The organism is Nonomuraea sp. NPDC050383 (assembly GCF_044459125.1).
In the GTDB taxonomy this organism is placed as follows: Bacteria; Actinomycetota; Actinomycetes; order Streptosporangiales; family Streptosporangiaceae; genus Nonomuraea.
The window spans coordinates 1-111,030 of the sequence record NZ_JBITIP010000024.1; the positions used below are offsets into that span (position 1 = coordinate 1).

Below are 111,030 nucleotides of genomic sequence, written 5' to 3' on the forward strand. Positions count from 1 at the left end.
AGCGGCGCCGTCTCCGCGCTCGCCGGGGCGTCGTTCATCGCCGGCGCCGCCGCGGACAGCCCGACGCTGCTCAACGCCGCCGGCTACGCCATCCCTGGCGGCGTCTTCTTCCTCGTCTCGGCCATCCGTCTCGGCCGGATCACTTCTGCGTCAGGCGCAGCGACACGTAGTACTTGATCCCGGAGATCCCGAAATGGTGCACCCGCTTCCGGCTGAACTCGCGGAAACCGAGTTCCTCGTACAGGCGCAGGGCCGGCGTGTTGATGTCGGAGACCTCGTCCAGCACGTACTCGTCGTACTGCGGCATAAGCAATAGACGATCGGTTCCTCGGAGCTGATGCGAAGCCGGATGCGGCATCATCGCACCTGCGCCCCGACGTGCACTGGCCTCGATGATCGAGGGCCTGCTGCGCCATCTGACCAGCGCGGAGATCGATCGCCAGTACACCGATACCCACGGAGCTTCAATCGTTGGCTTTGCGTTCTCGCACTTGCTGGACTTCAAGCTGCTGCCCCGGCTGAAGAACATCGGCTCGGCCCGCCTGTACCGGCCGGGCCTGACCGAGGGCGAGACCTGGCCGCAGTTGGAGGGCGTCCTGTCGGGCAAGACCATCGACTGGGAATTGATCGCCAACCAGTACGACCAGATGATCAAGTACGCGACGGCGCTACGGCTGGGCACCGCCGAAGCCCCCCAGATGCTGCGCCGCTTCACCCGCGGCGGCCCCAAACACCCCACCTACCGGGCCATCGAAGAACTCGGCCGGGTGATCCGCACCGTCTTCATCTGCGACTACCTGGCCGAGGCGGAACTGCGCCGCGAAATCCACGAAGGCCTGAACGTGGTGGAACTCGGCCAACAAGGACATCTTCTACGGCAAGGCCGGTGACCTGACCGGCGACGACCGCGAACACGTCGAGGTCTCCGCGCTGGCCCTGCACCTGGTCCAGGCCGCGATCGTCTACCTGAACACCAGGATGGTGCAGATCGTCCTGGCAGAGCCGAAGTGGCGAAAGAAGCTCACCGACGCCGACCGGCGCGCCCTGTCGGCTCTGTTCTGGTCCCATCTGAACCTGTACGGCAAGTTCGAGCTCGACATGAGCAAACAGCTCGACCTCGGGCCGGCGCCGGGCGCTGAGGGTCAACAGTCAGATGGTCCGCTCTGAGCAACGAACGATCCCGGGGGTGACCCAGGGCTCCGGCGTAGTGTCCTTGGCCAGCCGCTCGAGGATCGCCGGCTCGCCCCCCAGGAGGTCGGGATGGAAGTTGAGCGTCACACGCAGCCCGGGATCGACCGGGCCGCGACGTGGCTGAGGGCGCGTGTGCATGCCGTACCCGACGTGTCTGTCGTCATTATGACCCGTCGGACGCGTGCAGGATGAAGGCCAGCACATCGGCGAGCAGTGCCTGCTCCTGGTCTCGGGTCGAGCCGGCGCCGTGCCAGCCGTGCTCCTCGACGCGCATCAGCACCGGCCGGCCGGAGGATGTGGCCGCCTGCAGGCGGGCGGCCAGTTTCGCCGGCTGCCACGGCGGCACCCGCGCGTCGCGCAGGCCGGTGGTCAGCAGTACCGCCGGGTACGGCACGCCGTCGTGAACCCGCAGGTAGGCGTCGATGATCAGCAGGGCACGCAGGCCCTCCTCGGTGGTGATGCTGCCGAACTCGGGCACGTTGATCGGCCCGCTCTCGGTGAACTCGTTGCGCGTGGCGTTCACCGTCGGCACGTGCATCGCCATGGCCGCCCACAGATCGGGGCGGCGCACCAGCGCGCCGCCGGTGGGGATGCCGCCGCTGCTGGCGCCCTCGGCGGCCAGCCGCCCCGGACGGGTGTAGCCGAGGGCGATGAGGTGTTCGGCGCAGTCGATGAAGTCCGTGATGGTGGTCTCCTTGCGCTCGCCGCGCCCGGCCTCGTGCCATTCGCGGCCGTAGGTGCCGCCGCCGCGCAAGTGCGCGACGGCGTAGACGCCGCCGAGCTCGTACCAGGCGAGCATCTCGGGATGGAACTCCGGCAAGTCGATGAGCCCGCCGGAGCCGTAGCCGGTGAGCACGGCCGGGTTGTCGCCGTCCAGCTCCAGGTCCTTGTGGTGGATGACCGTGAGCGGGATCGGCGTCCCGTCCCTCGCGGGCACGTGCAGGGTACGGGCGTGCACGTCGCCGAAGTCCACCGGTGAGCGGGGCGCCAGCCCGGTGTCTTGGAAGGACTGGCCGTCGTAGCGGTAGAGCCGTGGCGCGTCGGTCCAACTGGCCATCAGGAGCAGGGCTTCGGGCCGTTCGGGGTGGGTGGTCCATTCCAGGATCGCGCCGTCTGCTGGCATCGGGAGGTCGATGGGCTCGCCGCCGGACAGGGGTGCGTGCCGTACCCGGCTGACGCCACCGTCGAGATCGCGCACCAGCAGCCGGTCGCCCACCACCCGCACCGTCTCCACCACCCGCTCACTGGCGGGCACGACCACCCGGGCGCAGGACATATCTGGTGCGGCAAGCGGAACGGCCAGCACGCGGGAGCGCGGTGTGTCCCGATGGGAGACCAGGTAGAGGGTGTCGTGGCTGGTGGCGAAGGCGGTTATGCCGTCGGCTGCGCCCGCGACCTTCCGCCACGGGCAGGCGGCCGGGTCGGCCAGCCCGGCGCGCGGCGCCACGTATATCGTGCAGTCGCTCAGCTGCTCGCTGGTCCAGGGCCAGGGGCTGAGCGCGCTGTGGGAGATGATCGCCAGCATCCACTCGCCGTGCGGCGGCACCACCAGGAAAGGCCGATCCTGCGGGGTCAGCTCGATGTGGGGGTTGAGGCCGCGGGCCAGTACCACCGTGTCCTGCGCCGGGTCGGCGCCCAGCTGATGCAGGAAGGAGCGGCTGTCCAAGCGGTGCCGCTCCGCGTAGCGGTGGTAGACGAACGACCGGCTGTCCTCCAGCCAGCTCAGGAAGGCGAAACGCGTCGTGGGCGGGATCGTCTCCCGGAGAACCCCCGAGTCGGCGTCGATCACGTGGATAGAGCTGTCCTCCGACCCGGAGTCGGAGACGGCGCAGGCGACGTGGCGGCCGTCAGGGGAGGGCACGTACCAGTCGATGGCGTGGTGTCCGTCGCCGGGCACCGTGCTGGGGTCGAACAGGACCCTGCTCGCTCCGTCGGCCTCGGTCACCGTCAGCACCGGTACGCGGGCGTCCGGCTCGCGTACCAGGGCGAAGACCCTCTCGGCTGCCATCGCGAGGCCGAAGTACCGCGTGAGCGCACTGCCCAGTTCGCGGATCCGGGTCAGCAGGCCGGAGCGGTGCGGCAGGGCATCCAGATGCTCGCGGGCGTGCCTGGCCTGGCCGTCCAGCCAGTGGTGGAACTCCTCGCCTTCGGTTTCCATCCACCGGTAGGGGTCCTCGAGTGTGATGCCGTGGAGGGTCTCGCGCACGACGTCCACCCGGGCGATCGGGGGTTCGGTGGGGTCGCTCATATGAGCATGATCATATGCCGGAGATCCAGTGACTTGTCGGGACATTGGATCGCGTGGCCCTCCGCCGGGCTCGCCTGACGGTCATGCCGAGTAAGCAACAGTCACGGCCTCTGACCAGCCCTATTAACCCTTTCCGGCGTACTTGGTCTGCCCCCCAATTTCGACCGGATGGCCCAAGACCCCCACCGGGTCCTACGCCCTGTCCAGGGTCTTCTTTGGCTGGCGGCGCACGGTGTCGCCCTTCAGGTGCCCGTACACCGTCGAGCGCGGCACCCCGAACAAGTCCGCGATCTGCTGGACGGTCTTGTCCCGCGTGTCGTACAGCTCCTGGGCGAGGGCGGCCTGGTCGGCGGTGAGCTTGGGCCGGCGTCCACCGACCCGGCCGCGGGCACGGGCGGAGGCCAGGCCGTCCATCGTGTTCGCCACGATCAGCTCGCGCTGCAGCTCGGCCAGTACCGACAGCATGCCGAACATCGCCCGGCCCTCCATCGTGTCGGTGTCGATGCCCTGCTCGATCACATGCAGTCCCACCCCGCGTTCGCGCAGGTCCGCCCCGAGGGTGACCAAGTGCAGGACTGAGCGCGACAGCCGGTCCAGCCGGGTGACCTTCAGCGTGTCGCCCTCGCGCAGCAGCTTGAGAACCAGGTCGAGGCTGGGCCGGGAGGCCTTGGCACCACTGGCCTTGTCCAAATGGATGTCCTTGCGGTCGACGCCTGCGCGCAGCAGCGCGTCGATCTGATGGTCGGGGTTCTGGTCGGCGGTACTGACCCGCGCCTAGCCGAAGAGCACTGTCGAAATCTACTTCACGTACCGTTCACCGACATTGATTTTCGACACGAGTTATCGACAGCACCCACCTGCGGCTCCGTGATCGACTCGGCGAGTGTCGACAGAGACAGGGGACCGGACAGGACGCGCAGGGCGACACCGCGGGCCTGGCACCAGTCGCGGACCGCGTGGATGTCGACCAGGTCCCGGCACAGCCGGAACAGCTCCGACACGGTCAGGACGTCGCGCGGGTGTGCCGCGGCAGCGACCCTGGCGAACGCGGGCCGCTCCAAGGTGGGAATCTTGGAGGTGGTGGCCGGGTCCTCGAACAGCAGTATCCCCTCGGCAGGGCGGAATCCCTCTGCGACGCCCTCGGTCCGGATCAGGAGGCCGGCCTCGGTGAGGATGTGCCGCTGCCGCAGCAGCGACTGGGTCGCGGTGGACACACGCGAGTAGACGATCCGCACCGAAGGCTCCTCAATGAAGGACAGAGCACCCTTCTATCTGTCGGGAAATCCTGTCGTTAATTCCGGCCCGGAATCACCCGCCCGGCACGGTATTCCATCCCCCGATGTCCGGTTTTCCGGGTGGTCGAAGGCTGGGCTGTGCGGGTGTCGGCAAATCACCTAATTCCGACAGTCGCAGATCCATGATCGGGCCCTGGCCGATCACCATGATTTCGCTGATGCTGTTTCCGCCACTGTGCTCGGGCGCTTGCTCAGCCAACGGACGAGAGCCAATGTCATCGCGTTGCTGCGGGATCTGTTGGGTGCCAAGGTGCGAGGTCGAGTTGGGGGTAGCGGAGCTTCGTTCCGGCCAGGGTCTCCTCGGTCCAGTAGGGGTGTCCAGGCGGAGGGAAACCGAAGGCTTGGAGCTGACGCGGTGTGGCGTGGTGGACGAAGTCGACCCATCGCCGTTCAAATCCCTGCGCGGCCCAACCGGTTCGCAGGCCCCACTGGAGTCCAGGAGGCCGGAACCCCAGATGCATGCTGTAGCGAGCTCCGCGTGGGGCGGTCAGCTGGGTTCCTCGGTGGAAAGTTCCGGTCTCGAACGCGATGACCGTTCCGGCAGGGCCAGCACCGGAGACCTCTGCCGCATAAAGATGCGGGCTGCCGCTGGCATCGTCGAAACGCCCCTCGCCCCGACGTCCCGGCTGGAGGAACCAGTTCGGCACAGCGGGGATCTGGGAGGTATGCCGTCGCGAGAGGAGATGGGGAGGGCCGAGTTCCTCGGGGACGTCGGACAGGAACACGAACATCTCCACCTGCCGGAACCCCGGTGCCGTGCTGGGCACCAGCAGCGTGTGGTTGAGGTAGTCGCGATGGAGGTCCTGGTCGTAGTCGCAGGCACCGGTGTACTTCGCCCATGCCTCCGCGGAGGAGATGCGGACGTCGTTGTCGTTTAGAAGCGCCTCGGCCAGGCCCAGGATGCGAGGGTGCACCGCCAGCAGGCTCACCGCAGTGCTGGCGAAGGGGAAGGTGTCGATTCCGGCGAACTCATCGCCGAGGAAACGTTCCGCACGCGGATCGGTGGCGTCATGGAAGCCCTCAGCAGAGGGGAACAGCAGACCCAGCTCTTCCACGGCCGGTCTCAGCTCGTCAGTGGAGAGGAAGCCCGGAAGGATCACGTATCCATCCGCCTGCCAGGATCGCACCACGTCTACAGGAACCATCCACTAAGGATCTCCAGCCGACCAGACCCCGGCAAACCCTTTTCGAACCGCAATCGTGATCACTCATCCAATCACTTTGGGGCTGGGGCCACCTTCGGGAGCGGAGGGCCTACGAGGGCTGCGGTTCGGCGTACGGAGTTGCCTGCCTCACACGCGGCGACGATCTGGTCTGCGAGTCCGGGCCGCTTCACCCTCGGCACCGTCATCGGCGCCCACCACGACGCGACGCTGTTCACCGCCTGGGTACGGTCGCCACCGGTAACGTGATCGAGACGCCGAAGCTCTGCTGGGCGCGGCCGATCGCCTCCGACAGTTCGGCGTGGCCGCGCGGGCTCGCGTGGTCCCGGTCACTGTAGAGCGAGTCGTCGAGGTCGACCAGCAGGCCGAGCACGGGCGGCACTGTGACGCCCGGCCGGTGGCCCCTCACTCGGTGGGACACCACCTCAGCACGAGTGATCGGGACTTCATCAACGTCGCTTGGGCGGTCTGCGGTAGGTGACGACTTTGTCGCCCGGCCCTGGGTACGCCATGATCAGCAGCCGCTGGGTGCCGTACTCCTCGCCCTTCCAGGGAAACCACGCGAAGTGCACGCGGATGCGGTAGTGCCCCTTGCGGCCGTTGAGCGACAGGTCGGGCAGTTCGGTGCCGCTGAGGCCGTCCATGAAACTCATCTCACCGCTCTGGTTGGCGTAGCCGACCTCGACGACGTCGTCCCAGCCCTTGGTCTCGACCGGTGGGCGGCGCGTGTAGGTCTCCAGCGTGACACAGACGTGGAAGTCGGAATGCGTGCCCACCGTCACGCGGCCGGGTCCGGCGGTGACCGGGCCGGCGGTCGTGCTCTTGCCCTCGCCGGCGAACTCGTCGTACAGGTCCAGTCCCGCCTCGGGCCACTCCGGCTCCTTGAGGCGGATCGCCTTGGCGGGCTTGATGAGGGGATGGTGACGCGGGGTGGCGTCGCATTTGCTTTGCTCCTCGGCCATGAACTCGTCGAATTCGCGATCCTGGGCGGCCGCTTCCGCTGTGACCTTTGCCTTCGCGGCCGGGCAGATCCCGGCGAGCACCCCGCTCAGGTTGCCGACGCTCACCCCTTCCACCTCCCGCAGGCGGGTCAGCTCGCGTGGGTCGTTGCGGGTGTAGGTGGCGCACAGGCGACGGCCGTGGGCGAGCAGCACCTGGTCGGGCGTGGTGGCGGCGAACGTGAGCGCATTCTGCTGGCGTACGGCGCAGATGAAGGCGCGCGAGCCAGTCGGCGGCGGGGGTTCCACGGGCTTGCCGTCCATCTCCCAGGGCTCGGGAGGCGAGCAGTCCTCGGCCGTGGTGACCGGGCCGCGTGACTCGTCGGCGGCCGGCAGGAAGCACAGGGCCACGGAGGTGGCCAGCACCGTCACGAGCACGTGGTGGCGCAGGCGGGCGGCCGGTGGGGCGCCGTACAGGACGAGCAGGATGAGGGCGGAGGCGGCGAGCGCGGCGCTGTACCACAGCGGGGAGAGCCCGAAGAGGAGGTCGCCCTTCTCGGTCCGGTCGAACACCCCGTCCGGGTACAGAGCCAGCCGCCGTTCGGCCATCTCGGGGATGAGTTGCCAGTCCGCCTCGGACATTGTGGTGAGCGCGGTGACGACGCCTGCCGCCGCGGCGAGAGTCAAGATCAGCATCGTGACACGCAGCAGCCGCCTGGTCCTGCGTACGATCGCGATCAGCACCAGTACGGCCGGGGCGCCGACTCCGACGAGCATGTCCACGGCGACCCAGAGCACCGTCGCCGGGTAGCCGACGTACCCGTGAAAGAGATCGTCGACCACGCCCCTCGGGCCGATCCACACAGGCATGCCGTCCGCGAGGTTGACGGCCGCGGGGATCAGTGGGGGCACCACGGCCACGGCGGCGAGGGGCCACGCCCGCGCAGGTGCGACCCGGACCGGAGGCGCCGGAGACGGCACCGGGATCGGGCCGCCCAGGTCGTGGGCGGAGCGGGCCTGCCACACCGTCCCGAAGACGCTCAGGATGCTCAGGACCATGAGCAGCACCAGCTCGTAGTCAACGCCCGAAGCGCCGAACCCGACGATCGAATTGCCTCCCGGCGACAGCAGCGACACTGCCGCCGCGGCCCCGCCCATCCGCACGGTGCCTGGCCTCCAGCGTGCGTCCCTGGCCTGGCCGGCCAGGACCGGCACCAGCCACAGCAGGTAGACGGCGTTGCCGAGCTGGTACGGAGAGATGGACTGCACGACGGAGTACTGGCCGAGGCCGTAGGCGACGGTGGAGGTCATGCCTATGGCGGCGCTCGCCAGCCCGGCCACGAGCCCGAGCAGCCGCAGCCATCGAGGCAGGGCCCCGGCGAGGACCACGAAGAACAGCCCGACGACGGCGAAGTTGAGCACGTCGGAGGGCAGGCCCGACCACCACTGGTACGGGATCGGAAGCCGGTACAGCAGCGTGCAGGCGACGCTGAGGTACAGGGCCGCCCGTAACAGCCGGACCGGCCTGTCGTTGACCGCCGCCGTGCCGGCCGGCCGCCCGCGCAGCACCTGCCAGTAGGCCCAGCCCTGCAGAACTCCTCCCGCGACCGTGAGGAGCTCCACCCACCAGGTGTAGGGCACGAAGTCCGGGTCCCACCCGCCGGTGACGATCTCACGCAGTAGCGCGGAGTCGCCGGTGGCCAGCGCGAGGACGCCGGACACGACGACCGCGGCCACATAGATGGCGGCGAACAGCGCGGCGATTCTGCCGAAACGGTAGCGGCGCACGAACGATCCTCGGGCACGAGCGGACAGGGTCCGAACAAAGGCGCCCAACCCTAGCGAGCCGTCACCGAAACGATCAAGTGCCGTGAATCCACGGTCTTTGAGACCGTGGATTCATTACCTGAGCGCCTCGTGGCGCACAACGAGATACGCGCGATCGAGTTCGGTCGACACCGGACGGCGTAGGAGCGCTTCGCACCCTCTTGTGAACGCCCGTCGGGCTTCGCGGCGATACAGAGACGTGCGTACATGGATGAGCTGGATCGCCGTTGTCCCGTTCGCCTGGTGGGCGCTGGTGCGGCTGAGCGGGTTCGAGCCGGACTGGCCGTGGGTGCCGGTGGTGGCGTACACGCCGTACGCGGCGGCCGGGGCGGTGGTCGGCGTGGCGCTGGCGTGGCTGCTGAGGCGGCGGGCGGCGGGGGTGGTGGGGATCGCGGCCGTGACGGCCTTGGGAATCGTCGTCGTGCCCCGAGCCTTCGCCGACGGCAACCCAGCGGCGGACGGGCCAGTGTTGCGGGTGCTGGCGGCCAACCTGATGGTGGGCCAGGCGGACACGGACCAGTTGATGGCCCTGGTCGGCCAGGTGCGGCCGGACGTGCTGACGCTGCAGGAACTCACCCCGGACGCCATGCGGCGACTGGAGGAGGCGGGCGTGCGCGAGAGGTTGCCGTACGCCGTCACGCGGCCGTTGCCAGGGGCCGGCGGGTCCGCCGTGTACGCGAGACATCCGCTGACGGCCGGAGAGACGATCAAGGTGGGAGCGTTCGGGCAGACCAGGGTGTGGCTCGCGCATCCCGGCGGGGACCGTGTGGAGATCGTCTCCGTGCACCCGTGCGCGCCCAAACGCGTCGGCCGGCAACCGTGCTGGCAGGGTGGCCTCCAGGCGCTGCCGCGCGGCCGCGGCCAGTTGCGGCTGCTGGCGGGGGACTTCAACGCCACGCTCGACCACCTGCCGATGCGTGAGCTGCTGGCGTCCGGGTACCGGGACGCGGCCGACGTCATGGGACGCGGATTCACGGCGACCTGGCCGCAGGCGCTGGGTCGTACGTGGCGGCTGCCCGGCGTGACGATCGACCACGTGCTGGCGGACTCGCGGATAGCGGTGCGAGACTTCCGCGCGCTGGAGTTGCGGCACACCGATCACCGGCCGGTCTTCGCCGAGGTCAGGCTCCCGTGAGGGCAGCCGCCGGGACAGGAGGAATCCTGATGGCTCGGGCACGCGTCCGGCCAAGCCCTCGTCGGGCAGGAACCGCGGGGTTGAGGGGCGTGCTGAGGCGGCTGCTCCCGCGGGCGAGACCTCCGTCGGCGGCGCCGTCGCCCGCGCGTAACCGCTGACCAAGAGGCCCACTACTCGCAACCAGGAGGTGACAGATGTCATGAGTTCACATGACATCTCCACGCCCGCCAGTGCGATCCGGCACTACCCGTGTCTGCGGGCCTGCCCGAAGCTGGACCCCATGGATACCCGTACCCCGTACTCGGCAGCCACCTCCACTTCCGTCCGCACCGGCTCCATCGCCTGGTTGAAGCGGCGCTGGCCCGCGGCGCTGGCTCTCGTGGCGTCGGCCATCATAGGGTCTGGCAGCGAGTCCCCCGGGGGCGTGGCCGGGCTGGCCCACGTCCTGTCGCTGCTGCCACTGATCTACCTCGCCATGGCCAAGCTGGGTAAGCGCCAAGCGACCTGGCCAGGCCTCGCGATCGGCGTCGCCACCGTCTTCGGCCTGCGGATCCTGGACGTGATCCCGCCGGCCGCCGCCTTCACCGGGATCGCGCTGGTCATTCTGGTCTGGGCAGGAGTGGACGGCCAGCTGCGCCGGGACGGCACCTTCCGGCTCCAGGCCCTGGGCATGCTGTTCTTCGGCGCACTCGCCCTGGCGGGCCTTCTCCTCGACCCGGAAATGGGACGTTACCTGGTGGCCGCCGGCTGGTTTCTGCACGGCGTCTGGGACTTCGTTCACCTCAAGCAGGACAAGGTCGTGGCCCGCACCTTCGCCGAATGGTGCGGCGTCCTCGACGTCATGATCGCCGCCCAGCTCGTCTTCCAACCGTAAGAGACAATGGACACGTGCCTGACGTACCGGCTAGCCCTGGTAAGGATCTGACGAGCCTCCGCCGCCACACCTGGTGGAGCCTCATCGGCGTCACCGCCTTCCTGCTGGTCTTCATCGTCCGGAGCCGGATCATCGAGCCGGGTGTACCGGTGATGGTCCGGCTCGCCGCCGTCGCAGCACTGGCGGTCACGCTGACCGCCAGCGCTGTTTGCCTCAGCAGCCGCCTTCCCCGCGCCGCGGACCATGAGGACGGAAGGCCGCCGATCCCATGGCTGGTGGCGGGCATCGCGGGCGCCGCGCTGCTGGGCGGGATCCTCCTCTCGCGGCTGGAGTTCGGGCTGTGGTCGTTCGGCCCGGCGACGATGGTGTCGATCGTGGCGATGTTCCTGCCCGGGCACCGCCGGTGGCTGCTGATCGCGGCCGCGGCGGCGGTCGCGGCACTGCTGGGTGGGGTCACGGCCGTCGTGGCGGAGCGACCGGTAGCCTTCGCCGCAGCGTTCCCTGCCGGACTGGTGATCCTCACTGGCTGGGTCACGTTAGGCATGCTGTGGGCGTGGGACGTCGCCGAGCGGCTGGAGGCCGCCCGCGGGCTGGCGGCCGAGGTGGCCGTCAAGGACGAGCGGCTGCGCTTCGCCGCCGACCTCCACGACATCCAGGGCCACCACCTGCAGGTGATCGCGCTCAAGAGCGAGTTGGCCGCCAGGCTCGCGCGCACAGATCCCGAGCGGGCGGCCGGGGAGATGGACGCGGTGCGACTCCTGGCCACCGACGCTCTGCGCGACACCCGCGCTGTCGTCCAGGGCTACCGGCGCGTCACGCTGGAGGAGGAGCTCGCGAACGCCACCAGCGTGCTGGCCGCCGCCGGCATCGACGCCCAGATGGACCCGGTTCCTTCCGCCGGCCGGCTTCCGGCCTCCGGCAGGCACCTGCTGGGCCTGGTGATACGCGAGGCGACCACGAACGTGCTGCGCCACAGCCAGGCCCGGCACGCCGAGATCGGCTGCCGGATCGCCGGCGGCCAGGCCAGCCTCGAGGTGTCCAACGACGGCGCGCCCGGCCCCGACACGGGCACCGGCCCTGCGTCCAGCCCGCCCGCCCGAGGAACGGGTACCGGCCTGCGCACGCTCGCCAGCCGGATCGAGGCCGCCGGCGGCGCGCTGACCTGGCGCCAGGACGGCGACCGCTTCGTCGTGGCGGCCCGGCTGCCGGTAAAGGGGGAGGCGGGATGATCCGGCTGCTGATCGCCGACGACGAGGACCTGATCAGGGGCGCCCTGGCCGCGCTGCTGGAGTTGGAGGACGACCTCACCGTCACCGCCGAGGCCGCCACCTCGACCGACGCCGTACGCCTGGCCTTGGAGCACCGCCCGGACATCGCCGTCCTGGATCTGGAGATGCCCCCGGCCGACGGGCTGCACGCCGCCCGGGAGATCCTGGCCGCGACCACCACCAGGGTCATCCTCGTCACGCGGCACGCCCGTCCTGCCATACTCCGTCGTGCGCTGTCGGCGGGGGTGAGCGGCTTCGTCCCCAAGACGACGCCGGCGGCGCAGCTCGCTCAGATCATCCGCAACACCGCGGCAGGGCGGCGCTACGTGGACCCCGACATCGCCTCTTCCGCGCTGACGGAGGGCGACTGCCCGCTCAGCGACCGCGAGCTGGAGGTGCTGCGGGCGTCACGCACCGGCGCTTCGATCAGGGAGATCGCCGATCAGGTCCATCTGGCGCCGGGCACCGTACGCAACTACCTGTCGGCCGCCATGAGCAAGCTCGGCGTCAGCTCCCGCCACGCCGCCGCTCACCGCGCGTGGGAAGAGGGCTGGATCTGAGACGTCTCGGTGACCTCCACCGCCGATGACCGGTTGGTGGCCTGGTCCAGCCCTGCGAAATCGTCCAGGCTTTTTTGACACGGATCGCGTGCGCGTGGGTTCATGTCCTCGAGCGCGCGCACCGCAGGAGCCGCGCGACTACTCGGCGCAGACCCTGGCCCACTTCCCACGGCGCAGGGTTCGAACCCAGCCTCCCTCGCGGCGATTGCCCGACGAGGAGCACGTGCGCTGCGGCGTGACGGCGTGCACCGACTGGAGGCCCGACCGGAGCCCGCACGGCCGATCGGCGCCTGATCGTCCTGGTGGCGTGGCGCAGCAGGTGGTTGTCGGTCTCGACTCCTGCGGCGGCGCAGGAGATCTGCGGCGGTGACGGTCGGCGATCGATGCTGGCCATGTTCGCCTCGTCATGGCGCTCGCCCGCGGCCGGCGTGAGGTTGTTCAAACGGCCGAGCTGAGCGGCGCTGAGTTCGATGCCGTCGGCGGCGGTGTTTTCTTCGACGCGCGAGATCCGCCTGGTTCCTGGGATCGGGGCGATGTCGTCGCCGCGGGTCAGCAGCCACGCCAGCGCGGTCTGTGCCGGGGTGGCTCCGATCTCGGCGCCGATGGCCTGCACTTCGTCGACGATGCGCAGGTTGCGCTGGAAGTTCTCGCCGGTGAAGCGCGGGTTGGTCTTGCGCCAGTCGTCATCGGTGAAGTCCTCGACGGTGCGGATCTTCCCGGTCAGCAGGCCGTGGCCGAGCGGGGAGTAGGGCACGAACCCAATGCCGAGCTCGCGCAGCAGGGGGAGGATCTCGGCCTCGACGTTGCGGGTCCACAGAGAGTATTCCGTCTGGAGCGCGGCCACCGGATGCACGGCGTGTGCCCGGCGGATCGTCTCGGGGCCGGCCTCGGAGAGTCCGATGTGGCGCACCTTGCCTTCGGCGACCAGCTCGGCCAGCGCGCCGATGGTCTCCTCAATGGGTGTGCTCGGGTCGACGCGGTGCTGGTAGTAGAGGTCGATGTGATCGGTGCCGAGCCGCTTGAGCGAGCCTTCGACCGCGGCCTTCACGTTGTCGGCGCTGCTGTCGATCACGCCGGGGCCACCGCCGGAGTGGGAGACCAAGCCGAACTTCGTCGCCACAACGACGTCGTCGCGTCGGCCTTTGAGGGCTTTGCCGACGATTTCCTCGCTGTGGAAGGGTCCGTAGATCTCGGCGGTGTCGATGTGGGTGACCCCCAGTTCCAGCGCCCGGTGGATGGTGCGGATCGACTCGGCGTCATCGAGCCCTCCCCCGGTGTGTAGGTCCCGGCCATGGTCATGGCTCCCAGGCCGATGCGGGAGACATCAAGCCCGCCCAGTGATACGTGCTTCATCAGGTACTCCTTGTCGTAGCGGTCATCAGGCCCGGTCGGTGGTCATGGCCTGTGCGCGCCATGACCAGTGCGGTGCTCACCCGCTGAAGGGCCGTGCTTCGGTGGCCCGCGCCGCCGGCGCCGGTGCCGTCCCCCAGACAGCGGGTCAGCTGACGTAGGCGTACCCGGCGGCTTCCGGTGCGGGACGTGTTGCTCAGGCCTGGGTATCGTCGTAGGCCAGGCTGCCGCCCAGCTCGTGGGAGGCCTCGGCCTGGGCGAGGAGTTCCTTCATGGGCGGCCTCGATGGCGTCCGCGCCGGCGACGAAGCGCTGCAGGGGCTTGTCTTGGGGCCCTGGTCATATCCGGCCGGGAATTCCCGCTAAGCCTTCGAGCGTCGGCACGCGGGGCCATGGAGGACATCGGGATCATGGCAGGAGAACGCCGAGCGAGCACGCACTGGCCAGGCTCATCACCAAGCACGGATGGACCATCCGCTACTACGAACCTCGCTGACCTGCACCTTCTTGCTTAGCGGGAATTTCCGGCTGGATATGACCAGGACCCCATCGCCACGCGCCATGCTTCAGATCGTCCCAGACCGGCGCCAGCCACCCACCGTGCCTTCACCCCATCGAGACCCAGCCCAGCACGTTCGTCAACGGCGGCAACGCCTCTGTGAATCAAGCAGCCAGTTTGACGTCGGTGAAGTCGACCTCCTTCAGCAGAGCTCACCCTCGGCTTCTCCCCGAACCGACCTCGAAGCCGGATTCCGCAAACTCGACCGCGACGGCCTCATGTAGCCGACACAGCGACACGTCTGCCGCTGGGCTGACGCTCACGCGAACAGCACTGTCACGTCCAGACCGCCCCCGGGGCGCGGGTGGGCCGTCAGTCGCGCGGAGTGCGCTTCGGCGACGGCCCGTACGATGGCGAGGCCCAGCCCGTGACCGTCGGCGGTGTGGGTGCGTTCGGTGCCGGATCGCTGGAACGGCTGGAACAGCCTTGGCAGGTCCTGTGGTCGGATGGCCGGTCCTGTGTTGCCGACCGACAGGCGGGCGTGACCATTGGCCAGGCCGGTGGCGATGGTCACGTGTCCACCAGGGAGGTTGTGGCGGAGCGCGTTGTCGGCCAGGTTGCCGATCATGCTGGCGATCAGGTCGGGGTCGCCGCTCAGCGGTGCGGGCTCCAGCGAGGTCCGCAGCGTGATGGTACGCCGGGCGGCCTCCGTACGGCGCGACGACAACACTCGGTCGGCGATCTCGGCCAGGTCGATCGTTTCCCTGGACTCGATGCCCCGTTGTCCTTCCGCCAGCGCGAGCAGGGCGTCGATCAACCGTTCTTGCTGGTGTCCGAGGTTGAGCGCCTGTTCGCACGCGGCGCGCAGGCTGGCCTCGCTCGCGTCGGGGTCGGCCAGCGCGACCTGCAGCAGGGTGCGCTGACCCGCCAGCGGGGTACGCAGTTCGTGCGAGGCGTTGGTCACGAAGTGGCGCTGCGCGGCGAACGAGGCGTCCAGCCGCCCGAACAGGTCGTTGAGGGTGTGGCCCAGCCGGGTCAGCTCGTCGTCCGGGCCGCGCAGGGCGAGGCGCCTGTTGAGGTTGGTCGCGGAGATCTCCCGGGCGGTCATGGTCATGGCACGCAGCGGGCGGAGCAGGCGTCCGGCCAGCCACCAGGCGATCAGCACGGTGAGGACCACGACGATGGCGCCGATGACCGCGAGCGCGGCGTCGAACCGCTGGGTGAGTGTGTCGGGCGCGGGCCTGGCATCCCCAGCCCGCAGGCGGGTCTGGCCTCGGCCGAAGAGGTAGCCGGTGACCAGGAGCGTCGGGATGGCCACGGCCAGGGCGAGTCCGGCGTACAGAGCCGTGAGCTGCGCGCGCAGGGACGGCCGTCGGGGGTGGGGCGCCTTCATCGCGCGGCCCCGATACGGTAGCCGCCCTCGCGGACGGTTTCGATCATCGGTGGTTCGCCGAGTTTGGCCCGTAACCGGCGCATCGTCGTCTTGACGACCGTGGTGAACGGGTCGGCGGCCTCGTCCCAGACGCGTTCCAGCAACTCCTCCGTGGACACCACCCGGTCACCGGCGGCGAGCAGGCACTCCAGCAGCGCGAACTCCTTCGGGGTGAGCGCCAGACGCCGACCGCCGCGTAACGCCAGCCTCTTGCTCGGGTCCAGGGTCAGATCCTCCGCCCGCAGCACGGGGGGCACGGCGGGCGTCGAGCGGCGTGCGAGCGCGCGTACGCGGGCGACGAGTTCGGCAAAGTCGAACGGTTTGGGCAGGTAGTCGTCGGCGCCCAACCCCAGGCCCTCCACCCGGTCTCGTACGGTGCTCGCTGCGGTCAGCATCAACACCCGCGACCCGGCCTCACCAGCGACGATGTCACGGCACACCTCGTCACCTGACGTGCCGGGCAGGTCGCGGTCCAGCACCACCACGTCGTACCGGGTGGCCGCCAGGCGCGCCAGAGCGTCGTCGCCGTCGAGTACGACGTCCACCGCCATGCCCTCGCGGCGCAACCCGGTCCCGATCGATCGCGCCAGCACCTCGAAGTCTTCGACGACCAGAACTCGCAACACCGTCCCCTTTCGCACCGGTACTGCCCACGATGCCAGGGATCTGGTGTCACCCGGGTGACACCAGACATGGCGTATCAACCACTCCTGAGCAGAAGGAGCGGACATGAGAGATTCACAAGTGACCCGGCGCGGGTTCATCGCCGTCACCGGTGCGGCCGGGCTGCTGACGGCCAGTACGCCGCGCGTCGCCGCGACGCCCACACCGAACCTCAACCAGGCGGTGCTCGCGGCCTTCCAACACCACCGGCTCGTCGCTCTCGGCGAGTCACACGGCCTGCAGGAACACGGTGACGCGCAGCAGCTGCTGCTCGCCGACCCCCGGTTTCCGCAGGTGGTGGACGACATCGTGGTCGAGTTCGGCAACGCGCTGTACCAGCCGCTCATGGACCGGTTCACGGCGGGCGCGGCGATTGACGACGCGGCGTTGCGGCAGGTCTGGCGTAACACCACGCAGTCGCCGCTGGCCACCGGGGACCAGCCGATCCGTGAGCAGTTCTTCCGTACGGTCCGCGCCGTCAACTGGACGGTGCCCCCGCACCGCAGGCTCCGGGTGCTGCTCGGGGATCCGCCGATCGACTGGTCTCGGATCACCACGCAAGACCAGGTGGACGCCTTCCTCGCCCAGCGTGACGCCCACCTGGCGTCAGTGGTGGAACGCGACGTGCTCGCCAAAGGGCGCAGGGCGCTGATCTGCTACGGCAGCGGACACGTCATGCACTCCCCCGCGCCGGGACACAACGCCGACCACGGCGTCCCGCTGATCGAGAAGCGGACCGGCCAGCGCGTCTACGTGATCGTGGCGGGCAGCCATCCCCGCCTGGCGGCCCGTCCCCGGCGCAGCGTGATCCCGTGCGAGGGGACGTGGCTGGAGTCCACCGACGCGGGGCGGTTCATGGACGCGCCGCCCCTGTGCGGCCTGCCGTTGGGGAAACTGGCCGACGCTGTGCTCTACCTGGGGCAGCCCACGGAGCTGACGCAGTCGTCGTGGAATCCGGCGATCTTCCTCGACCCGGCGTACTGGGCGGAACTCCAGCGGCGTGACGCGATCAACGGCAACCACATCGACCTGGAGCAGTACCGGCAGGCGCAACCGACCGCCTGGCCCGCGCCGCCTCCCGTGAGCTGCGCCGGTCAGTGACGGCGAAGCCGGGGTCGCCGGTACTTCAGATGTGGCCGTCGCCGCATCTCGGAAGTTCTCCTCATGATCGGCCGAACCGCTAGATCGGCGTTCGCCCAGCTCAGGGTGATATCAAACTTGATCTTGGCCGGAATTTCCGTTATCTCGGCTGAACCCGGTGAGCCGCTGATCACAGCGGCCGACGGCGCCGCAGAAGGCTGGAAACCAGCGGCACAAGCGCTGTCTCCGGCCCATTCGCGCCACCGTAGGGCGGTGCACTACCAACAAAACCCGTTGTCACGGGAGTGTGGGAGTCACTGATGAGGGGATCACTGAGGCTTTTCCAACCTGATCGGGCTGATCAGCAGGAGAGAACCGGGACGGGTTGGCATGAGAAGAGGCTCTTGGCAGCTCGTACGCCCGGGTCTGACCCCATGAAGACCAATAGGCTCCTGGTTGCCAGATGTGCCGGTTGAGCGGTCTTTTGACGGCTCGGATCATGTGTGGAGGGATCTCGGTGATGATGATCAGCCAGCTCGTGATCGCCGGACTGTTGTTACCGAACCTGTCCGTACAGGCACAGCCACCTCTCCTCCACGTGATGACGTGGAACGTCTGTGCGGGCACCAACGCCGGGTGCGCGCTCTTCCGCCGCTCGAACGCCGAGCTGGCCTGGCACGTGGCAGTGCTGGCGACCGAGGCGGACGTGGTCTTCCTTCAGGAGTTCTGCACGGGCGCCGACGCCGACCTGGAACACGAGCTCGAACGCCGTACCGGCCGGAATTGGAGCGTCCGGTCGGCGGGGCTGATGTATTCGGACGGTTCTCCGTACCAGTGCCTGCCCGACAGAAACGGCAGGCCACGCGGGGTGCTGAGCGTCACCCTGGCCGTGGCCGGAACGGACACCGGCCTCGTCGTGCACGCGCTGACCTCGCCGCCGTGGGGAGCCCGCAGGTACGCCGTCTGCACGGCCGACCGGACGTTCTGCACCGCGCACTTCTCGTCGGGATCGAGCTACGACGACAGGCAGAAGGGCAGGCCCTACCGGCACATCCAGTTGCGCGAGCTGTTCAAGCTCGGCCGGGGTGTGATCGGTGGCGACCTCAACCTGGTGCCGCGCGACGCCGCCGCGGCCTACAAGGGCCGCGACGAATGCGACCCGCGCCGGCGCTGGACCTACGTGACCCGCAAGCGGAAGATTGATTACGTGTTCGCCGGCGAGGGCCGCGTACGGAAATGCTTCGTCGATTACGCCCGGAGCACGTGGTCTGATCACGTCCCGCTGCACGCCTGGGTGAGTGCAGGCTCAACGCCGCCTGCACCACGTTGAGCTGGCCCAGCACCAGGTTGTTCATCTGCCTTGTGCGGGCAGCAGCGAAGCTTGCGGAGGATGCGCCAGCGCGCGGAGGACGGCCCAGATGCGGGCGGCGGTCAGGTCGTGGGTGCTGCCCGGCAGCGAGCCGGAGGTCCAGATGATCGTGCCGTCTGGAGAGGCAATTCGCGGCCGCGCCGGCGCCGTCACGTCGGCCTGCCCGCCGGCTGAGGGCGCGTGCGGGATCCCGGCTCGTCATCTGGGCAGCAGTATCGGCAAGGCCCCCGGCAAGGTCTCACAAACCACCGGGAGGTCCAGCAGCGCAGCCTCTCCGTCGATGCCCGCAGGCAGTTGCGCCACCGTGCCGTGCACGGTGATGCGGGCGGCCGACCAGGCGATGACTCCTGCACCGGGTGGCCTGGCCCCGCCCTGGTGCAGGAGTTCGCGGCGAAGGCGCGCGGGCAGATCCGGCAGTGGCGGACCGGCCGGGCGCTTGACGACGACTCCGCCGAGCAACCCCGTGGAGAGCGAGAAGCGGCGGCCGAAGGAGCGCGGAGTGGACAGATCGTAGGGATTGTTGGAGACCAGCACCACCTGGGGGTGCTCGACGGTCCCCTCGGGGGTGTCCACGCTGGCGTGGACCCACTCATGCCCCTCGAGGTAGCGGGGTGCCGTGGCAGCGAAAGTGTGCGCCTTCGCCTCCCGGTAGCCGGGCGTCAGCAGAGCCTCGGCATAGGCCCCGAACGAGACGTTGTTGACGAAGACACGTGAGCCGGCCTGCCCCAGATCGACGCGCACCTGCCGCCCGTCGAGCAGCGCGTCCACCGCCCGCGTCGGATCCCTCACATCGAGGCCCAGGTCACGGGCGAAGTGGTTGCGGGTGCCGGCGGGAATCACCACCAACGGGCGCTCCGCGCCGGCCGCTATGGCCGCCACGGCGGATATGGTTCCGTCGCCGCCGGCGACCCCGAGGACCTCGGCTCCCTACTCGACGGCGAGCCTCGCCAGCGATGCCGCGTCCAGGCCCGGGCCGGTCAGCCTGACCTGCGCCCCGGCGGCTTCGACTCGCTCGATGAGCCGGAAGCGCGTGACCTTTCCACCTCCTGAGCCGGGATTCATCACCACGACCACCCTGACGGAGGTGGCGGGGCCGGGGCCGGTCACCGCACTCATCCCGCGGCCGCCGGACACGCCGCCCGACGTCGGACGGTCCAAGCCGTCCGCCGGCCCCGCCCGCCTCCGGAAGCGGCCACCACGGCCGCCGTCAGCCTCCACCGGCGTGAACGGTTGGCCGCATTGGACACACCCACCAGCAGTCTGCCGAGGCTGAGCGTCGCCGTACCCCCGACAGCGTCGAATGCACGGCGATCGTGGTATGCCTGCGTGCGCAGCCTCACAAGGATCACAGTCGACCACCAACCGTGCGTCTGTCTGCGGAAACCACACCAAAGATGAAATCGTTGATGGTTCCCCGTGCACCAGGAACCACCACCACATCGTCGAACGCCTCGCGCATGCCGGTCCGTGCGGCCACGGCCAGGAGGAAGCCGCTCCTCCGGAACCGACCGCAGCTTCTCTCTCCCAGCTTCACCGAGCACTGGTGCCTGCCGACGTGGGTCAGTCGCGGATCCCGTCGATGTCGACCAGGACGTGGCGGGGGCCGCGGAAGATCTGGTTGTGGCGGTACGGCGGCGGGTCGACGACGAGCCGAGGGTTTTCCACGCGGCGGACGAACTCCCCGACCGCGACCTGGACCTCCAGCCGGGCGAGCGGAGCACCGAAGCAGAAGTGGATGCCCTGGCTGAAGCCGAGGTGCTCGTTGTCGGGGCGTTCGAGATCGAGCCGGTCAGGGTCGGCGAACCGTACCGGGTCGCGGTTCGCCGAGCCGTACACCAGGAAGATCGGCGCGCCCTTCGGGATGGTGGTGCCCGCGATCTCGATGTCCTCGACGGCCGAGCGGGTGTGCCAGAACTGGACCGACGACTCGTACCGCAGCAGTTCCTCCACCGCGGGCACGATCAGGTCGGGCCGGCGGCGCAGCTCCTCCAGCGCCTCGGGGTGCCTCAGCAGGGTGAGCACGCTGTGGGCGATCAGATTGACCGTGGTTTCATGCCCGGCGAAGAGCAGGAGCACGGCATTGCTGGCGAGCACGCCCGCGGACATGCGCCCGTCCGGGCCGTCGTCGTGCACCATCGCCGAGAGCATGCCGGGGCCGGGCTGCCCGGCGTACTGGTCGAGCAGCCCGGCCAGGAACTGCTCGAACTCCTTCACGCTGTGGCGGCCGCCCGCCAGCCGGCTCCGCATCTCGTCGGAGGCCGCCTCCGGGCCGAAATCCAGAGCGTCCAGGGCCGTTTCGATCCAGGCGTGGAAGCGCCGTTCGTCTTCCAGTGGCACGCCCAGAACCTTGCAGATCACGGACACCGGCAGGGGGTAGGCGAACTCGTCCACGACGTCGATCCGGGTCTTGCCCCGCATCCCGTCCAGCAGGCCGGCGACGATGCGGCGAATGTCGGGCTCCAGGTCCGAGATCTGGTGCGGCGAATGGGGCGGGCCGAAGAAGTGCCGCGTCATCATGCGGCGATCACGATCATGTTCGGGCGGGTCACAGGTGATGATGTTCGGCTCCAGACTGATGACGGCCTCGGTGATCGGCTCGGCTCCCGGCTCCGCCGCGGCCGGGGCGCGGGCCGGGAGCTTCCTGGCATCAGAGCTGACCCGGGGGTCGTGGAGAAGCGCGACGACCTCCTGGTAGGTGCTGACGACGTAGGTGCCGTCCGGCTGCCGCGCCACCGGGGTCTTGCGGAGTTCGGCGTAGAAGGGGTACGGATTGGCACGGTTGGCGTAGCGGAGCGCCTGCTGCCAGGGTGTTTCCTCGCCCATGCTGTTCCTCTCCTTCTTGCTGCGTCGGCCGGGTCACCCGCCGACCCCGCTGAGGCGCGTCAGTGGCCCCGCGGCCGGAACACGGCGCTCCGCCCGCTCGGGTCGTGGCCGGTCAGGACGACGTCGGGTATCGCCGTCGGGACACCCGGTGCCGGGAACTCCGCCGGGACCGGCTTCATGACGTCCGGCCGATCCCAGCCCGGCGGCGGGGGCGGGAACGGAGCCGACTGCTCGATCAGCCGCGCGTAGTACTCCAGCCACTTGCCGTGATTGAAGCTGACGGCGGCGACGATGCGGCCGCGGTGACCGTAGGCGGCGGCGAAGCAGCGCTCCTTCACGGATCCCTGCGTGAAGACGATCTCGTCGCCGAACGGTGGTACGCCGACGGACTTGATGTTGACGCCGAACTGACCGGACCAGAAGCCCGGCAGCAACAGGTTCGGGCGGTAGTCGGGCTCGAGACTCACCATGTTGTGGGCCGCCACCGCGGCACCGAAGACGGCATTGTCCCAGTGCTCCATCGCCAGGAACTGGTACTCGTACAGCACGTGGGGCGCGCGCGCCACGTCCCCCGCCACGTAGACGGTGTCGGTCACCACGCCGTTGATGTCGAAGGCGCGACCCCCGGCGTCGCAGCCGACCCCCCAGAAGCCGGCTGCCAGCCCGGAGCCCTCCAACCATTCCACGTTACGGATCGACCCCAGCGCGGCCAGGACCACGTCGGCCTCGATGGTGGTCCCGTCCGAGAGCCGAGCACGCCGTACATGTCCTTGCGCGTCGCCCTCCAGGGACGACACGCCGACCCCGCAGCGCAGGTCCACGCCGTGGTCGCGCTGCATCTCGGCGGCGATCTCGCCGATCACCCCGCCCAGCGCCCCGACCAGGGGGGCCGAGCCTCGCTCGGTGAGAGTCACCGGGATGTCGAGTTCCCGGCAGACGGAGGCCGCCTCCGAGCCGATGAACCCGCCGCCGATGATCAGTACGCGTGATGGCCGCGCGGCCAGCGCCTGTTGCAGCCGAGCGGCGTCATCACGCGAGCGCAGCGAGAACACGCCCTCCAGGGCGGCCTCGGCCGGGTTGGGCCATGGTCGCGCGCGGGTCCCTGTGGCGATCAGCAGCCGGTGGTACGGGATCTGCTCGCCGTCGGCCAAGCGCACCTGCCTGGTGGCCCTGTCCAGCCCGGTGGCGGCCACGCCGAGCCGCCACTGTGCGTCCAGCTCTCGAAAGCGGGGCAGCAGAGTGTGGTCAGCCGGGACCCAGCCCTTGAGCACCTGTTTGGACAGCGGGGGACGGTCGTAGGGCTCGTACGGCTCGTCCCCGACGATGGTCAAGGATCCCCGGAAGCCCTCCTCGCGCAGGGCCTCGGCGCCCCGCAGCCCCGCCAGGGAGGCGCCGACGATGACGATCCGGCCGTTGGCCTTGAAGTCGCGCACCAACTCGGCGAGCGTTGCCGACATGGTCATGACGGCGTACCCCGATCCGCATCGTCCAAGCGGTCGATCATGATCGCCTGCACCGGGCAGGCGGCGGCGGCCCGCTGGACCTGCAGGCGCCGCGCGTCGTCGGGGTTGGGCTCGTAGGTGAGCGCCTCCGTCCCGTTCAGCTTGAAGATCTCGTGGGCCAGATACACGCACTGTGCGTATCCCTGGCACCGGTTCAGGTCCACGACGATACGCATGAGTCGCCCCCTTTTTGCGTCGGCACCGAGGAGTGCCCCGGCCGACGCGGCACAAGACGATTTTCCGCCGCCGGTTTTCACCGAAACAACCACTACCAGGGAAAACATGCTCTGCTGGCCGACGCGGACGGCGTGCGCGGTGAGGGTGCGAGGATCACTGGTGGTCGCTGGATCGTGACCCGGGAAGAGATCAGTCGCTCGTCGATGACGCGCGGCGAGATCGGCCGGTTTCGTGTGTCCAGCGTTCGGTGAAGAGCCGGTCGGTGGGCGGGTCGCCGGGTAGCGGACACGGGTGGCAGGCGCGCAGGCCGTCCACGGCGATGGCGAGAACGCGTTTGTGAGCGTCGGCGGCGGCTTCGAGGAGCTCGTCGCGCCCCTGCTTGCGCAACTGGTCCAGGGCGGGCGATCTGCCGAACTGCTCGATCAGCAGGGAGATGTCGACGGCGGTGACGTCCGGTCGGAGCACGCGGGCCTGGTGGGCGCGCGTGACGAGCGCGGCGATCAGTTCGTCCGAGCGGTCGGACTTGGCCTGCATCTCCTTGGTGACCTCGATGGTTCCGGCGACTGGGGCGAGCGAACCCTGGCCGAACTCGACGCACGTGACGATGAAGGAGGCCAGCCCTTCCCATGGATCGTCCTCGGCGAGACCTCGTTCGGCGGCTTGGTTCCAGTTGTCGAGGGACAGTTCGGCCAGCCGCTGAAAGAGCTCCTCCTTCGTGCGATAGCGGCGGTAGAGGCTGCCGATACCGACCCCGGCGGCCGCTGCGATGGCCGCGACCGAAGCGTGCTCCCCGTCGGCCGCCAGCACCTGGCGGGCCGCCCGCAGGAGGGCCCGGTCGTTGCGCTCGGCTTCCGCCTGCCGGGGACCGCGGCGCTGGGGTTGGGTCATGTCGGCAGCATACCGAACTTGCGGAGCGAAGTACTCCGGTTATAAAGTCCCGTCCAAGCGGAGCATTTTGCTCCCATTGAGGAGGCAGTCATGCGTGCTGTGGCCATGGACCGCTTCGGCGGGCCGGAGGTGCTGCGCATCCGGGAGGTCGAAGATCCGGTGCCGGGGCCGGGGCAGGTGCTCGTGGCGGTGGACTATGCCGGGATCACGTACGTCGAGACACAGGTGCGGGCCGGTCGCGGTCCCGCGGCCCACCAGCGGCCACCGCTTCCGCGCATCCCCGGCAACGGGGTGGGCGGGCGCGTCTCGGCTGTCGGCCCGGGGGCGGATGCGGCGCTGGTCGGGCGGACCGTGGTGACCACGACGGGCGGCACCGGCGGCTATGCGGAGCTGGCCGTGGCCCGGGCGGAGGACCTCGTCCCCGTCCCGGCTCAGGTGGCGCTGCGGGATGCGGTGGCGCTGCTGGCCGATGGGCGGACAGCGGTGCTCCTGCACCGGCAGGCCGAGGTGCGTCCGGGCGAGTGGGTGCTGGTGGAGGCGGCCGCCGGTGGTGTCGGCAGTCTGCTGGTCCAGCTGGCCGCCGCCTCGGGGGCGAAGGTGGTCGGCGCCGCCCGCGGTCCCGGCAAGGAGGCGTTGGTCACCTCGCTGGGTGCTTTCGCTTACGTGGACTACTCCAGGCCGGGGTGGGAACGCGAGGTCGCCGAGATGAGCGGAGGCGTCGATCTGGTCTTCGACGGAGTCGGCGGCGTCGTGGGCGCGCAGGGCATGCGCGCCGTGCGGCCCGGCGGCCGGGCCAGGGTGTACGGCATGGCCTCCGGCTCCTGGACCGAGCCGGCCGCTCATGTGACGGTCGTCCCCGACGGCGGCGTGCCCGCCCCGGCGCAGATCCGGGCGCTGGCCGAGGAGGCGCTCGCGCACGCTGCGGCCGGTCGGCTGCGCCCGATCGTCGGCCAGACCTATCCCCTGTCCGAGGCTGCCGAGGCGCACCGGGCGATCGAAGCCCGCACCACGATCGGCAAGACCCTATTGGTCCCGTGAGCACGCCGGCCTCCACCAGCGCACGCCCCCTGCTGCCGCTGGCCGCGACGGTCCTGGTGGGCGCGATGGCAGCGCTGCTGGACACCACGATCGTCGCGGTGGCGCTGGACGAGCTGGCCAGTGACCTGGCCGCGCCGGTGACGACGATCCAGTGGGTCACCACCTCCTACGTGCTGGCGATGACCGCCGTCATCCCGCTGGTGGGCTGGTCGGTCGGCCGCTTCGGCGCCCGCGCCGTGTGGCTGGCGGCCCTGGGGTTCTTCCTGCTCGGATCGATTTTGTGCGGCGCCGCGTGGTCGGCGGGCTCGCTCATCGCCTTCCGGACGCTGCAGGGGCTGGGCGGGGGCATGATCCTGCCGGTGACGCAGCTCGTCCTGGCCCGGGCCGCGGGGCCCGACCGCCTGGGCCGGGTGATGGGCAAGGTCGGCTTCGTCGGGCAGATCGCCCCGATCTCCGGGCCCGTGCTCGGCGGCCTGCTGATCGACGGCTGGGGCTGGCGCTGGGTCTTCTTCGTCAACGTGCCGCTCGTCCTCATGTCCCTGGCCATGACGTGGCGGTGGTTTCCCCGGGACGAGGAACGCGACGACCGCCGGCTCGACCTTGTCGGGCTGCTCCTGCTGCCGGCCGCGGTGGTCGCCCTGCTGTACGCGCTGACCGGGCTGGAGACCGACACCGGGACCGGGGCGCCGGCAGTAGTGCCGACGGTGGTGACGGTGACGGCCGGGACCGCACTGCTTGCGGCGTTCGTCGCGCGCTCGCTGCGCCGGGGCGAGACGAGCCTGCTCGATCTGGGACTCTTCGCCGATCGCAGCTTCCGGTCGGGGACGGTCATGATGTTCGTCCTCGGCGTCACGAGCTGGGGGCCGATGTTCCTGCTGCCGCTGTACTACCAGCGACTGCACAGCCTGTCGGCGCTCGACGCCGGGCTCGCGCTCGCCCCACAGACCCTCGGCGTCGCCACGGCGTCCCTGCTCATCGGACGGTATACCGACCGCCTGCCGCCCCGCCCGCTGGCCCTGGCCGGGATGGCGGCGGCCACCGCGGGCACCCTCCCGTTCGTCTTCGCCACCGCTGACACCGACACCTTGCTGCTGAGCGTGGCGTTGCTCCTGCGCGGAGTCGGATTCGGCGTCGCCAGCCTGCCCGTCAGCGTCGCCGTCTACCGCACCCTGCGCCCGGCCGCCATTCCACACGCCACCAGCGCCAGCACCGTCGTGCAACGGATCGGCGCCGCCACCGGCACCGCGCTGATGGCCGTCATCCTCCAGGCCGGCGGCTTCACCTCAGCTCTGACGTGGATGTTCATCCTCACCGCGACCGGCCTGGCCATGGCCGCAAGCCTGCCCGGCCACAAATGATCACCCACGTGTCGGACCAGTAAGGACATTTCATGATCAACGTAGGCATCATCATCGGCAGCACCCGCCCGGGACGCAACAGCGAGGCCGTGGCCCGCTGGGTTCACGACCTGGCGACCGAACGGGACGACGCCTCCGTCGAAATCGTCGACCTCAAGGACTTCCCCCTGCCGCACCTGGACGAGGCGCTGCCACCGGCGATGGGCCAGTACGCGAACGCGCACACCAGAGCCTGAGCCGACAAGATCGCGTCCTTCGACGCGTACGTGTTCGTCACCCCCGAGTACAACCACTCGACGTCAGGCGTGCTGAAGAACGCCATCGACTTCCTGTACGCCGAATGGAACAACAAAGCCGCCGCCTTCGTCAGCTATGGCACTGCGGGAGGTGTCCGAGCGGTGGAGCACCTGCGCCTGATCATGGGTGAACTGCACGTCGCGGACGTCCGCACCCAGATCGCGCTGTCCCTGGCCACGGACTTCGAGAACTTCCACGTCCTCACCCCTGCGGCCCATCACGCCGACGCGGTCACTACCATGCTGGACGAACTCCTCGCCTGGGGCGGCGCCTTGAAGACACTGCGTGACACGTGGCAGGCGAAAGGCACGTCGAGGACCGCATAGGAACCGCGCCCAGGTGGACTATGACGCACAGTGGTGCCCGCCTGAAGCGCGGCCAAGCACTCCGGCTCGAATGACGTGGTGCTCCCCTGGCACGACCACCATCTCGAAGAGGTGCAACGTCCAGGCGCCCGCTAGCGAGTATCGGGCCCCGCCCCCGCGCTGACAGTCACAGGATGTCGAGGTTGATGGATCGGGCGATGGCGTCGTAGCCGGCGTCGTTGAGGTGGATGCCGTCGCCGGAATCGTATTCGGCCCGGACGGCGTCGGAGTCGGCGGGTGCGCGGACGACGCGGTCGAAGTCGACGACGTGGTCGTAGGCGCCGCTGGTGCGGATCCAGTGGTTGACCTGGTCGCGTACGGCTTCGGCCGGTTGGCTGTAGGCCAGGTCGGAGCCCTTCATCGGCATGATGGTGGCGCCGATGACGGTCAGTCCCTTGGCATGGGCGGATTGGATGAGACGCCGATGGCCGCTGATGAGCTGGGCGGCGGTGGCCTGCTGGGGTTTGTTCCATTCGGCCAGGTCGTTGACGCCTTGCATGATGATGACCGAACGGACGCCTGGCCGGTCCAGGACGTCGCGCTGGAAGCGGGCCAGCCCGTTCTGCCCGTATTCGGGAGAGTCGGTGAGCAGGCGGTTGCCGCCGATGCCCGCGTTGATGACCCCGAGCGGGCGGGGACGGGCGGCGAGGCGTTCGGCGAGTTGGTCGGGGTAACGGTTGTCGGCGTCGATGGTAGAGCCGACGCCGTCGGTGAGGGAGTCACCGAACAGGGCGACACTCGTGGTGGGGGTGCCGCCGCTGACTTGGACACCGGTCAGGTAGTACCAGGAATTGCTGGTGCCGGTGAAGGCCGCGGGGTTGGGATCGATGAGGTGGTAGCCCTTGGCGAGGTAGGAGGTGGCCTGGGCGAAGTGGTGAAAGGTGGCCGGTCCGGTGGGCTGGATGAAGTGCAGGGTGATGGCCAGTTTTTCCAGGTTTCGCACGCGGAGTCGTACCGGGTCGCTGAGCTGTTGCTGACCCGGCGGGATGACGATGCTGGGGTGGCCGTTGAAGGTGAGGAGCGATGCTGCGCCGGTGGCGGCGCCCTTCAGGGACTTCGCGACGGCGGCCGCGTCGATCGTCAGCGGGGTCTTGCCATAGACGTTGGAGAGGTTGACCCGGACGGTGGTGCCGCCGGTGCTGAGGCGGATGATCTGCCGCAGTGTCTGGTCGGCGAAGCCCTCCTCCGACCAGTGGGGGCCGTAGTAGGAGGTGCTCGGGGTGGGCCATTGAGCAGCCGCGCCCCAGCTCGTCGTCCAGGTGTGCGCGGCCGCGGCGGGCGCGGAGATGACGCTGAGGGCCAGGGCGACGGGGGCGATGATCTTCAGGGTAGGCATGACGTGGCCGTTCAGACGTTCTTGACGGCGGACAGGTCGAACTCGAGGGTGATCTTCTCGGAGATCATCACGCCGCCGGTTTCCAGGACGGCGTTGAAGCTGACTCCGTAGTCCTTGCGGTTGATCACGGTGCTGCCCTCGAAGCCGGCCCGGGTCAGGCCCTGGGCGTCGATGGCGGTGCCGGTGTACTCGAGCGGAACAGTGATCTCGCGAGTGATGCCGCGGATGGCCAACTGGCCGGTCACCTCGAAGGCGGCGTCGTCGATGCGCTTGACGCCGGTGCTGGTGAAGGTGATGTGCGGGTGGGTCTCGGCGTCCAGGAAGTCGCTGGTGCGCAGGTGGCCGTCACGCTGCGGGTTGCCGGTGTTCACGCCGGCGGCGTCCAGCTTCACGTCGACGGTGGAGGCGGCGGGGTTGGCGGCGTCAAGGTAGGCGGTGGCCTTGAGGAGGGGCAAGCTGCCGCGCACCTTGGTGATCATTGCGTGGCGAGCGACGAAGCCGAAGCGGCTGTGGGCCGGGTCGATGGTGTAGGTGCCGGTCAGCTCGTGGGGGAACATGTCGTGCTCCTCTGGATTTATTTCAGTGCTTGAATATTGAGCAGGACAGTACATCAAGGTATTTCAGTGCGCAACTTTTGCGTACGATGGTTGGCATGACGCGATGGCTCACCGACGACGAGCAGCACACCTGGCGCGCTTTCGGGCTGGCGATGCGCCTGCTCACCGACCGGCTGGAGCGCGACCTGCAGGCTGCGGCCGGCATGCCGCCCACCTACTACGAACTGCTGGTCCTGCTGTCGGAGAGTCCCGACCGAACCATGCGCATGAGCGAACTGGCCCACTGGACCAACTCCAAGCCCAGCCGCATCTCCCACGCGATCAACAAGCTGGAACAGGCCGGGTGGGTACGCCGGGAGCACTACGCGGGCGACCGGCGTGGCTGGCTCGCCGTCCTCACCGACGAAGGAAAGGCCGCGCTCGAGATCGCCGCCCCCCTCCATGTGGAGAGCGTCCGCACCCACCTCATTGATCTCCTGTCGCCCGAGCAGATCCGCCAGCTCGGCGACATCAGCCAGACCCTCCTGAAGCACCTGACTGACACCGAATAGCCAGCAGGGCGGGCCCTGGTCGACCGCAGCGGTGTCTGGCGGTAGAAGTCGAGGCCGGCGGGATCGGTCGGGCCGGACCCGTCAGGCACGATCCGTGGCCAGGCGACGGAGAACCGGTAAGTCCGCAACCCGAGCTCGGCCGGCAGCCTGATGTCGTCGGCGAACAGCCGGTCGTGGTCGTCGGCGACGTCTGCAGTGCTTCCGTCGGCGACCCGGCCGGGTGTGTGGGCGATCTATTCGCGCCCCACCCATTGATGTTCTGACCGGTGGTCCCGAAGGTTTCGTCCAGTCGGTTGCTGAGATAACGAAAGGTGTCGCGCTCGGTTGCTGTTCACTTGAGTTCGGCGCCTGAGATCACCTGACCGCGCCAGTGCAGAACCGCACGGTACGAATCCAATGAGGACACCCAGAGAATGTCCGAGACGTAACTTTCGCTCTCGCTCCACCATTGGCCATGCAGGGTCGTCCCCTGCCTCTCCATGCATACCCCGGCGACTTCTGTTCCGCTGATCCGGGGTGAATTCTCCTCCCATTAGAAAAATACGCGGAGAAGAATTTTCGGCCTGCTGAACCGGCAGGCCGAAAGGGCCGCCCGCACGTGGTGGAACCGGCATGGCGCCCACCCCTTCCTGCTCCCCGATGCAGGCCACGACGCGGGACGCGGGGCGGGACAGGGCGCGGGGCAGAGGCAGAACGCCGGGGGGCGGGACACAGAATTCACGCGAAGTCAAACAACAGGATCAGAACTTGACAGGGCGCTTGATGGCATGCCCACGGCAGCGCACTGAACCGCTGGTCCGCTCCCGTCTTCAAGAATTGACAGAGCACCTGGCGGCATGCCCTCGGGGGCGCCGAAGAATCGCCGCCGTTACCGGCCGTCTGAGAATTGACACACGCCCGATAGTCGCCTACGGTCTGCTCGTCAGTTTTCCAGACCGAATCCAAAGGTATTCATGCCTGCATCCACGTTGCCGAAGTCCAGGCAGCAGTTGATCCTTGCCGTTCTTATGCTGTGTTCACTGCTGATCTGGCTGGACAACACCGTCCTGAGTACCACCCTGGAGACCCTCGCGGACCCGGTCCGTGGGCTGAACGCCAGCCCGGCCGAGCTGCAGTGGGCCACCGGCTCGTACACGCTGGCCTTCGCCACCTTGATGTTCACCGCGGGTGCGCTGGGCGACCGCTTCGGCCACCGGGTCGTGCTCGCGACGGGCCTGGTGGTCTTCGCCGCGTCCTCGGTGTGGGCGGCGTACGCGGGCGACGCGGGGCAGCTCATCGCCGCGCGGGCGGCGATGGGCGTCGGCAGCGCGCTGATCATGCCGGCCAACCTGGCCATCCTCATATGGACGTTCACCGGCCCGGCGCGGTCGACCGCGATCGCCATCTCCTCGACCTCCGCCGGTGTCGGCATGGCCGTGGGCCCGGTGCTCGCCGGTGTGCTGCTCGACCACTTCTGGTGGGGCTCGGTCTTCCTGGTCAACGTCCCTGTCGTGGTCCTCGCGCTGATCGGCATCGCCCTGCTGGTCCCGAACTTTCGCAGCCCCGTCGTGCGACTGCTGGACCCGGCCGGGATGCTGCTGTCCATCACCGGTCTCGCGGCGCTCGCCTACGGACTGATCCGCGCGGGTCAGGTGGCGGCCTGGGGCCGTACGGACGTCTGGGCGCCGATCGTCGGCGGGCTGATCCTGCTGGCCGTGTTCGTCCGCGTCGAACTGCGAAGCAGGATGCCGAGCTTCGATCCCCGGCTGCTTGCCCAGCGCGCGTTCGGCGGCGGCAACGTGGCGCTCGGCCTGCTCCTGTTCGCCGTGTCCGCGGTCACCTTCTACAACGCGTTCTACCTGCAGGGCGCGCGCGGCTACTCGCCGATCGAGGCGGGTCTGGCCAGCCTCCCGACCGCGCTCGGCGCGATCTTCGGCGCGCCCGTCGGCGCCCGCCTGGTGCACCGCTGGTCGCTGCGGCTCGTCGCCGTGCCGGCGCTGATCGTCGCGGCGCTGACCATGGGCGCGTACGGGCTCTTCGGACTGGGCACGCCCCTCGTCTGGATCGGGGTCGTGCTGCTGGTCCAAGGTCTGTCCATCGGCATGGTGCTCGGCCCGGTGACCGCGGCGCTGATCAGCACGCTGCCGCTGGAGCGGGCCGGTGCCGGGGCGGCCGTCACCAACACCGTGCGCCAGACCGGCAGTGTGATCGGTATCGCCGTCGGCGGCACGATCATGTCGATCGTGTACCGAAGCGCGATCGAGCCGTCGCTGGACGGTGTCCCCGGACCGCTTCGGGAGCAGGCGCGGGTCTCCGCCGAACAGGCGCGGCACATCGCCACCACGTCCCACCTGCCCGCGCTCGGGCACGCCGCCGACGACGCGTACGTCCACGCCATGCATGTCGGCGCGATGTGGATCATGTTCATCGCGCTCTTCGGCGCGGCCGTGCTGCTGCTCGCCCTGCGCTCGGTCCGCAAGCCCGCGACCGCCGGGGGCGCGCCGGAGCCCGTGCGGGACGGCGGCCCGACCGCGGACGAGACGGCCCCCCGGGCCGGGGCCGAGGACCTGACCGCCCGCGAGGGCGACAACGTGGGAGCCCGCTGACGCCATGGGAACCAGGCAGAAACTCTCCGAGACGCGATCGTACAGTCAGGCCACGTACCTGCCCGACCGGCACATGTTCGCCCTGTGGACCTGGGCCGACGGCGCCGTGGGAGCGGCCCCGCCGGTCGGTGACGTCGAGACCGTCCCCCTGGTCGTCCCGACGCCGGACCTCGGCGGGCTCAAGGTGTCCGACGTCGACTGCGTGCTGATCGAGCCGGACGGGCTCGCGGCCGTGCCCCTTGACTCCCCCGGCCGGTCGGTGGACGTCTGGCGTTCGTGGATCGCGGGCGGCGAGTCGGCTCTGCCGATCGCCGCGCACGCGGTCCCCGACGCCACCGGTGTCGCCGTCACGACGCCGGAGCACGCGAGCGACGTCTTCCGCCGCACCACCTCGGTGGGGGCCGAGATGCGCGCGACGCTCACCGCCAAGCTGCGCCCGTATCAGGCACGCGGGGTGAGCTGGCTGCGCGAGACCATCGAGACGCACAGCGGCGCGGTGCTGGCCGACGAGATGGGACTCGGCAAGACCCTGCAGACCATCGGCTGTGTCGCCGGACGGGCCGAGAAGGGGCCGCAACTGGTGGTCTGTCCCACGTCGTTGGTGGGGAACTGGGCACACGAGATCGCGCGGTTCGCACCCGACCTGCGCACCACGATCTGGCGCGGCGGGCCGCTGCCCGCGGTGGACAGGGGCACGGTGGCGCTCACCGGCTACCCCACGCTACGCACGCACAGCCCGGACCTGGCGGGGATCCAGTGGAGCACCGCGGTCTTCGACGAGGCGCAGGTCCTGAAGAATCCCCGTACGCAGGTGTCGAAGGCCGCGCGCGCCATCGCGGCCGACGCGCGGATCGCCCTGACCGGGACGCCCGTCGAGAATCACCTCGACGAGCTGTGGGCCCTGCTCAATCTCGTCGCACCGCATCTGTTCGGGAACCGGACGCAGTTCCGCCATCGCTTCGTGCGGCCGATCGCGCACGGCTCCCCGGCCGCTTCCGCCCGCCTGCGCGGGGCCATCGAGCCCGTCGTGCTGATGCGGAAGAAGTCCCAGGTCGCGGGGTCGCTCCCACCCAAGATCCATGCCGATCTCATCTGCGACCTCACCGAGGAGCAGGAAAGGCTGTACGACCGGCTGCTGGAGCAGGTCATCGACGACGGCTTCGGCAGTGGCGCCCAGCGGCAGACCAAGGTGCTCGCGGCCCTGACCTCGCTCAAGAAGGTCTGCAACCATCCGAGCCTGATCACGGACGACCTCGGTGAGCTGTCGGGCAGGTCGGGAAAGCTCGACCTGTGCACCGACATCGTGGCCAACAACCTGGAGAACGGCTCTCCGACCCTCGTCTTCACCCAGTACCGGCAGACCGGTGAGCTGCTGGTCCGGCATTTCGCCGAACAGTTCGGGGTGAGTACGCCATTCTTCCACGGCGGCCTGAACCAGGAGCAACGGGCCGACATCGTCCACCGCTTCCAGTCCGACGACGGTCCGAAGGTGCTCGTCCTCAGCCTGAAGGCCGGGGGCACCGGGCTCACGCTCACGCGCGCGGCCGACGTCATCCACTTCGACCGGTGGTGGAACCCGGCCGTGGAGGCCCAGGCGTCCGACCGGGTCCACCGGATCGGTCAGACCCGCACGGTCACCGTCACCACCCTGACCACCGGGACCACCGTCGAGGAGCACATCGCGGCCATGCACAACCGCAAGTCCGCGCTGTCGGACATCGCCGACATGTCCAGCGTCGCCGAGCTGACACGCCTGGACGACGACAGTCTCATCGAGGTCCTGCGCCGGAAGCGAGCCAACTGACCATGGCCGACCACGACTACGGTTACACGAAGTGGGGCAAGGACTGGGTCCGGTTCGCCGAGTCGTTGCGCCAGACCCGTCCCGATCCCCAGCTGCCGGGTGCGCGGCGCATGGTGCGCGACGGGAAGGTGCAGACCACGTTCGACGGCCGGACCGTGCGCGCCGCCGTGCACCGAGGTCGCGGCACCACGGTGGTCACGATCGAGGTCGCGCCGATGTCCGCGGGGGCGACAGCCGAGATCTCCCGTCACCTGAGCGGCATCCAGCCCCTGCTCACCGACGATCTGTACCTCGCGATCGCCGACGCGGGCCATCCGCCCGCGCCGGTCCTCGAAAGCGTCGACTGCTCCTGCCCGGCCGCCACCCCGCGGTGCGTCCATGAGCTGGCCCTCTACTACGACATGGCGCGGCGCATCGACGACGATCCCCGCATCGCTCTCGACGTACAGGGCTTCTTCCGCGCTTCGGCGGGCGGCGGCCAGGCGCCCGCCGAAGCGACGGCGCAGCGCTGGATCGCGCTCAACTCCCTTGATCCGGCCGCCTACTTCACGGTGGCCGAGTGATCCGGCCGGCCTGCGAAGGAGCAGTACGTGTCCAGCCGGGGGGCACACACCCCCGTATCCTCCGGGCGTGACGGCGCCGCTCCCCCGCTCCGCCCCCGATTGATGTTCTGACCGTTGGTCCCGAAGGCTTCGTCCAGTCGGTTGCTGTGCCTGTGTACGCGGCCATGCTTTCCAACTGGTCTGCGTTCGTCACAACTCGACCCCAAGGCGCTCGCGTGCTCTGACCGCCACGCGCGCGGACACCCGCTGATCCGGCCACCGGTCGGTGCCGGGGCGGTGTCGTCGTAGCCGGCGAGACCAGAAGGGGCTTCTCGCTCACCGGGCCGGCATTCCGGGCATGGTGTCGGAGGGCGGGACGGCCAGGACGCCGGTGTGCTGCAGGTGGTCGCGCGCGGCGGCGATGGCGTGCGGGGTGCTGGCGAAGACCTGCCCGGCCTGGTCCAGGCGGGTGATCACGCCCAGGGCGCGCAGGGGCTGATGGTGGCCGTCGCGGATGCCGGAGACGTAGACGGTGATGCCACGGCGCTGGAGCCGATCGATGGCGTCGGCCAGCACGAGGGCGCCACTGGCATCGATGGTGGTGACACGGGACATGCGCAGGATGACCACCGAGACGTCGGCGACCTCGGACAGCTGGAGCAGGAAGCGGTGGGCGGCGGCGAAGAACAGGGGCCCGTCCAGGCGGTAGGCGACGATGTGCTCGGCCAGCAGCGCGTGTTCCTCGTCGGTGTGGTCGCCGGGCAGGTCGGGGCGCAGCGGCATGGCCTCCAGGCGTACCTGACGGGCGATGGCGCGTAGCGCCAGCACACCGGCCACGAGCAGGCCGAGGATGACGGCCTGGACCAGATCGAGGGCCAGCGTGGCCAGTGCGGTGAGGACGAGGACGAACGCGTCACCGCGGGTGGAGCCGAGCATCGCCTTGACCGAGCCGGCCTCGATCATGCGGACGGCGGTGGCCAGCAACACACCTGCCAGAGCGGCCAGGGGGATCTTGGCGACCAGCCCGGAGGCGGTGTACACGATCAGGCACAGGATGGCCGCGTGCGCCACGGCGGCCAGGCGGGATCGGGCGCCGGCGCGGACGTTGACCGCGGTGCGGGCGATCGCCCCCGTGGCCGGGACACCGCCGAACAGCGGCGCGGCGAGGTTGGCGAGGCCCTGGCCGAGCAGCTCGCGGTCGGGGTCGTGGCGGTGGCTCACGCTCATGCCGTCGGCGACCGTGGCCGACAGCAGCGACTCCAGGCCGGCCAGGGCGGCGACCGCCACGGCGGGGGCGATCAGCGAAGGCAGCGTGTTCACCTCCAGGAAGGACAGCGAGGGAGCCGGCAGGCCGGCGGGCAGCTGCCCGATCCGGGCGACGTCCAGCCCGGTCAGCTCGGCCGCGGCGGTGGCGGCGGCGACCGCGATCAGGGAGAACGGCATGGTGGGCCGCCGGCGGGCACCCGCCAGCATGAACGCGGCCACCCCGACGGCGATCGCCGGCGGCCACCAGGACGGATGGGCGGCGAAGTCGCGTACGGCCAGCCACGCCACGACCGTGACCTTGTCGGCGTCCGCGGCCGGTACGCCGAGCGCGGCCGGGATCTGCTGCAGGCCGATCACGCAGGCGATGCCGAGGGTGAAGCCCTCCACCACCGGAGCCGGAACCAGTGCCATGTAACGGCCGGCACGGGCCAGGGCCAGCGCGATCAGCAGCAGTCCGGCCAGCACTCCGACCGTGAGCACACCGGAGGCGCCGTGCTCGTGCATGATCGGCACCAGGACCACGGTCATCGCTCCGGTCGGGCCGGAGACCTGCAGGGCCGATCCGCCGAAGAAGGCGGCGACCGCGCCGGCCACCACCGCGGTGGCCAGCCCCGCCTCGGCGCCGAGCCCGGAGGAGATGCCGAACCCGAGCGCCAGCGGCAACGCCACGATCGCCACCGTCAGCCCGGCCAGCAGGTCCCGTCGCGGGTGGCGGCCGAGCGCGGCCAGGTCGGCGCGGGCGGGCAGCAGCGCGCGCAGGCGGGCCGCCCAGCCCGCAGAGGTCGGCAGGTTCACGAGGCGCCGCTTCCGGTGCTGTCCTCCAACAGCTCGCTGAGCAGCTCGTGCTGCCCCGACAGCTTCTCGGCCAGCAGTTCGCGGGCCGCGCGCAGCAGTCCGGCCACCCTGCCGCCGGCCAGCGCGTAGACCACGGTGGTGCCGTCGCGCTGGGCGGTGACCAGGCCCGAACGTCGCAGCACCGCCAGGTGCTGTGAGAGCCCGGTCGGCTCCACATCGATGGCGGCCAGCAACTCCCGGACCGGTCGCGGGCCGTCCTGCAGCAGTTCCAGGACCCGGATGCGAACCGGATGGCCCAGCAGCCGGAACAGCTCCGCCTTGGCCTCGTACAGCGGGACCGATGTCACGTCGCGTCGCCCCCCGCCGGCCCTGTGCCGCCAGCCTCGACCGGCGCGGCGGCGTCGAGCGCCTCCTCGACACTGTCGAGGCTCACCGCGTGCGCCTCGGCCAGCCGCCGCACGTCCTCCCATTCGCCCTCGGCCACCAGGACCGCGTGGGCGTCCCCGCCCTGACGGGCGGCCCGCAGCGCCTGTCCGGCCAGCCGCGCCCGCTCCCGGACTGCGGCGGCAAGTCCCGTGCTCACGTCATCCCCCGCTTCCCTCGGCGCCGGACAACGTACCCGCGCCTGTTGAGCAATTACGATTGTTCGCAATTACGATAGCGCATGGTTGTAGGCGGGGCCGTGCTCAACTCACCCACGGCAGCCGTCGAAACACCGGTCAACGCGACGACTCCCCAGCCGCGCCGGACGGGCGCCCGGCCCTCGTCGCTGCCGCGGTAGGCGATGTACGGCCGGGTGAGGCAGCGGACCGGTCCGCTCTTGGCTTGACGTCCGTGTCGTCCGGCTGATCAGCAGTGCGGGGGCGGGGATGCGGCGCACTGCTTCCAGGAGGGCGGCGCGGTGCTCGGCAAGCCGACGGGCGGAGCGGGGGTCGGTTCCGGTAGTGGCGGCCAGGGCTGGGGTGCGTCCAGCCAGCTTTCGGTGATGCGCAGGACCATCGCGAACAGGTCCATCTGTCACCCGGATCAACGACGCGCGACGCGCGGGCGCCTGGGCCTTGGGGTGGCCGCGCGACCTGCGGCTGATGAGCTCATTGGCGGCCCGCCGCGTTGGCCGGCGGAAAATGGTTGGACCGGACGACGTTCGGGTTGCTAGCGTTCCGCGCACCGTGACATCACATAAGGAGGTGAGACCCATGAACGCTGTATCGATGTGGGTGCTCCCCTCGTCGTCACGGTCGGGCGATTGACGTAGGTGTCGCCGGGAGCGCCTCGACCAGGCAATCCCGAAAGGCAACACCTATGGACTCTGTGCATTTCACTTCCGGCATGGGCGAGCATGCCGTAGCCATCACGCGGGTCGCGGAGAAGCAATGGCACGCTGTGGCGGACGACCGGGTGGTCGGCCGCGGCGACGCTTCGCACAGGCCCGACGGGCGGATCTTCGTCAGCATCGACGCATGGCACTGCGCGGCCTTCGACCGGCTCGCCGACGCCATGCTGGCGGACCTGTCCGGTCCGCTGTACACACTGGTCGACGAGGCCGACCTCGACGTGACCTCCCATTGGGAGCGAGCCGGCTTCACGACCCGACGCCGTGAGTGGGAGTACCTCGTGCCCACCGACCCGCGCGTCACGGGACTCGACTCGGTGCTACCGCCGCCGGGCGTGACGATGGTGGCGGTCGGCGAGGCGGAGGAGGGCCCTCTGCGCACGTTGGACCAGGCGATCCGCGACGAGGTCGAGGCCACCGTCGGATGGCAGGAGATGCCGGCCGAGGTGTTGCCCCGCCCGGACGGCGTCACCCTGCTGGACCCGTCGAAGTACGCGGCGGCAGCACAGTCCGATGATTACGTGGGACTGGTCCGGTTGGCGCCGGTGACCCGGCAGCCGCGGATCGGGCTGATCGCAGTCCGGTCCGACCACCACCGCCGCGGTATCGCTCGGGCGCTGCTCGCCCAGGTGCTCGGCTCGCTGCACCGCTCCGGGATCGAAACAGCATCAGCCGAGGTGAACGAATCCAACGCGGCGGCCATGGCCCTGTTCGAGGGCGTCGGCGCCCGGCGTACGGGCAGCAACCTGGAGTTGGTGCTCCGCTGATCCCCCACCGCATCACCTCGCGAGGGGACCGGATCGGCAGCACGCGTGGCACTGATGAGCGAGCATCGGTTCCCGTAGCCGTGCGGGGTGGCCGGTCGCGGCCGCCCTCGCGGCAACCGCGTCTGCCGAGGCGCCTCGATCACGGTCGCGTCAACGGCATTCGTTTCCTCACCGACATCACCATCACCGACCGGAGAAGGGCGAAAATATGGCAAGAACAGCAGGCGGCATCGAAGTCGAGGGCACCGTGGTCGAGTGCCTGCGCAACGCCAACTTCAAGGTGGAGCTGCAGAACGGACACAAGGTGTTAGCGCACATCAGCGGGAAGATACGGAAGAACCACATCAAGATCTTGCCGTACGACCGGGTGCTCGTCGAACTCAGCCCGTACGACCTCACCCGCGGCCGGATCCTCTTCCGATACAGGACGTAGCGGCGGGCGTGACGCGCGGAATCGGTAGAAGAAACCCTCCGACCTGGATCGGAGTCGACGACTCGGCTCTGTTCTTCGTCCGGCATCTCCGCCGGGTAGGCATGTCACCGGCCTGATGCGACAGCGGCATGAGCGCGCGTCTGGCGCGCCGGCCCGCAGTCTCGGCCTTGGCCGGCGCCGGGAAGCGGCCCGTGGATGTATCCGTACAGCCGCGGGCCGAGCCGGCGGCTCCGGCCGGCCCCACACCGTCACGGATGCATCGTCCTGTTGCGATACATCGTCTCACTAAAATACAGTGTCTCAACATGAGACACCGTATCGCCGTAGTTGGAGGCGGCCCCGCCGGCCTTACCTTCGCCCGCGTCCTGCACCGCCACGATCACCCCGTCACCGTCCTCGAACGCGATCCCGCCCCCGATGCCCGTCCCCCGGGCGGCACGCTGGACATGCACGAAGGGCTGGGTCAGTCGGCGCTGAGCAAGGCGGGGCTGCTGGCGGAGTTCGAGGCGCTGTCCCGTCCCGAGGGGCAGGCCATGCGCATCCTGGACACGGACGGGACCGTCCTCCGCGACTGGCGACCCCGTCCGGATGACCGGGCCAACCCCGAGATCGACCGGGGGCAACTCCGTGACCTGCTGCTCGGCCCTCTGGACGTTCAGTGGGGGCGGGGCGTGACGGAGGTGGAGCCGGGGACCCGGGACGGCGTGCTGGTCCGTTTCGCGGACGGGCGACAGGAGACGTACGACCTCGTGGTCGGCGCGGACGGCGCCTGGTCCCGGGTCCGCCCGGCGGTCTCGTCCGCGACGCCGCACTACACCGGCGTCACCGCGGTCGAGACCTCCCTGGAGGACGTCGACACCCGCCACCCCGACCTCGCCCGGCTGATCGGCGACGGTTCCATGGCTGTGTACGGCGTGAACCGCTCCATCGTCGCCCAGCGCAACAGTGGCGGCCATGTCAAGGTGTACGCCCAGTTCCGCGCGCCGCTGGACTGGCACACGGACCTGGACCGTCATCTGGGCCTGAACCGGCGCGCGGGTCTGGACGCAGGCCTGGACGCAGGCGTGGACCTGGCCGACGTCGAGGCCGTGCGATCAAGCCTGCTCGCTCTGTTCGACGGCTGGGCCGCTCCCGTCCTCGACCTCCTCCGCCACGGCACCGCTTTCGTCCACCGCCCCCTCTACGTCTTGCCCGTGTCCCACACCTGGGCCCACGTCCCCGGGGTGACGCTCCTGGGCGACGCCGCCCACCTGATGCCCCCGTTGGGAGTGGGCGCGAACCTCGCGATGCTGGAAGGCGCCGAACTCGCCGAGTCCGTCGCCGCCGCCACCGGCCCTGACGAGCTGGACGAGTCCGTCCGCGCTTTCGAGGAACAGATGTGGGCACGGGCCGGCAGGTGGGCGAAGTTCACGATGGCTGGTCTGGAACGCCTCGTGAGCCCGGACCCCACCGAAGCCCTCGCCCTCTTCGACGAAGTACAGTCATCCTGACCGCCCAGCGCGAGAGCACCAGCGCCACCAGCTAGCCACGGCTTCACGGACAGCCCGGCACCTCGCGATTCCTTCGGCGGATCCCCGCCCGCGATCGACAAGACGCTCACCGAGCACGCGGCGAACCTGGCCGATCTCGGCGCGGCCCTGGGGCCGCAGGACGCCGCCGCGCCGGACCGGATCCTGCGCGGCCTGCTGGAGTCCTGGGCCTGACCTTCCCCAGGCCCGGGGTGTCAGCCGAACCGGCGGACGCCGCGCCGCCACACCTCGGCGATGGCGCGGGTGGCGGTGATGTCGCGGGTCGGGTCGCCGTCCACCAGCAGCAGATCGGCCCGGAGTCCGGGCGCGACCCGGCCGCGGTCGGCCAGCCCGAACGCCCGGGCGGGTCCGCTCGTGGCGGCAGCCAGAGCAGCCTCGGGACTCGGGCCCGCCTGCGTGAGCATGAGCAGCTCACGGTGCATGGCGGCTCCGTGCACCGGGGCGAAGAAGTTCGCGTCCGTGCCGGCCAGCAACGCCACCCCGGCCTCGTGCAGCGCGGCGGTGACGCGCCGGGCGTGGGCGACGCCGTCCGGATGAACGGGCACCGCCGAGTGGTCCCGGTCGATGGCAGCCCTGTCCCGCTCGGACAACCGGGCGGCGATCCGCTCGTCGCGCACCAGCTCTGCCCCCGCCGGGTCCTGCGCGATCGTCTCGATGTAGGTGAGCGTGGTGATCACGAATACTCCGTGGGCCGCGATGCGGGCGGCAAGGTCCTCCACGGGCGGGTCGCCCGGCTCGCTGTGGTGGAAGACGTGCGCCAGCCCGTCGATGCCCGCGTCCAGCGCGAGCACGGTGTCGCGCGCCGTGGCGACGTGCGCGATCGTCCGCAGCCCGGCGGCGTGGCCGGCTTCCACCAGGGCGGCCACGACGCCGGGGCTCAGGACCGGCAGATCCAGTCCGGCGGTGCAGCCGTCGTCGATCACGATCTTCAGGTAGTCGATGCCCTCGGCCAGCCGTGCCTCCACGAACTCCTTGGCCCGACCGGCGTCGCCGATGGTGTCGAACGGGCCGACCGCGTCGCCCAGCCATGCCAGTGCCTCGCTCTCGGCGGCCATGATCTGGCTGGGGTGGCCGCTCGGTGCGGTGGCCAGCACTCCGGCGCTGCGCAGGTCGGCCACGTCGTCACGCTCGGCGGCCAGGCGGCGCTGGCGGGCCAGGTTGCCCGGAAGGCAGAACATGTCCAGCTCCGTGGTCACCCCGAAGGTCAGGGCCTTCGCGAGCATTCCGTCCGAGACGTGGGTGTGCGCGTCGATCAGGCCCGGCATCAGCGTCCTGCCGGACCCGTCGATCTCCACGTCCACGGGACGCCCGTCCGGCTCCGCGATCAGGTCGCCGGCGATCAGGACGTCCGTGCGAGGGACGGTGCGCTCGCCGTCGAAGACACGGACGTCGCGGATGAGGGTGTGCATGGTTGCTCCCGTTCACGTTGCTTCTGGCACTTCGCGGCATGAGGCGTCGGTGCTGGCGCCGGCCGCAGTGACTCACGGATGCTTCGACACAAGATAGTACTGCCTCTAACTATCTGCCATCGAATCGACCATGGATCGTGGGCCGGCAAGACGCGCGCGGCCGCTGCTGCCGGGCGGGTCAGCTTGGCCTGGCCCGCCCGGTCGGAGGTGCCGCGGGGCGCGTAGCCGGGCTGGTGTGCCAGGCACATCTAAGGCACATCTGGTGGATCGTGCCGATCAGCCGCTCGATTTTCCCGTGGCCGTGTGGCCGGCCCTTCAAGGTGAAGACCAAGTTCACCCTGAGGTCCGCCATCACCTGTTCCAGGTGGGCGGAGGTGAAGTCGGATCCGTGATCAAGGTGGAATACCGACGGGATGCCGCACACGTGCCAGTCCGGCTCGGGTTTGCGCCAGATCGCGTGCCGGAAGGCCAGCGCGGTCGTCAGAGCAGAGGCGCTTCCAGGTTGACGGCGTATCCGGCGATGGCGCGGGAGTGGTCGTCCTCGATGGCGGTCAGCCACGGCCGGGCGGCCCTGCCCCGCTCGTCGACCACCCAGATGTCCAGCTCGGTGTGGTCGGCCTGCCAGATCTCGTTCGGCTTGGTGGCCTCACGCCGGTACACCAGCTCGAAGGACTCCCGGTACTTCTTGGTGCCGTCCGCGCCGAGGGTGACCAACGCAGGGTCAAGGTCGGCGACGATGCCGTGCACGGTCCAATAGCCCGGAACCGGCCAGCCGCGCGCCTTGGCGACGCTCTCGGCCTGCCGATGGATCGTGGCCACGCTGGGGCGGAGCTTGCACAAGGCGAGCCCCTCGACGAACGCCATCAGCTCCTCCGGGAACCGGCGTAGACCCTTGTCCCTGCGACTGGCGCGAGCCAGGCCATCCAGGCCAGAACGCCGGTGCCGGCCAGCCACCGCTGCAAGGTTCGGTAGCAGGGTCCGTCTTCACCATGGGTGGCCGCCAACCGCGCCAGCGGCACCCCCCTCGTGCAGGTGCGGCGCCAGCACCTCATACCGGCTCATGGCCAGGGCGCGCCCGGCCACGTCCCCGCAGCACCCGCTGTCCGGCCTGGCCTGTGCGTGTTGTTCACTCGCAGTGCTCACCTGCCATCGTCCGTCCCCGCAACCGATACCCACGACCCCCGTGAAGGCCACGGTTTGCGACAACTCCGCACACCGGGACCTGCGGATTTGTCCCGGGATCGGTGGAGTGAGGGCACCTCCGTGTGTGTTCGATCCGCTTGCCAGGCCGCCCTGCTGCGAATAGCCGACAATTTGTCGATCGGAAAGACTCAACCGCCTGGAGGCGGCGCTAACCCGTTATCAGGGTTCTGGCCTTCCTGAGTGGCTCGAAGAGGGCGAGGTCCTGGTTGGTGAGGATGACGATGGTGTAGCCCTTGGTGGGAAGCATGTCCAATTCACTCCAGTAGCCGGGGATGCCGCCGTTGTGGCCGACCACGCGCACGCCGTTGCGCAGCTCGTCGCTAAAGCCGTAGGCGTACTTGCTGTCCTTGTTCAGGCCTTGCACCTTGCCCTCCATGACGGTCCGGGTGAGCTTGGCGTTGAGCAGCCGGTGTCCCTGCAGGGCCTGGGCGAAGTTGAGCATGTCGCCCGTGGTGGAGATGGCGCCACCGGCGGGCGACGCCCCGTCGGGCTGGTCGCCGAGGTCACGTAGCTCGCCCTGCGGTGTGGTGCCGTCCATCGTCGGCATGCCGACCCACCGGCCGCTCGCGTCGAACAGTGCGTAGGGATGAGCCATGCGCCTGACCTTGGCGGGCGTCCAGGGGCCGAGGAAGGTGTCGTGCATCCGCGCGGGCGTCAGGATGTGCTTGCGGACGTAGTCGGCGTAGTCCTTCTTGCTCACCTGCTCGATGATCGCGCCCAGGACGACGTAGCCGGCGTTGCTGTACTGCATCTTCGTACCGGGCTCGGACGTCAGCGGCTGTTTGACGATCTCCTTCATCAGGACATCGACATCGGTCTGCGCATGGTCGTTTCCCGGAATCTCGCCCAGGCCCGAGGTGTGGGTGAGGAGGTGATGAACGGTCACCGAGTCGGCGATCTCGTCCGGGAACCCCTTGACGTACGTGCCGATCGTGTCCTTGAAGGAGACCTTGCCTCTCTGGACGAGCTGGGCGACGGCGACGCCGGTGATCATTTTTCCCATGGAGCCGATGCAGAACCGCGTCTGCGGCGTGTTGACCTCGTTTGCTGTCTTGTCGGCCATGCCGTAGGCGTTGTTCAGTACCGGCCGGCCGTTCTTGGCGATCAGGACCGCTCCCGAGAACTTCCCGGCAGCGGCCAGGTCCTTCAGGTAGGCATGAAAGGCACGCCAATCCTCTCGTGAGAGAGCAGCGGCCGCCGCCTGCGCGACCGGCCCTCCGCTGGCGGCAAGCGCCATCAGCAGCGCGCCGCTGGCAAAGGTCCTACGGCTGACATCCATGGAGATATTCCTTTTCAAGAGTGCATCGACAGGATGCTGCATCACGCTGTTGCCGCCGAGGCCCCGGCTACCGGGCGCCACGTCGATGCCGTTGAGCGATTCGCGGGGTCCGGAGGCTCGTGGACGCACGTCGCGGTGGATGGACGCCTCCGGTCATCGGCTTGGGCAGAGCACGGTTGCGGCGGCCTTGTTCATGGCGTCATTGACGGGCATGGCCTGTTGATTGTCGATCTTCAGCGTGGTGGATACCACGAACTGGGTCCGGCCGTCGGCGGAGGTGTAGGTCACGGCCAGGAAGCCGGGGCCGCTGCCCGCGGCCGCCGCGACCGTCCCGCCACACAGATCGGGCCGCGGCTGTCCCGCCGCCTTCTGCAGGTCCGCCGGCAGCAGCCGGCCCTGGTTGAGCGCGCGGTAGAAGGCACTGAGATCGCCGGAGGTGGAGACCACTCCTCCGGCCGCGCCGCCGAGGCTCGCGTTCTGCCGGTCGACGTCGCGCGGCCTGCCCTTGGCGTCGGGGTAGTAGCCGTGCCCGTGCGGGCCCTTGACCCCCTGAGGAGGCCTGGTGGTCACATAGGTGTGCTTCATCCCCAGAGGTACGAAGAGACGCCGCTCCAGCTCGGCGGACAGGCTGCGGCCGGTTACCTTCTCGACGATCAGGCCGAGGAGAACGTAGTTGGTGTTGGAGTAGGCGAACCCCGCGCCCGGCTCCCCGGTACGGGGGACCTCGCGGGATGCCTTCACCAGGTCGATCGGGGAGTAGTAGGTCGTGAAGTCGAAGGCGTCGTCGAACTTCCCCGAAGCGAAGAAGTCAGGGATGCCGGCGCTGTGGCGGAGCAGCTGCTGGACGGTGATCTCGCCGGCCCGCTCGACCAGATCCTGCTGCGCCACCTGCGGCAGAACGACGGCCAGCGTGTCCCCCAGGCCGAGCTTGCCCTCCTTGACCAGTTGCAGGACCACCGTGGCCGTCATCAGCTTGGTCTGGGACCCCACCCGGTAACGGGAAGCCGCAGGAATGTGCCCACCCTTGCCGCCGAGCAGGCGCGTCCCCGCGCTCCCCTGCCCCTTGCGCCGGCCGTCGACGTACAGCTCGCCGATGGCCCCCACCACGCCGTCCGTCTTCGCCAGGTCCTTCATCGCCTGCTGGACGTCTCCCGGCTTGACCTCGACGGCGGCGGTGGCGGATGTGTGGAGACTCAACGCCAGCATGGCCGATGCCAATCCGGTCATGCCGGCCGCTCGCGCACGGCTCATCTCGTCATGATCCTTTCTATGGGGATTTCGAGGTGATCACATCTACCGGCCGTCGCCTATCGGCGGGCGATCGGCGAACCATATGTGGTCCATATGTGGACGTTGCGATACTGCCCGGATGCGTGTGCTCCTGGTCGAAGACGAGCAGCCCCTCGCCGGCTACATCGAGGCCGGGCTGCGCAAGCACGGCTTCACCGTCGACGTCGCCCTGGATGGCCGTAGCGCGCTGGACAAGTGCGAGCTCACCCCGTACGAGGTGGTCGTGCTGGACCGGGACCTGCCGGAGGTGCACGGCGACCAGGTCTGCCGCCGGCTCGTCCAGCGGGGCGTGTCGCGGGTGCTGATGCTGACCGCGTCCGACGCGGTGGAGGACCGGGTCGGTGGGCTGATGCTGGGCGCCGACGACTACCTGGGCAAGCCGTTCGCGTTCTCCGAACTGGTCGCCCGCGTGCACGCCCTGGTACGGCGCAGCGCGCCGGCCCGCCCGCCGGTGCTGCGCGTGAGCGGCGTGGTGCTGGACCCGGCCCGGCGCAGCGCCGAGCGGGACGGGCGACTGCTGCGGCTGACGCCCAAGGAGTTCGGCGTGCTGCAGCAACTCCTGGCCGCCGGCGGCGACGTCGTCAGCGCGGAGACGCTGCTGGAACGGGTGTGGGACGAGCACGCCGACCCGTTCACCAACGCGGTCCGTATCACCGTCGGCACACTGCGCCGCAAACTCGGCGACCCGCCACTGATCGAGACCGTCATCGGCGCCGGCTACCGGATCAGCCCATGAGACTGACCGCCCGCGCCCGGCTCGCCGTCCTGCAGACCGCCCTCGTCCTAGCCGCGGGCGCCGCGCTGACCGGCCTGACCTACCTGCTGATGAAACGGCGCCCGGCGCTCGTCACCCACCTGAACCCACCCGGCCCCGACGCGCAGGGCACCCTGCAGCTGGTGCCGCAGCCGCAGGACCTGCGCGAGCTGGCCGACCGGGTACAGGCCGATACCCTGTCCGCGCTGCTGCCCCAGGCCGGTCTGGCGCTCATCATGGTGACCGTCCTGGCCGCCCTACTGGCCTGGCTGGTGGCCGGCCGGGTGCTGCGGCCGATCCGCGTCATCTCCGACGCCGCCCGCCGTCTGTCGGCCGAGAACCTCACCGAGCGGGTCCCGGTCACCACCCCGGCCGACGAGCTGTCGGCGCTGGCGGGCACGGTCAACGACATGCTGGACCGCATCCAGCGCGGCGTCGCCGAGCGCGACCGCATCCTGGACAGCCAGCGGCTGTTCACCGCCAACGCCGCCCACGAGCTGCGCACCCCGCTGACCACCGCCCGCACTGCGATCGACGTCACCCTGGACGGAAACCCCAGTCGCAACGAGCTGCTCGCGATGGCCGGCGACGTGCGCGACGCCGTCACCCACATGCAACGCGTCCTGAACGGGCTGCTGCTGCTGGCACGCAGCCAGGCTGGAGCCGGCCCGCTGGAGGCGGCCGACCTGGCCGCCATCACGACAGCCGCCCTGGGCACGGCCGAGGAGCAAGCGGCAGCCGCCGGCATAGCCGTACACGCAAGGCTGCGGCCCGCGCTGGTCACCGGCGAGCCCGTCCTGCTGGAACGCATGATCGGCAACCTGGTCGACAACGCGCTCCGCTACAACCACGCCGACGGGCACCTCGTCGTCGAGACGCACACAGCGGGCCCACGCGCCGTGCTGCGGATCTGCAACACCGGCCGCGAGATCGCGCCCGAGGAAGCTCAGACGCTGCTGGAACCGTTCGTGCACGGGCAGGGCACCCGCGTCCGCACCGACGGCCCGAGCCTCGGCCTGGGACTGTCCATCGTGCGCGCGATCACCCATGCCCACCATGGACACATCGCGCTCACAGACCGCCCAGGCGGCGGCCTCGACATCACCATCGAGCTCCCGCATCACTCACGGGCCGCAGAGCGGCCGGCACGACGACCCGCTGCGGTCACCACACAGCCGGCGTCCGTGATGCCTGCGGCACCACCGAGGAGCCGTCCCGCTGGATGAACGCATCCGACGCCTACGGGTCACCGGTTCCGAGCGTGTTGGGAATCGGGTGGATCAAGGCGGCGCAGGCCCGGGCGGAGGGGGCCTCGGAGTCCGCCCGGCGGCGTTTCCCGTGATCGAAGGGGTCCCCGAGTGTTCATCTGACGACCGTTAGATGAACGTCAGCCCGCGCATGTCCAGGCGAGCCGTCAGCGAGCACACCAAACGCTCCCTCATCCTCGACCTGGCCCTCGCTCTGCCGAAGACCGCCGCCGCGACATCACGCGCAAGACCAAGAACGGCCTGGAAGCCGCCCGCAAACGCGGCCGGGTCGGCGGCCGCCGTCCTGTGGTCGACGACGACGAACGCGCCGCCATCCTCGCCCGGCGTCAACGCTGCGAATCCATCCGTACCATCGCCGCCGGAGTCAAAGTCTCCGCCGGCGTCGTCCACCAGACCCTCACGGAGTCCGGCGGTGATGGCGACTCCAGGTAGTTGCGGGCATCGGGCAGCGAGTCCTTCCGCTCCTTGTCGGTCAGCTCCTCCCCGGTTGAACAGAGAATGCCTTCGTGGGCGAGCTGGTGGAGGGCCCTGGCCGGGGCCAGGGCGCGCTGGCCGCCGAGCGGGATCTGAAGCAGCGGCACGACGTTCTTCTCCAGAAGGCGTTAGGGCTGGTCAGCGGGGTTTGTCCTCGGCGGTTGTGGCGGCGCCCTGAGCATCGGGTCCTCGCAGCGAAACTGATCCACAACGGGCCCCTCGCGACCCACGCCACATCAACCGAGAGACCGAGCGGCAGGCCACCACCAAGGCCACCGCGGCCGCTTACCTCCCGCTGCTGCTCTACCGGTTCCGCACTTGCACCGGTAACCCCCAGCCCCGACGGCTCGCTAACGCTACTGGCGAGGTTGCCGCTCAAGGGCCTGCGCATGGGTCAACGACAGAACCGGGCCGACTCCAGCGCAGCGCCGGCGGCTCCTTCCGGGCTCTGCTTGGGAGCGGCCCCAGGCGACGAACGCGGCCAGCAGGAACAGGACCGCGTTGAAGGCGATCGCGGCGCTTTCCTTACGACGGACGCGGGTGAGCGCGGCCAGGACCATCACCACGGCCAGGCCGGTCGCGGCCAACGTGGTCAGGATCGGGGCGATGCCGGTCGCGGTTGGGAGGCCTACCACAGCTTCCTCGACCTCATCGCGCGAGCCAAAGCCACCGGCCACCTGCGCGAGGATTTCACCGACCAGGACATGGTCATTCTGCTGATGGCCAACGCCGGCGTCATCGCCGCCAGCCAAGACGCCGCCCCCGACACCTGGCGCCGCCTGGTCGGCCAGATGCTGCGCGCCTACGCCAGCCCCGGCGCCGACCTGCCGCCCTTGGAGCCGGCCCCCGCACCCACCGCGCTGTACCGCGCCATGGTCCGCCTCACCCGCCCTCCCTCCGGCCCTGATGGAGACACGAAGTGAGCATGCGGCCGCGGCATGCGCAAACCTGACCCGGCGACGACCGCTGCGCTGTGCTCAGGTCGCTGCCGCACCTTCACGGTCGGCGGCCAGGACCCGGTGGACGCTTGCCACCGAGGGATGGCACCATACCCGCCACCGCCGCCCGAACCCGACACGGCGGCATCGCCGACGCCTGCTCGGCGTGCGTTCGTCGAACGGACCGTTGGACGAACGCACGGCCGCCTGCGCCGATCCAGCCCGATGCTGTCTCCAGCCTTGCGATGGTCAGTCGCTACCGGTCGTTCCGGCCCTCCTCACGGGCCTTCTCGGTTGCTCACGCTCCATCAGCCGGCGGGCTTGCCGAACCAGCGGGACAGGTGGTCGTCCAGGTCCTGCTGATCGTCGCCGACCCAGGCGACGTGGCCGTCGGGGCGTAGCAGGACGCACGGAACATCCAGCGGCGCAGTGGGATCCGCGAGGTGATCGACCCGGTCTGACCAGCCGCCGACGGTCAGGCGTTCGGTGCGGTCCAGCAGCAGGCCGCGGCCGCGATGCAGCAGACCGTAGAGCCGGCCCTGTTTCACGTCGATGTCGCGCAGGCGGCGGCCGAGCAGGTCGGGGCCTTCGCCGAAGTCGTAGCGGATGCCGATCGCGGTGATCTTCTCGATCAGATGGCGGTTCACCTCGTCGAAGTCCATCAGCTCGGTGAGCAGCCTGCGCACGGCCCGCGGGCCCGGTTCGGTGGACAGCAGTTCCATCTGGGCGCGGGTGTTGTCCAGCACGTCCTCGGCGACCGGACGGCGTTCGGCCTGGTAGGTGTCCAGCAGTGTTTCCGGCGCCCAGCCGCGGATCTGTGCGGCCAGTTTCCAGCCGAGGTTGACCGCGTCCTGCACGCCCAGGTTGAGGCCCTGTCCGCCGGTGGGCGGATGGATGTGTGCCGCATCGCCGGCCAGCAGCACCCGCCCGACCCGATAACGTTCGGCCAGCCGGGTGGCATCCCCGAAGCGGGACAACCAGCGCGGGGAGTGCACACCGAAATCGGTTCCGGCGATGGCGCGCAACTGTTGTTGGAAATCCTCGAGGGTGGGCGGTTCCGCGCGGTCGCTGACTCCCGCGGCGGGGACCACGACGCTGTAGATTCCTTCGCCGAAGGGCCGGAGCCAGAACGGCTGATGGGTCTCGCGGATCGCGCTCACCTTGGCGGCGATCTCCTCCTGCGGTACGCCCACTTCCATCTCGCCCATCAGCGTCTCGGTCCGTGAGGGCTCGCCGGGGAAGCCGACGCCGAGCAGTTTGCGCACCGTACTGCGCCCGCCGTCACAGCCGACGAGGTAGCGCGAACGCAGCTGCTCACCGTCGGCCAGCTCGACGGTCACACCTTCGTCGTCCTGCTCGAAACCGGCGACCGCGCAGCCGCGCCGGACCTGCGCGCCCAGTGCGATCGCATGCTCTTCGAGCAGGCGCTCGATGACCGGCTGCGGGATGCCCAGCAGATAGGCGTGCGCGGAATCCAGGCCCTTCGGCGCCGGTTTGGCGATGGCGGCGAAGAAACCGCCGGCCGGCCGCTGTCTTCCGTGTTCGAGCATGCGATCCAGCAGTCCGCGCATGGCCATCAGCTCGAGACTGCGAATGTGCAGGCCGACTATGCGGACGAACGACTTGGGCTCGGTTTCCTTCTCCAGAACGAGTACCCGAACATCGTGCAGCCGCAGTTCGGCGGCCAGCATCGCGCCGGTCGGCCCGCACCCGGCGATGATCACGTCGAACATGGGGGTGCGATCGGCGCCGGAGGCCGGCGACCGGAGAACTCCGGGGACGTCGCCCACGGCGAGGTCGCGCTCGACCGAATCGTTCGGCGACGGCTCGGCGGTGACCTGCGGAGAATGCATAGGTGTTGCCTCTCGGGAGTGCCTTGTTGGCGAGGCGCTCCCGGCGACACCTACGTCAATCGCCCGGCCGTGACAGGAAGGGGGAGCACCCACATCGCTACAGCGTTCATGGGTCTCACCTCCTCTGGCGGTGTCACGGTCAACTGGAAGCTACAAGCCCGAGCATCACGCCGTCCAACCCTTTTCCAGCCACGATCAGAGTCTCCGGGCACCCGCCCCGGCGCCACCTTCGACGTGGCCTCCGTGAGCTCTCGCGCGCCGGCGGAGCTCACGGAGGCCACGGCTGAAGGTCACTTGTAGTACTGCACCCAGTACTCGACCGTGTGCTTCTTGCTGATGTTGAAGGTCGCCCAGTACTTCGAGTGGCCGGCGTTGCTGATGCGGACGATGCCGTACTTGCCGTTGCAGGACCACGTGCCGGACTTGGCGATCTTCTCGCCGCCGCCCCAGCGGCGCAGGAACCAGAGGTCGACCTTGATGCGCGCGTCGTTGCCCCAGCAGCGGGCCTTGACCTGCATGACGCGTACGCCCGAGGGCCGAGTCCACGCCGAGGTGTCGAAGTACCCCTTGTACGGGCCCAACGCCTCGTGCCGTTGGGTGTGCCAGCTCGCCAGGGCCGTGTTCGCCAGGGCCGTGCCGGCCATGGCCGTGCTCGCCTGAGCCGTGCTCGCCTGAGCCGTGACCTGGGTGCGCGCGGCCGGGGCGGCGACGGCGGGCGCGGCCGTCAGCAGGGCCAGGCCGGAGGCGGTGGTGGCGAGGGCGAGGGCGGTTCTCGTGGGACGCATCGGTGCCTGCCTTTCGGGATCGAGTCAGGTTCTCTGTTCGAACGCGAAGGTATGGCCGGGCGTGTTGAGGATGTGTTGAGCGCGTGTTGAACGGGCCGGAGACGGCCGGGCCAGGCGATGACGTCGATCGTCAGGAACGGCGCGGCCAGAGACGCTCGCGGTTGCTCACCAGTGGTCGGCAGCCCCCGTCAGCGAGGGCCGACGGCGCCGGCCTGCAGCAGCTTGGCGAGGATCGCGCTCAACTGGCCGCGCTCCTCGGGGGTGAGGGCTCGGAAGGTGTCCTCGAGGAAGGCCGGGATCGAGGCTTGGGCCTGGGCGAGCCGCCGGCGGCCCGAGTCGGTGATGGTGACGGCGTAGGAGCGCCGGTCGCGGGGGTTGCGTTCCCTGCGGACGTGGCCGGCCTGTTCCAGGTCGTCGCAGATGCCGACCATCACGCTGCGGTCGATCCGGAGTTCCTCGCTGAGCGTCTGCTGGGAGCAGGGACCGACGGCGTCGAGCATCTGGAGCACGAGGTGCTGCCCGACTCCGAGCCCTTCTTCGGTGGCATGCCCGTCGGCGGCGCGGGCCACCGCGGCCGACGCCCGGCACAGCGCGATGTCGAGCCGTTCGGCGGCGAGCCGGGGAAAGTACGCCGTCCCACGGTCCGTCGTTCTGGTCGTTGCCGCCATCACTCTCCCTCGCGCGTTCAGCCGTCAGCCTACCGCGCATCCATCTCCGAAGAGACTGTTTGACAGCAGATGATTTGCAGGCATACGGTCCGAACCGTCTGTCCACCAATTGTTTGCATGCAGATGGATCGTGATCATGGCCCCGAACCGATGGCCGCCATCGGGCGGCCCTGGTCACCTCCGCCCCGGTCCGTGCCCACCCCCACCGCCTGAAGGAGACACATCGTGACGCTGGATCTCACCCCGGACGAGCTGCTGAGCACCACCCGCGCCGTACGCAAGCGCCTCGACTTCACCCGCCCGGTGCCCCGCGAGCTGATCGAGGAGTGCGTGGACCTGGCCGTGCAGGCGCCAACCGGGCGCAACCGGCAGCGCTGGCACTTCCTCGTCGTCACCGAGCCCGCTCAGCGCCGGGCCGTGGCCGACATCTTCCGGCGCGCCCTGACCGTGGCCGGCGGCCAGCCGCTGACCGAACGAGATGTGTGGCGCATGAACTACCACTCCGGCTCCACCGAGCGGGTCTTCGACGGCCTGCGCCACCTGGCCGCCAACATCCATCGCGTGCCCGCGTTCGTCATCCCGGGCGTGGAGGGACGCACTGACCGCGCCCCGGTGGCCGTGCAGGCCGGTGCGTGGGGGTCGATCCTGCCCGCGGTGTGGAGCTTCATGCTGGCCGCCCGGGCGCGGGGCCTGGGCACGGTGTGGACCACGGCGCAGGGGCCGCTCGAACGGGAGCTGGCACGGGTGCTCGGCGTTCCGTACGAGGAAGTCATGCTGGCGGCCTTCATCCCGCTGGCCTTCACCATCGGCACCGACTTCAAGCCGGCCCCTCGCATCCCGCGCGAGGAGGTCCTGCACTGGGACCGGTGGTGAGCGGGCCTTGCCAGACCGCCCTGACGACGCCGGTGCGGCCTGGTTCTGACACGCCGGAGCTGAACGCCCGGACGGATCGTTGCGCCGGGTCGTCAGAGCAACGCGGCGAGATCCGCCGGTCGCGAGATCATCGGCCAGTGGCCGGTCGGCAGCTCGACGAAGGTCCATTCGGGTGTGCCGAGCGGGGCGAACGCCGGGTTCCCCGAAGCGATCAGCTCGCGGATCACCGCCACCGGCATCGTGGAGGCGACCATGGTCTTCGGCGTCGCCGGGATCTGCTGCGGCCGCCGAATCGACTGGGTGACCGCGCCCCACGGCTGCGGCGTCGCCTTCGCACGGATCTGCGCCCAAAGCTCCTCGGTCAGTCCCGCGAACATCCTCTCCTCCTGCTCGAAGCAGGGCACATCGAGCGCATATCCGTCGCCGACCTGAGCGCGCCAGGCCTTCTGAGTGCCCTCGTCATTGAAGTCGATCACCGCCAGACCGGACGGCAGCGGCGCGGTGTCGACGTAGACCACCCGGCTGAGCCGCTCGGGATGCCGGTCGGCGACCGCGGTCACCGGGACGCTCGCCCCGCTGTGCCCGACCAGGACGACCTCCTCCCATCCCTCCATCGCCGCGAGGATGTCGAGGACATGGGTCTCCACGCCGACCTCCGGCGACAGCTCCCCAGCCCTCTCCCCCAGCCCCGTCAGGGTGACCGCCCGCACCTGGTGTCCGGCGGCGCGCAGCTGCTGCGCCACCTGGTCCCAAGCCCAGGCGCCGAGCCAGAAGCCGGGAACCAGCACGTAGTTCGCCATCTCATCGTCCTTCCAGTGAGCCGATGTCGCTACGCTAAAGCCGATAGCGGACAGAATCCGCCCGGATTAAGTGGGTGACCTGTGTCATATCCGGCGACCCGGATGCTGGCGATGCTCGAACTGCTCCAGGCGCACCACGGGATGGGCGGCCGCGACCTGGCGCAGCGGCTCGGTGTGGACGAGCGGACCGTCCGGCGCTACGCCGCCCGGCTCGCCGAGCTGGGCATCCCGGTCGCCGCCGAGCGCGGCCGCTACGGCGGCTACCGGCTGATGCCCGGCTACAAGCTGCCACCGCTGATGCTCACCGACGACGAGGCGACCGCCGTGGTTCTCGGCCTGCTCGCCGGACGCCGCCTGGGCGTTGCCGCCCAGGCCACCGAAGCCGCCCTGGCCAAGATCCGGCGAGTGTTGCCGGCCACGCTGCGAGAACAGGTCGGCGCGCTGGAGGAGACCTTGGACTTCACCCTCGCCGAACGCGCGGCGCCGACGCCCGCGAGCCGGGCCGTGCTCACCCTGGCCGCCGCGATCCGCGACCGCCGCCGGGTCACACTGCGCCACCGCTCCTGGAAAGGCGCCCAGACCGAACGCGAACTGGACGGCCACGGCCTGGTCTTCCACTCCGGCCGCTGGTACGTGACCGGCCACGACCACCGCTCCGGCGAGATCCGGACCTTCCGCGTCGACCGGATCTCCTCCGTCGTCCCGGGGACGGCCTCCTATGAGATCCCCGAGGAGTCCGACCCGGTGCGGCAGGTCACCGCGTCGCTGGCCCAGGTACCGTATGCGCACACTGTCGAGGTCGCTCTGCACGTTCCCCTCGCAGAGGCGTCCCGGCGCATCCCGCCGTCGGTGGCCACACTCACCGAAACCCCGGACGGAGTCCTCCTGCGGACGCGTGCCGAGTCCCTGGACGGCATGGCCGCCATGCTCGCCGGGCTCGGCTTCCCGTTCACGATCCTGTCGCCGCAGGAACTGCGCACTGCCGTCCGGCGGCTGGCCGAGAGCCTGCTGGAACAGACATGGGAACGAACGCTCCCCGCGACCGGCCCGCCGGAGCGGTAGGGGGCCCGGAAGCTGACCGGCTCCCGCACGTTCGCCGGTTGCGTGGCGACGTCGAAGCCGTTGACACCGGCCGTGCCCGCGTCAGCCCTGAGCAGCCTGGACAGAATTTCCACGGCCGTGGTCCTGCCTGCCCCTGGCGTCAGATGGCCAGGGTGGCGGCGATGCCGTCGAGGACGTAGGTGAGGCCGGTTTCGAACTGCCACTGCGCGTCGTCCTTGCGGGTGGCGGTGTGCAGGTAGCGCCGGAAGGTGGGATAGCGGCCGGTCCGCATGTGCCACATCATCTCCGGGGCCAGTTCCGAACGCAGGTCGTCGCTGTCGGACCAGCCGTGCTCGTCGATGAGGTTGCGCACCGCGCTCTCGTAGTTCATGGCGCCGTGGACGTAGGCGTCCACCGCGCGGAAGATGCTCATCATCGCGTCGGCGTCCAGGCCCAGGCCGTCCAGAGCCGACAGGGCCCGCTCGGCGACGATCATCCTGTTGGGTGTGAGCGAGAGCCTCGCCTGCGGGGACAGCTGAGCCAGCCACAGGTGCCGGAGCATCAGCTCACGCGTCCGCAGGGCCAGGGCGCGCATGGTCTCGCGCCACTCGCGGTCGACCGGGAGGTGAAGGTCGGCGTAGACGTGGTCGACCATCAGCTCCAGGAGGTCGTCCTTGCCCGAGACGTAGCGATAGGGCGCCATGGGGGCGACGCCCAGTTCGGTGGCCAGGCGGCGCATGGTGATGGCTTCCAGGCCTTCCGCGTCGGCGATCGCGACCGCGGTCGTGGCGATGCGCTGCGGGGAGAGCGTCTGTCGCTGAGGAGGGGTGGGGCGTTCCAGGCGTTCCCAGAGTGATAGGCGCGGTTTGTCGTTCTCGGTTGGCATGGCGTGCGGCTTCCCTCCGGCTCGTCCCAGATACAACGTATCAAAAGTAGACAACGTACACACTGCTGTGTACGTTGTATCTCATTCCGATACGCCGTACACACGAGAAGGAAGACCGCTCATGAACGACGACCGCCTGAAGATCGCAGTCATCCTCGGCAGCACCCGCGACGGCCGTTTCGGCACCCGAGTGGCAAGCTGGGCCCTCGACCACATCGCGCAGCGCGACGACATGACCGCCGACCTCGTCGATCTCGTCGAGACCCCGCTGCCCACCGTTTTCCCCGTGCTCGGACAGCCCCCGGCCTCGCAGGAGGCCCAGGACCTGCTCGCAGCCGTATCACCGCGGCTGGCCGCGGCCGACGCCTTCGTCATCGTCACCCCGGAGTACAACCACAGCTTCCCGGCGGCCCTGAAGAACGCCATCGACTGGCACAACAGGGAATGGCACGCCAAGCCGGTCGCCTTCGTGTCCTACGGCGCCTTCTCCGCCGGATTGCGCGCGGTCGAGCAGCTGCGCCTGGTGCTGGCCGAACTGCACGCGGTCACCATCCGCGACAGCGTCGGCTTCCAGCGCGCCTGGGAGCAGTTCGACGGGGACGGCAAGGCCGTCGACCCCGCCGCCGGCGCCGCGGTCAAGGTCATGCTCGACCAGCTCGCCTGGTGGGCGCACGCCCTGCGCGAGGCCAAGGCCGTCCGCCCCTACGCCGCCTGAACCGCGATGAACGACCGCTTGCCGTATCTCGCGGTGTTCGGCCTGCTGCTCGGCATGTTCCTGGCCATGCTGGACGGCCTGATCGTCGGCACCGCGCTCCCCACGATCGTGGGCGACCTCGGCGGCCTGAACCACCTGCCGTGGGTGGTGACCGCGTACATGCTCGCCGGCGCGGCCACCACCCCGATCTGGGGCAAACTCGGCGACCTGTACGGCCGCAAGGCCAGCTTCATCACCGCGATCGCGCTCTTCATGGCCGGCTCCGTGCTGTCAGGCGTGTCCCAGGACATGAGCCAGCTCATCGCCTTCCGCGCCGTCCAGGGCCTGGGCGCGGGCGGGCTGATGGTCGGCGCGCTGGCCATCATCGGCGTGCTCGTACCACCACGCCACAGCGGCCGCCTGCAGTCGATGATCGGCGTCATCATGCCGATCGCCTACATCGGCGGCCCGCTCGTCGGCGGCCTGCTCACCGACTACCTGAGCTGGCGCTGGACCTTCTACGTCAACCTGCCGCTCGGCGCCGTCGCCCTCCTGATCATCACCACCCGCATCCACCTGCCACCCGTCGAACGCGTCAAAGTCCGCATCGACTACGGCGGAGCGGCCCTGCTCACCACCGCCATCGTGGCCCTGACTCTGCTGGCGAGCTGGGGCGGGACCACCTACTCCTGGTCCTCACCCCAGGTTTTGGCCCTGACCGCCGTCGCCGTTCTCGCCCTGGCCGGGTTCGTGGCCGTCGAACGGCGCGCCGCCGAACCGATCATCCCGCCGCGCCTGTTCCACGACCGCAACTTCACGCTCGTCCAGGTCCTCAGTTTCCTTGTCGGCGCGATCATGCTCAGCGTGACGAACTACCTGCCGCAGTACATGCAGTTCGTCCAGGGATTCTCGCCGGCGGCCAGCGGCATGCTGCTGCTGCCCCTGATGTTCGGCATGCTCGGCGCGCAGCTGGTCACCGGCCGTCTCATCAGCGCCAACGGCCGCTACCGCGTCCATCCCATCCTCGGCGGCGCACTGATGATCGCGGGCGCTCTGCTCCTGCTGCTGCTCGACGTCGCCACCCCGGCGGCGGCGGCCTCCGCGCTCGGCCTGGTCATCGGCACCGGGATGGGCCTGGTGATGCAGAGTACGACGCTGGTCACCATGAACAGTGCCGATCCCCGGGACATGGGCGCCGCCAGCGGGACGGTCACCCTGCTGCGCACCATCGGCGGTTCGCTCGGCATCGCATTGCTGGGCAGTGTGTACGCGGGCCGCATGCGGGCCGACCTCAGTACGCACCTCGGTCCGGCGGCGGCCGACCGGCTGGCCACAGGCGGCGAACTCACGCCCGAACTGCTGCCCGGCCTGCCCGCTCGGACAGCCGACGCCGTGCGAGAGGCCGTCACCAGCGGCTTGCACGGCATCCTCATCGGCGCGGCCGTTCTCGCGCTGATCGCTTTCGCGGCGTCCTGGCTCATCCGCGAGGTCCCGCTCCGCGACCACACCCCATCATCGGACGCCCCCGAACCCGACGCCCACGCCGCCGTGACGGGGGCTTGAGCAGAAGAGTCACCCCGGGCAGCTCCGGGGGCCGACGCGCTGCCCGGCACCGACGACGGTGACCTGGGCACGGGTTTCCGGCGCCTTGGCGGCGGCCGTGCACACGATCTGCTCGACGGCCAGTGTGGACAGTTCGTCGGCCGCAGTGGACAGGGTGACCACCAAATGGCCGGCGGACTCGGCGGTCACCGAGAACGGGCCGGCTTCGGGCGGGACGTCGGTGGTCAGTCCGTTCGCCTGTTCCTGCGCGGACGGTCCGGCCGCCAGCAGCGCGAGCGTGTCCGCTGGGAACATCGGTCGACGGGTGAGCCGCGTCACCGCGTGGAGCCGGCCGTTCTCGACCAGGTAGAGGGTGGTCATCGTGGCTGGTGCTGGTTCGACGGCTCCGCTCGGCGGGTCACCGACGGAGATGGCGTCGCTGGGCCGCACACCGCAGCCGGCCGTGGCGACGAGCGATACGAGTCCCGCGGCGAGCATGCGGCCGGCGAGCCCGGTCCTCACTCGGGGCCTCCGTCCGGGTCGGGTGACCGGCGTGGCAGGCGGAGCGTGAAGACGGCGCCGCCGTCCGGGGCGTTGGTGACGGTGAGGTCGCCTCGGTGCAGGCGCGCGTTCTCCCGTGCGATGGCCAGGCCGAGGCCGCTGCCCTCGGACCTGGTCCTGGCCGCGCTGGCCTTGTAGAACCGGTCGAACACGTGCGGCAGCACCGCTCCCTCCAGCCCCGGCCCGTGGTCGCGGACCTCAAGGGCGATCCAGTGCGGGTCGGCCGAAAGCCGTACCGACACCGGAGGCTCGCCGTGTCGCAGGGCGTTGCCGACCAGGTTCGCGAGGATGACGTCCACTCGGCGCGGGTCCAGCCGTGCCGTCACCGCGGGTGGCAGCTCGGTGTCCACCAGCTCCGACCAGCCCCGGACACGCAGGGTCGCGGGCACCAGCTCGGCCACGTCGACCTCGTTCAGCGCGAGGGCCGCCACACCGGAGTCGAACCTGCTGATCTCGATGAGGTCGTTCACCAGCCCGGTGAGGTTGAGCGTCTCCTGGCCGACCAGCCTGGCGGCGCGGCCGGCGGGCTCGGGGAGCCGGGCCGCCTCCTCGTCGAGGACGTCGGCGACCGCGGTCAGCGCGGCCAGCGGGGTGCGCAGCTCGTGGGACACGTCGGCCACGAACCGGCGGGCGTCGGCCTCCATCTCGCGCAGCTGCTCGACGTGCCGTTCCAGCTCCGCGGCGGTGTTGTTGAACGTGTGTGCCACATCGGCCAGCTCATCGGAGCCGCTGACCGCGATCCTGGTCCGCAGCTCGCCCTCGCCCAGCAGGCGTGCCGCCCGGCCGAGCTCGCGCACCGGGCGGAGCACGCCACGGGTGGCCAGCAACGCGAGGACGACCGCGAACGCCAGGGCCGCCCCGCCGGTGAGCCAGGCGGATGTGGCGAGCCGGTCGATGCTGAGCTGCTCGGGAAGCAGGCTGCGCGCGGTGTAGACCTCGATGCCGGACATCCGCGTCGTCCGGTCGCGCTCGACGATCAGCAACGGCGTACCGATGATCAGGTGGGGCTCGCCCCGCCACACCACGCGTTGCCACGCGATGTCGCCGCCGGCCACCACCCGCCGCAAGTCCTCGGGAATCAGCCCGGGGTCCAGGACCGGCACGTTGGGCGGCTTCCAGAGCCCCGGCGGCGACATGACCGGCGAGTGCGCCCCGTGGTAGATGGCAACCGCGGAGCTGTACTGGTCGGTCACCGCACGGGCGATCTCGTCGAGCTCGTCCGGGCCCGGCGCCGGACTCCGCAACGGGAAGACCGCCTCCAGGCGGCTTCTCATCGCCTCCACCGCGGCATCCTGGGCCCGCTGCAGGATGTCGATGCGGGCTTGGACGTACATCCCGCCCGCCACCGCCGTCGCGGTGACCACACACAGCAGGGCGAAGGCGAACAACAGCCGGGCACGCAGCCCCGGGCGCGGTCGAGATGCCACCGGCTGCTCACACCGGCCCGAACCGGTACCCGAACCCACGCACCGTCTGCACGTAGACGGGCGCCGCCGAGTCGTCCTCGATCTTCGCGCGTAACCGCTGCACGCAGGCGTCCACGAGACGCGAGTCGCCGAAATACCCGTGCTCCCACACCGACTCCAGCAGCTGCTGGCGGCTGTGCACCCGGCCCGGCGCGCCGGAGAGCTCGAGCAGCAGGCGCAGCTCGGTCGGAGCGAGACTGACCGGCACGCCGCGGTTGGCGATCACCAGCCCGGCCCGATCGATGGTCAGGTCCCCGTGCCGCTCCAGCTCCGCCTGGTCCCGGCCGATCCGCCGGAGCACCGCTCGTATGCGTGCCTCAAGCACTCTGGGCTGCACCGGCTTGACCACGTAGTCGTCGGCGCCCGCCTCCAACCCGGCCACCACGTCCATGTCGTCGCCGCGCGCGGTCAGCATGATGATCGGTACGTCACCGGCGGCCCGGACGCGGCGGCAGACCTCGAACCCGTCCATGCCAGGCAACATCAGATCGAGCACGATGACGTCGGGAAGGTCCATACGCAGCCGATCCAGCCCCTGCTCGCCGGACTCCACCGCGCGCACCCGGTGCCCATGCCGGGTCAGGGCCAGCTCAAGGCCCTCCCGCACGGCCGGATCATCCTCGATCAACAACACTCGCGACACGCCGCCGAGTATCACAGTACGCTCCGTAGCTCGCCCGCCAGTCAACCCATCCACTGTCGGCCGACCGTGTCCCCGCCTCGTCCGCGCCGTGTCATGGTTGCGTCACGGTCGCGCCGACGGTTGGCGCCGTCGATGAACGGTGACATGCGGCGGACAACGCGCGCATATTCGGTGCCAATCGTAGTTGCCATGAGCGAACCACGCACCATCCCACCTCGGCCCCGGGACCGGCTGTTCGCCGCGGTCACGCTGGTGCTCGCCGTGCTCCTGCTGCCCGCGGCGTTCGCCCGGCATCCCGGCCGCGCCCGCGAACTGGCCTGCCGCTGGGCGTTGCGGATGCGGTTCCCCGCCGAGGACCTCACCGGGCTCACCGACGGCACCATGGCGGCGTTCATCGCGGCGCGCACCGAGGCGCTCTGGCGCCACGGCCAGCTCCTCGGCCTCACCTCCGGGTACCGCGATCCCCTTGTCCAGCAACGGATGTTCGACGAGGAGGTGCGCCGCTCCGGCTCCCCTGCCTCGGCACGGATGCTCGTGTTACCTCCGGCGGAATCCCCGCACGTCAAGGGCATCGCGCTGGACGTGCGCCCCCACGAAGGCGCGCGCTGGCTCGAGGAACACGGTGCCCGCTACCACCTCTACCGCATGTACGACAACGAGTGGTGGCATTTCGAGTACCGCCCGGACAGCGGCGGCACACCACCACGACGACGACCCCACCCCGGCGTGCGCCACGTCGTCGAGAACGGGGACCAGATCTAGCCATCCGGCGCTGCCGTGCCGAGCACCCGGCGGTGGCACGTCCACCCCGCCTGTGCCACACTCACTGTTATAGAACTCTCTAGAGAGTTATAGAACGATAGGAGGATGGCATGCGAGACGCGCTGCCCTGGCGGGAGCCGGTCCCGCCGGACGGGACGATGGGCGAGCCACGAGCTCGGGGCCGATTCGGCGAGTACGGCGGACGGTACGCGCCGGAGTCCCTCGTGGAGGCGTGCCGCGAGGTGGACGAGGCGTTCCGCGAGGCGTGGGCGGATCCGGGGTTCCGCGGCGCCCTGGCGCGGCTGCTCGCCGTGAACGCCGGGCGGCCGACCCCGCTCACACCGGCCCACCGGCTGTCGGAGGCCCTGGGCGTGCAGCTGTACCTCAAGCGCGAGGATCTCACCCACACCGGATCCCACAAGATCAACAACGTGCTGGGCCAGGCCCTGCTGGCCACCCGGATGGGACGGCGCAGGCTGATCGCCGAGACGGGAGCGGGCCAGCACGGGGTGGCCACCGCGACGGCCGCCGCGCTGCTCGGGCTGGAGGCCACGGTGTTCATGGGCGAGCGCGACATCGAGCGGCAGGCGCTGAACGTCTTCCGGATGCGCATGCTGGGCGCCGAGGTGGTCCCGGTGACCACGGGCAGCCGCACCCTCAAGGACGCGACCAGCGAGGCCATGCGGCACTGGGTGGGCACGACCGGCGACTCCCACTACTGCATCGGCTCCGTCGTCGGGCCGGATCCGTACCCATGGATGGTCAGGGAGTTCCAGCGGGTCATCGGCGACGAGGCCCGCGGGCAGTGCGCCGCCGAGCTGCGGACCGGCGTGCCGGACCACGTGGTCGCGTGCGTCGGCGGCGGCTCCAACGCGGCCGGCACGTTCGCCGGATTCGCCGACACCCCGGCGCGCCTGGTCGGGGTCGAGGCGGAGGGCGGCGCCGGGGCGGCCCGCGGCCGGCTCGGCGTCCTGCACGGCAGCCGCTCGCTGTTCCTGCAGGACGAGGACGGGCAGATCACCCAGGCGCACTCCATCGCCGCCGGGCTCGACTACCCGGGGGTCGGCCCGGAGCACGCCCACCTGCGCGACCTGGGCCGGGCCCGCTACGTCACGGTGACCGACGACGAGGCCATCGGCGCGGCGGTACGGCTGGCGCGTACCGAAGGCATCGTCCCGGCGCTCGAATCGGCGCACGCCCTCACCTGGGTGATCCGCGCGGCGGGCGACGGCGACCTGCCCGCGGGATCGACGGTGCTGATGACGTTGTCCGGCCGGGGCGACAAGGACGCCTCAACCCTGAGGGAGCTGCTGTGACCAACCCCACGCCGGCCGCCGGCGCGGTCGAACGCCACCTGCGTGCCCGCCGGGACACCGGCCGCGGCCTGCTCATGCCGTACGTCACCGCGGGGATCACCCCCGGCTGGACGGAGTACCTGCGGGCGTTCGCCGCCGCCGGCGCGGACGCGATCGAGGTCGGCCTGCCCTTCTCCGACCCCACGCTGGACGGCGTCACCATCCAGCAGGCCAGCGAGACGGCACTGGCCCGGGGGGCGAGCACCCGCCGGATCCTCGCCGACCTGTCCGGCATGCCGGACGTGGGCGTGCCGCTGGTCGTCAGCACCTACTACAACCTGGTGCTGCACGACGGCCCCGAGGCGTTCTGCGCCGCGCTGAGCCGGGCCGGCGTCGGCGGCCTGATCGTGCCCGACCTGCCGGTGCACGAGGCGGACGAGCTGACGGACGTGGCCGCCGCCGCCGGGATCGAGCTGGTCCTGCTGGCCTCGCCGGCGACGCCGCAGCCGCGGCTGGCGGAGATCTCGTGCCGCAGCCGCGGCTTCGTCTACGCGGTGTCGCTCATGGGCACCACCGGTGAACGGGCGGCCCTCGCCGCTTCGGCGGCGGATCTCACCGGGCGGATCAGGAGCGCCACCGACCGGCCGGTCTTGCTAGGATTTGGCATCTCCACCCCGGATCAGGCACGCGAAGCCCGCCGGCACGCCGACGGCGTGGTGGTCGGCGCCGCGGTCATGCGGCGGGTGCTCGACGGGGCCGGGCCGGACGACCTGCGGGCCTTCCTCGCGACCCTGCGGCAAGCCCTCGACCAGGAGTGTGACCGACCACGATGACCCCCGACGCCGGGCACGAGGCGAGATACCGCGCCATCGCCGCCGACCTCGCCGCGAAGATCCGGTCGGGACACTACGCCCCCGGTGAGGCCCTGCCGCCGCAACGGGAGCTGAGCGCCTCCTACGGGGTGACCCTCATGACGCTGCGCCAGGCGTTGCGGGAGCTCAGCGACGAGAGGCTGATCGTGCAGCAGCCCGGCCGGGGCACATACGTCGCCCCGCCCCACCTGGCGTACCAGCTCGACTCGCTCCGCAGCCTGGTCGACGACCTGCGCAAACAGGGCCACGACGTGCGCACCTCGGTGACCGGGCGGGCGGTGCGCCGGGCCCCCGCCCGGATCGCCGCGGAGCTGCGGCTGCGCCGCGGCGACACCGCCCTGCGGCTGGAGCGGGTCCGCGAGTTCGCGGGACGTCCCGCCCTGCACCAGGTGTCCTGGGTCCGCCGGCCGGTGGCCGACCAGATCCAGGCCCGTGACTTCACCGCCGTCTCCCTCTACACGGCCCTCGCCGACGCGGGAGTGACGGTCGCCCGGGCGTCCGAGGTGGTCCGGCCCGGCCTGCTCGACCCCGACACCGCCCGCCACCTCCACGAGCCGGAGGGCAGCCCGGTGCTCGTCAGCACCCGGATCACCTACACGCTCGACGCCACGCCCGTGGTGTCCGACCATGCCACCATCCTCGGCAGCATGATGGAGATCCGCACCGAACGCGCCGCCACCGGCCTCTCCCTCACCTGGGGCGCCTCCAGCTGAGACCCTGGGTGCGGGTGCGCTGTCTTCAGCTGAGGGAGGGCGTGAGTCAGGCGTGGAGGGTGAGTGGGGCCGGCATCCCGTCCGTGAACAGTCGCGCGTCGACCTGGTCAAGGGCGACGCGCAACGCGCCGAGGGCGACGCTGTCCGCGCCGAGGTTGGACGCCCGGATCTCGGGGACGCGCAGGCAGAGGCGGCGCAGCTCCCGCTCGAGGGGGTCGATGAGGAGGTCGGCGGAGCGGGAGTAGCCGCCGCCGAGGATGACGACCTGCGGGTCCAGGGTCAGCACGAGGGCCGCGGCGCCCACGGCCAGATCCTTGACATAGCGGCGGAGCGCCTTTCTGGCGTCGCTGTCGCCCTCGCGGGCGCGTTCGAAGACCCAGGCGGCCTTGTCGTTCGGATGGATGTCCTCGGGCACTCCGGGGCATTTCTCGATGTGGGACGGGGCGGAGAGCCAGCGAACCGCCTTCAGCGCGCCGATCTCGCCGGCCGCTCCCCCGTACCCGCGCCGCAGGGTGCCGTCGAGGATGAGACCGGCACCGGTCCGCATGCCCGCCAGCAGGTAGACGATGTCGTCGGCGTCCTGCGCGGCGCCTTGCCAGCGCTCGGCGACGGCGGCGAGTTTGCAGTCGTTCTCGACCAGGATCGGGCAGGTGAACCGGGTCGTGAGGTGCTCGGCGGGGGAAACGCTCGCCCAGCCCGGCAGCGGGGTGAACAGCGTGGTACGGCCGTCGGCGTCGACCGGCCCGGTCACCCCGACCGTCACCGCCCAGATCTCGTCGGACCCCATCCCGGCATCCGACAGGCATCGGGAGATGGCGGTGTCGACGGCCGCGAGCCGGGCTGCCGGGTCCGCGTCGGGCTCGACCGGCAGCCGGTGACTGTGCAGCACCTGCCCCTCCAGGTCGGCGAGCAGGACGAGGATCTTGTGGCCGCCGACGTCGACGCCGAGCACGTGCCCGGCGTCGGCGTTGAAGCGGTAGCGGCGGGCCGGGCGGCCGACGCTGCTGCCGTCGGGTTCGACGACCTTCACCCATCCGTCGGTGACCAGCCCGCGAACCACGACGTCGGTTCCGGGCCGGGACAGGCCGGTGCGGGCGGCGAGTTCGGTGACGGTGGCGGGCGGCTGACCCCGCATCGCCCGGACGACGCTGAGCGAGTTGATCTCGCGGAGCCTGCTGACATCGACTCCAGCCACCTCGGACACCGCTACCCCCCGATTATGCTTTGCCAAAGTGAAATTTTAGCTGCTCGTCATGTGATCGGATACTGCTGTCCCGGGTTCAGCGCGGCGGTGAAGTCGACGGGACGGCCATTCACGGCGAAACTGTATCGATCTTCCTGGACGATCTCGGGCTGCTCGGCGAGGTAGGCGGTCATGCGTTCGAGCTCGTCGGAACTCAGCCAGGACGGCGGATCGGAGACGGCCTTGAATCCGCAGATCGCGGCCAGGTCCTGCAGCCAGCGCATCTGGGTCTCGGTGAGCAGGTTGAGCCGGCTGCGGAAGTAGACGGCATCAGGGTCGACCTGGACGAGACGGGACTGCCACAGCCGGTGCAACGTGTTCACGACGGCGTTGCAGGCCATGGCATCCGAGGGGTCGTCGCTGGCGTAGTTGGTCCACAGCGGGGCGACGTCGGGGCCGCTGCGCAGCCCGTCGGCCAGCCCCAGCGAGGGCAGCAGCAGGGCGCCGCTGCCGAGCAGGTAGACCTCCGGGCCGGCGACGCGCCGGATCAGGGCGAGCGCGTCCCGGTAGGCCTGCTCGCGAGGCGCCCCGGAGTGCCGGACGCCGGGGACGGCGCCGGCGTTGATGAAGTCGAGCTTGAGGTAGCTGAAACCCCATTCATGCACAACCTTGTGGATCTGCTGGGTGAGGTGCTCCTGGACGCCGGGGTGGGTGAGGTCCAGGGCCCAGTAGGAGGTGCCCCAGTTGTGCCCGGCGACGACCGGCTGCCCGCCGGCGTCACGCAGCAGGAACTCGGGATGCTCGCGTGCCGTCTCCGACGTGGGCAGCACGATGAACGGCGCCAGCCACAGGCCCGCTCTCATCCCGGCGGTGGTGATCCGCTCGGTCAGGGCGCGCATGCCGGAGGGGAACTTGTCGTTGGGCTCCCAGTCCCCGACGGCCGACTGCCAGCCGTCGTCGATCTGGACGACGTCGAACGGGAGGCCGGCCAGGGCGGAGATGTCCTTGATCAGCGTCTCCTCGGTGATGCCTTCGTAGTAGGAGTACCAGGTGGACCACACGTTTCCGGCACGCCGTTCGCTGCTGCCGAGCCGTACGGCGAGCTGGTCGGTGTAGTGGGCGAAGACCTCCTGCTCGGGACCGTAGGCGAGGAACCAGGGGGCCCCGTCGTCCTCGCACCAGCCGGCGAGGGTGTCGAGGTCGGCCGCCAGGCGGGGGGTGCCCAGCCCGAGGGAGCCCAGCAGCAGCACCCGCCCGTCGTCGCCCTGCAGCGCGGCCACGGCCGAGGAGTGGTGGCGGGCCGGGTCGTCCCAGACCGTGTCGTCCGCGGTCAGGCGCCGCCGGGGGTTCGCGATCCGCAAGGGGGGCTCGCTGAGGCGGCGCCACCCGCACGGGCTCCAGGAGTTCTGGCCGTGGCGGTAGAACAGTGCGTCGGCGAGGCCGTGCAGGATCGCCACCCGGCCAGGCGGCAGGACGAGACCGCCGGTGACGGGCGTGGGGGGCTCGGAACCGGTGAGTTCGACCGCGAAGTCACGGCCGGCCAGGTTGACGAGCAGGGGCATGGTTCTCCTTCGAGCAGCGGCGTCCGTCCGGCGGGAGGCTTGGTGTGGCTCCCACCGGACGGGACAGAGGATGGAACAATCAGCCGAACAGGCCATTGACCTGCTGATTCGCCTTCTTCAGTGCCTCGGCGGGCTCGATCTGGCCGAGGATGACCGCCTGCAGGGCGTCCTGCACGATCTGGCTGATCTCGGTGCCGTGGTCGGTGATCGGCAGGAGGAACGTGCCGCCGGGAGTCTTGGTGTAGTCGACGTACACCTGCACGTCACGGCCCTTGGCCTGGTGGGCGGCCAGAGCCTTCTGCGCGGAGGTCCTGATCGCGGGGAACACCACGGCGTTGCCGGCCACCACGTCCTGGCAGGCGGCCGAGCCGAGGTACTTCACCCACTTCCAGGCGGCGTCCTTGTCCTCGGTGCCCGCCCAGATCGCGTCCGACAGGCCGTTGATGGCGCTCTTACGGGACCCGACCGGCCCGACGGGCAGCGGCGCGAGCGCGAACTTCTGCTTGGCGCCGTCACCCATGTAGGTGTTGATGGTCCAGGAGCCCGCTATCGTGAGCGCGGCCCTGCCCGAGTTCATCACGGCGTCGATGCCGAGCGTGGACTGCTTGTCGAAGCGGGGCGCGTATCCCTTGTCGGTCATCTTCTTGTACCAGCTGATGGTCTCGATCAGCTTGGGGTCGTCGTATTTGAAGCGGGTGCCCCACGGGTTCTTGTCGAGGTAGGTCCAGCCGTTGGCGGCGGCCAGCTCGCCCCAACCGTTCTGGCCCTGGGAGCCGTCGTTCCACTCCGGCTGGTATCCGTAGACCGCGACGTTGTCCTTGTCGAAGTCCGGGTCCAGGCCGTTGCGGCCCTTGTCGTCGACGGTGAGCTTGGCGATGAGGTGCTCGAAGGTGCCGCCGTCGGCCGGATTCCAGGTGAGGTCGGCCAGCTCGTCGGGCTTGATACCGGCCTTGTCGAGCTGCTCGGTGTTGTAGACCACCGCCTCGGTGTCCCAGTCCTTGGGCAGCCCGTACCGCTTGCCGTCCTTGGTCCACAGGTCCGCGAGCCCGTCCTGGTACTGGCTCAGATCGACCTTGTCGGCGTCGACGTAGGGCTGGATGTCGAGGATCTGCCGGCTGGAGACGAACTGCGGGTAGTACGACACCTGGTTGGTCCATACGTCCGGGGCTTCGCCGGCCGCCAGCTGCGTGGTCAGATTCTGCCAGTACTGCGCCCAGGCCGTCTGCGTGAGCTTGACGGTGATGTTCGGGTTCGCCTGATGGAAGGCATCGGCGCAGGCCTGGTAGGAGGCCAACTGGTTGTCGTCCCACAGCCAGTAGTCGAGCGTGACCTGACCGCCCGCGTCGCCGCCCGCCGGCTCGCCCGTCTCGGAACCGCCGCACGCGGTGAGCGTGGTGCCCGCCAGCAGCCCGCACAGCAGCGCTGCGGCAACCCGCTTCCTATTGATCATCGAGGTGCCTCTTCCTGGGGGTGGGGCCGAGGGCCCGACAGAATTCCCTCTTGCCTTGTTGGCTCTCTCGAATAATGATGTGGCTCATCGAAAATTTGTCAAGGCCGGCTCATAAGTGCTTTGGCAATCGTCATGTGGAGGCTTCGATGGTCCGCTCTCCGATCCGCCGGCCTGCCAGGATGGCGCTCGCCGCCCTCCTGGCCGCGGCCGTCACGGCGCTGCCCACCCCGAGCTCGGCCGCGGCTGGTCAACCGGGCTGGCGGAATCTGGCGGCGGCGCAGGCTCCGGACGCCAATCCGCTGGAGGGTTTCATCCCCTACGCCGGCGCCTATACGACGTTCCCGCACTCGATGGAGTGGTTCTACCTGCCGCTGAACGCGGTGATGACCGGCCCGGACCACTTCGACTGGCGGGCGCTGGAAGAGCAGCTGGACGCGATCGCCGCCCGGGGCCATCAAGCGGCTTTCCGCTTCTATGTGGACTATCCGGGCAAGCCCAGCGGCGTCCCGGAGTTCCTGCGCGACCAGGGTCTGCTGACCCGGCCGTACGACGACTTCGGCAACGACGGGCAGAGCGTGTCGCCTGACTACGACGACCCGAACCTGAGCGCCGCGCTCGATCGGTTCATCGCCGCTCTCGGCCGTCGCTACGACGGAGATCCGCGGATCGGGTTCGTCCAGCTCGGCCTGCTGGGCTTCTGGGGTGAGTGGCACACCTGGCCGCACAACGGGGACCCGGGAACGGAGAACTGGTTCGCGTCCCAGGCCGAGCAACTCAGGGTGCTGAACGCCTACGGCAGGGCCTTCGACCGGACCAGGCTCATGGTCCGCTACCCGGGTGCCGACAACAAGGCGCACGACCTGGGCTACCACGACGACTCCTTCGCCTACTCCACCCTGCCGGGCCCCGGCTGGCACTTCATGGACCTGATGCGGCAGGCCGGCACCACCGACAAGTGGCGGACCAACACGGTCGCCGGCGAGCTGCGGCCCGAGCTGCAGGGCTGCCTGTTCGACGTTCCGATGGACTGTCCCGGCGACGGGGACAAGGACTTCGACACGAGCGTCGCCCAGACCCATGCGACCTGGCTGCTCAACCACTACGCTTTCAGCCCCGGATACACCGGCGCCGCCTACGACCAGGCGCTGAAGGGCGCGAAGTCACTGGGCTACGAGTTGCGGGTCACCGCGGTGCGGACCGGGCAGCGGCGCCGCGGCCTCGACGTCACGATCCGGATCAGCAACGACGGCGTCGCCCCGTTCTCCTACGACTGGCCCGTTCAGCTGGCCGTGGCCGGCCGGGACGGACGGATCGCGCGGACCTGGACGACGTCCTGGAAGCTGACCGGCGTCATGCCCGGCGAGCCGGTCGAGCTCGCCGCGGCCCTGCCGGTCGACGGGCTGCGGAAGGGCGAGTACACGCTGGTCCTGCGGGCCGCCAACCCGCTGCCGAACGGCATGCCGCTGCGCTTCGCCAACGCCGACCAGGACACGGCCGTTCCCGGCTGGCTGACCCTCGGGCGCATCCCGGTGTCCTGACGCCACCACGAAAGGGTGCGGCTCCGGCCGCACCCCGCTTCGTCACTTCATGCCGGAGAAGTTCATCGACTGCACCAGCCGTTTGCCCAGGAAGACGAGCAGGACGAGCACCGGAATGATGGACAGGACAGATCCGGCCATGAGCCCGGTCCAGTCCGGCGCCCGGTTGGGCGACTGCTGGAGGAACACGCCCAGCCCCACGGTGAGTACCCGGGTGCTCTCGGCCTTGCCCACCAGCAACGGCCACAGATAGTCCTTCCAGCTCCACACGACCGTGGTCAGCCCGATGGTGATCAGTGGACCGCGGCTCATGGGAAGCACGATCTTCCAGAACATCCCCCACCGGCTGATGCCCTCCAGCGTCGCGGCCTCCTCCACGTCCCGGGGAATGGACAGGAAGAACTGGCGCAGGAAGAACACCGCGAACGGCGTCATCAGCAGGCTGGGCAGGACCAGTCCCGGGATGGTGCTCAGGATGTCCAGCTGCTTGACCAGGACGAAGTTCGGCAGGATCGTGAAGATAGGCGGCACCATCAGCGCGGCGATGATGACGCCGAACGCCAGGTCCCTGCCCGGGAAGCGCAGCCGGGCGAAGGCGTAACCCGCCATGGCGCAGCAGAAGGTCTGCACGACGGCGATCAGCCCGCTGTAGACGATCGAGTTCATCGTGTACCGCAGGAAATTGATCTGCGCTCCCGACCCGCCCGCGGCTCTGGCCTCCTCCGCGTCGACCAGGCCCAGCACCCGCGCGAAATTGATCAACGTGGGGTTGTCCGGCCACAGCCCGGTCGAGTCGCGGTAGAGGTCGGCAGCCGGAGTAAGGGCCGTGCGGGCCATCCAGTAGAAGGGGAAGACGGTGAGCACGACCGCGGCGATGAGGGTGAGCCAGGCGGCCCTTTTGCTGATCTTCATTCCGGAGAACATCCGAAGGCTCCTTAGCCCAGGTCCGAACGCGACGCGCGCAGCATCCGCATCTGCATGGTCGTCAGCACGCCGAGGACGACCACGAGGACCATCGCCACGGCGGCGGCGTATCCCATGTCGAAGTAGGTGAACGCCCGCTGGTAGATGTAGTAGTAGATGACCCGGGTCTCCGGGATGGGCGGCTTGCCGCCGTACACGACCGCGACCGTGTCGAAGATCTGGAACGAGCCGATCAGCGACACCACCAGCACCAGCGCCAGGATCGGCCGCAGGAGCGGCAACGTGATCGATCGGAACATGCGCCATTCACCCGCGCCGTCGATCGCGGCGCCCTCGTACAGGTGTTGCGGTATCTGCAGCATCCCCGCGTAGAGCAGCAGCGCGGTGTAGCCCGTGTAGGTCCAGCTGTTGACCAGCGCCACCAGGGGCATCGCCCAGCTCGGCGAGTTGAAGGAGAGGGTCGTGTCGAGTCCGGTCAGGCCGATGAGGTGGTTGACGAACCCGAGCTCGGGATCCAGCAGCCACGCCCACAGCAGGCCGATCGTCACGTTCGGCACCAGCCATGGCACCAGCAGCGTCGCGCGCAGGACGACCGACTGGGTCAGCCGGTGCATCAGCGCCGCCAGTCCCAGCGCGACCAGCGTCTGCGAGACGATGTTCACGACCACGTAGTAGCCCGTGACCTTCAGCGCGTTCCAGAACTGCTCGTCGCCGACCAGTTTCTGGTAGTTGTCGGCGCCGACGTACGTCGGATCGTTCAGCAGGCTGTAGTCCGTGAACGAGTACCAGACGCCCCGGACCGTCGGGTAGGCGTAGAAGACCGCGAAACCGACGATCACCGGCAGCAGGAACAACCAGGCGACATGGCGATCGTCCCGCCGTCGCCCCGGTCGGCCGTCGCGGTCGAGAAGCCCTCGACGCTGGTCGGTCCCGGCATCGAGTCGTGTCTCAACCGCGTGCATGGGCGCTCCTGTCGACAGCCGCTCGCCGGCGTTCCACGGTGCCGGTCGTCGGTAATAATGATGCGAGCTATCGATATTTTGTCAAGGGCTCATCATATCTGCGGTGCGGTGATCGTCTTGCGTCAGCGCACATGGGATCCGGCGCAAGCGAAACCCTCGTGCTGGTACTCCGGTCTCGAGGCCATCATCGCCGCCGGCTACGACCAGCAAGATCTCCCGGGGCGACGGACTCTGTGATCAGGGTCCGTCGCCGTCCACGGGAGAGCCCGCTACCTGGGCGGGGTCAGCACTTGACCGTGAGCGTGGGGCCGGCCAGCGCGGTGGTGCCGACGGTCACCACGCGGAAGGTGTTCTTCTTCATGCTCTTGCACGTCGCGCGGACGTGGAAGGCACCCGTCTGATCGCTGCGCACGGTCCTGCCCGCCAGCCGCTGCCAGTGCGGGATGCCGACGATCTTCGTCTTCTTCTGCAGCTCCATCGTCCACCGGCCGGCCCTGCTGCCCTTGCAGTGGGCCCGGACAGTGCCGTACATGCGCCACTTGCCGCCCTCGTACCTCCCCCAGGGGCGCAGCAGCGTGAGGCAGCGCTTGGACGAGGTCGTCGCCACCGCCGTGCGCGCCTGTGTGGCCTGGGGCTGGGCGTAGCTCCAGTTCTGGGCCGCGGGGGCGGTCACGGCCGTCGTGGCCGGGGCCGTCTGCGCCGTCGCCGAGCCGGGTGCGATGAGCAGTGCGGACGCCGCGCCGGCGGCGCCCATGAGAGTGATGAGCCGCGTGCTGACCGAAGCCATGAGATCGTCCCTTTCTCGTTGGTGTGCCTTGCGAGAAGGACGGTAGGCCGGTGCTTGTTGAGGATCCGTTGAGGATCTGTCAGGCGCCTTCCGTACGCCGGCGGCTGGGTCACCGATGCGAGTTCTGTCCGGTGCTCGACACGCCGCCCCCGTCGTGGCGATCATCGTCCTGACGGCAACGGCCTGACCCCGAAGGGAATGACAGCCGATGAGCGTTCTCAAGGACCGGGTGGCACTGGTGACCGGCAGCTCCCGAGGGATCGGCGCAGCCATCGCGACCACCTTCGCCCAGGCCGGCGCCCGTGTCGTGCTGCACGGCCGGGACGAGGCCGCGCTCGCCGCGGTCCAGGCACGCATTGACGACCTCGGCGGGCAGGCCACCAGCGTGACCGGAGACGTCACCGTCGCCGCCGACCTCGCCCGCATCCGCGAGCAGATCCTCGACCGGTACGGTCCCGTCGACGTGCTGGTCGCCAACGCCGGCAGCTCGGACAGCCGCCCCACGCCCATCGAGGACATCACGGAGGAGAGCTGGCGGGCCGACATCGACCGGAACCTGACCGGCACCTTCCTGACCGTCAAGTGTTTCCTGCCGGACATGAAGCAGCGCCGGAGCGGCAACATCATCACCCTGTCCTCGGCGGCCGGGCGCAAGCCGAGCGAACGCACGATCGTCGCGTACGCCGCGGCGAAGGCCGGTGTGCAGATCTTCACCCAGGATCTGGCCGCCCAGGTGGGCCCGTACGGCATCCGCGCCAACTGCCTCGCCCCGGAGACGATCCTCACCGAGACGAACGAGCAGTGGATCCCGGCCGACGTTCAGCGCTCGCTGGCCGAGTCGCACCCGCTGCGGCGGCTCGGCACGCCCGAAGACGTCGCACGGGCCGCGCTTTTCCTCGCATCCGACGACGCCGGCTGGATCACCGGCGTCATCGTCGACATCGCCGGTGGCGCGGTGCTGGCGTGACCCGTGAGCCAGGCACCGTTGTGTGCCATCGCCATGGTCACCGCGTACGCCGGGCGAGCAGGGCCAGCAGGCCGATCATGACGAGCCCGAGCACGGCCAGCGACACGCGGTCGGTGACGTTCTCGCCGTTGGCGATCACCCCGAACACCGTGTGCGCCACGAGCGCCCCACCAGCCAGCGCGAGGCTGTGCCGGTCGCCCCACCCGCCGTGCGCCGTCCACCGGCGCAGCAGCACCCCTGCCACCACCGCCAGCAGCGCCGCCGCCACCATCGGGACCACCACCCAGCCCCCTTCGGTGAAGGCCGGATGCCGGGCGCCGCCGAAGGGGAACAGCAGCGCGAGATATCCGAACGCCACCACCCCGGCCAGGCACGCGACGACCGGCGGCGTCGGAACCGTCCGGGGCGCGGCGGCCGGCGGGCGGGGGACGAACCGCAGCGCGAGCACCGCGAGCACCGCGATCACCAGCACGAACGCCGCCAGCGCCGCCGGCGGCGCCTGGTAGCCGGGGTCGATGAAGGACGTCGTCCACCGCAGCAGCACAGCGCCCAGCACGAACACCACTCCCGCCACGACCAGACCGGTCCGCCCCAGATACGGGCGATGGCGAAGCTCCGGGACGATGAGATCCACCAGCAGGATCGGCAGCGCCACGCTGAAGACCGCGTGGTAGGGGATGTTCAGCTCGGTGTAGGCGCTGTTGAGGCCGAGGATCCTGGGCGCCCAGCCGGCCACGCCGTAGATCGTCGGGCTGGTGAGCGCCTGCAGGGCCAGCCCTTCCTCCACGATCCCGTACGCCGCCCCGAGCAGCAGGATGGCGGGCCAGCCCCGGCCGGTACGGCGTACCAGCTCGCGGATCAGTACGGTGCCGGCGCCGTAGATCGGCGTCCACAGCAGCAGCAGCCACGCCTGGCGGAGGGGCGGATTGCCGAGCGTGAGCTCGGCGACGACCGGGGTGAGCCCGGCCAGCAGAAGCGCGGCCCACCGGCCGCGTGCTCGTGAGGTGACCATGCGCCCACGGTCTCCCGCGGCGGGCGCGGCGCGCTGCTGCCGCCAGGCCGGTCCGTGGCCTCTTCGGTCGCTTGCGAAGGGTGACTTTGGTTGCCATGGCGGGGCGGCGATGGTGACCTTGGTTGCTTACCAGGCGGAAGGCCGGCGGATACGATCTGCGGTTGTGTTCGCAGGACAGGGCCCGGGGACGGGCGGGCAGCCGGGTCCGGGCAGATCGCGGCGTGACTGGGCGGCCGGGGCCGGCGGCATCGTGCTCGCCATGGCCGGGGCCGGCGCGGTGGTCTGGGGGGATCTGGTCCCGGGGACGCCCGGCTGGTACCTGTGGGCCGACGTGGCCGGCGGGGCCCTGGCGTGCGCGGGGCTGTGGTGGTGCCGCCGGTGGCCGGTGGCCGCCTCGCTGGCCGTCATCGCGCTGTCCGTCCCGGCCGCGGCGGCGTCGGTGGCCGCGGGGATCGCCACGCTCGTCGCGGCGCTGTACCGGCGGCCGCCCGCGGCCGTCGCGGTGGGGATGGCGTGGGTGGCGGCGACACTGGTCAGGTTCGCCTGGCGGCCGCCCGGGCTGGCGCCGTACCCGGTGTGGGCGCTGGTCGGCATACTGTTCGGCGGGGCGATCACCGGCTGGGGCATCCTGGCCAGGACCCGGCGGGAGCTGCTGGCGTCACTGGCGGAACGGGCCCGCCGCGCCGAGGCCGATCAGCGGCTGCGCGCGGAGGAGGCCCGCCGCGCCGAACGCCTCGGCATCGCCCGCGAGATGCACGACGTGCTCGCCCACCGGCTGTCGCTGCTGGCGGTGCACGCCGGAGCGCTGGAGTTCAACGCCGCCGCCAGGCCGGACGAGGTCGCCGAGGCGGCCGGGGTGATCCGGACCAGCGCCCACCACGCCCTGCAGGAGCTGCGCGCGGTCATCTCCGTGCTGCGCCAGAGCCCGTCGGCCGAGCTTCCGCTGACCGGGCTCGCGCCGCTGGTGGAGGAGTCGCGGCGGGCCGGGATGCGCATCGAGCTGCACGAGCACGACGTACGCTTCGCCGACCTGCCGGAGACGATCCGGCGCACCGCGTACCGCGTCGTGCAGGAGGGGGTGACCAACGCGCGCAAGCACGCGCCCGGCCGGCCCGTCACCGTCGAGGTCTCCGGCGCCGCCGGCGGCGAGCTGACGGTCGAGGTGCGCAACCCGCTGCCCGACGGGCGGGAGGCGGCGGGGCTGGCCACGACCGGGGCCGGAGCCGGGCTGGCCGGGCTGGAGGAACGGGTCTCGCTGGCGGGCGGGCGCCTGGAGCGCGAACACACCGACGGGGGCGGGTTCCGGCTGGCGGCGCGGCTACCATGGCCACGTGAGCGGCCCCATGAGTGAGCCGGTGAGCGGGTCCGCGGATGCCCCCGTGGGTGAGGGTACGGGTGCGCCCGCCGGCGGGACCGGGAGTGCGTCCGGCGCGATCCGGGTGCTCATCGTCGACGACGACGCGCTCGTCCGCGCCGGGCTGACGTTGATGCTCAGGGGGGCGCCCGCCCTCCAGGTGGTGGGCGCGGTGGCCGACGGCGCGCAGGTCCAGGCCGCGGTCGGCGAGCACTCCCCCGACGTGGTGCTGATGGACATCCGGATGGCCGGCCTCGACGGCATCGACGCGACCCGCAGGCTGCGCGCGCGCCGGGACGCGCCGGAGGTCATCATCCTGACCACGTTCGACGCCGACGAGCACGTGTTCCGGGCGCTGCGCGCGGGAGCCAGCGGGTTCCTGCTGAAGGACACGCCGCCCGAGGGGATCGTCGAGGCGATCCGGCGCGTCGCCGCCGGCGAGCCCAGCCTGTCGCCGAGCGTCACCCGGCGGCTGATCGCCCACCTGCTGCCGGAGGAGGACGACCGGCGGCGGGCCGACGCCCGGCGGGTGCTGTCGGCACTCAGTGACCGTGAGCGGGAGGTGGCGCTCGCGGTCGGGCAGGGCAAGGCCAACGCCGTCATCGCCGGCGAGCTGCACATGAGTGTGGGCACGGTCAAGGGCTACATCTCCCGCATCCTCACCAAGGCGGGCCTGGACAACCGCGTCCAACTGGCCCTGGTCGTCCACGACGCCTCCTGAGGCCGAGGGGTCCCGCAGCCAGGTGTGGCGGGAGAGGGAAGCCGGCTCTCGGTGACGCCGGCGCAGCCGATACCGCGCGCCTGGTGACAGCCGACCCGGGCGGAGAGCCCACGGGCCGGCGGTGGCGATCTTCGGTGGGCTGCCGCGTGCCGAGCCGGTGGCGGGCCGCCTCTTACGCGGCGGCGATGGAGGTGCCGAACTCCGCGTCGATGAGTTTGAACGTGAGGTCCCAGCTCTTCCCTTCGGTGTTCGTGTGGACGGCGATGGTGTGCCCGCCGTCAGGGGTGCCGACCGCGAGGAACCAGGTTCCCCAGAGGCTGCCGCCGACGCCGCACAGCGTCCGGCCGCCCGTCGCCTGCTTGTCGAACTCGAACAGGCCGAGGCCGTATCGGGCGTGCGGCACCCAGTGACCGCCCTCGGTGCAGACCGTGGTCCACATCTGCCGGTGCTGGCCGGGCGGCAGCAGTCTGCCACCGGCCAGCGCGTCGACGAAGCGGATCATGTCGCCGGTGGTGGAGACGATGTTGCCGGCCGACCAGGCCAGGGAGGAGTTGAACTCGGTGACGTCCAGGGGCGGGAGACCTGGCTTCTCCATCAGCGATTCCCAGTTCGCAGGAGTGACCGTCGCCGGGTCGACGCCGTCCTGGAGGAACAGGTTGGAGTACCCTCGCGGATGCGGATCGGGGTATCCGTGTCCTGGGCGGGGCGCACGCGGGTGTGGGTCAGTCCGAGCGGCTGGATGACCAGACAAAGGATCCGCTGCTTCTCACAGCGATCCCCCAGCGGATCAGTCGGGCCACCTGAGCTCCTGTCGGTGGCGAGAATCCTGTCACAGCTGCTGATCTGGGATTTCGCCCTCCGCGATGGTCTGGTTGCGATTCCAACCTGACTGCGGATTTGAGGCTTTCGACGTTGAGCGCGGTACGGGATTTCTCGGCGCGATGTCAGGCGGTGGTGAGCTGGCGGATGAGGGGAAGGAGGATGTCGTCGACGATGGAGGCAATCGCGTCGTCGCCTGGCGGGCGGCCGCGGAGCACCACCTCGTTGCGGACCAGGTCGAAGGGCAACTGGAGCACCCGTGGTGGAAGGTTCACCGCGCGAATCTCGTGCCGGTCCGCCGCTCTGGCCAGGACGGTCGCCGCCGCGTCCCCGCGGGTGGAGCGGGCGATCCAGACGTGCAGGGCGGCGGCGCCGTCCGGGTCCCGCGCCGCTTCGGCGGCCAGTCCGGCCAGCACCTCACCGCGTACGCTGCCCAGCCCCTTCACCGTCTGCCGCAGCAGCTCGATCAGGTCCGAGCGCAGGCTGCCGGTGTCAGGGACCTCAATGCCGGGCGGGGCGGCGCGTTCCATGGCCGCGAGCGCGAGCTCGACCCGGGTGGGCCATCGGCGGCTGAGCACCGGGCGGCTGGTGCCGGCCAGGGCGGCGACCGCTTCGAACGTCAGCCTGGCGTAGCCGACCTCCTCCAGGATCTGCCAGGTCGCGTCGAGGATGGCGTGCTCCAGTTGCTCTCCGCGGCGCCGTGTGGCCGTCATCGGATCCCTCCTTAAGATGCGCTTCGCATCTTACATGTGTTAGCGTGCGAGGCGAAGTAAGATACGCCCCGCATCTTAAGGAGAGTTCGTGGTCACCACAGCCAGCGTGCACAGCGAGGGCGCGCAGATCTTCTACGACCACCAGGGCAGCGGCCCGCTGCTGCTGCTGATCTCCGGCGGTGGCGGCGACGCCGCCCGCCACCGGGCCCTGGCCGCCCTGCTCGCCGAGGAGTACACGGTGGTCAGCTACGACCGGCGGTGCAACTCCCGCAGCACCGGCGACCTCACCCGGGACATGGACATGGCCCAGCAGGCCCGCGACGCCGTCGCCGTGATCCACGCCATGGGCCACGAGCGGGCCTACGTCTTCGGCAACAGCTGCGGCGCCTCCATCGGCCTCGAAATGGCCGCCCACCATCCGGCGGCCATCATCAAACTGGTCGCCCATGAGGCGCCGGTCATGTCGATCCTGCCCGACGGCCGTTTCTGGCAGACGTACATGGACGGCGCCCACGACACCTTCCGCAAAGAGGGCGAGGTCGCGGCCATGAAGGTGTTCCACTCCTCCTTCGTCGGCTTCGACGAGTCCACGATCGCCCGTATCTCGGCGGAGAACATCACCCCCAACAGCCAGTTCTTCCTGTCGCGGGAGTTCCTGCCCATCACGTACTACGTACCGGACCTCGACCGGATCCGCGCCAACGGGGTGGCGATGGTCAGCGCGGCCGGAAGCGCCAGCACCGGCGCGTTCTACGCCCGTACCGCGCCCATCGTCGCCGAACGCACCGGCTGCCCGTACGTCGAGTTCCCGGGCAACCACATCGCCTTCATCAACGATCCCAAACCCTTCGCCCAAGCACTTCGCGACACCCTGCGCTGACAGCTTCTCATTCGACTGGAGGTCGACCATGACGCAGGAAACCACCGAGGCCCTGCCCGAGCTGCCGACGGTCAGATCCTGCCCGTACCGCCCGGCGGACGGTTACCAGCCGTCCCGCTGGAACGGCGGTGCCGTGGCGAAGGTGCGCCTGCCCGGCGGGCGCCAGGGGTGGGCGGTGACCGGTTACGCCGAGGGCCGCGCCCTGCTGGCCGACCCGCGGCTAACCGCCGACCGCTCGCATCCCGGCTCGCCCCTGCCGATCCCGGCGACAGCCGGCCCGCACGCCCGGCCGATGCTGCTCGGCGTCGAAGGCCGTGAACACCAGCGACAACGCAGAGCCCTGATCCCCGCCTTCACGGTCAAACGCATCACGGCGCTGCGGCCCCGCCTCGAACAGCTCGTCAACGAGCGGCTCGACGCCCTGCTCGCCGCCGGGCCGCCCGCCGACCTGGTCGCCGATTTCGCGCTGCCGGTGCCCTCCCTGGCCATCTGCGAACTCCTCGGCGTCCCCTACGAGGACCACGCGTTCTTCGAAGCCCAGGCCAGGCTCCGGCACGACCCCGAGCGGGGCGCCCAGGCGATGGCGGAACTCGGCCGTTACCTCGACGACCTGGTACGCGCCAAGCAGTCGGAGCCGGGCGACGGACTGATCGACGAACTCCTCGCCCACCAGGTGCCACTGGGCACGATCGGCCGCGACGAGGTCGTCGGGCTGGCTCTCGTCCTGCTGATCGCCGGGCATGCCACCACCGCCGGCCTGATCTCGATGGGCACTCTCGCGCTGCTCGAACATCCCGTCCAGCTCGCCGCCGTACGCAGCGGTGAGGCCGCGCTCCCGGCTGTGGTGGAGGAATTACTGCGATACGTCTCCAGCGAGGGGGCGCTGCCGCGGGTGGCGCTGGAGGACGTCGAGGTCGGCGGGCATCTCATCCGCGCGGGCGACGGCGTGCTGATCGTCACCTCCGTCGCCAACCGCGACGAGACGCTGCTCGAACGCCCCTTGGAGCTGGACGTACACCGGCCCGCCGGCCAGCACCTGACCTTCAGCCACGGCATCCACCAGTGCCTCGGCCAGAACCTGGCCCGCGCCGAGCTGGAGATCGCCTTCCGCGCCTTGTTCACCCGCATTCCCTCCCTCAGCCTCGCCGCACCCGCCGGCGACCTGACCACCACGCGCGGATCGGGCTTGAACGCGCTGCCCGTCACATGGTGACCAACAAAGCAGCACGCCCTGCCCGAGAGAAGACCGTGTCGACGCGCTACCCAAGGAGCCGCATAGGGAATATGCCGGATTCCATCGCGCCGCCTGGCTGGAAGGCTCAGCCCGTCGTCTTGCACGGGCATGGACAGAGGATCGGTGGATGCAGCGGCGCACTTTCTTGAAGGCTGGGCTGGTCGGTGTGTCGACCCTGGTAGCCGCCGGTGGCGGCGCGTTCGGGTGGGCCTTGCTGTCCTCCACCGCGGGCAACGTGGGTGAGCTGGCGTTCGACCGGCCCTTGCGCATCCCGCCGCTGCTGGAGGGCGGCTCGTTCGACCTGAAGCTCCAGGCGGGCGTCAGCGTGCTGCGCCCGGGTGTGAAGACCGGGACGTGGGGCGTCAACGGTCCCCATCTGGGGCCGACGCTGCGCGTACGGCGGGGTGAGACCGTGGCTGCGCGGGTGCTCAACACCCTGCCCGAGGCCACGTCGGTGCACTGGCACGGCATGCGCCTGCCCGCCGTCATGGACGGCGGCCCCCACCAGATGATCGCTCCGGGCGCGACGTGGAAACCGACCTGGAAGATCGACCAACCGGCGGCCACCCTCTGGTACCACCCGCACCTGCACGGCACCACCGCCCGGCACGTCTACCAAGGGCTTGCCGGGCTGTTCCTCATCGACGATGAGCACACGGCGAAGCTGCCCCACGAGTACGGCGTCGACGACATCCCGCTCATCATCCAGGACGCCACCTTCGACGGCGACGGCTCGCTCACCCTGAGCAACTTCGGCATGTCCATGCTGCCGGGCATGGACCTGATGGGCTTCCTCGGCAAGGATGTCCTGGTCAACGGCACGCTCGGACCGGCGTTCACGGTCACCACCACGCGCGTGCGGCTGCGGCTGCTCAACGCCTCGGTCGGCCGGGTCTACCACATCGGCTTCGCCGACGACCGCGAGTTCGCGCTGGTCGCCACGGACAGCGGCCTGGTCGGCGAGCCCGTACGGCTGAGAAGGGCGCTGCTCGCCTCCGGGGAACGCGCCGAGATCGTGGTGGACTTCCGCCCCGGCGACCAGGTCGTGCTCCGCAGCTTCACCGCGGAGCTGGGCGGCGGCACCGCACTCGACCGGTTCACCGGCGGCGCCGACGTCTTCGACCTGATGAAGTTCACCGCGCCGGGCCCGCTCGCCGAATCGGTGGCCGTGCCCGCCCGGCTCGCCGACGTCCCGGCCCCGCTCGTCCCTCCGAACACCAGAACGCGGACCTTCCGCTTCAGCAGCACCTCCATCAACGGCAAGGGGATGGACCTCGCCCGCATCGACGTAGTGGTACCGGCCGGGGCCGTCGAGATCTGGGAGCTCACCAATCCGAGCACCAACCATTCCTTCCACATCCACGAGGTCAGCTTCCGGATCCTCGACGTCAACGGGAGACCACCCGCCGCCTACGAGGCGGGCCGCAAGGACACGGTGTACGTGCCGCCGGAAGGCCACGTACGGCTGCTGGTGGAGTTCGGCGACCACACCGACCCGAAAGCTCCCTACATGTACCACTGCCACATGCTCGTCCACGAAGACAAAGGCATGATGGGCCAGTTCGTGATCGTCGAACCGGGCCAGGAGTCCCACGTGAACACCCGGCTGAACCTGAAGGACTCCCATGGGGCCCATTGAGATCCGGCGGCAAGGGCCGTGTCGGACGGGTCTTCCACCACCAGGTAGGCCAGACCATCCCACCGGTACAGCAACGCTCCGAGAACGACCGAGGGCGCGCCCTCCCCGGGAAGCCTGATCCGAATCAGGGACGTGAACAGCAGGCCTGCGCACCAGGCCACGACCAGCCACGCGCCCGGCGGCACTGCTTCAGCGGCGGTCGACCCCGGCCGCACGGTGAACCGCCAGCCGGTACGACATCCAGGCCGCCGAGCGCATGGCCGCCGGGCACGGTGATCGTTGATGGGCCGCGATGCCGCGCGCCGGTTCCTGTCCTTCGACATTCGTGACGGCGGGCGTGCCGTCGAGGTCTTCGGTGACCGGTCCGCGGTCGTCGCCTGGTTCGGCTACCGGACCCCCGAACACGGCAAGCCTCGCGGCGCTCACCACCGGCCGCGCCGACAAGGGCGCCACCGCGCTGGCCCCGTTCGTACGGGGGCCGGCCGAGCTCGGGTTCACGGGATGGGGACCTGACGAGCCGACTCCCGCATCTCAGTGTGTCGCGGGGCCGGCGGAAGTGCCATGGCGAGCAGGAGTGCCACCAGGAAGACCGCCGCGTTGTACCAGAGGGTTGTGGAACCGGCGAAATAGAGGCTTGTGGTGTCCTGCCCGTTGGCGAGGCTGACGAAGATGACGCCGACTATGGCGATGCCGGCGGCCGTGCCGAGCTGGAGCACGGCGTTGAGCACACCGGAGCCCGCGCCGGCGCTGTCGGCGGGCACGCCAGTGAGGATCACGTTGGTCAGGATGGACACGCACAGGCCGAAGCCGAGCCCCATGACGAGCACCGGTGGCGCGATCACCCAGTAGGAGATGTCGGTCGCGTACGCCTCCAGGAGCACGATCAGCGCGACTACTGCCACCGTCATGATGAGCAACCCGGTCCTGATCAGAAGCCTGCCGTGGGTCGTGGCGTACCGTTGCGCGAGTCCCGAGGTGGCCAGGATGCCGACCGGCCAGCCGATCCCGGTCAGCGCGGTGGCGAGCAGCGACCAGCCGAGGCCGAGCTGGAGTGCGTAGTTGAGCACCAGGAAGAACGACGCCAGTCCGGTGAAAAGGGTGAGCAGCATGATCAGCCCGACCACGAACGACCGTTCCTTGAACAAGCCCGGCGGGACGAGCGGGGATGCGCTGCGGCGTTGAGCGAAGGCGAACAGGCCCAGTAGGGGCAGGGTCGCGATCATCAGGAGGATCATCCACAGCGGCCAGCCGGACTCGCGACCCTGGATGAGCGGGAGCATGAGCGCGAACGAGGCCAGCGCGATCAGAACGGTGCCCGGCACGTCCATCTTGAGCGCCTGTTCGGAGCGCGACTCGGGCATGTAGCGGGCGGCTCCGGCGAACGCGAGGAGGCCGACCGGGACGTTGACAAGGAAGATCGCTCGCCACTGAAGTCCGAAGACATCGTATTCGGCCAGCAGGGCGCCCAGCAGCGGGCCGCTGACGTTGGCCAGGCTGAGCACGATGCCGTACACGGCGAACGCCTTCGCCCTGCGCTGGGGCATGAACATGACCATGATGATCGATATGACCTGCGGCACCATGAGCGCGGCCATGAGGCCCTGGACGAGCCGGCCGCCCACGAGCAGGTCTGGCCCGGTGGCCGCGCCACAAACGACGGAGGCGAGGGTGAAGCCTGCCACACCGATGAGGAAGACCCGTTTGCGTCCGTAGACGTCGCCCAGCCGTCCGCCCGGGATGAGCATCAGCGCGAACGTGAGAGCGTAGCCGGCCAGTACCCACTGCGCTGCCGCGAATCCGGCCTCAAGGTCGGACTGGATATGAGGGAGCACGATGCTCACGATGGTCCCGTCGACCAGATCCATGAACGCGGCGGTGAGCACCACGCTCAGGACGAGCCATGGATGCTTCTGTGCGGCGCGTGGCTGTGCAGGTGACGCCATGGTTCTCCTTCGGATACGCTGAGCATCGGCACGAAATACGAGCTTCACTGTATTCGAATATCTCTATTTTGGAGAGAATATCATGTCGACTCAGCGGGCTCAGGCCATAGCGGCTCTCTACGACGCGAACCGCATCGCGGCCAACCGGGCAGTCTTCTTCCACTCCGCGGTGGCCGCCCAAGCCGGACTCAACATCACCGACGTCAACTGCCTCGCGCTCCTGGACAAGGAGGGACCGATGACAGCCGGCGAGCTCGCCCAGTGGATGGGCCTCTCCAAAGGGGGAGCCGTCACCGCGGTCATCGACCGGCTGGAGAAGTCCGGATTCGTCCGCCGTCGTCGCGACACGGCCGATCGGCGGCAGGTCATCATCGAACTCGATCGTGATGGCGCCTACGCTGGCCTCCGTGAGATCATGGAGCGCTTCAGCGGGGCGTACATGGCACTGATCGATAAATATGACGATACGGAGCTCGCGCTGCTGCTCGACTTCACGAACCGCGCGAACGAGGTCGTCTACGACGAGACAATGAAGATCAGAACCTCTGACTCACGGTAGGGGCCCGTTCCGCGAGGGTGGCACGAGGCTTAGCGGTCGACTTCGTGAATCCTTCGGGGGTCATGCGGCGGGGTTGGGTGCGGCAGGCTGATGGTCGCAGTCGGCGGGCTGCTGGAGGTTCGACACCTTCCGTTCGTGTCGCTCGATCCGGGCCGGCAGGTCCTCGAGGGTCGCAGTCGTGGTTGACGCGCATCATCCGTGCTCTGCCCGGGGGCAGGGTGGGGCGGCAGCGGCAGCGGCGCACCGTGGAGGCAGAGATCGCCGCTGCCAGGCCGCGGGCGATGGCCTTGCGCGCCAGCTCGGGGCAGCTCCAGCGCGACAGCGGCGCGCCGGCTTCGGCCGGAAGCCAGCAGGCCAGTGCCTTGATCTCGGTGCGCTGGAGCGGGCTGAAGGCGGGTGGCCAGCCGGCCGGACCCGCCTCGGTCAGAGGGCCGCGCCCGGGCCCGGCAGCGGATCGACGTCGCCGGCGTGCATCGGCTCACCGCAGTGGGCGCAGCGCAGGTCGACATGGCTGATCTCCCCGCACGCATGATGGCGGTAGAGCACCGGCGGGCCGGCCTCGCCTGACAGCCACCGGTCTCCCCAGCGGGTCATGACCATGAGCAGGTCGACCAGCTCGGCACCCTTGGCCGTCAGGTGGTATTCGTGGCGCGGCCGATTGTCGTAGGGACGGCGTTCGAGCACGCCCTGCTCGACGAGGTGGTTGAGCCGCTCGGTCAGCACCTTGCGGGAGATCCCGAGGTCGGCCTGGAGCTCGTCGAACCGGCTCACCCCCACCCACACATCACGCAGGATCAGCGGCGACCAGGGCTCCCCGATCACGTCGAGGGTGCGCGCGATGGAGCAGGCCATCTCCCCGAACTTCGTGCGTTGCATGGGATCAGTCTAGCAAGCGGGGTTCCCTCAAGGAACTTTGGGTGTTACGGTGATGGAGTCTCTTGAAGGAACCCAAAAAGGAGTCGCCACGATGAGCAAGGTCTTCAGCGCGCACGCGGTGTCGGTCGACGGATACATCACCGGGCGCGACCCGGGCGCCGGGCGCGGGCTCGGCGACGCGCCGATGCTGTTCGACTGGTACTTCGCCGGCGACACGCCCAGTCAGGTGTTCGACGGGTTCACGCTCAGCGCGCCCAGTGCCCGGGTCTTCGACACCCACGCCGGACGCGTGGGCGCGGTCGTGGCAGGACGCAACACCTACGAGGACTCCGACCATTTCGGCGGCGGCAGCCCGCACCCGAGGGCCCCGCTGTTCGTCCTCAGCCACCGGCCCGCGCCCCAGATCAGCAAGACGCAGACGCTCGTCACCACCGGCATCGAGGACGCGATCGCGGCGGCACGCGAGGCCGCCGGGGGCAAGGACGTCGGCCTGATGGGCGGCGGCGTGCTGGCCTCCGCGCTGGCGGCGGACCTCGTCGACGAGGTGATCCTGCACCAGGTGCCCGTCCTGCTGGGCGGCGGTCGCAGCTTCTTCCGGGAACTCCCGAAGCACGTGCACCTTCGCCTGCTGGAGGCCGTCCCGGCCCCTGGCGTCACCCACCTCCGCTACGAGGTGGCCCGATGATCCTCGTACCGGAGGGCTGGGCGTGATCGGCGCCCACACCTCCCGTGCCGGCCTGGTCGCCGTGGAATCCCCCGACATCACCCGGCTCACCCACGACACCGGCTTCGCGCCGGCCTTCGACATCGCCAAGGCGGTCGCCGACCACGTCGCGTGGCGCGCCGAGAATCCCCACTGAAGGAGCACACCATGCTTGACCCCGACGTGCGCCGCGTGCTCGATGGCGCTTCGATCGCGCACCTCGCCACCGTCCTCCCGGACGGCTCGCCGCACACCACTCCCGTCTACGTCGGCACCCACGGCGACCGGATCGTCTTCTTCACCGGCCCGGGCATGCGCAAAGCGCGCAACCTGCGCCGCGACCCCCGGATGGCGCTGTCCATCGCGCCCGTCGACAACCCCTTCGAGCCCGTTGTCGTCCGCGGTAAGGCCGTCGAATGGATCGAGGGCGACGCGGCCTGGGAAATCATCGACCGGCTGGCCACGAAGTACACCGGTACGCCCTACCCCCGAGGACAAGAGCGCATCGTGGTCGTGATCGAGCCCGAGCGGCAGACCGTCGGTGTCGGCTGAGCAGCTCAGTATGGACGCGTCGCCGATTGAAGGTCCATCGCTATACGAGCAGCGTTTTCCGCGAAAAGTCTCCACCGAAGGTTCAACGATACCGTTGAAGGCATGGATATCAAGGACACGGCCCTTCCACTCGACGGCGCGGGCGTCTCGGCGTTCCTCCGGTCGCTGCCCGCCAAGCCCTTGCTGCTCGGCCTGGGCGAGGCCAGGCACTTCGTGGACGAGCTGGGCGAGCTGCGCAACGACCTCTTCCGGCATCTGGTCGAGCACGAGGGCTACCGGTCGTTCGCGATCGAGAGCGACTGCCTCATGGGTCTCGTGGTGGACGACTACGTCACGACGGGCGCCGGCACGCTCGACGACGTCATGGAACGCGGCTTCAGCCACGGCTTCGGCGCCTCGCCGGCCAATCGCGACCTCGTACGCTGGATGCGCGCGTACAACGAGGAGCATGATGAAAAGCTCCGGTTCTTCGGGTTCGACGGCCCTCTGGAGTACTGGGCGGCGAGTCCGCGCCAGGCGCTCACCGCCCTCTACGCCCTCCTCGACGGCCCGCTCCCCCACACTGTGGTGACCCGGGAAACGCTCGACACGCTGCTGGGCCCGGACGACCGGTGGGAGAACGAGGCCACGGCCATGGATCCGTCCCAGTCGATCGGCCAGTCCGCCGACGCCCAGCGGCTACGGGTGATCGCCGACGACCTGGTGGCGCTGCTCGACACACAGGCGCCGCAGCTGAGCGCGGAGCACAGGGAGCGGGCGGCACTGTACGGGCGCACCGCCACCGGCCTGCTCCGCTACCACTACTGGATGGCGGACGCGTCCCCGGAGCGGTGGACCCGGCTGTCGGCCCTGCGGGACGCGATGATGGCCGCCAACCTGCGTGCCGTCGCCGAGCACGGCCCGGCCCTGGTCTTCTCCGCCAACCTCCACCTGCAGCGGAACAAGAGCCTCATGTCCTTCGGCGACCAGGCTCTGGAGTGGTGGAGCGCGGGGGCGATCACCGGGGCGCACCTGGGCGACCGGTACGTCTTCCTGGCCTCCGCCTTCGGCACGGCCGGCGACGACATCCCGCCCCCGGACACCGTCGAGGGCATCCTGTCCACGCTCCCGTGGGACCACTCTCTCGTCGACGCCCGCCGCCTGTCCGAGGCCATCACGACGCCGGCCGTCCCCCGCGTCTCCCGCGATTTCGCCTATTTCCCGCTGGACCCTGCCCAGCTCGACCTGATCGACGGCGTCGTCTTCCTCAAGCAGGCTGTCAGGCTGGGGCGGCTGGGTTGACAGGCGTCGACACCGCCACACGATGTTGACTTAAAGTGATGGAGTAGATACTTTGCGTTTCCATGACTGTGCTTCAAGACCTCAAATACCGGCAGTGGTTCCGGGGCGCTGACGTCGACGGGGACGGATTCATCACGCAGCGGGACGTCCGGCTGATGAGCGAGCGTTACATCGCCGCTCGTGGCGCCGCGGCGGACGCCGCAACCGCCCATCGGCTCACCGAGGGGATGGACGCGTTCTGGTCGAATGTGATCGCGCCGATGGATCAGGATGGCGACGGGAAGGTCGATCTGCGGGAGATGACCGAAGGGTTCCGGCGGGTCCTGACCGATCCCGCGCTGTACCCGCAGCAGATCGAGCGGGTGACCGACTGCTTTCTCGACCTCAGTGATCTCGATGCGGACGGCAAGATCGACCAGGTGGAGTTCCGGCAGATCTTCGCGTCGGTCGCCGACGTTCCCGGCGAGGACTGCGCAGCGGTCTTCGCCGCGCTGGACCTGGACGGCTCGGGCACGTTGGACCGCGCCGAGTTCCACAAGGCGGTCGCGGAGTTCTTCTACGGCGACGACCCCGATGCCCCCGCCAACCACCTGTTCGGCAGGCTCGCCGAGTGACAGCAGGCACCCGTCACACCGGCAGGGGGGCCGTTTCACGATCGCAGCAAAGGGCCGCGATTCGGCAGGGAGGGACGGGCGGCCCGTGAGGGCGGCCCCCTGGAGCGGAACGCCGGCAAGGTCGTGGTCCGAACTCGACGTCATTCGGGAGCCCCGGCCCCTACCTTGTGCGCGAAGGGGCTATCCGCCGAGAGACGGTGCTGTGGGAGCGCTCTTCGAGCGCCGACTTCACGCCTATAGTCCGGAGACAGGGTGCATCCAGGATCCCGGTACTCACTTCACAAGCCCTCCAACAGCCAAACATGATCTTCCCTCGCGCATCACGCCGACGTAAGCGACCGGGCCTCTTCGCAGCACCTCACCGCAACGTAAGCAACCGCTGTCTGCGATCAGCGGAAACTTCGGAGACGGAGTTGGTGCATGGTGGAACAGCGCATGTCGGTCGCGACGCACTGGGGGAGTTACATCGCCGTAGTCGACTCCGGCCGGCTGGTGCGCATCGAGCCGAGGCACGATGATCCCGGTCCATCGCCCATCGGCCCCGGAATGGTGGCGGCCGCCGACGACAGCGCTCGCGTGCTACGCCCCGCGGTGCGCAAGGGCTGGCTGAACGGCGAACCGCGCGCCCACGACACGGCCAGAGGCAGGGACGCCTTCGTGGAGGTGAGCTGGGAGCACGCGATCACTTTGGTGAGTGATGAACTCCGTCGCGTTCGCTCCCAGCACGGGGACAGCGCGGTGTTCGGCGGATCCTACGGCTGGGCGAGCGCGGGCAGGTTCCACCACGCGCAGGGTCAACTGCACCGGTTCCTGGCACTGGGCGGCGGATACACCGACTCTCGCAACACCTACAGCACCGCGGCTCTGGAGGTCATCCTCCCCCATGTGATCGGCGGCCATCCATGGAGCTACCAGTCCCGGATGCCGATGTGGGACGAGATAGCCGACAGCTGCGAGCTGGTGGTGGCGTTCGGAGGGCTGGCGCTGAAGAACAGCCAGATCAACCCTGGTGGGCTGGCCAGACACCAGACGCTGAACCTGCAACGCCGGTGTCGTGAGGCTGGGGTGCGGTTCGTGAACATCAGCCCCATCCGCAGCGACACCGCCGACTTCCTCGATGCCGAGTGGCTGCCCGTCATCCCCAACACCGACACCGCCGCGATGCTCGGCGTCGCCCACACGATGCTGGTCAACGGGTGGCACGATGAGGACTTCCTTCGCCGGTGCTGCGTCGGGTTCGACCGCTTCGCCTCCTACCTGGTCGGCGAGCTCGACGGCGTCCGGAAGGACGCCGCCTGGGCGGCGGAGATCACGGGCATCGGTCGCGACGCGATCACCGACCTCGCTCGCCGCCTCACCACCCGACGTTCTCTCATCATGGTCAACTACGCGGTGCAACGGGCGGACCACGGCGAACAGCCGATCTGGATGTCCGTCGTGCTGGCCGCCATGGCGGGCTCGATGGGCCGGGCCGGCTGCGGCTGGGGTGCAGGTTACGCGACGATGGACGCGACCGGCGTCGCCCCGGACCGCGCCTTCGTGGCGACGGTACCCGAGGTTCCCAACCCCGTTGCCGGCTTCATCCCTGTGGCGAGGATCGCCGATACCCTGCTGCACCCAGGTGAGATCATCGACTACGACGGCCAACGCCTGACGTTGCCCGACCTTCGCCTGATCTACTGGTGCGGAGGGAACCCGTTCCACCACCACCAAGACCTCCACCGGCTGACCCGCGCCTGGCAGGCCCCCGACACGGTGGTCGTTCACGAGGCCTGGTGGAACACCACCGCCAAGTTCGCCGACATCGTCCTGCCCGTCGCCACCAGCTTGGAACGCGACGACTTCGCCGCCGGATTTTCAGACCCCCACCTCGTCGCGATGCCGAAAGTCCGCGAGCCGGCGGGCGAGTCGCGTACCGACCACCAGATCTTCGCCGCTCTGGCCTCCCGGCTCGGATACGAGCAGGAGTTCACGGAAGCACGCTCGGAGATCGAATGGGTCCGGCACCTTTACGAGCAGACGAGGGCCAAGCTCGGCGGCGACGCCGCCTTGCCGGGCTTCGAGGACTTCTGGAGGAACACCACCGCAGAGCTGCCCGCGCTGACCGGACCGTTTCCCGGCAGTTTCGAGGCCCTCCGCTCAGATCCGCAGCGTTACCCCCTGCTGACACCGTCGGGCCGAATCGAGATCTTCTCCGAGGAGATCGACTCGTTCGGCTACGACGACTGCGCCGGCCATCCCCAGTGGTTCGAACCGGTGGAATGGCTTCGCGCCGATCTGTCGGGCCGATTCCCGCTGCACCTGATCTCGAATCAACCCGCCTCACGCCTGCACAGCCAATACGACAACGGCGGCCACAGCCTCAGTTCGAAAATCCGCGGCCGTGAGCCCGTGACGATCAATCCGTCGGACGCCGCGTCACGCGGCATCGAGAGCGGCGTGATCGTGCGCATCTTCAACGACCGGGGCAGCTGCCTCGCGGGCGCGATCCTCTCCGACGACGTCATGCCGGGCGTCGTCCAACTGTCCACCGGGGCGTGGTGGGATCCGGTCGAGCCGGGCACCAGCGGAACGCTGGATCGTCACAGCAACCCCAACGTTCTCACGGCGGACCGGCCCTGCTCGCGCCTGTCACAAGGACCGAGTGCTCTCAGCGCGCTGGTCGACATCGAGCGCTATGACGCCCCCGTGCCCGACATGCTCGCCTACTCACCACCCAGCCTCGAACGGTGACGCACGGGAGCTGTTCCCCGACGGCTTCCACGACTTTGCGAACAAGCTCGGCTACCTGTGCTTCGCCGGCTGCGGGCTCGCAGGACCAGCCGGCCGAACCGCACATCCGGTAGCCGCCCCCTGTCGGGCGGCCACCGCGCCACGTCATGCGGCCGGCAAGGCCCGCGACGCGCCGTCGCCCCTCGGCGTCACTGTACGTCGTCATGCCCAGACGGGGCCACACCGCTGCTAATACGAATTACCCAGTGATTATCTCTTGACGTCCCGTTATGCCCGGTCGCAGAATGACCGAACTAATACGCATTATCGACACGGCGGGTGATACGCACTGTGACTGCTTCGGGGCGGCGGCTGACGCAGCAGGACATCGCGCGCATGGCTGGAGTGAGCCAGACGACGGTGTCCCTGGTGCTCAACGGAAGGGCCGAGGGCGAGGTGCGAATCTCGCCCGAAACCCGCGATCGGGTGCTTCAGGTGATCAGGGAGACCGGGTACGTGGCCGACCCGGCGGCGCGCCGGCTCGTCGAACGGCGCAACCGCATCTACGGCGTGTTCACCTACGAGGCCGTCTTCCCCGCGGAGAGCGCCGACTTCTATCACCCGTTCCTCGTCGGGATCGAGGAGTGCGTGGAGGAGGCGGGCTGCGACCTTCTGCTGTTCACCAGCGCCAAGGCGGAGCAGGGCGAGCGGCGGCGGATCTTCAGCGCGGAGAGCCGGATCCGGCTGGCCGACGGCTGCGTCCTGCTCGGCCGGACGATCGACCGCGACGATCTGTCCAGGCTGCTGTCGGAGGGCATTCCGTTCGTCTCGGTCGGCCGCCGCGACGACGCGGGCGGGCCGGTGCCGTACGTCGGAGCGGACTACCCGCCGGCGGTGCGCGCGCTGGTCGAGCGGGCCGCGGCGCTCGGGCACCGGCGGATGGCCTATGTCGGAGCGGGGTCGGGCCCGGAGTCCTACGCCGACCGGCTGCGTGGTTTCACCGAAGGCGTGGCCGCGACCGGTGTCGAAGGGCTGCACCTGACCGCCGCGGACGGGCTGTTCGACTGTGGCGCGAGCGTGGTGTTCGCCGAGGAGCTGGCCGACGGCGTGGCCATCGCCGAGGCCGCCAAGGCCCGCGGCCTGGACGTGCCGCGCGACCTGTCCATCGTCGCGCTGGGCGCGCCCACCAGGCCCGTCTCGACCGACATCGACTTCGCCGGGTTCCGCATCCCCCGGCGCGAGATGGGCCGCAGGGCCGTCGAGCTGCTCACCCAGGTGCTGGAACGCGGCGGCATCCCCCAGGAACTGCTGGTGTGCGAGCTGGTCGAGGGATCGACGCTGGCACCCGTACATGAGGAGAGGTAATCCCCCACGTGGTTGAGATATCGGCAGACGCGCTCGTCGTCGGCGGCGGGCTGGGCGGCGTGGCCGCCGCGCTGGCCCTGCTGCGGGCCGGGCGATCGGTGGTGCTCACCGAGGAGTACGACTGGCTGGGCGGCCAGCTCACCAGCCAGGCGGTGCCGCCGGACGAGCACACCTGGGTGGAGCGGTTCGGCGTCACGGCGAGCTACCGCGCGCTGCGCGACGGCATCCGGCGCTACTACCGCGACCACTACCCGCTGACCGAGCGGGCGCGGGCGTGGCCGGAGCTGAACCCGGGCGCCGGGCACGTCAGCAAGTTGTGTCACGAGCCCCGGGTCGCGGTCGCGGTCATCGAGGCCATGCTCGCCCCCTACCGGGGGTCGGGCAGGCTGCGCGTGCTCCAGCCGTACCGGCCGGTCGGGGCCGAGGTGGACGGCGACCGCGTCACGGCCGTGCGGCTCGCGCACCGCGACGGGGGCGAGGAGATCACCGCGGTGGCGCCGTACGTGCTGGACGCCACCGAGACCGGCGAGCTGCTGCCGCTGGCCGGGGCCGAGTACGTGACCGGGTTCGAGGCGCAGGACGACACCGGCGAGCCGAGCGCCCCGGCGACGGCGCAGCCGATGAGCATGCAGGCCGTGTCCGTGTGCTTCGCGATCGACCACGTGGACGGCGACCACACCGTCGACAGGCCCGCCTCGTACGACTTCTGGCGCGCCTACCAGCCGCCCTTCTGGGGCGACCGGCTGCTGTCGTGGCGCTGCCCGAGCCCGCGGACGCTGGAGATCATGGAGCGTTCCTTCACCCCGAACCCGGGTGACGACCCCCGCCTGGTGCAGGCCGACCAGCGGGTCAACCCGGGCGACGGCAACCTGTGGACGTTCCGCAGGATCGCCGCCCGCGACAACTTCCGGCCCGGCGCGTACGACAGCGACATCACGCTGGTCAACTGGCCGATGATCGACTACCTGGAGGGGCCGGTCATCGACGTGCCGGACGCCGACCGGCACCTGGCGGCGGCCCGTGAGCTGTCGATGTCGGCGCTGTACTGGCTGCAGACCGAGGCGCCCCGCCACGACGGCGGCACCGGCTACCCGGGCCTGCGGCTGCGCGGCGACGTCACCGGCGGCGCCGACGGGCTCGCCCAGGCCCCCTACATCCGCGAGTCCCGGCGCGTCCGGGCCCTGACCACCGTCACCGAGCAGGACCTGTCCGTGGCGGTACGCGGCGACAAGGGCGCTGTCTCCTATCACGACTCCGTGGGCGTGGGCATGTACCGCATCGACCTGCACCCGTCGACCGGCGGCGACAACTACATCGACGTCGCCTGCTCCCCGTTCGAGATCCCTCTCGGGGCGCTGATCCCGCAGCGGATGACCAACCTGCTGCCCGCCTGCAAGAACATCGGCACCACCCACATCACCAACGGCGCCTACCGCCTGCACCCGGTGGAGTGGAACGTCGGCGAGGCGGCCGGCGCGCTCGCCGCCTTCTGCCTGGACCGCGCCACCACGCCGCACGCCGTGCACGCGGACGGCCGGCTCCTGGCCGACTACCAGCACCGGCTGGTCCGCGACGGCGTGGAGCTGCGCTGGCCCGACGTCACCGGCTACTGACGCCAGAAGGAGAACCCCCATGAAAGCACCCGGGAAGCTGGCGGCCCTCACGCTGACCGCCCTGCTCACGGTCAGCGCCTGCGGCGGCGGCGACGCCGCGCCGGCCGCGCAGGGCCCGCAGCCGCTGCGCATGTCGATCTGGACCTCCAACGAGGCCCACCTGAAGCTGTTCAAGGAGATCGCCGCCGAGTACCGCAAGTCCCACCCGCAGGTCGGCGAGATCACCTTCGACCCGATCCCGTTCGAGAACTACACCACCACGCTGACCACGCAGATCGCCGGCGGCAACGCCCCCGACCTGGCATGGATCCTCGAGAACTCCGCCCCCGACTTCGTCGGCTCCGGCGCCCTCGCCCCGCTCAAGGGCAAGGTCGAGAACGCGGGCGAGCTGGTGCCCTCCACCACCCGGCTGTGGGAGCGCGACGGCGAGCTGTACGCCTACCCGTTCTCCACCTCGCCCTTCGGCGTCTTCGTCAACACCGACCTGGTCAAGGCCGCGGGCCAGAAGACGCCGCGCGAGCTGATCAAGGCCGGCCAGTGGGACTGGGAGCACGCCAACGAGATCAACAAGGCCGTGGCGGCGAAGGGCAAGAACGGCCTGACCATCCTCAACTTCGACTACAAGGCCTGGGACAACCTCGCCACCGTCTGGCAGGGCTGGGGCGCCAAGGCGTGGAGCGAGGACGGCGGCACCTGCCAGTTCAACGCTCCCGAGATGGTCGAAGCCATGACCTTCATGCACAAGGCGATCTTCACCGACAAGTCCATGCCGGGGCCGGGCACCACCGTCGACTTCTTCTCCGGCGACACCACGATGGCCGTCGCCCAGATCTCCCGCGCCGCCATGCTGAAGGACGCGACGTTCACGTGGGACCTGGTGCCGCTGCCCGCCGGGCCGAAGGGCGAGTACGCGGTCATCGGCCAGGCCGGGATCGGTGTGCTGAAGAAGTCGCCGAGGGCCGAGCAGGCCACCGACTTCCTCGCCTACTTCACCAACGCGGCCAACTCCGCCAAGCTCGCCGCGTACTTCCCGCCCGCGCGTGGCTCGCTGCTGACCGCCGACACCATGGCCAAGACCAGCCCCATGCTGAACGGCGACCAGCTCCAGAAAGTGGTGATCGACGGCATCCAGAAGGGCGTGGTCAAGCCCAACCACACGGGACAGGCCGAGCTCGCTCAGACCGCCAGGGCCGCACTCGACCCGCTGTGGAAGCCGGACGCCGACGTCAAGGCGGTGCTGGACGGCGTGTGCGCGAAGATCCAGCCGCTGCTGGGCGGATGAGGTGGCGGTGACGGATCTCGGCAACCGGGTGGCGGAGCGCGCCGCCGCCCGGCCCCGCCACTTCTGGACCATCCCCCGGCGCGACGCCCTCGTCGGCTACCTGCTGATCTCGCCGCAGCTCGCCGGGAGCGCGCTGTTCGTCCTGCTGCCGCTCGGCCTGGTCGGCTACTACAGCCTCCAGGAGTGGAACGTGCTGGCGGACACGTTCGAGTTCGTCGGCGGCGACAACTACGCCAAGCTGCTCGCCGACCCGAAGATGGGGCAGGTGCTGACCAGCACCGCGCTGTTCTCGGTCGGCCTGGTCGTCCTCAACCTCGCCCTCGCTCTCGCCCTGGCCATCCTGCTGAACCAGCGGCTGCGCGGCACCACGTTCTTCCGGACGGTGTTCTTCTCGCCGGTGCTGGTGTCGCTGGTCGCCTGGACCATCGTCTGGCAGTTCCTGCTCCAGCAGGACGGCGGCGTCAACGGCCTGCTCGGCGTGGCGGGCGTGGACGGACCCAACTGGCTGCGCGGCGAGAGCACCGCCCTGCTGTCGGTCGTCGTCGTCCAGGTCGTCAAGAACGTGGGGCTCAACATGGTGCTGTTCCTGGCCGCGCTCCAGGGCGTGCCGCGCCAGCTGTACGAGGCGGCGCAGCTCGACGGCGCCGGCGCCTGGACCCGGTTCCGGCGCATCACGGTGCCGCTGATCAGCCCGACGATCCTGCTCACCTCGATCATCACCGTGGTCGGGTCACTGCAGGTGTTCGCCCAGATCGCCGTGCTCACCCAGGGCGGGCCCGGGATGTCCACCACTGTCCTCGTCTACTACCTGTACCAGCAGGCCTTCCAGTTCCGGCACCTCGGCTACGGCGCCACCCTGTCGGTCCTGCTGTTCGTGATCGTCGCGGCGCTGACGTTGCTGCAGTGGCGGCTGCGCCGGAAGTGGGTCTTCCATGAGTCGTAGGGTCAAGCTCGCGTTGTACGCGGTGCTGTGCGTGTTGTGCGTGCCGTTCGTCTTCCCGACCTGGTGGATGGTCACCTCGTCGGTGAAACCGATCGGCGACATCTTCGCCTTCCCGCCCGCGCTGGTGCCCTCCAGGTTCGACTTCTCCACCTACGGCAGGGTCTTCGAGCTGCAGCCGTTCGGGCAGCAGTACCTCAACAGCCTCTACATCGCCGCGGTGGTGACCGTCGGCACGATGGCGGTGGCCGCGATGGCCGGCTACGCCTTCGCCCGCATCCGCTTCCCCGGCCAGAACGCGCTCTTCCTGGTCGTGCTCGTCGGCCTGCTGATCCCCAGCGAGGTGACGATCGTCCCGCTGTTCCAGATGTTCCACACGGCGGGGATGACCGACACGCACTGGCCGCTGATCCTGGTGCCGATCCTGGGCGCGCCCAGCGTGCTGGCGACGTTCATCATGCGGCAGTTCTTCATCACGCTGCCCGGCGAGCTGGAGGAGGCCGCCAGGGTCGACGGGCTCGGCCGCTTCGGCACCTTCTGCCGGGTGGCGTTGCCGCTGGCCAGGCCGGCGCTCGGCGCCGTCGCCATCTTCACGTTCCTGCACTCGTGGAACCTCTACCTCGAACCGATCGTGTTCCTGTCGACCCCGTCGAAGTTCACCCTGCCGCAGGCGCTCACCCAGTTCGTCGACGCCTACGGCTCGCCCCTGTGGAACGTGCAGCTGTCCGCCGCCACGATGACCGCCCTGCCCATCCTGGTCGTCTTCGTCCTGGCCCAGCGGCAGTTCATCGAGGGGCTCGCGCACACCGGTCTGAAAGGCTGACCATGCTCTCCCGCCGCACCTTGCTCCGCGCCACCGCCCTGCTCCCCGTGGCCGCCCCCGTGCTCGTCCCCGGCGCCGCATCGGCCGAAGTCCCCGACCTTCCGCCGCTGACCATCCTGAACCGCGCCTCGTTCGCCCCCCACGAGCAGCGCTTCGCCCCGTACCTGGCCACCCTCTCCCCCATGGTCAACGACATGGCCGACAGCGGCTTCTTCGCCGGCGGCTGGTGGCGTTCGCCGGCGGCGTCGTTCAACGCCCGCGTGCAGGAGCACGTCTTCACGCTGGCCTGGTTCCACGCCAACGCCCGGCCGTGGAACCCGTACGCCGGGGACGCGCGCCTGCTGGCCGCGCTCGACGCGGCGCTCGGCCACTACCTGTCGCTCCAGCACCCCGACGGTTCCTTCCCCGAGTACAACCGCAACGAGCACGGCCTGGCGCCCACCGGGTTCGGCATCGGCTACCTGGCCAAGACGCTGCAGATCCTGCGCGCGTCCGGGGCGTTGCCCGCCAGGCAGGCCCAGATCACCGCCGCGTTGCACACGTCCATGACCTGGTTCCTGGACCCCGCCAACCACACCGTCTGGCAGGAGCCCCTCGACTACGCCAACCAGACCACCTCGGGCCTGGCCGGTGCCTCGCTCGCGCTCAAGCTCGACCCCGACCCGGCGCTGGTCAGGGGCCTGGCCGAGGCGTTCCCCCGGCTGGCCGCGACCGGCGTCAGCTCTGCCGGGTTCTTCCACGAGAAGGGGGGCCACGACATGAACTACAACTTCGAGGTCATGCTCCCCGAGATGGCCGACGCCTACCAGCAGACCTCGGACCCGAATCTGGTGGACATGGCCCGCGCCTTCACCGGCTTCCTGTCCTACAACCTGCTGCGCGAGCCCGACGGCGCCGGGTACATGGTCAACGTCGCCCCCTCCACCCGTACCAGCGCCCGCTGGTACGACGAGGTGCGGCCCGACCCCGACCGGACCGCGCTCAACTGGACGTTCACCCGCCAGGTGCCGCTGCTGTCGGCCTTCCTGACCGCCCGCGAGGACCTCGTCGAGGCCCGCGCCGCCTGGGCCGCGTCCACCGAGCTGGTGACGCCGCTCGCCAAGCAGGACACCTCGCCGCGCATCCTCACCCATGGCCTCCACGGCGAGGGGTTCCCCAGCAGACGGCAGCGGGCCGCCGCCATCGCGGACCTGCCCTACCTGCGCTCCGACGACTTCGTCGAACTGCGCGAGGACCGCGGCCAGGACTTCCTGTACGTCCGCAAGCCCGGCCTGTACCTGGGCGGCTACTTCGGCGACCGCGCCTCCCTCGCCCGCACCGGCCTGACCTTCCTGTGGCATCCCGAAGCCGGCACGATCATCTGCGGGCTCAACGACAACAACCACGCCTGCTGGTCCACCGTCTTCCCCGGGCAGGCCCCCGACTCCGACGGCCCCCTGCCCGCCACCTACTTCCACGGCGCCCCCGGCGGCGGGCAGTGGACCGGCGGCCCGGCCCCCGCCGCCTTCGGCATCCGCTACGGCAACGCGAACGTCACCACGGACGTCCTGGTCACCCGGCGGACGGTCCGGCGTACGGTCACGGCGAACGCCGCCGCCACCGAGCAGATCCCCCTGGTCCTCCGTCCTACGGACGTGCTCACCTTCACCGACGGCACCCGGGCCGCGTTCGGCGGCACGACCACCGCCACCGCCGACGGCCTGGACCTGCGCCGGGGCCGCACCACGATCCGCTTGCGCTGGGGCACTCCCCTGCCGGCGACCCTGGCGGCCGGCACCGTGCGCTACTTCCGCGACGGCTCCCGCCGCTTCCACGCCCTGCGCATCCCCCACCAGGGCACGTTCGACCTCACGCTCATCATGGGGTGACCCGGCCGGCGACTTCTTCCTCACCCATCACGTAGGGCTCCATCATCTCGATGTGGCCTGCTGATCAGCGTGGGCGGCTGAGGGCGGCCTCGGCCAGATCCGTCCATTTCTCGACCGAGGAGTGGGGCACGACCACCCAGTCCTTGATCGTCCTGCCCTGCCCCGAGGGGTCGAACAGGGACGCCCCGGCCAGCTGGAGCGCGGCTGTGTGCTCGGGGGTGTCCCTGACCAGCCGGAACACCATCGCACCGTCGCGCTGCAGGCTCGCGAAGACCTTCCCCGCCTGATCCTTGAGCGCGGGACTCCCCATCATCCTGGAGATCTGCACACCCAGGTCGGCCAGCTCGGCGCCGACCTGCCTGAAATCCGCTTCTGCGCTCATCGTCAGTCGGTCCCGAACTCCATGGTGGCGTGGTCGAGCAGCTCGTTGTGGTCGGGGCGCTTCCCGCGTGACGCGATCAGCTCGGCCCCGCCTTCCGGCGGCACGGCGATCAGGCTAGTCGTCCTGGTGGCACCGATCAAGAGCGCGATGTCCGAATACCGCCGAGGTCGGCGGCGCTCACCGCGTTATACCTGACGAACCGGAAGAAGCGAGACGCGTCGTCGCGCTGATCCACGCTCCCAGGCAAGGAACCGACGCTCATGATGACAACGCTGTTCGACGTGCCACCCGTCGTCTCGCGCAGCGAGGAGCTGCCCGCGCTGGCTGATCTGGATTGGGAGGATCTGTACCGGCAGCTGGGCGAGGACGGCGTGGCGCTGACGCCGCCGCTGCTGAGCCGAGAGCAGTGCGGGCAGCTCATCGCGACCTTCGACGAGCCGGGCCTGTTCCGCTCGACCGTGGTGATGCAGCGTCACCAGTTCGGCCGCGGCACCTACAAGTACTACGCCGATCCGGCGGCGGTCCCGCTGGTGCAGGCGCTGCGCGAGAGCCTGTATCCGCCGGTGGCGTGGATGGCCAACCGATGGGCGCCGATGCTCGGCGAGCGCACCTTCCCCGCCACGCACGCCGAGCTGGTCGCCGAGTGCGCCGCGGCCGGTCAGCGGCGGCCCACGCCCCTGATCCTGCAGTACGGCCCCGGCGACCACGCCTGCCTGCACCAGGACATCTACGGCGACATCGTCTTTCCCCTGCAGATCGCGATCATGCTGAACCAGCCGGGTGTGGACTTCACCGGCGGCGAGAACGTGTTCGTCGAGCAGCGCCCCCGCTTCCAGTCCAGGGCGATCGTCGTCAAGCCGGGACTCGGCCAAGCGATGATCTTCCCAGTGCGGCACCGCCCGATCCAGGGCAGGAACGGCTACCGCCGGCACGCGATGCGGCACGGGACCGGCGCTGTGGAGTCCGGCAGCCGCACCGTGCTGGGCGTCATCTTCCACAACGCTCGCTGACCGCGCGGGACACCGGCTCCCGCAGACGCATACGAAAGGAGGCGGCGAACCATGCCATCACTCTCGCCGCTGGTCCGCGCCCCGCAGGTCGCCGCTGCCGCGCCGGCCGGCCACACCGCCGCCGAGCTGGCCACGCTGATCGACCTGCTCACCGCGCGGCGGCCACGGATCGAAGCGGTCACGCTCGGCCACGGCCGCGACCCCGCCTCCACGGCGGCCGTCCAGGCATTCGCCCACGCCTGGCGGGCGCGTGGCGGAGCCGTCCTGACCGTCGTGAGCTGGCCGGAGACCGCAGCGTCCTGGCTGCGCCCGGCCCGACGGTTCGCCGCGGGCGACCCGGACGCCTGGGTGGTCGCCGGTGCCGCGCTGGGATGGGCGCAGATGAGCCGCCGCCTGCGTCACAGCACCACCTGGGACCCGGCGCGGACCTTCGCCTTCGCCTCGATCGGCGGCACCGACATCGTGCGACTGGCCGGCCCCGGCACCCTGGACGGTCTGCGCGGCGCCGCGGCCGACGGCGGAACCTGGCAGCTGGGCCGCCACTCGATCACCTACGCCGGGCCGGAGGCGTCATGACGCCCAGGCAGAGGGCGTCAGGCGCGGCCGAGGAACTCCCGCAGCGAACGCGGCTCGCGACCCAGGATGTCGGCCACGGTCGTGGTCGTGCTCGCCCAGCGCCCATCCCCGATCTGCGCCATGAGCTCGGCCAGGTCATGCGCCGCCGGGGCGGGCATGCCGCGCTTCTCCAGGTGAACGGCGGCTTCCTCGACCGGCAGGTCCACGTAACGCACGGTCCGGCCGAGTGCTCGGGTGAGCTCCGCGGCGACCTCGTCATGCGTGGGCGCCACCGGCCCGGTGAGCTCGTAGGTGGCGTCGGCCCCGACGGGACGCGTGAGCAGCACGGCCGCCACCGCCGCGATGTCACGCGCGTCGATGTAGCCGACACCGCCCCTGCCGTAGGAGCCGAAGATCCGCCCCTCCTCGTCGACGTCGCCCAGGAGATTCTGCATGAACCCGACGGGCGCCAGGATCGACCACGGCACTCCCGATGCCTTGAGATGCTCGTCGACCTGCCCGTGCTGGCCGAACCCGAGCAGGCTGCCCGACGTCACGCCACGCACAGAGACGGTCACCACCTGCGCCACGCCCGCGGCCGCCGCGTGATCGATGACGGCTCGGTGGGCTCGCACGAAACCCGGCCACAGCGCGCTGTTGAGAAAGAGCCGGTCACCCGGCTCGATCGGGATGCTCTCCGGCCGCTCCAGGTCGCCGACCACGTAGTCGCATCCCAGCTCCTCGCCCTGTTCCACGCGGCGTACCACGGCTCGCACCGCACCACGGAGTTCCTCGATCAGCGCACGCCCGATCGTGCCTGTCGCACCCGTCACGACGATCATCGCGCAACCCCCTAAGCGGAATGTAGGCTTCCTGTTCTATACTAAGCGGAAGCCTGTCGTCCAGTTAAAGGGGAGTTCGATGCGCGCCGATGCCCGCCGCAACCGGGACAGGATTCTGGAGGCGGCACGTGACGCGGTGGCCGAGCGCGGCACGGACGCGCCGATGGAGCTGATCGCCCGCCGGGCCGGCGTCGGCGTCGGCACGCTCTATCGCCGCTTTCCCGACCGCGGCGCGCTGCTCGCCGCCCTGGCGGAGCAGTACGTCCACGGGCTCATGGACGCCCTCGACAGCGCCGTGGCGGCCGAGCCCGACGCGTGGACAGCCGTTCGCGCCTTCGTCCTCCACAGCGTGGCCGAGAGCCGCGGCGCCATCGCGGCCGCGCTGGCCGGGACCTCCGCGCCGCAGGCCAGGCAGGCGCTGATGCAGCGACTCGACGAGCTGGTACGGCAGGCGCAGGCGGACGGTGCGATGCGTCCTGATGTCGGCACCGGCGACCTCATGGAGCTGCTCAACGTGTTCGCCTGCCACCCGGGCGTCATCCCGGAGCGCTTCCTGCCCCTCATGCTCGACGGCCTCGACCGGCGCTAGCCTGCCGCGGCGGCAGCCGCCTCCCGTCGGGTCACAGCCTTCCGAGCTCCAGCTTCGACGGTTGGCCGTCCGACAGCCGCAGGCCCGGAGTGAGCGCCGCCGTGACGGCGAGCGACGCCACCGCCATCACCGTCATCGTCACGCCGGCCGGCAGGTACTGCGCGATCAGGCCGGCCAGCGTGGCGCCGATCGCCTGCATCGCTTTCATGCCGGAGGCGTGCAGGCCGAGCGCCTGGCCACGAACATCCTCGCCGATCAGCGCGATCAGCCGCTCCTGCAGCAGCAGCGTGGAGGCGAAGCCGATCGAGGCCACCGCGACCGCGCCGGCTGCCACCGGTGTGCCGAGCGGCAGCGCGAACAGCAGGTACGGCAGCGCGAGCAGGAACCGCAGCGGGGTGACGAACCGCCACCGCGTGTCCGGCGGCAGGAACCGCCCGGCGGCCAGGTCGCCGAGCAGCATGCCCAGCGCCGCCGCGACGAACAGCGCGGCCGCCGCGTGCGGCGCGTAGGGCACGAACAGCGCCTCGCAGCCCACCACCAGGCCGTTGGGCACCCACATCGACAGGTAGACGGCCCGGCGGGCCGGTGTGGACAGCAGGTGCCGGTTGACCCGCCAGGTGACCGCGACGGACGGGCGGCTGGCCGCCCGCGGCGGCCGGGAGCCGAGTCCGAACCGCAGGACCAGCGCCGCGCCGAAGGCCAGCGCCGCACTGATCGCCAGCGTCGTCCGCGGCGACACCACCGCCAGCAGGACGCCGCCGAGCGCGAAGCCGGCGATCTGCATCGCGCCGACCGAGATGTTGAGGACCGAGCGGCCGAGCACGTACCCGCTCTGCGGCACGATCTCGTTGAGCAGGCCGTACCGGACGCCGCCGCCGACCGAGGTGACCAGGCCCAGCGCCAGGATCACCGCGAACATCGCCCACAGCGGCATGCCCGGCATGGCCAGGACCAGGCCGGCCACGCCGCCGGCGAGCGCGATCAGCGTCAGCGCCGCACGCGGCCGCACCCGGTCGGCCACGGACAGCAGCATGGTGGCGCCGATCAGCTCGGCGAACGACGGCCCGAACATGCTCAACGCGGCCAGCAGCGGGGAGTCCGTGCGGGCGTACACCAGCGTGGCGAGCGCGAGCCCGTTCAGCGTGGTGGAGGCGACGTGCCCGCACGAGGCCACGAACAGCGGCGTGAACTCGGGCGTGCGGAACAGCTCCCGGTAGGTCTGCATGGGCAGTGCTCTCCTGACTCTTCGTCCGCCGTCAGTGCGCTGCCCGCGGTGTCCCGGCCGGGATCTTCGCCGTTGTGGGCCGGTACCGTACGTTGACCACCGACATGGGGTCGTCCTCGCCGAGGCGGTGCAGGCGGATCGGCGCACCGCCGGGGTTGTCGTACAGCCGGATGCCCTCGCCGAGCAGGATCGGCGCGATGTGCAGGTCGATCTCGTCGATGAGGCCCAGCTCCAGCAGTTGACGGCCGATGGTCGGCGAGAACACTTCGAGGTTCTTGCCGCCGGCCGCCTCCAGGCCGATCCGTACCGCCTCGGCCGGGCCGCAGCTCAGGAACGTGACATCGTCGGCGGGCGTCGCGTCGTCGGGGTGGTGCGTGAGCACGAAGATCGGCCCCTGCCAGGCGCCGCCGTACGGGCGGCTGTTGTTCACGACGTCCCAGCCGTCGCGACCCCCCAGCACGGCGCCCGTGGTGTCGATGTACTCCCGGTGCAGGCCCGGACGGACCGAGAACCCGGCCATCCAGTCCATCTCGTGCCCGGGCCCCGCCACGAAACCGTCCAGCGACATCAGGAAGTGCCAGAGCACCTTCCCCCCTGCGCTCTGCGGCTCGGTGTCGTGCATGCGTGGCCTCCTGTGATCAGCGCCCGGGATTCGGTGACTCGACCGTACGGGGGCCACTGGCACATTGTTAAGGTCCACTTCCATGGCAGTCGAATGGTCCGGTCTCACCCCGGAGATCATGCTGCACCTGGACCGGGGTGTCCGCGGCACCCTCGGCGCGCAGTTGCAGGAGGCACTGCGTACCGCGATCCGGTCCGGACGGCTGCAGGCCGGCGAGCGGCTGCCGTCCTCGCGGAAGCTGGCGGCGGACCTCGGCGTCTCGCGCGGGCTGGTCCAGGGCACCTACGAGCAGCTGGCGGCCGAGGGATACCTGACGGCCACGGGCGGTGGCACGACACGGGTCGCCCTGGCCCTGCGGCAGTCGACGGTCGAGCAGGTCACGCTCTCCTCACCGGCCGAGGCGGGCATCGCGTTCGTTCCGGGCCGGCCGGACCTGGGCAGCTTTCCCATGCGGGACTGGCTGTGGGCCTGTGGCGAGGCCGCGCGGACCGCGTCGCGCAGCGACATCGGCTACGGCGAGGCCGCCGGCTCACCACGTCTGCGCGACGTGCTCGCCTCCTACCTCCAGCGGGTCCGCGCCGCGTCGATCAGCGCCCACGACGTCATCGTCTGCAACGGCTTCACCCAGGGCCTGGCCCTCACCCTCGACGTGCTGCGCGAACAGGGCACCGAGACCGTGGCCGTCGAAGACCCCGGCCACCCCCAGATGGCCATGCACGTCCGCCGCGCCGGGCTGACCCCGGTGCCGGTGCCCGTCGACGCGCAAGGCGTGCGCGTCGGCGAGCTGCGCCGGACCCCGGCCACAGCCGTCATCCTCACCCCGGCCCATCAGACACCCACCGGCGTCGTGCTCGCCCCCGGCCGACGCCAGGAGCTGCTGCGGTGGGCCGAGGAACGCGACGGCGTCATGATCGAGGACGACTACGACTCGGAGTTCCGCTACGACCGCCGGCCGGTCGGGGCGCTGCAGGGTCTGGCGCCCGACCGGGTGGTGCTGATCGGGTCGGTCAGCAAATCCCTCGGACCGACCCTGCGACTGGGGTGGATCCTCGCGCCGTCGCATCTCGCGCCGGCCATCGCCGAGGAGAAACACCGCAGCGACCGTGGATCACCCGGCCTCGACCAGCTCGCGCTCACGCGGCTCATCGAGTCCGGCCGGTACGACGCCCACCTGCGCCGGATGCGCAGAGCGTACGCCGCCAAGCGGTTCGCGCTCGCCGAAGCGCTGCGCCGGCATGCCCCCCACCTGCGGCTGACCGGACTCGACGCCGGCTTCCACGCGGCGGCGGCGCTGCCCGAGGGCACGGACGAGGCCGCGGTCATCGCGGCCGCCGGACGGCGTTCGATCCACCTGCACGGCATGCGGCGCTACCGGGTCGATCACGGCAGCGAACCGCCGGCCGTCGTCTTCGGCTTCGGTGACCTCAGCGAGCACGCCATCCGCTCCGGCATAGCCCGCATCGCGGACCTCCTGCGCTGAGGGAACCTCTGGCAGAACCTCAGCCGTTCCACCCGGCTCCTGCGACCTCGCCGCCGTCGTGGCGCTCGAGCAGGGCCTCGGCGCCGTTTTCGAGCATCCGGGCCGCGTCCGCCGCACGGGGAAGCATGCTCTTCTCGTAGGCGCGGACGGCTTCGCCGTCAGTCGAGGCCGGCAGGATCCTCGAACGGCCGTCGGGTGGGCGGCGCGGCAGCTCGTCGGAGCGCGGCATTCACAGTCCCGGCTGTCGTGACGAAGCCATGGGACCGGCCGCATCACTGCCGACGACCCCCCGGCACCCGCACTGCTCATCCGGCCCGACGGCTACGTCGCCTGGGCGGGCGCCGACCCCGACAGCCTGAAGACGGCCCTCACCCGCTGGTTCGGCCCGGGCACGCAGGCGCGCGAGGACTTCTGATCGAACCTGGCGTCCCAAGTGTGGCTGAGGCCGCGCCGGGCCAGGCGGGGACCGGCCGGATGGGCGATCAGTTCGCCGGTGCTGCGGCGACGCTGCGGCTGACCGAGACCCATCAGTCCGCCATCGCCGCCCCGCCCCTCTCCAAGCCGTCGGCCGCCGCCGTGTTCGCCTACGACGGCGCACTCCACGAGCCTCGGGCAGTCTAAGCAACCACAGTTGACTATCGCAGATTAGTCAACTAAAGTTGCTCGCATGTCGGCAGAAGACGTACCCGCACCCCAGGATCCAGCCGACGCGCTCGCGGCGGTCACGGCGCTGCGGCGCCTGGCCGACCAGCTCGAGGACGCCGCTGTGGAGCAGGCCATGCGCGCCGGATGGGGCTGGCCGGAGGTCGCCGAGGCGCTCGGCGTCACCCGCCAGGCGGTCCACAAGAAGCACGCCAAGCGGCTCATCGCCGCCGGCGTGACGCTGAGGAGACGACAGTGAGCACGATCGACCACTACATCAACGACATCATCATGCGGGGAGCGGCCGAGGCGCGGGAGGAAGGCTCTGCCGCCACCGAGGCCCACCACCTCCTGCTGGCCATCGCCGCCGTCGAGGGCACCGCCGCGCACCGCGTTCTGACGGCGGCGGGGCTCGGGCGGCAGGCGATCAGGGATGCTCTGGACCGGGAGTTCGAGCACAGCCTCGACGCGGTCGGAGTGTCCCTCGCCTCCTATGACGTTCCGAAGCCCTTCCGCGACCCCACAGATCACCCGAAGCCCGGCGCCTCCGCCCGGCTCGCGCTCGAACGCGGCTTCGCCGCCGCCACGGGCAAGAAGGACCTGCGTCCCGCCCATCTGCTGCTCGGAGTCCTGGCCGCCGACGTCGGCACCGTGCCCCGCGCGCTCGCCCTGGCCGGCGTCGACCGGGTCGGCCTGATGGATCGCGTCGAGGAGACGCTCACGCGCGAAAGCTGGTAACCAGCCCCCCCTGCCCCCACGCTCCGGCCCGGTCCGGGCCGCGATGCGTCATGCCCTCGTGCCGGGCTTCCGCCGGCATGTGCTCCGGCACGAGGTCATCCGATCACAAAGAGAGGTCATATCATGACACACAGCAACGCTATCGTGCTCGACGTCGACGGGCTGCGCATGCGCTACGGCTCGCTCGACGTCCTGCACGACGTCACGTTCCAAGCCCGCCACGGCGAGGTTCTGGCCTTGTTGGGGCCGAACGGCGCGGGCAAGACCACCACGATCGAGATCCTGGAGGGCTTCCGCATAAGGTCGCAGGGCCGGGTCTCGGTGCTCGGCGCCGATCCCACGCATGGCGACGAGCGGTGGCGGGCCCAGCTCGGGATCGTGCTGCAGTCCTGGCGCGACCACGGCAAATGGCGGGTCCGCGAGTTCCTCGCCCACCTCGGCACCTACTACGCCCCCTACGCCGCCCCCCGGATCCCGCGGCCCTGGGACCCCGACGAGCTGATCGAGAGGGTCGGTTTGACCGAGCACGCCGGCAAGAAGCTCAAGACACTGTCGGGCGGCCAGCGGCGCAGGCTCGACGTGGCGATCGGCCTCGTGGGGCGCCCCGAGATGCTGTTCCTCGACGAGCCGACCACCGGCTTCGACCCGCAGGCCAGGTCCGACTTCCACGATCTCGTACGCGACCTGGCCGACGCCCGCGAGACCACCGTCCTGCTCACCACCCACGACCTGGACGAGGCCGAGAAGCTGGCCGACCGCATCCTCGTGCTGAACGGCGGCAGGATCGTCGCCGACGGCACCGCCGCCGAGCTGGCGCGGCGAATCGCCGGCGAGGACGAGGTGCGCTGGGTGCGCGACGGGCGGCGCTACGTCGACAGGACGCCCGACTCGACCACGTTCGCCCGCGAGCTGTTCGCCCGCTACGGCGACGACGTCCGGGAGCTGGAGGTCCACCGGGCCTCGCTGGAGCAGACGTACCTGGCGCTGGTGCGCGAGGCCGAGGGGGTGGCCCGATGAACGCGACCGTACTGCGCGCGGGCTGGTCCCGGGGCCTGATCGAGCTGCGGCAGTCGTTCACCAACGGCGCCGAGCTGTTGTCGCACTTCCTGTGGCCCGCGCTGATGGTGGCCACGCTGTTCTTCATCCGGGACCTGTCGGTCGGCGCTCTCCTGCTCGGCGCCCTGGTCTTACCCGGCATCCTCGGCATGAATGCCGCGACCGGCCTGATCAGCATGAGCCAGCAGCTCACCGCCGACCGCGAGGACGGCACCCTGCTGCGTGCCAAGGCGACCCCGCATGGGATGCCCGCCTACCTGATCGGCAAGGTGATCTCGGTGTCCGGCGGCCTGCTGGCCGACCTGGTGATCTTCCTCGTGCCCGCCGCGCTCCTCGTCGAGGGCCTGCGGATCGGTCCGGGCTCCTGGCCCGGACTGACCTGGGTGCTGGCGCTCGGCCTGGTCGCGACCCTGCCGATCGGCGCGGTCCTGGGCTCGGTGTTCACCAGCGCCCGTGCCCAGGGGCTGGTCCAGCTTCCGTTCCTCGCGCTGATCGGGATTTCCGGCATCTTCTACCCGATCAGCTCGCTGCCCGAGTGGCTGCAGTGGACCGCCCAGGTCTTCCCGATCTACTGGATGGGGCTCGGCATGCGGTCGGCCCTGCTGCCGGACTCGGCGGTCGCCGTCGAGATCGGCGAGTCGTGGCGGCACCTGGAGACCGCCGGCATGCTGGGCGCCTGGGCGGTGCTCGGACTGCTCCTGGCGCCGGTCCTGCTGCGGCGGATGGCACGCGGGGAGTCCGGCTCGACGGTGGCGGCACGCCGTGAGCGTGCCCTGCAGCGGGTCGGGTGACGGCCGTGACCGTCACGACGGTGACCGGCCGGTCCCTGGCGCCGGACCTGGCCCGGGGCGTGATGTTGCTGGCGATCGCAGTGGCGCACGCGCCGGTGTTCGTCACCGGCGGGGCCTTCGGAGTGCTCGACGGCGTGGCCGCGTTCCTCGATCATCTGCTCGCCCACAACCAGGCCCGGCCGATGTTCGTGTTGATGTTCGGCTACGCGCTGGGCCAGTTCGCGTACCGGCATCAGGTGGCGGGCGGGGACTGGGGCTCGCTCAGGAGACTCTTGCGGCGCCGGAGTCGATGGCTGATCGTCATCGGCTTCGTGCACGGAGTGCTCGTACCGCTGGACATCATCGCGGTGTACGGGCTGACGTTGCTGGTGCTCCTTCCGCTGGTGCGGGCTCGGGACGCGGTGTTGTGCTGGACGGCCGCCCTGACCCTCTTTCCGGCGGTGCTCGTGACCTCCGGGCCGATCCTGCTGGCCTTGACCGGTGCCGTGGACATCGCGGGGGCCGGGATCATGCCGGCCGACCTCGGCTCCCACCTGCTGTCCGGCTTCCAGACGTGGCCCGTGAAGACGGTCCTGGGCACGATCGACATCGTGCCGGGCATGATGCTGGGCATCTGGGCGGCTCGCCGCCGCGTCCTGGATGAGCCCGAGCGGCACCGGACCCTGCTGCGCCGCGTCACCGTGATCTGCCTCGGCGTCGCGCTCGCCGGTCGGATCCCGGGAGCCCTGCTGTTGTCCGGCACATGGACGCCCCCCGCGCCTTGGGCCGCCGTCCTCGCGCACACCCTCACCGGCCAGGCCGGCGGCATCGGCCTGGCGGCCCTCTTGGGGCTCATCGCGACACGGTCTCGCCTCGGCCCCTTCACCGCCGCCCTCGCCGCCCTCGGCCAGCGCTCGCTGACCTTCTACCTGTTCCAGTCAGCGGTGTTCCTCGCCCTGTTCTACCCATTCACGCTGGGCCTGTCCGACGACGTGGGCTTCGCCGGCGCCTTCGGCATCGCCCTCGCGATCGGCGCCGTCTCGATCGTCCTCGCAGACTGGCTGCACCGCACAGGCCATCGAGGCCCGGTGGAGGTGCTCCTACGGCGCCTGACCTACGGCCGCCACGACACAACGGCCTCGTCAACAGCTGGTTCTTGAACCTGAGGGCGTCCGGCAAGGTGGGGGCGCGCGCCGACGCGGCTTCCGGCCCGGAGCCTGTGCGACGGTGAGGGAGCGCGGTGGCGGCGGAGACCGGGAGAACACGTCGGTCGGCTGGTCCCAGCTCGCAGCAGTCATCGCGGGCGTCGAGATCGACATCCACCAGCTGCGTCACGC

Annotated in this window: 108 protein-coding genes and 7 pseudogenes; 60 read left to right on the plus strand and 55 right to left on the minus strand. The window is 70.1% G+C overall.

Annotation, left to right across the window (positions count from 1 at the left end; genetic code table 11):
• Nucleotides 1–139: 139 nt before the first annotated feature.
• Nucleotides 140–307: a hypothetical protein gene (locus ACIBG4_RS37455; RefSeq protein WP_397206676.1), complete on the minus strand. Its 168-nt coding sequence runs from the start codon at nt 305–307 to the stop codon at nt 140–142.
• A gap of 85 nt (nt 308–392) precedes the next feature.
• On the opposite strand from ACIBG4_RS37455, the pseudogene ACIBG4_RS37460 reads away from it, so the two are divergent.
• Nucleotides 393–1,167, plus strand: a pseudogene (locus ACIBG4_RS37460) (Tn3 family transposase).
• Between the two features lie 187 nt (nt 1,168–1,354).
• Here the strand turns inward: ACIBG4_RS37460 and ACIBG4_RS37465 are convergent.
• From ACIBG4_RS37465 to ACIBG4_RS37495, 7 genes and pseudogenes are all read right to left on the minus strand, one after another.
• Nucleotides 1,355–3,439, minus strand: coding sequence for a prolyl oligopeptidase family serine peptidase (locus ACIBG4_RS37465; RefSeq protein WP_397206678.1), 2,085 nt, complete (start codon nt 3,437–3,439; stop codon nt 1,355–1,357).
• 192 nt (nt 3,440–3,631) lie between these two features.
• Nucleotides 3,632–3,853, minus strand: a complete 222-nt coding sequence (locus ACIBG4_RS37470; RefSeq protein ID WP_397206893.1) for a helix-turn-helix domain-containing protein — start codon at nt 3,851–3,853, stop codon at nt 3,632–3,634.
• A pseudogene (locus ACIBG4_RS37475) lies at nt 3,830–4,201 on the minus strand (recombinase family protein); the annotation flags it as partial. The gene ACIBG4_RS37470 and the pseudogene ACIBG4_RS37475, both read right to left, overlap by 24 nt.
• 41 nt (nt 4,202–4,242) lie before the next feature.
• Nucleotides 4,243–4,674, minus strand: coding sequence for a recombinase family protein (locus ACIBG4_RS37480; RefSeq protein ID WP_397206680.1), 432 nt, complete (start codon nt 4,672–4,674; stop codon nt 4,243–4,245).
• Nucleotides 4,675–4,949: 275 nt separating this feature from the next.
• Nucleotides 4,950–5,879 carry a phytanoyl-CoA dioxygenase family protein gene (locus tag ACIBG4_RS37485; protein ID WP_397206682.1) on the minus strand — a complete coding sequence of 310 codons (930 nt, stop codon included), beginning with the start codon at nt 5,877–5,879 and terminating at the stop codon, nt 4,950–4,952.
• Between the two features lie 232 nt (nt 5,880–6,111).
• Nucleotides 6,112–6,270, minus strand: a complete 159-nt coding sequence (locus tag ACIBG4_RS37490; protein ID WP_397206684.1) for a hypothetical protein — start codon at nt 6,268–6,270, stop codon at nt 6,112–6,114.
• A 76-nt stretch (nt 6,271–6,346) separates the two neighbouring features.
• On the minus strand, nt 6,347–8,623 hold the full coding sequence (locus ACIBG4_RS37495) for a hypothetical protein (protein ID WP_397206686.1): 2,277 nt from the start codon (nt 8,621–8,623) through the stop codon (nt 6,347–6,349).
• Between the two features lie 250 nt (nt 8,624–8,873).
• Between ACIBG4_RS37495 and ACIBG4_RS37500 the strand changes: the two genes are divergently transcribed.
• The 4 genes from ACIBG4_RS37500 to ACIBG4_RS37515 all read left to right on the plus strand — a co-directional run bounded on the left by ACIBG4_RS37500 (nt 8,874) and on the right by ACIBG4_RS37515 (nt 12,499).
• A complete protein-coding gene (locus tag ACIBG4_RS37500) occupies nt 8,874–9,797 on the plus strand; it encodes an endonuclease/exonuclease/phosphatase family protein (protein ID WP_397206688.1) in 924 nt (307 codons plus the stop codon).
• 199 nt (nt 9,798–9,996) lie between these two features.
• Nucleotides 9,997–10,671, plus strand: coding sequence for a hypothetical protein (locus tag ACIBG4_RS37505; protein ID WP_397206690.1), 675 nt, complete (start codon nt 9,997–9,999; stop codon nt 10,669–10,671).
• Between the two features lie 14 nt (nt 10,672–10,685).
• Nucleotides 10,686–11,900: a sensor histidine kinase gene (locus ACIBG4_RS37510; protein WP_397206692.1), complete on the plus strand. Its 1,215-nt coding sequence runs from the start codon at nt 10,686–10,688 to the stop codon at nt 11,898–11,900.
• The gene (locus ACIBG4_RS37515; protein ID WP_397206694.1) at nt 11,897–12,499 is read left to right on the plus strand and encodes a DNA-binding response regulator; all 603 of its coding nucleotides are present in this window, start codon (nt 11,897–11,899) and stop codon (nt 12,497–12,499) included. Before ACIBG4_RS37510 ends, ACIBG4_RS37515 begins: the two co-directional genes overlap by 4 nt.
• A 100-nt stretch (nt 12,500–12,599) precedes the next feature.
• Here ACIBG4_RS37515 and ACIBG4_RS37520 read toward each other — a convergent pair whose 3' ends face one another.
• The 3 genes from ACIBG4_RS37520 to ACIBG4_RS37530 all read right to left on the minus strand — a co-directional run bounded on the left by ACIBG4_RS37520 (nt 12,600) and on the right by ACIBG4_RS37530 (nt 16,402).
• Nucleotides 12,600–13,745, minus strand: coding sequence for an aldo/keto reductase (locus ACIBG4_RS37520; protein WP_397206895.1), 1,146 nt, complete (start codon nt 13,743–13,745; stop codon nt 12,600–12,602).
• 921 nt (nt 13,746–14,666) lie between these two features.
• Complete coding sequence (locus ACIBG4_RS37525) at nt 14,667–15,740, minus strand: sensor histidine kinase (protein ID WP_397206696.1); 1,074 nt, start codon at nt 15,738–15,740, stop codon at nt 14,667–14,669.
• The gene (locus tag ACIBG4_RS37530) at nt 15,737–16,402 is read right to left on the minus strand and encodes a response regulator transcription factor (RefSeq protein WP_397206698.1); all 666 of its coding nucleotides are present in this window, start codon (nt 16,400–16,402) and stop codon (nt 15,737–15,739) included. Before ACIBG4_RS37530 ends, ACIBG4_RS37525 begins: the two co-directional genes overlap by 4 nt.
• Before the next feature lie 106 nt (nt 16,403–16,508).
• Between ACIBG4_RS37530 and ACIBG4_RS37535 the strand changes: the two genes are divergently transcribed.
• Together ACIBG4_RS37535 and ACIBG4_RS37540 are read left to right on the plus strand one after the other, a co-directional pair.
• On the plus strand, nt 16,509–17,543 hold the full coding sequence (locus ACIBG4_RS37535; RefSeq protein ID WP_397206700.1) for a hypothetical protein: 1,035 nt from the start codon (nt 16,509–16,511) through the stop codon (nt 17,541–17,543).
• 499 nt (nt 17,544–18,042) lie between these two features.
• On the plus strand, nt 18,043–18,852 hold the full coding sequence (locus ACIBG4_RS37540) for an endonuclease/exonuclease/phosphatase family protein (protein WP_397206702.1): 810 nt from the start codon (nt 18,043–18,045) through the stop codon (nt 18,850–18,852).
• A 60-nt stretch (nt 18,853–18,912) separates the two neighbouring features.
• Here ACIBG4_RS37540 and ACIBG4_RS37545 read toward each other — a convergent pair.
• From ACIBG4_RS37545 to ACIBG4_RS37580, 8 genes and pseudogenes are all read right to left on the minus strand, one after another.
• A pseudogene (locus ACIBG4_RS37545) lies at nt 18,913–19,020 on the minus strand (IS5/IS1182 family transposase); the annotation flags it as partial.
• Nucleotides 19,021–19,089: 69 nt separating this feature from the next.
• Nucleotides 19,090–19,800 (minus strand): annotated as a pseudogene (locus ACIBG4_RS37550) (diacylglycerol/lipid kinase family protein); the annotation flags it as partial.
• Nucleotides 19,801–19,818: 18 nt separating this feature from the next.
• A complete protein-coding gene (locus ACIBG4_RS37555) occupies nt 19,819–19,998 on the minus strand; it encodes a hypothetical protein (protein WP_397206704.1) in 180 nt (59 codons plus the stop codon).
• Nucleotides 19,999–20,236: 238 nt separating this feature from the next.
• Nucleotides 20,237–20,368 carry a hypothetical protein gene (locus tag ACIBG4_RS37560; RefSeq protein ID WP_397206706.1) on the minus strand — a complete coding sequence of 44 codons (132 nt, stop codon included), beginning with the start codon at nt 20,366–20,368 and terminating at the stop codon, nt 20,237–20,239.
• Between the two features lie 83 nt (nt 20,369–20,451).
• Nucleotides 20,452–21,714, minus strand: a complete 1,263-nt coding sequence (locus tag ACIBG4_RS37565; protein ID WP_397206708.1) for a cytochrome P450 — start codon at nt 21,712–21,714, stop codon at nt 20,452–20,454.
• A 59-nt stretch (nt 21,715–21,773) separates the two neighbouring features.
• Nucleotides 21,774–23,177 carry an NAD(P)/FAD-dependent oxidoreductase gene (locus tag ACIBG4_RS37570; protein ID WP_397206710.1) on the minus strand — a complete coding sequence of 468 codons (1,404 nt, stop codon included), beginning with the start codon at nt 23,175–23,177 and terminating at the stop codon, nt 21,774–21,776.
• On the minus strand, nt 23,174–23,392 hold the full coding sequence (locus ACIBG4_RS37575) for a ferredoxin (RefSeq protein WP_397206712.1): 219 nt from the start codon (nt 23,390–23,392) through the stop codon (nt 23,174–23,176). The genes ACIBG4_RS37570 and ACIBG4_RS37575 overlap by 4 nt, the downstream gene beginning before the upstream one ends.
• Before the next feature lie 190 nt (nt 23,393–23,582).
• Nucleotides 23,583–24,281: a TetR/AcrR family transcriptional regulator gene (locus ACIBG4_RS37580; protein ID WP_397206714.1), complete on the minus strand. Its 699-nt coding sequence runs from the start codon at nt 24,279–24,281 to the stop codon at nt 23,583–23,585.
• A 90-nt stretch (nt 24,282–24,371) separates the two neighbouring features.
• Here ACIBG4_RS37580 and ACIBG4_RS37585 point away from each other — a divergent pair, with 90 nt between their 5' ends.
• The 3 genes and pseudogenes from ACIBG4_RS37585 (at nt 24,372) to ACIBG4_RS37595 (ending at nt 27,300) form a co-directional block, all read left to right on the plus strand.
• A complete protein-coding gene (locus tag ACIBG4_RS37585; protein ID WP_397206716.1) occupies nt 24,372–25,319 on the plus strand; it encodes a zinc-binding dehydrogenase in 948 nt (315 codons plus the stop codon).
• A complete protein-coding gene (locus ACIBG4_RS37590) occupies nt 25,316–26,677 on the plus strand; it encodes a DHA2 family efflux MFS transporter permease subunit (RefSeq protein WP_397206718.1) in 1,362 nt (453 codons plus the stop codon). The genes ACIBG4_RS37585 and ACIBG4_RS37590 overlap by 4 nt, the downstream gene beginning before the upstream one ends.
• A gap of 32 nt (nt 26,678–26,709) precedes the next feature.
• Nucleotides 26,710–27,300 (plus strand): annotated as a pseudogene (locus ACIBG4_RS37595) (NADPH-dependent FMN reductase).
• Between the two features lie 166 nt (nt 27,301–27,466).
• On the opposite strand, the gene ACIBG4_RS37600 reads toward ACIBG4_RS37595, so the two are convergent.
• On the minus strand, nt 27,467–28,675 hold the full coding sequence (locus ACIBG4_RS37600) for an SGNH/GDSL hydrolase family protein (RefSeq protein ID WP_397206720.1): 1,209 nt from the start codon (nt 28,673–28,675) through the stop codon (nt 27,467–27,469).
• A gap of 11 nt (nt 28,676–28,686) precedes the next feature.
• A complete protein-coding gene (locus ACIBG4_RS37605; protein ID WP_397206722.1) occupies nt 28,687–29,232 on the minus strand; it encodes a YceI family protein in 546 nt (181 codons plus the stop codon).
• 95 nt (nt 29,233–29,327) lie between these two features.
• On the opposite strand from ACIBG4_RS37605, the gene ACIBG4_RS37610 reads away from it, so the two are divergent.
• Nucleotides 29,328–29,783, plus strand: coding sequence for a MarR family winged helix-turn-helix transcriptional regulator (locus ACIBG4_RS37610; RefSeq protein ID WP_397206724.1), 456 nt, complete (start codon nt 29,328–29,330; stop codon nt 29,781–29,783).
• Between the two features lie 47 nt (nt 29,784–29,830).
• Here the strand turns inward: ACIBG4_RS37610 and ACIBG4_RS37615 are convergent.
• A pseudogene (locus tag ACIBG4_RS37615) lies at nt 29,831–30,016 on the minus strand (family 1 glycosylhydrolase); the annotation flags it as partial.
• 774 nt (nt 30,017–30,790) lie between these two features.
• Between ACIBG4_RS37615 and ACIBG4_RS37620 the strand changes: the two are divergent.
• From ACIBG4_RS37620 to ACIBG4_RS37630, 3 genes are read left to right on the plus strand one after another with little or no spacing between them, the layout of a single operon-like run.
• Nucleotides 30,791–32,368, plus strand: a complete 1,578-nt coding sequence (locus ACIBG4_RS37620) for an MFS transporter (RefSeq protein WP_397206726.1) — start codon at nt 30,791–30,793, stop codon at nt 32,366–32,368.
• 4 nt (nt 32,369–32,372) lie between these two features.
• On the plus strand, nt 32,373–34,172 hold the full coding sequence (locus ACIBG4_RS37625) for a DEAD/DEAH box helicase (RefSeq protein WP_397206728.1): 1,800 nt from the start codon (nt 32,373–32,375) through the stop codon (nt 34,170–34,172).
• Between the two features lie 2 nt (nt 34,173–34,174).
• Nucleotides 34,175–34,735: a hypothetical protein gene (locus ACIBG4_RS37630; protein ID WP_397206730.1), complete on the plus strand. Its 561-nt coding sequence runs from the start codon at nt 34,175–34,177 to the stop codon at nt 34,733–34,735.
• Between the two features lie 315 nt (nt 34,736–35,050).
• Here ACIBG4_RS37630 and ACIBG4_RS37635 read toward each other — a convergent pair whose 3' ends face one another.
• From ACIBG4_RS37635 to ACIBG4_RS37645, 3 genes are read right to left on the minus strand one after another with little or no spacing between them, the layout of a single operon-like run.
• Complete coding sequence (locus tag ACIBG4_RS37635; RefSeq protein WP_397206732.1) at nt 35,051–36,775, minus strand: SulP family inorganic anion transporter; 1,725 nt, start codon at nt 36,773–36,775, stop codon at nt 35,051–35,053.
• On the minus strand, nt 36,772–37,122 hold the full coding sequence (locus tag ACIBG4_RS37640) for a metalloregulator ArsR/SmtB family transcription factor (RefSeq protein ID WP_310714544.1): 351 nt from the start codon (nt 37,120–37,122) through the stop codon (nt 36,772–36,774). Before ACIBG4_RS37640 ends, ACIBG4_RS37635 begins: the two co-directional genes overlap by 4 nt.
• A complete protein-coding gene (locus ACIBG4_RS37645) occupies nt 37,119–37,358 on the minus strand; it encodes a hypothetical protein (RefSeq protein WP_397206734.1) in 240 nt (79 codons plus the stop codon). Before ACIBG4_RS37645 ends, ACIBG4_RS37640 begins: the two co-directional genes overlap by 4 nt.
• 746 nt (nt 37,359–38,104) lie before the next feature.
• On the opposite strand from ACIBG4_RS37645, the gene ACIBG4_RS37650 reads away from it, so the two are divergent.
• From ACIBG4_RS37650 to ACIBG4_RS37660, 3 genes are all read left to right on the plus strand, one after another.
• Nucleotides 38,105–38,875 carry a GNAT family N-acetyltransferase gene (locus ACIBG4_RS37650; protein ID WP_397206736.1) on the plus strand — a complete coding sequence of 257 codons (771 nt, stop codon included), beginning with the start codon at nt 38,105–38,107 and terminating at the stop codon, nt 38,873–38,875.
• A 208-nt stretch (nt 38,876–39,083) separates the two neighbouring features.
• Nucleotides 39,084–39,308, plus strand: coding sequence for a translation initiation factor IF-1 (gene infA, locus ACIBG4_RS37655; RefSeq protein ID WP_310714548.1), 225 nt, complete (start codon nt 39,084–39,086; stop codon nt 39,306–39,308).
• 305 nt (nt 39,309–39,613) lie between these two features.
• The gene (locus ACIBG4_RS37660) at nt 39,614–40,798 is read left to right on the plus strand and encodes an FAD-dependent oxidoreductase (RefSeq protein WP_397206738.1); all 1,185 of its coding nucleotides are present in this window, start codon (nt 39,614–39,616) and stop codon (nt 40,796–40,798) included.
• A 233-nt stretch (nt 40,799–41,031) separates the two neighbouring features.
• Here ACIBG4_RS37660 and ACIBG4_RS37665 read toward each other — a convergent pair whose 3' ends face one another.
• The 4 genes from ACIBG4_RS37665 to ACIBG4_RS37680 all read right to left on the minus strand — a co-directional run bounded on the left by ACIBG4_RS37665 (nt 41,032) and on the right by ACIBG4_RS37680 (nt 45,979).
• A complete protein-coding gene (locus tag ACIBG4_RS37665) occupies nt 41,032–42,246 on the minus strand; it encodes an amidohydrolase family protein (protein ID WP_397206740.1) in 1,215 nt (404 codons plus the stop codon).
• 480 nt (nt 42,247–42,726) lie between these two features.
• Nucleotides 42,727–43,110, minus strand: coding sequence for a hypothetical protein (locus ACIBG4_RS37670; protein ID WP_397206742.1), 384 nt, complete (start codon nt 43,108–43,110; stop codon nt 42,727–42,729).
• A 487-nt stretch (nt 43,111–43,597) separates the two neighbouring features.
• Complete coding sequence (locus tag ACIBG4_RS37675) at nt 43,598–44,857, minus strand: serine hydrolase domain-containing protein (protein ID WP_397206744.1); 1,260 nt, start codon at nt 44,855–44,857, stop codon at nt 43,598–43,600.
• Nucleotides 44,858–44,881: 24 nt separating this feature from the next.
• On the minus strand, nt 44,882–45,979 hold the full coding sequence (locus ACIBG4_RS37680) for a serine hydrolase domain-containing protein (RefSeq protein ID WP_397206746.1): 1,098 nt from the start codon (nt 45,977–45,979) through the stop codon (nt 44,882–44,884).
• A gap of 118 nt (nt 45,980–46,097) precedes the next feature.
• Here ACIBG4_RS37680 and ACIBG4_RS37685 point away from each other — a divergent pair, with 118 nt between their 5' ends.
• Both ACIBG4_RS37685 and ACIBG4_RS37690 read left to right on the plus strand, forming a co-directional pair.
• Entirely contained in the window at nt 46,098–46,754 is a 657-nt protein-coding gene (locus ACIBG4_RS37685; protein ID WP_397206748.1) for a response regulator transcription factor, read from the plus strand.
• Nucleotides 46,751–47,998, plus strand: coding sequence for a sensor histidine kinase (locus tag ACIBG4_RS37690; RefSeq protein WP_397206750.1), 1,248 nt, complete (start codon nt 46,751–46,753; stop codon nt 47,996–47,998). The genes ACIBG4_RS37685 and ACIBG4_RS37690 overlap by 4 nt, the downstream gene beginning before the upstream one ends.
• 368 nt (nt 47,999–48,366) lie before the next feature.
• Here the strand turns inward: ACIBG4_RS37690 and ACIBG4_RS37695 are convergent, their stop codons facing one another.
• Together ACIBG4_RS37695 and ACIBG4_RS37700 are read right to left on the minus strand one after the other, a co-directional pair.
• Complete coding sequence (locus ACIBG4_RS37695) at nt 48,367–48,621, minus strand: hypothetical protein (RefSeq protein ID WP_397206752.1); 255 nt, start codon at nt 48,619–48,621, stop codon at nt 48,367–48,369.
• A 249-nt stretch (nt 48,622–48,870) separates the two neighbouring features.
• The gene (locus ACIBG4_RS37700; RefSeq protein ID WP_397206754.1) at nt 48,871–49,191 is read right to left on the minus strand and encodes a DoxX family protein; all 321 of its coding nucleotides are present in this window, start codon (nt 49,189–49,191) and stop codon (nt 48,871–48,873) included.
• Between the two features lie 27 nt (nt 49,192–49,218).
• Between ACIBG4_RS37700 and ACIBG4_RS37705 the strand changes: the two genes are divergently transcribed.
• Nucleotides 49,219–49,437 (plus strand): hypothetical protein, encoded by a 219-nt coding sequence (locus tag ACIBG4_RS37705; RefSeq protein ID WP_397206756.1) that lies wholly within the window; start codon nt 49,219–49,221, stop codon nt 49,435–49,437.
• Between the two features lie 323 nt (nt 49,438–49,760).
• Here the strand turns inward: ACIBG4_RS37705 and rox are convergent, their stop codons facing one another.
• From rox to ACIBG4_RS37720, 3 genes are all read right to left on the minus strand, one after another.
• The gene (rox, locus tag ACIBG4_RS37710; RefSeq protein ID WP_397206897.1) at nt 49,761–51,185 is read right to left on the minus strand and encodes a rifampin monooxygenase; all 1,425 of its coding nucleotides are present in this window, start codon (nt 51,183–51,185) and stop codon (nt 49,761–49,763) included.
• Nucleotides 51,186–51,595: 410 nt separating this feature from the next.
• Nucleotides 51,596–52,090 (minus strand): hypothetical protein, encoded by a 495-nt coding sequence (locus ACIBG4_RS37715; protein ID WP_397206758.1) that lies wholly within the window; start codon nt 52,088–52,090, stop codon nt 51,596–51,598.
• 188 nt (nt 52,091–52,278) lie between these two features.
• On the minus strand, nt 52,279–52,758 hold the full coding sequence (locus tag ACIBG4_RS37720) for a MarR family winged helix-turn-helix transcriptional regulator (RefSeq protein WP_397206760.1): 480 nt from the start codon (nt 52,756–52,758) through the stop codon (nt 52,279–52,281).
• Nucleotides 52,759–52,983: 225 nt separating this feature from the next.
• Here ACIBG4_RS37720 and ACIBG4_RS37725 point away from each other — a divergent pair, with 225 nt between their 5' ends.
• Nucleotides 52,984–53,631: a nitroreductase family protein gene (locus tag ACIBG4_RS37725; RefSeq protein ID WP_397206762.1), complete on the plus strand. Its 648-nt coding sequence runs from the start codon at nt 52,984–52,986 to the stop codon at nt 53,629–53,631.
• Nucleotides 53,632–53,723: 92 nt separating this feature from the next.
• Here ACIBG4_RS37725 and ACIBG4_RS37730 read toward each other — a convergent pair whose 3' ends face one another.
• The gene (locus ACIBG4_RS37730) at nt 53,724–54,431 is read right to left on the minus strand and encodes an alpha/beta fold hydrolase (RefSeq protein WP_397206764.1); all 708 of its coding nucleotides are present in this window, start codon (nt 54,429–54,431) and stop codon (nt 53,724–53,726) included.
• An 81-nt stretch (nt 54,432–54,512) separates the two neighbouring features.
• Between ACIBG4_RS37730 and ACIBG4_RS37735 the strand changes: the two genes are divergently transcribed.
• Nucleotides 54,513–55,493, plus strand: a complete 981-nt coding sequence (locus ACIBG4_RS37735; RefSeq protein ID WP_397206766.1) for a helix-turn-helix transcriptional regulator — start codon at nt 54,513–54,515, stop codon at nt 55,491–55,493.
• A 139-nt stretch (nt 55,494–55,632) separates the two neighbouring features.
• Here the strand turns inward: ACIBG4_RS37735 and ACIBG4_RS37740 are convergent, their stop codons facing one another.
• A complete protein-coding gene (locus tag ACIBG4_RS37740) occupies nt 55,633–56,358 on the minus strand; it encodes a TetR/AcrR family transcriptional regulator C-terminal domain-containing protein (RefSeq protein WP_397206768.1) in 726 nt (241 codons plus the stop codon).
• Nucleotides 56,359–56,479: 121 nt separating this feature from the next.
• Between ACIBG4_RS37740 and ACIBG4_RS37745 the strand changes: the two genes are divergently transcribed.
• Together ACIBG4_RS37745 and ACIBG4_RS37750 are read left to right on the plus strand one after the other, a co-directional pair.
• Entirely contained in the window at nt 56,480–57,073 is a 594-nt protein-coding gene (locus ACIBG4_RS37745; RefSeq protein ID WP_397206770.1) for an NADPH-dependent FMN reductase, read from the plus strand.
• A 6-nt stretch (nt 57,074–57,079) separates the two neighbouring features.
• Nucleotides 57,080–58,615, plus strand: a complete 1,536-nt coding sequence (locus ACIBG4_RS37750; RefSeq protein ID WP_397206772.1) for an MDR family MFS transporter — start codon at nt 57,080–57,082, stop codon at nt 58,613–58,615.
• A gap of 9 nt (nt 58,616–58,624) precedes the next feature.
• On the opposite strand, the gene ACIBG4_RS37755 is transcribed toward ACIBG4_RS37750, so the two are convergent.
• From ACIBG4_RS37755 to ACIBG4_RS37765, 3 genes are read right to left on the minus strand one after another with little or no spacing between them, the layout of a single operon-like run.
• Nucleotides 58,625–59,116 carry a GerMN domain-containing protein gene (locus ACIBG4_RS37755; protein ID WP_310714577.1) on the minus strand — a complete coding sequence of 164 codons (492 nt, stop codon included), beginning with the start codon at nt 59,114–59,116 and terminating at the stop codon, nt 58,625–58,627.
• A complete protein-coding gene (locus tag ACIBG4_RS37760; RefSeq protein ID WP_397206774.1) occupies nt 59,113–60,582 on the minus strand; it encodes an ATP-binding protein in 1,470 nt (489 codons plus the stop codon). The genes ACIBG4_RS37755 and ACIBG4_RS37760 overlap by 4 nt, the downstream gene beginning before the upstream one ends.
• Before the next feature lie 7 nt (nt 60,583–60,589).
• The gene (locus ACIBG4_RS37765) at nt 60,590–61,264 is read right to left on the minus strand and encodes a response regulator (RefSeq protein WP_397206776.1); all 675 of its coding nucleotides are present in this window, start codon (nt 61,262–61,264) and stop codon (nt 60,590–60,592) included.
• 189 nt (nt 61,265–61,453) lie between these two features.
• Between ACIBG4_RS37765 and vanY-N the strand changes: the two genes are divergently transcribed.
• The 4 genes from vanY-N to ACIBG4_RS37785 all read left to right on the plus strand — a co-directional run bounded on the left by vanY-N (nt 61,454) and on the right by ACIBG4_RS37785 (nt 64,906).
• The gene (gene vanY-N / locus ACIBG4_RS37770; protein ID WP_397206778.1) at nt 61,454–62,026 is read left to right on the plus strand and encodes a D,D-peptidase/D,D-carboxypeptidase VanY-N; all 573 of its coding nucleotides are present in this window, start codon (nt 61,454–61,456) and stop codon (nt 62,024–62,026) included.
• A gap of 110 nt (nt 62,027–62,136) precedes the next feature.
• Complete coding sequence (gene trpB, locus ACIBG4_RS37775; protein WP_397206780.1) at nt 62,137–63,342, plus strand: tryptophan synthase subunit beta; 1,206 nt, start codon at nt 62,137–62,139, stop codon at nt 63,340–63,342.
• Nucleotides 63,339–64,154 (plus strand): tryptophan synthase subunit alpha, encoded by an 816-nt coding sequence (gene trpA, locus ACIBG4_RS37780; RefSeq protein ID WP_397206782.1) that lies wholly within the window; start codon nt 63,339–63,341, stop codon nt 64,152–64,154. The genes trpB and trpA overlap by 4 nt, the downstream gene beginning before the upstream one ends.
• Complete coding sequence (locus ACIBG4_RS37785; RefSeq protein WP_397206784.1) at nt 64,151–64,906, plus strand: GntR family transcriptional regulator; 756 nt, start codon at nt 64,151–64,153, stop codon at nt 64,904–64,906. The genes trpA and ACIBG4_RS37785 overlap by 4 nt, the downstream gene beginning before the upstream one ends.
• Before the next feature lie 46 nt (nt 64,907–64,952).
• Here the strand turns inward: ACIBG4_RS37785 and ACIBG4_RS37790 are convergent, their stop codons facing one another.
• The 3 genes from ACIBG4_RS37790 to ACIBG4_RS37800 all read right to left on the minus strand — a co-directional run bounded on the left by ACIBG4_RS37790 (nt 64,953) and on the right by ACIBG4_RS37800 (nt 69,101).
• Entirely contained in the window at nt 64,953–66,101 is a 1,149-nt protein-coding gene (locus tag ACIBG4_RS37790; protein WP_397206786.1) for an ROK family protein, read from the minus strand.
• A gap of 56 nt (nt 66,102–66,157) precedes the next feature.
• Nucleotides 66,158–67,651: a glycoside hydrolase family 36 protein gene (locus tag ACIBG4_RS37795; RefSeq protein WP_397206788.1), complete on the minus strand. Its 1,494-nt coding sequence runs from the start codon at nt 67,649–67,651 to the stop codon at nt 66,158–66,160.
• A 79-nt stretch (nt 67,652–67,730) separates the two neighbouring features.
• The gene (locus tag ACIBG4_RS37800) at nt 67,731–69,101 is read right to left on the minus strand and encodes an ABC transporter substrate-binding protein (protein ID WP_397206790.1); all 1,371 of its coding nucleotides are present in this window, start codon (nt 69,099–69,101) and stop codon (nt 67,731–67,733) included.
• A 146-nt stretch (nt 69,102–69,247) separates the two neighbouring features.
• Between ACIBG4_RS37800 and ACIBG4_RS37805 the strand changes: the two genes are divergently transcribed.
• The gene (locus ACIBG4_RS37805; RefSeq protein WP_397206792.1) at nt 69,248–70,639 is read left to right on the plus strand and encodes a DUF4832 domain-containing protein; all 1,392 of its coding nucleotides are present in this window, start codon (nt 69,248–69,250) and stop codon (nt 70,637–70,639) included.
• A gap of 42 nt (nt 70,640–70,681) precedes the next feature.
• On the opposite strand, the gene ACIBG4_RS37810 is transcribed toward ACIBG4_RS37805, so the two are convergent.
• The 3 genes from ACIBG4_RS37810 to ACIBG4_RS37820 all read right to left on the minus strand — a co-directional run bounded on the left by ACIBG4_RS37810 (nt 70,682) and on the right by ACIBG4_RS37820 (nt 73,312).
• A complete protein-coding gene (locus ACIBG4_RS37810) occupies nt 70,682–71,551 on the minus strand; it encodes a carbohydrate ABC transporter permease (RefSeq protein WP_397206794.1) in 870 nt (289 codons plus the stop codon).
• Between the two features lie 23 nt (nt 71,552–71,574).
• Nucleotides 71,575–72,525, minus strand: a complete 951-nt coding sequence (locus tag ACIBG4_RS37815) for a carbohydrate ABC transporter permease (protein WP_397206796.1) — start codon at nt 72,523–72,525, stop codon at nt 71,575–71,577.
• A 283-nt stretch (nt 72,526–72,808) separates the two neighbouring features.
• Nucleotides 72,809–73,312 carry a hypothetical protein gene (locus ACIBG4_RS37820; RefSeq protein ID WP_397206798.1) on the minus strand — a complete coding sequence of 168 codons (504 nt, stop codon included), beginning with the start codon at nt 73,310–73,312 and terminating at the stop codon, nt 72,809–72,811.
• A gap of 208 nt (nt 73,313–73,520) precedes the next feature.
• On the opposite strand from ACIBG4_RS37820, the gene ACIBG4_RS37825 reads away from it, so the two are divergent.
• Nucleotides 73,521–74,279, plus strand: a complete 759-nt coding sequence (locus tag ACIBG4_RS37825) for an SDR family NAD(P)-dependent oxidoreductase (RefSeq protein WP_397206800.1) — start codon at nt 73,521–73,523, stop codon at nt 74,277–74,279.
• Nucleotides 74,280–74,316: 37 nt separating this feature from the next.
• On the opposite strand, the gene ACIBG4_RS37830 is transcribed toward ACIBG4_RS37825, so the two are convergent.
• The gene (locus tag ACIBG4_RS37830) at nt 74,317–75,291 is read right to left on the minus strand and encodes a hypothetical protein (RefSeq protein ID WP_397206802.1); all 975 of its coding nucleotides are present in this window, start codon (nt 75,289–75,291) and stop codon (nt 74,317–74,319) included.
• Between the two features lie 163 nt (nt 75,292–75,454).
• Between ACIBG4_RS37830 and ACIBG4_RS37835 the strand changes: the two genes are divergently transcribed.
• A complete protein-coding gene (locus tag ACIBG4_RS37835; RefSeq protein ID WP_397206804.1) occupies nt 75,455–76,642 on the plus strand; it encodes a sensor histidine kinase in 1,188 nt (395 codons plus the stop codon).
• Nucleotides 76,623–77,366 (plus strand): response regulator, encoded by a 744-nt coding sequence (locus ACIBG4_RS37840; RefSeq protein WP_397206806.1) that lies wholly within the window; start codon nt 76,623–76,625, stop codon nt 77,364–77,366. Before ACIBG4_RS37835 ends, ACIBG4_RS37840 begins: the two co-directional genes overlap by 20 nt.
• Before the next feature lie 172 nt (nt 77,367–77,538).
• On the opposite strand, the gene ACIBG4_RS37845 is transcribed toward ACIBG4_RS37840, so the two are convergent.
• Together ACIBG4_RS37845 and ACIBG4_RS37850 are read right to left on the minus strand one after the other, a co-directional pair.
• The gene (locus ACIBG4_RS37845) at nt 77,539–77,961 is read right to left on the minus strand and encodes a serine hydrolase (protein WP_397206808.1); all 423 of its coding nucleotides are present in this window, start codon (nt 77,959–77,961) and stop codon (nt 77,539–77,541) included.
• A gap of 349 nt (nt 77,962–78,310) precedes the next feature.
• Complete coding sequence (locus ACIBG4_RS37850) at nt 78,311–78,898, minus strand: TetR/AcrR family transcriptional regulator (protein WP_397206810.1); 588 nt, start codon at nt 78,896–78,898, stop codon at nt 78,311–78,313.
• An 88-nt stretch (nt 78,899–78,986) separates the two neighbouring features.
• Between ACIBG4_RS37850 and ACIBG4_RS37855 the strand changes: the two genes are divergently transcribed.
• The 3 genes from ACIBG4_RS37855 (at nt 78,987) to ACIBG4_RS37865 (ending at nt 82,651) form a co-directional block, all read left to right on the plus strand.
• Nucleotides 78,987–79,778, plus strand: coding sequence for an alpha/beta fold hydrolase (locus ACIBG4_RS37855; RefSeq protein WP_397206812.1), 792 nt, complete (start codon nt 78,987–78,989; stop codon nt 79,776–79,778).
• 28 nt (nt 79,779–79,806) lie between these two features.
• Entirely contained in the window at nt 79,807–80,991 is a 1,185-nt protein-coding gene (locus ACIBG4_RS37860; protein WP_397206814.1) for a cytochrome P450, read from the plus strand.
• Between the two features lie 187 nt (nt 80,992–81,178).
• On the plus strand, nt 81,179–82,651 hold the full coding sequence (locus ACIBG4_RS37865) for a multicopper oxidase family protein (protein WP_397206816.1): 1,473 nt from the start codon (nt 81,179–81,181) through the stop codon (nt 82,649–82,651).
• Nucleotides 82,652–83,145: 494 nt separating this feature from the next.
• Here the strand turns inward: ACIBG4_RS37865 and ACIBG4_RS37870 are convergent, their stop codons facing one another.
• Complete coding sequence (locus ACIBG4_RS37870) at nt 83,146–84,594, minus strand: MFS transporter (protein ID WP_397206818.1); 1,449 nt, start codon at nt 84,592–84,594, stop codon at nt 83,146–83,148.
• A gap of 82 nt (nt 84,595–84,676) precedes the next feature.
• Here ACIBG4_RS37870 and ACIBG4_RS37875 point away from each other — a divergent pair, with 82 nt between their 5' ends.
• Complete coding sequence (locus ACIBG4_RS37875) at nt 84,677–85,153, plus strand: MarR family winged helix-turn-helix transcriptional regulator (RefSeq protein ID WP_397206820.1); 477 nt, start codon at nt 84,677–84,679, stop codon at nt 85,151–85,153.
• Between the two features lie 423 nt (nt 85,154–85,576).
• Here ACIBG4_RS37875 and ACIBG4_RS37880 read toward each other — a convergent pair whose 3' ends face one another.
• Nucleotides 85,577–86,029: a winged helix-turn-helix transcriptional regulator gene (locus ACIBG4_RS37880; RefSeq protein ID WP_397206822.1), complete on the minus strand. Its 453-nt coding sequence runs from the start codon at nt 86,027–86,029 to the stop codon at nt 85,577–85,579.
• 91 nt (nt 86,030–86,120) lie between these two features.
• Between ACIBG4_RS37880 and ACIBG4_RS37885 the strand changes: the two genes are divergently transcribed.
• From ACIBG4_RS37885 to ACIBG4_RS37945, 13 genes and pseudogenes are all read left to right on the plus strand, one after another.
• Nucleotides 86,121–86,714, plus strand: coding sequence for a dihydrofolate reductase family protein (locus tag ACIBG4_RS37885; protein WP_397206824.1), 594 nt, complete (start codon nt 86,121–86,123; stop codon nt 86,712–86,714).
• A gap of 22 nt (nt 86,715–86,736) precedes the next feature.
• Complete coding sequence (locus ACIBG4_RS37890) at nt 86,737–86,889, plus strand: hypothetical protein (RefSeq protein ID WP_397206826.1); 153 nt, start codon at nt 86,737–86,739, stop codon at nt 86,887–86,889.
• Between the two features lie 11 nt (nt 86,890–86,900).
• Nucleotides 86,901–87,284 (plus strand): PPOX class F420-dependent oxidoreductase, encoded by a 384-nt coding sequence (locus tag ACIBG4_RS37895; RefSeq protein ID WP_310712603.1) that lies wholly within the window; start codon nt 86,901–86,903, stop codon nt 87,282–87,284.
• Between the two features lie 102 nt (nt 87,285–87,386).
• On the plus strand, nt 87,387–88,565 hold the full coding sequence (locus ACIBG4_RS37900; RefSeq protein ID WP_397206828.1) for an erythromycin esterase family protein: 1,179 nt from the start codon (nt 87,387–87,389) through the stop codon (nt 88,563–88,565).
• Between the two features lie 62 nt (nt 88,566–88,627).
• Nucleotides 88,628–88,702 (plus strand): annotated as a pseudogene (locus tag ACIBG4_RS37905) (hypothetical protein); the annotation flags it as partial.
• An 18-nt stretch (nt 88,703–88,720) separates the two neighbouring features.
• Complete coding sequence (locus tag ACIBG4_RS37910; RefSeq protein ID WP_397206899.1) at nt 88,721–89,179, plus strand: EF-hand domain-containing protein; 459 nt, start codon at nt 88,721–88,723, stop codon at nt 89,177–89,179.
• A gap of 420 nt (nt 89,180–89,599) precedes the next feature.
• Nucleotides 89,600–91,912 (plus strand): molybdopterin-dependent oxidoreductase, encoded by a 2,313-nt coding sequence (locus ACIBG4_RS37915; protein WP_397206830.1) that lies wholly within the window; start codon nt 89,600–89,602, stop codon nt 91,910–91,912.
• 330 nt (nt 91,913–92,242) lie between these two features.
• Complete coding sequence (locus tag ACIBG4_RS37920; RefSeq protein ID WP_397206832.1) at nt 92,243–93,256, plus strand: LacI family DNA-binding transcriptional regulator; 1,014 nt, start codon at nt 92,243–92,245, stop codon at nt 93,254–93,256.
• A gap of 8 nt (nt 93,257–93,264) precedes the next feature.
• Nucleotides 93,265–94,869 carry an FAD-dependent oxidoreductase gene (locus ACIBG4_RS37925; protein ID WP_397206834.1) on the plus strand — a complete coding sequence of 535 codons (1,605 nt, stop codon included), beginning with the start codon at nt 93,265–93,267 and terminating at the stop codon, nt 94,867–94,869.
• 19 nt (nt 94,870–94,888) lie between these two features.
• Complete coding sequence (locus ACIBG4_RS37930) at nt 94,889–96,151, plus strand: ABC transporter substrate-binding protein (protein ID WP_397206836.1); 1,263 nt, start codon at nt 94,889–94,891, stop codon at nt 96,149–96,151.
• Between the two features lie 7 nt (nt 96,152–96,158).
• Entirely contained in the window at nt 96,159–97,094 is a 936-nt protein-coding gene (locus tag ACIBG4_RS37935; RefSeq protein WP_310712596.1) for a sugar ABC transporter permease, read from the plus strand.
• The gene (locus ACIBG4_RS37940) at nt 97,084–97,914 is read left to right on the plus strand and encodes a carbohydrate ABC transporter permease (RefSeq protein WP_397206839.1); all 831 of its coding nucleotides are present in this window, start codon (nt 97,084–97,086) and stop codon (nt 97,912–97,914) included. The genes ACIBG4_RS37935 and ACIBG4_RS37940 overlap by 11 nt, the downstream gene beginning before the upstream one ends.
• Before the next feature lie 2 nt (nt 97,915–97,916).
• Nucleotides 97,917–99,782, plus strand: coding sequence for a hypothetical protein (locus tag ACIBG4_RS37945; RefSeq protein ID WP_397206841.1), 1,866 nt, complete (start codon nt 97,917–97,919; stop codon nt 99,780–99,782).
• A 64-nt stretch (nt 99,783–99,846) separates the two neighbouring features.
• Here ACIBG4_RS37945 and ACIBG4_RS37950 read toward each other — a convergent pair whose 3' ends face one another.
• Nucleotides 99,847–100,164 (minus strand): hypothetical protein, encoded by a 318-nt coding sequence (locus tag ACIBG4_RS37950; RefSeq protein WP_310712593.1) that lies wholly within the window; start codon nt 100,162–100,164, stop codon nt 99,847–99,849.
• A gap of 260 nt (nt 100,165–100,424) precedes the next feature.
• Here ACIBG4_RS37950 and ACIBG4_RS37955 point away from each other — a divergent pair, with 260 nt between their 5' ends.
• Complete coding sequence (locus tag ACIBG4_RS37955) at nt 100,425–101,174, plus strand: 2OG-Fe(II) oxygenase (RefSeq protein ID WP_397206843.1); 750 nt, start codon at nt 100,425–100,427, stop codon at nt 101,172–101,174.
• A gap of 51 nt (nt 101,175–101,225) precedes the next feature.
• Nucleotides 101,226–101,750: a hypothetical protein gene (locus ACIBG4_RS37960; protein ID WP_397206845.1), complete on the plus strand. Its 525-nt coding sequence runs from the start codon at nt 101,226–101,228 to the stop codon at nt 101,748–101,750.
• A gap of 17 nt (nt 101,751–101,767) precedes the next feature.
• On the opposite strand, the gene ACIBG4_RS37965 is transcribed toward ACIBG4_RS37960, so the two are convergent.
• Complete coding sequence (locus ACIBG4_RS37965; RefSeq protein ID WP_397206847.1) at nt 101,768–102,571, minus strand: NAD(P)H-binding protein; 804 nt, start codon at nt 102,569–102,571, stop codon at nt 101,768–101,770.
• Between the two features lie 79 nt (nt 102,572–102,650).
• On the opposite strand from ACIBG4_RS37965, the gene ACIBG4_RS37970 reads away from it, so the two are divergent.
• Nucleotides 102,651–103,160, plus strand: coding sequence for a TetR/AcrR family transcriptional regulator (locus ACIBG4_RS37970; RefSeq protein WP_397206849.1), 510 nt, complete (start codon nt 102,651–102,653; stop codon nt 103,158–103,160).
• A 31-nt stretch (nt 103,161–103,191) separates the two neighbouring features.
• Here the strand turns inward: ACIBG4_RS37970 and ACIBG4_RS37975 are convergent, their stop codons facing one another.
• Together ACIBG4_RS37975 and ACIBG4_RS37980 are read right to left on the minus strand one after the other, a co-directional pair.
• Nucleotides 103,192–104,385 (minus strand): MFS transporter, encoded by a 1,194-nt coding sequence (locus ACIBG4_RS37975; protein ID WP_397206851.1) that lies wholly within the window; start codon nt 104,383–104,385, stop codon nt 103,192–103,194.
• 31 nt (nt 104,386–104,416) lie between these two features.
• Nucleotides 104,417–105,007 carry a dihydrofolate reductase family protein gene (locus ACIBG4_RS37980; RefSeq protein ID WP_397206853.1) on the minus strand — a complete coding sequence of 197 codons (591 nt, stop codon included), beginning with the start codon at nt 105,005–105,007 and terminating at the stop codon, nt 104,417–104,419.
• 82 nt (nt 105,008–105,089) lie between these two features.
• On the opposite strand from ACIBG4_RS37980, the gene ACIBG4_RS37985 reads away from it, so the two are divergent.
• The gene (locus ACIBG4_RS37985; protein WP_397206855.1) at nt 105,090–106,487 is read left to right on the plus strand and encodes a PLP-dependent aminotransferase family protein; all 1,398 of its coding nucleotides are present in this window, start codon (nt 105,090–105,092) and stop codon (nt 106,485–106,487) included.
• A gap of 19 nt (nt 106,488–106,506) precedes the next feature.
• Here ACIBG4_RS37985 and ACIBG4_RS37990 read toward each other — a convergent pair whose 3' ends face one another.
• A complete protein-coding gene (locus ACIBG4_RS37990) occupies nt 106,507–106,716 on the minus strand; it encodes a hypothetical protein (protein WP_397206857.1) in 210 nt (69 codons plus the stop codon).
• 42 nt (nt 106,717–106,758) lie between these two features.
• Here ACIBG4_RS37990 and ACIBG4_RS37995 point away from each other — a divergent pair, with 42 nt between their 5' ends.
• From ACIBG4_RS37995 to ACIBG4_RS38025, 7 genes are all read left to right on the plus strand, one after another.
• Nucleotides 106,759–106,902 (plus strand): hypothetical protein, encoded by a 144-nt coding sequence (locus ACIBG4_RS37995; RefSeq protein ID WP_397206901.1) that lies wholly within the window; start codon nt 106,759–106,761, stop codon nt 106,900–106,902.
• A gap of 59 nt (nt 106,903–106,961) precedes the next feature.
• Complete coding sequence (locus tag ACIBG4_RS38000) at nt 106,962–107,108, plus strand: hypothetical protein (RefSeq protein ID WP_397206859.1); 147 nt, start codon at nt 106,962–106,964, stop codon at nt 107,106–107,108.
• Between the two features lie 46 nt (nt 107,109–107,154).
• Nucleotides 107,155–107,388 carry a hypothetical protein gene (locus tag ACIBG4_RS38005; RefSeq protein WP_355436745.1) on the plus strand — a complete coding sequence of 78 codons (234 nt, stop codon included), beginning with the start codon at nt 107,155–107,157 and terminating at the stop codon, nt 107,386–107,388.
• A complete protein-coding gene (locus ACIBG4_RS38010; protein WP_397206861.1) occupies nt 107,385–107,867 on the plus strand; it encodes a Clp protease N-terminal domain-containing protein in 483 nt (160 codons plus the stop codon). Before ACIBG4_RS38005 ends, ACIBG4_RS38010 begins: the two co-directional genes overlap by 4 nt.
• A 123-nt stretch (nt 107,868–107,990) precedes the next feature.
• The gene (locus ACIBG4_RS38015) at nt 107,991–108,884 is read left to right on the plus strand and encodes an ABC transporter ATP-binding protein (RefSeq protein WP_397206863.1); all 894 of its coding nucleotides are present in this window, start codon (nt 107,991–107,993) and stop codon (nt 108,882–108,884) included.
• Nucleotides 108,881–109,714, plus strand: a complete 834-nt coding sequence (locus ACIBG4_RS38020; protein ID WP_397206865.1) for an ABC transporter permease — start codon at nt 108,881–108,883, stop codon at nt 109,712–109,714. The genes ACIBG4_RS38015 and ACIBG4_RS38020 overlap by 4 nt, the downstream gene beginning before the upstream one ends.
• 5 nt (nt 109,715–109,719) lie before the next feature.
• Nucleotides 109,720–110,853 carry a DUF418 domain-containing protein gene (locus ACIBG4_RS38025; protein ID WP_397206867.1) on the plus strand — a complete coding sequence of 378 codons (1,134 nt, stop codon included), beginning with the start codon at nt 109,720–109,722 and terminating at the stop codon, nt 110,851–110,853.
• Nucleotides 110,854–111,030: the final 177 nt, after the last annotated feature.

Excerpts from the sequence above, each read along its gene's own strand:
- ACIBG4_RS37800 (WP_397206790.1), bottom strand. The coding sequence starts at position 69,101 with ATGATCAATAGGAAGCGGGTTGCCGCAGCGCTGCTGTGCGGGCTGCTG.
- ACIBG4_RS37830 (WP_397206802.1), bottom strand. The coding sequence starts at position 75,291 with ATGGTCACCTCACGAGCACGCGGCCGGTGGGCCGCGCTTCTGCTGGCC.
- ACIBG4_RS38005 (WP_355436745.1), top strand. The coding sequence starts at position 107,155 with ATGTCGGCAGAAGACGTACCCGCACCCCAGGATCCAGCCGACGCGCTC.
- ACIBG4_RS37540 (WP_397206702.1), top strand. The coding sequence starts at position 18,043 with ATGATGATCAGCCAGCTCGTGATCGCCGGACTGTTGTTACCGAACCTG.
- ACIBG4_RS37870 (WP_397206818.1), bottom strand. The coding sequence starts at position 84,594 with ATGGCGTCACCTGCACAGCCACGCGCCGCACAGAAGCATCCATGGCTC.
- ACIBG4_RS37910 (WP_397206899.1), top strand. The coding sequence starts at position 88,721 with ATGAGCGAGCGTTACATCGCCGCTCGTGGCGCCGCGGCGGACGCCGCA.
- ACIBG4_RS37600 (WP_397206720.1), bottom strand. The coding sequence starts at position 28,675 with ATGCCTACCCTGAAGATCATCGCCCCCGTCGCCCTGGCCCTCAGCGTC.
- ACIBG4_RS37940 (WP_397206839.1), top strand. The coding sequence starts at position 97,084 with ATGAGTCGTAGGGTCAAGCTCGCGTTGTACGCGGTGCTGTGCGTGTTG.
- ACIBG4_RS37750 (WP_397206772.1), top strand. The coding sequence starts at position 57,080 with ATGAACGACCGCTTGCCGTATCTCGCGGTGTTCGGCCTGCTGCTCGGC.
- ACIBG4_RS37705 (WP_397206756.1), top strand. The coding sequence starts at position 49,219 with ATGGTCATTCTGCTGATGGCCAACGCCGGCGTCATCGCCGCCAGCCAA.
- ACIBG4_RS37785 (WP_397206784.1), top strand. The coding sequence starts at position 64,151 with ATGACCCCCGACGCCGGGCACGAGGCGAGATACCGCGCCATCGCCGCC.
- ACIBG4_RS37715 (WP_397206758.1), bottom strand. The coding sequence starts at position 52,090 with ATGCGTCCCACGAGAACCGCCCTCGCCCTCGCCACCACCGCCTCCGGC.
- ACIBG4_RS37965 (WP_397206847.1), bottom strand. The coding sequence starts at position 102,571 with ATGATCGTCGTGACGGGTGCGACAGGCACGATCGGGCGTGCGCTGATC.
- ACIBG4_RS37880 (WP_397206822.1), bottom strand. The coding sequence starts at position 86,029 with ATGCAACGCACGAAGTTCGGGGAGATGGCCTGCTCCATCGCGCGCACC.
- ACIBG4_RS37915 (WP_397206830.1), top strand. The coding sequence starts at position 89,600 with ATGGTGGAACAGCGCATGTCGGTCGCGACGCACTGGGGGAGTTACATC.
- ACIBG4_RS37470 (WP_397206893.1), bottom strand. The coding sequence starts at position 3,853 with ATGGACGGCCTGGCCTCCGCCCGTGCCCGCGGCCGGGTCGGTGGACGC.
- ACIBG4_RS37950 (WP_310712593.1), bottom strand. The coding sequence starts at position 100,164 with ATGAGCGCAGAAGCGGATTTCAGGCAGGTCGGCGCCGAGCTGGCCGAC.
- ACIBG4_RS37850 (WP_397206810.1), bottom strand. The coding sequence starts at position 78,898 with ATGACGGCCACACGGCGCCGCGGAGAGCAACTGGAGCACGCCATCCTC.
- ACIBG4_RS37720 (WP_397206760.1), bottom strand. The coding sequence starts at position 52,758 with ATGGCGGCAACGACCAGAACGACGGACCGTGGGACGGCGTACTTTCCC.
- ACIBG4_RS37515 (WP_397206694.1), top strand. The coding sequence starts at position 11,897 with ATGATCCGGCTGCTGATCGCCGACGACGAGGACCTGATCAGGGGCGCC.
- ACIBG4_RS37815 (WP_397206796.1), bottom strand. The coding sequence starts at position 72,525 with ATGCACGCGGTTGAGACACGACTCGATGCCGGGACCGACCAGCGTCGA.
- ACIBG4_RS37885 (WP_397206824.1), top strand. The coding sequence starts at position 86,121 with ATGAGCAAGGTCTTCAGCGCGCACGCGGTGTCGGTCGACGGATACATC.
- ACIBG4_RS37975 (WP_397206851.1), bottom strand. The coding sequence starts at position 104,385 with ATGCAGACCTACCGGGAGCTGTTCCGCACGCCCGAGTTCACGCCGCTG.
- vanY-N (WP_397206778.1), top strand. The coding sequence starts at position 61,454 with ATGAGCGAACCACGCACCATCCCACCTCGGCCCCGGGACCGGCTGTTC.
- ACIBG4_RS37685 (WP_397206748.1), top strand. The coding sequence starts at position 46,098 with ATGCGTGTGCTCCTGGTCGAAGACGAGCAGCCCCTCGCCGGCTACATC.
- ACIBG4_RS37605 (WP_397206722.1), bottom strand. The coding sequence starts at position 29,232 with ATGTTCCCCCACGAGCTGACCGGCACCTACACCATCGACCCGGCCCAC.
- ACIBG4_RS38020 (WP_397206865.1), top strand. The coding sequence starts at position 108,881 with ATGAACGCGACCGTACTGCGCGCGGGCTGGTCCCGGGGCCTGATCGAG.
- rox (WP_397206897.1), bottom strand. The coding sequence starts at position 51,185 with ATGTTCGACGTGATCATCGCCGGGTGCGGGCCGACCGGCGCGATGCTG.
- ACIBG4_RS37505 (WP_397206690.1), top strand. The coding sequence starts at position 9,997 with ATGAGTTCACATGACATCTCCACGCCCGCCAGTGCGATCCGGCACTAC.
- ACIBG4_RS37610 (WP_397206724.1), top strand. The coding sequence starts at position 29,328 with ATGACGCGATGGCTCACCGACGACGAGCAGCACACCTGGCGCGCTTTC.
- ACIBG4_RS37455 (WP_397206676.1), bottom strand. The coding sequence starts at position 307 with ATGCCGCAGTACGACGAGTACGTGCTGGACGAGGTCTCCGACATCAAC.
- ACIBG4_RS37970 (WP_397206849.1), top strand. The coding sequence starts at position 102,651 with ATGCGCGCCGATGCCCGCCGCAACCGGGACAGGATTCTGGAGGCGGCA.
- trpB (WP_397206780.1), top strand. The coding sequence starts at position 62,137 with ATGCGAGACGCGCTGCCCTGGCGGGAGCCGGTCCCGCCGGACGGGACG.
- ACIBG4_RS37730 (WP_397206764.1), bottom strand. The coding sequence starts at position 54,431 with ATGGCGAACTACGTGCTGGTTCCCGGCTTCTGGCTCGGCGCCTGGGCT.
- ACIBG4_RS37485 (WP_397206682.1), bottom strand. The coding sequence starts at position 5,879 with ATGGTTCCTGTAGACGTGGTGCGATCCTGGCAGGCGGATGGATACGTG.
- ACIBG4_RS37570 (WP_397206710.1), bottom strand. The coding sequence starts at position 23,177 with ATGACCATGTCGGCAACGCTCGCCGAGTTGGTGCGCGACTTCAAGGCC.
- ACIBG4_RS37525 (WP_397206696.1), bottom strand. The coding sequence starts at position 15,740 with ATGAAGGCGCCCCACCCCCGACGGCCGTCCCTGCGCGCGCAGCTCACG.
- ACIBG4_RS37955 (WP_397206843.1), top strand. The coding sequence starts at position 100,425 with ATGATGACAACGCTGTTCGACGTGCCACCCGTCGTCTCGCGCAGCGAG.
- ACIBG4_RS37930 (WP_397206836.1), top strand. The coding sequence starts at position 94,889 with ATGAAAGCACCCGGGAAGCTGGCGGCCCTCACGCTGACCGCCCTGCTC.
- ACIBG4_RS37650 (WP_397206736.1), top strand. The coding sequence starts at position 38,105 with ATGGGCGAGCATGCCGTAGCCATCACGCGGGTCGCGGAGAAGCAATGG.
- ACIBG4_RS37620 (WP_397206726.1), top strand. The coding sequence starts at position 30,791 with ATGCTGTGTTCACTGCTGATCTGGCTGGACAACACCGTCCTGAGTACC.
- ACIBG4_RS37745 (WP_397206770.1), top strand. The coding sequence starts at position 56,480 with ATGAACGACGACCGCCTGAAGATCGCAGTCATCCTCGGCAGCACCCGC.
- ACIBG4_RS38015 (WP_397206863.1), top strand. The coding sequence starts at position 107,991 with ATGACACACAGCAACGCTATCGTGCTCGACGTCGACGGGCTGCGCATG.
- ACIBG4_RS37680 (WP_397206746.1), bottom strand. The coding sequence starts at position 45,979 with ATGAGCCGTGCGCGAGCGGCCGGCATGACCGGATTGGCATCGGCCATG.
- ACIBG4_RS37630 (WP_397206730.1), top strand. The coding sequence starts at position 34,175 with ATGGCCGACCACGACTACGGTTACACGAAGTGGGGCAAGGACTGGGTC.
- ACIBG4_RS37960 (WP_397206845.1), top strand. The coding sequence starts at position 101,226 with ATGCCATCACTCTCGCCGCTGGTCCGCGCCCCGCAGGTCGCCGCTGCC.
- ACIBG4_RS37990 (WP_397206857.1), bottom strand. The coding sequence starts at position 106,716 with ATGCCGCGCTCCGACGAGCTGCCGCGCCGCCCACCCGACGGCCGTTCG.
- ACIBG4_RS37660 (WP_397206738.1), top strand. The coding sequence starts at position 39,614 with ATGAGACACCGTATCGCCGTAGTTGGAGGCGGCCCCGCCGGCCTTACC.
- ACIBG4_RS37895 (WP_310712603.1), top strand. The coding sequence starts at position 86,901 with ATGCTTGACCCCGACGTGCGCCGCGTGCTCGATGGCGCTTCGATCGCG.
- ACIBG4_RS37810 (WP_397206794.1), bottom strand. The coding sequence starts at position 71,551 with ATGAAGATCAGCAAAAGGGCCGCCTGGCTCACCCTCATCGCCGCGGTC.
- ACIBG4_RS37690 (WP_397206750.1), top strand. The coding sequence starts at position 46,751 with ATGAGACTGACCGCCCGCGCCCGGCTCGCCGTCCTGCAGACCGCCCTC.
- ACIBG4_RS37945 (WP_397206841.1), top strand. The coding sequence starts at position 97,917 with ATGCTCTCCCGCCGCACCTTGCTCCGCGCCACCGCCCTGCTCCCCGTG.
- ACIBG4_RS37585 (WP_397206716.1), top strand. The coding sequence starts at position 24,372 with ATGCGTGCTGTGGCCATGGACCGCTTCGGCGGGCCGGAGGTGCTGCGC.
- ACIBG4_RS37805 (WP_397206792.1), top strand. The coding sequence starts at position 69,248 with ATGGTCCGCTCTCCGATCCGCCGGCCTGCCAGGATGGCGCTCGCCGCC.
- ACIBG4_RS38000 (WP_397206859.1), top strand. The coding sequence starts at position 106,962 with ATGGGCGATCAGTTCGCCGGTGCTGCGGCGACGCTGCGGCTGACCGAG.
- infA (WP_310714548.1), top strand. The coding sequence starts at position 39,084 with ATGGCAAGAACAGCAGGCGGCATCGAAGTCGAGGGCACCGTGGTCGAG.
- ACIBG4_RS37985 (WP_397206855.1), top strand. The coding sequence starts at position 105,090 with ATGGCAGTCGAATGGTCCGGTCTCACCCCGGAGATCATGCTGCACCTG.
- ACIBG4_RS37740 (WP_397206768.1), bottom strand. The coding sequence starts at position 56,358 with ATGCCAACCGAGAACGACAAACCGCGCCTATCACTCTGGGAACGCCTG.
- ACIBG4_RS37465 (WP_397206678.1), bottom strand. The coding sequence starts at position 3,439 with ATGAGCGACCCCACCGAACCCCCGATCGCCCGGGTGGACGTCGTGCGC.
- ACIBG4_RS37670 (WP_397206742.1), bottom strand. The coding sequence starts at position 43,110 with ATGGCGTTCGTCGAGGGGCTCGCCTTGTGCAAGCTCCGCCCCAGCGTG.
- ACIBG4_RS37875 (WP_397206820.1), top strand. The coding sequence starts at position 84,677 with ATGTCGACTCAGCGGGCTCAGGCCATAGCGGCTCTCTACGACGCGAAC.
- ACIBG4_RS37500 (WP_397206688.1), top strand. The coding sequence starts at position 8,874 with ATGAGCTGGATCGCCGTTGTCCCGTTCGCCTGGTGGGCGCTGGTGCGG.
- ACIBG4_RS37575 (WP_397206712.1), bottom strand. The coding sequence starts at position 23,392 with ATGCGTATCGTCGTGGACCTGAACCGGTGCCAGGGATACGCACAGTGC.
- ACIBG4_RS37625 (WP_397206728.1), top strand. The coding sequence starts at position 32,373 with ATGGGAACCAGGCAGAAACTCTCCGAGACGCGATCGTACAGTCAGGCC.
- ACIBG4_RS37535 (WP_397206700.1), top strand. The coding sequence starts at position 16,509 with ATGAGAGATTCACAAGTGACCCGGCGCGGGTTCATCGCCGTCACCGGT.
- ACIBG4_RS37795 (WP_397206788.1), bottom strand. The coding sequence starts at position 67,651 with ATGCCCCTGCTCGTCAACCTGGCCGGCCGTGACTTCGCGGTCGAACTC.
- ACIBG4_RS37665 (WP_397206740.1), bottom strand. The coding sequence starts at position 42,246 with ATGCACACCCTCATCCGCGACGTCCGTGTCTTCGACGGCGAGCGCACC.
- ACIBG4_RS37565 (WP_397206708.1), bottom strand. The coding sequence starts at position 21,714 with ATGGGCGAGGAAACACCCTGGCAGCAGGCGCTCCGCTACGCCAACCGT.
- ACIBG4_RS37825 (WP_397206800.1), top strand. The coding sequence starts at position 73,521 with ATGAGCGTTCTCAAGGACCGGGTGGCACTGGTGACCGGCAGCTCCCGA.
- ACIBG4_RS37900 (WP_397206828.1), top strand. The coding sequence starts at position 87,387 with ATGGATATCAAGGACACGGCCCTTCCACTCGACGGCGCGGGCGTCTCG.
- ACIBG4_RS37820 (WP_397206798.1), bottom strand. The coding sequence starts at position 73,312 with ATGGCTTCGGTCAGCACGCGGCTCATCACTCTCATGGGCGCCGCCGGC.
- ACIBG4_RS37845 (WP_397206808.1), bottom strand. The coding sequence starts at position 77,961 with ATGGAGAAGCCAGGTCTCCCGCCCCTGGACGTCACCGAGTTCAACTCC.
- ACIBG4_RS37860 (WP_397206814.1), top strand. The coding sequence starts at position 79,807 with ATGACGCAGGAAACCACCGAGGCCCTGCCCGAGCTGCCGACGGTCAGA.
- ACIBG4_RS37980 (WP_397206853.1), bottom strand. The coding sequence starts at position 105,007 with ATGCACGACACCGAGCCGCAGAGCGCAGGGGGGAAGGTGCTCTGGCAC.
- ACIBG4_RS37580 (WP_397206714.1), bottom strand. The coding sequence starts at position 24,281 with ATGACCCAACCCCAGCGCCGCGGTCCCCGGCAGGCGGAAGCCGAGCGC.